We start from the raw sequence: 90,230 nt of genomic DNA, 5'->3' as shown, positions 1-90,230 counted from the left end.
ACCGCTCTCTGGTCGGCGCGGGGGCGGCCGGTCTTCGGCGGCGGGGGCAGTAGCGGCTGGACGATCTCCCAGAGCCCATCGGGCAACACGTCACTCACATTCCGTGATCATGCCAGGCTCGGAGTCATCTCGCAGGACTTTTGAGATGAGCTCTAAAGCTGCCGCTGAATTCACGCGCCACGAACTGGAAATGAACGGTCGGGTAATGGTCATCGGTCCGGACCTGATGGAAGCGTTCCTGACCATTCCAGCACTTCAGAACGCCGCTGCCGCTGGCAGTGACCAGGCTCTGCGAAACGGTGAGATTGGCCGCGTGTTCGGGTTCCGAGTGTTCATCTCTCCATTCGTGAACGGCACTACCGCCTTTACACGCGACGCGTTCGCACTGGCATGTCGTGCCCCGCGAGTCTCTGAGGGTGCGGGTAAGTCCGCTTCGCAGCGGCACAACGGGTACAGTCTGCGAGTCGTGCAGGACTTCGATATGACCGTGCGTGCTGAGGTCTCCCTGATGTCCACGTTCGTGGGCGCGGGCGTCCTCGATAACCGGCAGTCCATGTCGTTTGGTCTCGCGGCTTGAACGTAACCACCTCCCCCTGCCCCTTCCGAAGGGGACAGACAGCGGTGGGGTACAGCGTCTCAGTCGCTGCCCAAGTCTGGACTTTTTGACTACCCAAAGTGACCAGCACATGCACGCGGACAGACGCGCGCACATTGCGGGCGTGCACTCGCGCGAGGCACGTTCCCCGTCGCCCTGGTGGCGATTCATACCGGAGCGGCAAAGCGCTGAACAGCGTGTTCGCCGTTCCTGCCGGACTGCTTTCGTCGCCCTGGTCGTCGTTGCCGCTGCCGTGCCGCTCACCGTAAACCCCTTGCCACTGCATACCGCTGCGTCGGAAGCCCCTTGCCGTTGCCGCGAGGTTCCCGGAGAGACTTTCCGCGCATCTGCCAACGGACCTAGCCTGTCAGCATGGAACACCTCGGTGAGCGCCTCGCCCGCCTGCGCAGGTTCTCCGGCCTCTCTCAAGAAGAGTTGGCCGCGAAGGCAGGCGTATCCGTCGATACCGTGCGAAAGCTGGAACAACGCCAACGGCACAGCGCACGGCTTCCCACGTTGCATGCCCTCGCGAGTGGGTTGGAGGTCGAAGTCACGGCGTTGATCGGTGACCCTCCGGCCGTTCCGTCGAACGGGGACCCTGAACCCCCGGAACTGGTGGCGCTCCGCCGCGCTATCTCGCCCCCACTGTTCGCCCCTCCGCCCGCTCCGGAGAGCGCGGAGGAACTGTCCGTGCCGTTGCTGCGCGCGGAGATATCCGACGGTTGGTCGCTGTACCACTCTGCGAACTTCGGCGAACTCATGCGCGTTCTCCCGGGGATGATCGCGGACGCGCGCCTTGTGGCGTGTGTCGGCACGTTCCCACAGCGTGCGACCGGTGAAGCGGCGTTGAGCAAAGCGCTACAGCTTGCGGGGCACCTGTCTATCCGGCTGGGGAAAACGGACCTCGCGTTGTCAGCGTTGGAACGCGCGACGAACGCTGCACAGAACTCCGGAGACCCGTTGCTAGCTCCCATGGTGTACGGCTCCGTTGCTTGGGCCTACCAACGGCAGGACCGCCTACAGGACGCGAGCGGCCTCGCCCTACACGCAGCGGAGGACGTTGAACGCGGGGGCATCACCACAGCCGCGAGCTTGCGCGTGTGGGGTGGACTCTTCATGTCTGGGGCTACCAGTGCGGCTAGGTCGGGGAACTACTCCGAGTCCGCCGACATGATGGCCCGCGCGGAGAAGGAAGCGCGACGCATCCCCAAGCTTCCCCAGCCTGTCGACAGTCGCGCGGTGTCGATCTTCAGCACGTCATCCGTGCGCATCGAACGCGTCCGCCTCGCGGTACAGCACGAACGCCCTGACGAGGCGATACAACTCGCCCGGGGTATGCGGGTGAACGGGCAGACTCCGCCTTCCTGGCGAACGTGGCTGCTACTGGATATCGCCCGTGCTCACACGGACGTGGGCGACGCGTTCGGGGCCGTGAAGGCGCTACAGACGTTGCGTCGTAAGTCTCCCGCGTGGATGCGGCATCACACGTTGGCTGTGGTAATCATTCAAGACTTGCTAGCGGGATCGGTACATCCGCCCGGTTTGAACTCACTTGCGGAATTCGTCGAATTGCCGACCTGATAGGCGAATTTAGTGAACAGAGACTAGGACACGGCGTCCCTGGTCTGTGGTTGGTTGTACCTACAGCCTGGTGCTATGTCTGCCGCGAGCCTCCACCAGAGAACGCACGCCGATACCTCTGACCCCACCCTCGCCTTGCGCTCCGCCTTGCACCGCTGGGGCCTTCCCGCAATGGACGGTGAGCTTCCCGGGGCCGTCTGCGTGGAACACGGGGGGCGTCAGGTCACGGTCCGCTACGTGGATCACCAGTGGTGGCGACCGATGCCCGGAAAGCCCGGGGTGACCGTGCCCGTTGCGCACGAAGGGGCGGAAGACGCCCTCGCGCGACACCTCGCACGGGAACTCCTAGGAAAACTCCCGTGACTCCGGACCGCATTCCTCCGCCCCTCGCGCGGACCCTCGCGGACGTTGCCTATCTGGCACAACCGCGCGAGCGCCCCCGCAATGTGCGGACGTACACGCCCGGTCCTCTTCCTCGCCGCGACCGTGACCGCGATCGCTGGCCGCACACCATCAGCACGGAGACACAGCCCCGATGAAGCATCCCAACCCCGAAACGCCCCGTGTACCGCTTCGTGTGTGCGTGTGCGCGTGTGCCTGCATTCGTGCGCGTTCACGTGCCCGACGTGCGGAACGAAGTTGACCAAAGACGGGCACTGCCCGTACCGCTAAGCCCACCAGTGATCAGGAGGTAGCCGTCATGCGGTGGGAGCACCGCCGCGCCGACCAGCTCACGCGCCACGACATCGTGTTGATGCCCGAAGGCCAGTTGCGGGTGGTGTCCCAGATCCTCCCGCCCCGAAACGGCAACGTCCACGTGCGCCTGGGCGCGACCTGGTACGTGTTCGCCTGCGCGGCTGAGTTCCCCGTGGACGTCCGTCCGAGGAGGGGTTCGGGTGGCCTCGCATGACCCCGTGGTCCGTTATCTGGGGCACCCCAGGGCGACGTCGCCGGAAGCTGGCACACCTGCCACACCCACCTCGCCCGTCAGTACGGGATGCGGCACTCAGAGGCGAACGCCGTTCTCGCGTCCGCCTCACGACAGGGAACGAGCACACCTATCATCCGGAAGGGACACTGAGTATGGCCACCTGCGACACCTGTAACGGGGCCAAGACGATCGTGGTCACCCGTGACGGGGGAACCGAACGCATCCTGTGCCCCGCGTGCAACGGCACGGGCAAACGCCAAGAGGAACTGATGGAAACCGTGAACGTCCATGACGTGCGCGTCCTGCTTCCTGACGACGAAGAGGACGTACACACCACCTGGCCCCATGCCGACACCCTGGCCAAGGCGGCTCTCTCACACGCTGAGTACCGGGGTGTGGACCTGGCCGGACATCGGTGGAACGACGTGAAGATGTCTCGTGTGGTCTTCACTGACTGCCGTCTCACCGGGGCCGTTCTGAACCAGGTCACCATGTCTGACGTGCTGTTCCGTGACTGCGTGTTCGACTACGCGCACATGGCCCGGGTGAGGGCCGCCTCCGGGGTGGCGTTCACGGGGTGCCGGTTCACCGAGGCCGTGTTCGATTCCTGCGACCTGTCAGGAGTCGCGATGGACGGGTGCCGTCTGGCAGGCGTCCAGTTCGACGGAACCCGGATGGACGGCTGTGACCTACGCGGGAGCACCACCGAGGATGTGGGGGGTGTCCTGTCGCTGCGGGGGATCAAGGTTGATGCTGACCAGGTCCCGAACCTCATGGCGTCGGTCGTGGCCGACCTGGGGTGGAAGGTCGACGCCTGACCTGGACGCACGACCGCCCCACCAGCCCCCGGCCACCGTGTTCGATCGGGGGCTTTCGTGCACCGACACCCACCACGAACAGTGGAACGCGTTGAGGCGGCTCCGCTCTCGCCCCGCTATCCCCCCCGGGGGGTGCTGTGAGGGAAGCGTCCCCGGGGTTCTTCGTGTCAGTCGCGGAGAACTGGCCACGCTCCTTTGCCGTTCGACACCCGAACGCGTCCACGCTCAGCGAGTACCGACACCGCGCGTTGCGCGGTACCGCGCGACACCCCGTAGTCCGCTTGTAGGTCAGCCACTGTCGGAAGCCGCTTGTCCTGGGGGAAGTCGCCCCGGTCGATCCTGGCCGCGAGGATCGCCGCGAGTTGGGCGTACTTCGGTTCCGGGCCTTCCTTGACGAGGCTGTCCGGCCCGAAGCCAGCGGGAAGCGGTGTGGTCATAAACCCATGATCCCACGCCAGGGAGATTTGAAGGCTTGGGAAGCTCTGAATCCTTGGGCAGGTCTGAACGGTTGCGATATGGTCACGAGCGCCAAATGACAGAGCCCCGGCGGGTGTTGTTACCACCCCCGGAGCGTGGCCACCGATTCAAGGGATCAGTGACATGCACACACTACTTTCCTGCCTCGCGGTGATCCTCCGCGTACTCCGCTCGCCCCGTGGGCAGCACGCCGCCCCCGCGTGCTCCGCCGAGAGGCACGCCGGGCGAACCGCGTCCGCCGCTACGCCGCGAACCCCCGCCCCGCCTTGCCGGTCGGTCCGGGCTACGGGAACCCGTTCGCAGCGGTCGCCCCGGTCCGCGAGGTGCGCGAGTCTTTCCCATCTGCTGCGATCATCCGCCCCGGCTTCCGCCACTGGGAAACTGCGCAGGCAGCCGCCTACGCGGACAGGCAACGGCTGGGCATCACCGTCGCGATGGACATCGTGGCCGGACCTGACACGGCTACTCGGAGAGGATTTCCCGCTCCCGTCTCTGTGGGCGCGTAGGCGATAGCCGCCGCGACGTCTGAACCACCCACCTACGGCCCTCGCTCTTCGGAGCGGGGGCCGTTTGTCGTGTGCGGGCTACAGTCCAGACATGGACGAAACGCGGGCAGGCGCAGGCGGGATAAAATGTGTGAGAGTCCTTCTCGCCGACGACCAGGAGATGGTCCGGACCGGCTTCCGCTACATGCTGGACGCCGAGGACGACATCGAGGTCGTGGGCGAGGCCGGTGACGGCGTGGCGGCGGTCCGGCTGGCACGGGAACTGCTGCCCGACGTGACGCTCATGGACATCCGCATGCCCGGGGTCGACGGTCTGGAGGCGACGCGTCGGCTGGCCGGGCCCGGGGTGGTCGACCCGCTGAAGGTGGTCGTGGTCACCACGTTCGACCTGGACGAGTACGTGCACGCCGCGTTGTCGGGCGGCGCGGTCGGCTTCCTGCTCAAGGACGCGGGTCCCGCGCTGTTGATCGAGGCGGTCCGCGCTGCGGCGCGGGGCGACGCGATGGTCTCACCGCGGATCACCGTCCGTCTGCTCAGGCACTTCGCGCGGACGGGGCCGCGCCCGGAATCGGACACGGCGGGACTGACCGGGCGCGAACTGGAGATCGCGCGCGCGGTGGCGCGGGGCCTGACCAACACGGAGGTGGCGGCGGAGCTGTACATCACCGTGAGCACCGTCAAGACCCACCTGGCGAGCGTCCAGAACAAGCTGGGGGCGCGCAACCGGGTGGAGATCGCCGCCTGGGCCCACCGGGGCGGCCACGTGCGCTGAGCGCCTACCAGGCGGCGGGCGCGTAGTCCTTGAGGAAGCAGCCGTAGACGTCCTCGCCGCGCTCGCCCCGGACGATGGGGTCGTACACGCGCGCCGCGCCGTCCTCCAGGTCCAGCGGGGCGTGGAACCCGGCGGCGGCGATGCGCTCCTTGTCCGGATGCGGCCGCTCGTCGGTGATCCAGCCCGTGTCCACGCTGGTCATGAGGATGCCGTCGGTCTCCAGCAACTCCTGGGCGCTGGTGCGGGTGAGCATGTTGAGCGCGGCCTTGGCCATGTTGGTGTGAGGGTGGCCCGCCCCCTTGTAGCCGCGTCCGAAGACCCCCTCCATGGCGGACACGTTCACGACGTAGGCGCGCCGGGCCGGTGAGGCGGCCAGGGCGGGGCGCAGCCGGTCCACGAGAAGGAACGGCGCGCTCACGTTGCACAGCTGCACCTCCAGCATCTCGACGGGGTCGACCTCGCCGACCGTGCGCGACCAGCTGTTGACGGGAGCGAGGTCGGGGACGAGGCCTCCAGCGTCGATGGCGGTTCCCTGGCGGACCCGCTCCATCGAGGCGGAGCCGGTGGTCAGGGCCAGGGAGGTGAGCATCTCCGAGGTGAACACGCCCGACTCGCCCGAGCCCAGCACGCGCGGCGCCACACCGCCGAGGACGAGCGGCTCGGGCACGTCCGCGGTGAGCGGTTCAGCCTCGGCGGCGATCAGCGGCCCGTAGGCGCCCGGGGCGCGCCGGACGGTCTGCGCCGCGTTGTTGACGAGGATGTCGAGGTGCCCCCGCTCGGCGACGGCGTCGGCCAGCCGCAAAACCTGGCCGGGGTCGCGCAGGTCGACCCCCACCACGCGCAGCCGGTGCAGCCACCGGTCGCTGTCGGGCATGGCGGAGAACCGGCGGACCGCGTCCTTGGGGAACCGCGTGGTGATCGTGGTGTGCGCGCCGTCGCGCAGGAGGCGCAGCGCGATGTACATGCCGATCTTGGCGCGCCCGCCGGTGAGCAGGGCGCGACGTCCGGTCAGGTCGGTGCGCGCCGCGCGGCGCTCCCGGTTGACCCGCGCGCAGCTCGGGCACAGCTGGTGGTAGAACGCGTCGACCTCCGTGAACTTCTCCTTGCACACGTAGCAGGGCCGGGCCTTGCGCAGCACGCCCGCGAGCTCTCCGGTGGCCGCGCCGGACAGGGCACGGCCGTTGGTCTCGTCGTCGATCCGGTCGGGCGCCGCGGTGGCGGTCGCGGCCAGGACGGCGTCGTCGTGGGCCTTGCGCTCGGTTCGACGGACGCGCCGGCGGTGCTCCTTCACGGCCTTGAACAGTTTGGCGGTGGCGCGCTGCAGGGTGACCGAGTCCGGGTGGTCGCTGGGCAGCTCCACCGCGCGTTCGAGCACGTCCAGGCACACGCGCAGGTGCTCCGGGTCGACCCCGGCCATGTGTTCTTCCGTCACCGCTGGCTCCACGCTGTCCTCCGTGGCCCCCGCCGGGCCATCAGGAACCCTATGCGCATCCGGGGACCAACCGGGGCGCGACTGGGTAGAAGGAGGGACAGCACCCCCTCACCCCCCGGTAGGAGCTGAGATGCGACCCGCCCCGCCGCCCTCGCCTTCGACGTCCTCGACACCCTGTTCCCCCTGGGCCCGCTGGAGTGGCGGTTCCGTGAGGCGGGAATCCCGCGGATCCTCATGGCCCGGTGGAGCGACCACCTGTTGCGCGACGCCTTCGCGCTGGCCCTGGTGGGCGGAGACCGCACGTTCGAGGACGTGGCCCGGGGCTCGCTGCGGGACATCACCGGCCACCAGATCGCCCCGGCGGCGGAGGACGCCATCGTCGAGGGGCTGTCCCGGCTCGCCCCGCGGCGCGAGGCCGTCCACGCCGTGACCGCCGCTCGGGAGGCGGGCCTGCGGGTGGCGGCGCTCACCATGGCAGGCGAGGACGCGGCAAGGGAGCTGTTGTCGGGGGCGGGACTGCTCGACCTGGTCGACGGGGTGTGCTCCGGCCGGTGGCGGCCCGCCGGGGAGGCGTATCTGGCGGCGGCGCGCGAGATGGAGGTCGAACCGCACCGGATGGGGCTGGTCACCGCACACGGTTGGGACGTGGCCGGTGCGGGACGGGCGGGCCTGGTGACGGGCTGGTCGGCCCATCTGGAGGGCCGCTTCCCGGCGGTCTTCCCCGAACCCGACGTGCGGGGCCGGGACCTCGGGGAGGTGGTCGAGGCCCTGCTGGGCCTGCGGGCCGACCCGGCGTGACGCCGCGCCCGCCGGTAGATAGACGCTGGGCTGACCGCCGAGCGGACCGGCCGTCCGCCCGGTCAGTCCTCCCAGGTCCGGTCGTACTGGGGATGGGCCCGGTACACGGTCGCCACGTACTTCACCGCGCGACGCCAGGCGAGCAGTTCCGACCACGGGTCGCCGTCCGCGGGCGAGGAGGGCGCCGGTTCGAGCACGCGCATGCTCGCGGCGTGCGCCCGCGTGTACCCCTGGATGATCATCCGCTTGGCCGCCACCTCCGCCAGAGCCCGTTCCCGACCACGAGTGCCCACGGGAACCGCCCTCGACGCTCGCTCGTCCTCGTCCAGCCGCGCGTTGAGGAACTCGACGATGGTCAACGAAAGCAGCTCCCTCCGGCCCCGACGTGTCCGGTCAAGTATCGGTGATCCGACCGCGGCGGACCATCGGCGTCACGGGCACCCCTCGAACTGGGGAACGCTCGTGACGAGGTCCAGGCCGGTCTCCCCGAACCACTGCTCCAACAGTTCCGCGGCGGTTCCGTCCTGGTACATCTCGCTGATCGCCTTGTTGACCGCCTCGCACGCGCGCACGTCGCCGTGCGGCAGCCCGACCCCGTACTTCTCCTCGGTGAACGGATTGTTCACCAGCCGGAAGCGTCCGGGTCCCGCGCGAGGAAGCCCGCGAGGATCAAATTGTCGGTGGACATCGCGTCCACCTCGCCGTCGCGCAGAGCGTCGACGCAGTCGCCGTAGCTGGGGGCGTCCGTCTGCTCGACCTCGATCCCGAGCCCCTCGGTGATCCGCCGCGCCGAGTTCGACCCGCGTCCCTGGCAGAGCCTGCGCCCCTCCAGGTCGCGCACGTCGTCGATGTGCGTCTCCTCGGCGCGGACGAGCAGGTCCTGTTGGGCCACGTAGTACGGACCGGCGAAGGTCACCTGGGTCTTGCGGGCCTGGGTGATCGAGTACGTCGCCACGACGATGTCCACCTCACCGCTGATCAGCAGGTCCTCGCGCTCGGCGGAGGTCACCCCGACCAGTTCCACCCGGTCGGGGGGGTAGCCCAGACGCTCGGCGATGTCGTGGGCGACGTCGACGTCGAAGCCGGTCAGCTCGCCGTCGGGCCCCCGCAGACCGGTGCCGGGCTGGTCGTACTTGACCCCCACGGTGATCGTCGCCAGGTCGAGCACCGAGGTCTCGTCGCCCAGCGCGGAGGCGCATCCGGTCAGCGCCAGCACGAGAGCGGCCGCCGCGGCGGGGCCGGTGGTGAGCCTCATTCCCGTTCCTCTCTCAGCGGTATTCGGCCAGTCGCGAGCGGACGCCGAACCCGACCAGGGCGAGCAGGACCAGGGCGAACGCGGGGAGCCCCCACCGCCACGGCTCCAGCACCCTGTCACCGCGGGCGATGCCCTCGGTGAACACGCCGCGGTGCAGGTCGCTCAGCCCGTCCAGGGCGGCGACGTAGGCGGGGAAGGCGCCGTCCCGGGAGTCGGCGACGGCCATGCGCGTGCCGATCGCGGCGACCAGGTCGCCTTCCTGGACGGCCGCGCGCAGTTCGCGGTCCTGCGCGTGCAACCGGCCGTAGGTCCGCAGCACCTCGGCGAGCGCGTCCTCCTGTCCGGGGAGCAGTGACTCCTGCGCACGTTCCCCCAGGAAGCCGAGGGTGCCCGGGTCGTCGTCGTCCGGATCTTGGGCCCCCGGCAGGTCGGGGTAGGCGGCGGCGACCTCGTCGACCGCCGTGTAGTACTGGTCGAGATTCTCGGCGGGACGGAAGAGCACCTGCTGGGCGCGTTCCAGGTACACCTGCTGGTAGCTGTCCGCGAGTTCGGGGTCGCCGAGGTAGCGGCTCTGGTCGGCCTGCATGTCGGTGGCGATCGCCCCCGCGCGGGCGAGCGCCATCGCGGCGTCCAGTCCCTGTTCCTTGGCGTCGTGCTGGTGGCCGATGCTGACCTGCAGGGTGAGGACCACGCCGACGGTGAGCGCCGCGACCCCCAGCGTCGCGCCGAGGAGGAAGAGGTTGAACCGGCGGCGGAACCGGACGCGCAGGTAGAGCTGGAGCGCCACCAGCGCCGCTGTGGCGGCGGCCCCGACGGCGCCGACCGAGAGCAGTCCCCGCACGACCGCCCGCTGCCCCTCCTCGTGGTTCTGCCGGACGATCGCCGAGGAGTCCAGGCCCAGGTTGAACGCCTTGGGCAGCAGTTCGGTGTGCATCAGCTGGGTGGCGCGCCGGTACTCCTCCAGCGCGTCCTCGTCCAGTCGGCCGGGCGGGGCCCCGGTCTGGTCGTTGAGCAGGAGGGAGCGGGAGGCGAGCCGTTCGTAGGCGCCCATCCCGTCGAGCACCGCCTCGACGTTGCGCTCCTCCACGCTGTCGCCCTCGGTGAGCGAGGCGGCCTGAAGCAGCGCCCCGTTGGCGCGGACGCGGCTGGCCTCGAACCGCTCCAGGGCGTCCGCGCGCCCCGACCCCAGGTCGTGGTCGGTCCCCATGAGCAGGACGTCGGCCATGCGCGCGTCCATGTCGGCCAGGTCCAGGTACAGCTCGGTGGTGGCCATGGCACGCGGACCGGCGTCGCGGCCGAGCACGTCGAGACCCTCGCGGGCCTGGGTCAGGGCGGTGTGCGACGACGCGAACAGACCCGCGATCGCCGCGGCGCACAGCACGGTCAGCGCCCACACCCGGGCCGGGGTGGAGTTCAGGAGGGGGCGTGCGCCCGCCCTGGGGGCGGTCACCGCGGCTCACCCCTTCTGGACGATGATGACGGTCCACGCGCCGACGTAGATCCGATCGCTGTCATGCAGGGGAACCTCCACGTTGCGGGGGATGGGGTCGGTGGCTCCGTTGATCGTCGTCCCGTTGGCCGATCCCGGGTCGAGGAGGGACCAGGTACCGCCGAACGCGGGCACCAGGATCGCGTGGACCCGGGAGATCGCGGGGTCTCCTCCCGGCCCGCCGAGGTCGATCTCGGGGGTGAAGCCGCGGCTGACGCTGCGTCGACCGATGTGCAGGCGCTCGCCTTGGAGCACGACGCGGTGCTGCCGATACCTTGACGGGAACGGAAGCCGCTCGGCGTCGAGCCTGCCCTCGTTCACCAGGTACTGGTAGTAGGCGGGGTCGGCGGTCACGACCGCCCGCCACGGCACCCCGTGGACCGGGCCGCGGTGCCCGCGGTCGCCGCCGGTGCGCGAGGCGAAGTCGAACCCGCACTCCTCACAGAACCGGCCGGTGCGGGACGTGCCGCAGTCGGGGCACGGGCCGCCCCGGGGTTCGCTTCGACGGTGCGGGGACGGTTCCAGGAGACGGTGCTGGGGCCTGTCGGGGTGGTCAGGCCTGTCCCGCACGAGGGCCACCACCTCCGGGCACGGGTATGACGACGACGGTGACGTTGTCCTTGCCGCCCGCTTCGAGGGCGAGGTCGACGTAACGGCGGGCGGCCTCCCGGGGCGCCGTTCCCGCGCCGGGGACGGCGGCCGCCAGGTCGACGGCCTCCGGGTAGTAGTTCCACAGGCCGTCCGTGCACAGGACGACGGCACCGGGCCCGGTCGGCGTGACGGTGGACACGTGCGCGTCGATCTGGCCGGAGTCGGCGCCCATCCACGCGACGAGGGCGTGCGCGTTCGCCGAGCGCATCGCCTCCTCCCTGGAGAGCATCCCCATCTGCACCATGGCCTCGCTCCAGGAGTCGTCCCTGGTGAGAAGGGCGGAGGCGCTGGCGGAGGGACCTCCGGAGAGCCAGTAGGCGCGGCTGTCCCCGACCCAGCCGACGGTGACGGCTCCGGTGTCGGGGCGCACGACGGCGGAGACGAACGTGCAGGCGGGCGCGGATCGGGGGGAGTCGGCGATCGCCGCGACGGCGCGTGCGGCCTCGGTCATCGCCGCGCCGGTCGCCCTGCGCGGGTCCTCCCCCCGGCGCACCCGTTCGGCGAGCACCGCCACGCCGGTCTCGGCGGTGACCCGGGAGGCCTCGTCGGAGCGGGGTGAGCTGGACACGCCGTCGCAGACCACCGCGACGACCGCCCCGGGGACGTGCGGGTCGTCGTCGGGCAGGACGAGGACGCCCAGGGCGTCCTCGTTGCGTCTGTGCCGCAGCCCCCGGTCGCTGACGCCGACGGCTCCGGGCGCGCACACCTCGACGTGGTCGCGGCCCCTGGGCTGGAGTCTGCCGCACGACACGCAGAACCCGGTGCGGACCCGCCCCGGACACCACGCGCACAGATCGGGGTTGGTGGGCTTGACCGGGACGCTGCCGGTGGCCGGCGGCGGCCAGGTCGGGGCGGTCGGGGCGGACGCCGCGGCCCGGCCTCCGGACCGGGCGGGGCCGACCGCACCCGCGGGCTCGGTGGGCAGGCTCGGCCCACCGGTTCCGGAGGGGACGGAGTCCCGCCGCATCGGCTGGGTGACCAGCGCGTCGGGCACCAGGGGCGTGGCGCCGGACAGGCTGACCCGGGGGGCGGTGGGGGGACCGTCCTCGGGAGCCAGCCCGGGCCGTTGGTCGTGGCCGGGTCCGGGGGTCGCTCCGGACAGGCTCACCTGGGGGGCGGTTGGCACCGCGTCGGGGTTCTCGACGCAAGCGTCCTTGATGTCGCCTGCGAGGGTGCGACCGCACCCCTCGCAGAAGCTGTCACCAGAGGCCACTCCGTCGGCGCAGGCAGGGCAGGTCCGCACCTTGGACATCGCTGTTCCTTCGATCCTCACAGCAGGGTCACCGGTCGTAGGGAGTTGGCCTTGTCGACGAGTTCGCGGCGTTCGCGCACCGAGGCGGCGCGGTGGGCCATCGCCCGGTAGCGGCGCTCCAGGTTGGCGCGGACGCCGTTCTCCGAGAGCGGCGCGCCGAGCAGCACCCGGTCTGCGGGCGCCCGCCCGCCCCCGCCGAGCCAGACCAGGACGTTCTCCAGGACCCGAACCGCCAGCCGGTCGGTGGACTCACTGTCCAGGCCGAGCCGGTCCAGGCGCTGTCCCGCCTCCAGGAAGTCCTTCGCGTCGGTGGAGCCGTGCCGCGCGGACAGCACGGACACCAAAGCGGTCTGGGCGTGGACGTACTGGCTGGAGAGTTCGGGCACGGTGTCCAGGACACGGAACGCCTCCGCCCGGTCGTCCTGGGCCAGGCGGATCCGCGCCAGGCCGAACGCCGCGCTGACGAACGAGTGGTCGGTGTTCCACACCGTCCGGTACTGGCGGGCGGCGGTGTCGTGGTCGCCGATCCGCTCGCTGGCGATGGCCAGGCCGAGCTTGGGCGCGCTCTCCCCCGGGAGGTGGTCGTAGATCCGGTCGAAGAGGTCGCGGGCCCCCTCGAATCGGCCGGTGCTCAGCTCGGCGACCGCGAGGTACCAGTCGGTGCGCCAGTCGTCCGGGGCCGCCTCGCTGAACCGGTGCAGCGCGTCCAACGCCTCGGCGTGCCGGCCCGCCGTGATGAGTGCGCGGCACAGCATGAGCTGGGTCGCCGGTGAGGGCGCGGCCATGCCCCGGAGGATGGGGACCAGCTCGTCCGCGGACAGCGCGGAGAACCCGCGCAGGTGCTGCGCCGCCGGGTCCGCGGGGTCGATCTGGGGCTTGGGCAGGAGCGCGGCGGCCTCGGTCGGCGAGGGCGGGGTGAGCAGCCGGTCCGCGTCGATCGCTCCGACCTCGGTGGCGCCGATCGTGTTCTCTCCGCCGAACTGGGAGGAGGTCGCCGGGTGCGGAGTGCCGTCGAGTTCGGACAGCACCTCGCGCAGGACCCCGGTGAGCTGGTCGGACATGTCCTCGGCGTGGTGGAAGCGCTTCCTGGGCTCGGCGTGCGTGCTGCGGCGCAGCAGGCGGTCGAAGGACTCGTGCCGCACGAGCAGCGGCACCGTCTCCCTGGGCGGAAGCGTGTGCTGGTGTTCGCGCTTGGCGTCGAACCGGAAGCTGAGCACCGCCAGCGTCCGGCCGACGGAGTAGAGGTCGGAGCTGACGGAGGGACCCGGCGAGCGCAGCTCGCCCTCGGGAACCCGGTAACCGGGGGTGGAGTAGACGTGGCTGGAGGTGTCGTCCATGCGTCGGACGCCGCCGAGGTCGATGAGCTTGATCTGCTCCTCGCTCTGCATGACGTTGTCCGGTTTGAAGTCGCAGTAGAGCAGGCCCTTGCTGTGCAGGTGGCTCAGGGCGCGCAGGCTCTCCAGCCCGAAGGCGATGACCTGGTCGACGGGCAGGACCTCGTCCCCCGAGCCGCGTTCGCGGCGTTCCATGAGCAGCTGCCTCAGCGACTTGCCGCCGACGTACTCCATGACGATGTGCCCGGACGGGATCGCGGTGTCCGGGTCGGGGTGCTGGGAGAAGTTGATGATCTTGACGATGTTGGGGTGCTCGACCTCCGACAGGAACGCGCGCTCGGCGGCGGCGGCCCTGTGCGCCGCTGCGTCCCCCGCGTTGAGCAGCCCCTTGAGCACAACCCATCGGTCGTTGACGTTGCGGTCCCGGGCCAGGTAGATCCACCCGAGTCCGCCGTGGGCGATGCAGCCGAGCACCTCGTACTGCCCGCCGACCAGATCGTCCGGGGAGAGCTTGGGGGTGAAGGAGAAGCGCGTGCCGCAGCTCCGGCAGTACCCCTCGGTGCGGCCGGGTCGCCCGTCCCTGGAACGGCCGACCCGATCGCCGCAGGAGCCGCACAGGCGGTTGTGCTCGGCGACGACGGGCTGGGACAGGACCGCCTCGGTCGGATCCCGGTAGGGGACGAGGGGCACCTGGACCATGCCCATCCCGAGCGTTCCGCGTACGGAACGGCGGCTGGTGCGGGCCGATCCCGAGCCGGTGCCGCGCACACCGTCGATGCCGACGGTGCCGCTCGGTCGGAAGCGGCCGGAGAGGCGGACGTGTCGAAGAGCGGGTGGGACTCCACGGGGTTGTCGTCGGTTCGGTCGGCGCCGGAGGCGAGCCACCGTTCGACGACGCCGCCGTCACCGGGCGGTTCGGACTGCGGTGCGGCGCGCGGCGCGGGGACCCCGGGCGCCGGTCCCTCCGACGGCGCGGCGTCGACGGAGCCGCTCCGGGGAGGGGGCGCGTCGGCGACCGGCGGAACCTCGGGCGAGGGTAGGTGCAGCACCGGCTGGGTCGCGGGGGACGGTTCCAGGGGGACCATCCGCGTCCGGGCGTGGAGCGCGTCGCCGCTCGGAGTCCGTCCGCACACGCCGCACCGGCCGTCCTGGATCCCACCGTCGCAGCCGGGTTCCGCGCACATGGTCATCTGGTCACACCACCATCGCTCCCGCCGTCCGGCGCCCAGGCGCCGGAGGTGGTTCCGTCCTCGGGGAAGTCGGCGCCCGACGTCTCCTGGAGCGCCCTGAGGTAGGCGGACAGGGAGACGGTCGCGGCGCGCAGGTCACAGGGCACCCGCCACAGTTCCCAGTGCGCGGCGCCGTGCAGTTCGGTGAGCCGGCGGTCACCGGTCAGCCCGAGGCGGGCCGCGCGGGCCCGGTAGGAGCCCAGGCGGCCGCGTAGCTCCGCGCGGCGCTCCAGCAGTCGGGTGAGGCTGGCCTCGCGTTCACGGGCGTCGTCGGTGGCGTCGTGGATCGCGCGTTGGAGCACGCCCAGGCGGGCGCCGAGGTCGCGCCAGCGGCCCTCGGCGCGCAGGACGTCCAGGTCCGCCACGGCGGCGCTGAGCGCGGGAACGGGGTCGTGGACGTCGACCGCGGCGGGCGAGGAGACCTTGGCGACGACCCGTGCGCGCAGGATCCGGGCACGCTCGACGATCCGCCCGACGTCGTCGATGGCGAAGCGCAGGCGTTCGACGTTCTCGTGGTAGGAGTCGCGCATGCGCAGGGCGTCGCGGAGTTCGCCCCGCGTGCGGTCCAACAGGACGCGCAGGCGCTCGATCTGGGTGGTGACCACGTGGCCGTCCACGACCAGTGACAGCGGGTCGCGGTGGATGGTCTCGTCCACACCGGCCAGCTCGGCCCGCAGATCCTCGTGCGCCTCCTCGGGCAGGCCCACCATGTCGGAGTGGGTCCCGATGTCGCTCCACATGGACTCCAGCTCCGCGAGCCGGGGCCGGAGCGCGTCCCACGCGGTCTCGACGGCGGAGATCACCTCGGTGATCTCCTCGTGGTCGGCCGTCGCCCGGGCGACGGCCTCGGCGAGGGTGATCCGCGCTCCGGGCCCGTCGCCGTCGGGCAGGGCGACCGACGGTCCGTCGAGGAGGCGGGTCAGCGCGCTCGGGGTGTTCGGGTCCGCGGAGGCGCGCAGGTCGCGGGCGCGGTCGACCACGGCTCGGAGGGCGGCGTACACCGTCCACAGGCTGTGGACGCGCACCTCGGCCTCCTCCCAGCGCCGCCGGGTCCGCCCGACCAGCTTCGCCGACCGGACCGTCCGGTGGCGACCGTCGCGGTCGAGGTCCCCGCACTGGAGTGCGATCCGGTCGGCCTCACCGCGCACGCGGTCGAGCATGTGGTCGATGCCCTCCCAGCTCATCGGAGGCATGCGTGCCCCTGGTGCGCTCCCCACCTTCCGTACCACTCCCCATGTCACCCGTACACGCCCCACGCACGCGTGCACGGCCCAGTGCTCCCAGTGTCTGGGTACGAGTCTGGCGGGAGGGATCCCGAACCACAAGGGCGTCCGGGCGTCGACCGCCAGCGGCCACGGCGGGGGTAGCCTCGAAGACGCCGCCGCCATGCCACGAGCCCCGGAGGAAACGTGAGCGACCGCGCCGTGTCCCTGGTCGTCTCCGTCCGCGTCCGCCCTGGCCGCCGCGACGCCTTCGTCACCGGCATCACCCGCAACGCCACCGCCTCGGTGCGCGACGAGCCGGGGTGCCTGCGGTTCGAGGTCGCCCAGGACGCGCGGGACCCCGACATGTTCTGGGTCTACGAGGCGTTCGCCGACCGGGAGGCGCTCAGGGCGCACCGACGCGCACCGCACTTCCTGGCCTGGCAGGAGGAGAAGGCGCATCTGGTCGTCCCGGGCAGCCAGGTCGACCGCCTCGGCACGCGCGTCGTGTCCGAGGGCTGACCGGACAGAACGCGGTGGAGGTCCGCGCCGGGGCGTCGCGCGGCGGAGCGGGCGTCCGCCGCGCACGTCCCAGGGCGCGTTCCGTGGCTGCTGCCCGTCGCGCAGCAGGGTCGGTGTCCGCGGCGCACGTCCTAGGGATTGGCGACCGGCCCGGGCGGTTCGTCGCCCTCGTCGGGCCCGCGCTCCTCGGACCCGGCCTCCTCCCCCGCGCGGTTCCCGGGCGGGGCGAGGGCCTCGGCGGCGCCACGCAGCCGGAACCCGGCCACCGCGAGCACCACGCCGAAGATGATCGCGTAGACACCGACGACCAGCACGATCACCTGCGCGCTCTCCAGAGGCCAGAACCACAGGAGCAGACCGAAGACGACCGACAGGGCGCCCACGAAGATGAGCAGCCACTCGGAGCTGATGTGCGCCCGCAGGCGCACGGCGGTCACGATCTCGGCGACGCCCGTCACCACCGCCCACACACCGATCACGAACACCAGCGCGATCACCGCGACCATCGGCCAGATCAGCGCGATCAGACCCATGATGACGCTGAGCACCGCCTGGATGACCAGCGAGGCGCGGGAACCAGGCGACGCGCGGAACGCGGCGTACCCGAGGGCGCAGCCGTCGACGAGCGCGAAGGCGCCGAAGACCACCGCCAAGGCGATCAGGGTCAGCCCCGGCCACAGCAGCGCGACCAGCCCGAACAGCACGGCGGCGACCCCGCGCAGGACCACCACCCACCAGTTCCGGCTCATCTCACCGAGCATGTCGCCGGCCAACGTGTACCGGACCATCGCTGCCTCCCCGAGTCCCTCGCGGTCGCCCGTGGTCACGGACCTCAGGATGCAACTTCCCCGGGGCGCGCGCCCCGACGACAGATCACGGGCAAAATGCCTGGCAAGGGGCGGTACGGGCTCGGGCACGACGACGCCGCCCCCAGCGTCGGGGGCGGGCGTGACCGGCCGTGGGGTCAGCCCTGACCGGGGTACCGGCGCTCGGCGGACCCGATGTAGTGCTGACGCGGGCGCGCGATCCGGAAGGCCGGGTCGTGCAGCTGCTCGCGGTAGTGGGCGATCCACCCGGGCAGGCGGCCCAGGGCGAACAGCACGGTGAACATGTTGGTCGGGAAGCCCATGGCCCGGTAGATGACGCCGGTGTAGAAGTCGACGTTCGGGTAGAGCTTGCGCTCGGTGAAGTAGGAGTCGGCGAGAGCGGCGGCCTCCAGCTTGAGGGCCAGCGAGAAGAGCTCGTCGGGGTTCTCGTGGTTGTCGAGGATCTGACTGGCCAGACCCTTGATCTCCTTGCTCCGCGGGTCGAAGTTCTTGTAGACGCGGTGGCCGAAGCCCATCAGGCGGACCTCTCGGGCCTTCACGCGCTCCAGGAAGTCCTCGATGCCGGTGCCCGAGTCGCGGATCTCCTCAAGCATCTCCAGCACGGCCTGGTTGGCTCCGCCGTGGGACGGGCCGGACAGGGCGTTGATGCCGGCCGCGACGCTGGCGAAGATGTCGGCCTGGGAGGACCCGACCACGCGCACGGTCGCGGTGGAGCAGTTGAGCTCGTGGTCCGCGTGCAGGATGAGCAGGAGGTCGACGGCCTTGCCGAACAGGTCGCCCAGCTCGCCGTCGGCGGAGTCGTCGCCGAAGGTCATCCGGATGAAGTTCTCGACGTAGTCAAGGGCGGCGTCCGGGGCGATCGGCTTCTCGCCGGTGGAGTTGCGGTAGATGCGGGCCGCGATCGTCGGCAGCTTGGCCAACAGCCGGATCGTGGCCAGCTCGACCTGGTTCTCGTCGGCCGGGTCGACGCTGTCGGCGTAGTACGCCCCGAGCGTGTTGACGGCGCTGGCCATCAGCGACATCGGGTGGCCGTTGCGGGGCATCGCGTCGATGAACGCGCCCATCTCGGCCGGGATGTCCGCGTTCTCGCGCAGCCGGTCGGAGAACTCCTTGAGCTGGCCGGGCTCCGGCAGCTCGCCGTAGATCACCAGGTAGGCGACCTCCAGGAAGCTGCTGCCCACGGCCAGGTCCTGGATCGGGTACCCGCGGTAGCGCAGGATGCCCGCGTCCCCGTCGATGTAGGTGATCTTCGAGCTACACGAAGCGGTGTTGCCGAACCCCGGATCCAGGGTGGTCATACCGGTCGACCCCAGCAGGGTCTTCAGCTCGATGGTGCGCTCACCCTCGGAGCCGGTGAACACCGGCAGCTTCAGCACGCCGCCCTCGTAGTGGAGCTCCACCGTGCGCTCTTTGTCGTCTTCGCTCATGCCCGAGGTCAACCTTTCCAGGCGGGGGATACGTGAGGTGCGTCAGACGCGGGGCGGTCGGCCGCCGCGTTCTTGATTCACTCGTTATTGTTCTGTTTTGTTAAACGACGGTTAAGCAAAATCATATAAGTTTCACCGATTCACGAACAGGTGACATGCAACACATACCCACATGTGGGTAGAATTACCGCACGGTGAAGATTTCCAAACTTTGCCGAACGTCGATTACTCCGTGATCACCCTGAGGCGTCGTGGACGACACCGGGGGTCCCCCGATGGCGTCCAGCCTTCCGTGGCGGTCCCCTGAGCACTCCGCCACCCACCCCGAACCGGGTCAATCCGGTCACCCTTCACAGAAGTGGACAAGCGCCCCGGAGCCCGGTGCGACGGGGGTCCGTACGCGCCCTAGCGGCCTTCCCCCAGGGTACCTTCGCGCTGATCACAGGCGTTGAGGAGGGGTGCCGACAGCGCGGTGATCTTGGCCTCTGTGCGATGCCGGGCGAGCACGCCAGTCACACTGGTCACACGGGAGCGCGCCCACCGTGTTCGACGGTGATGCGGGGGCACGCGAGTTCACACCCTCACCCGCGAACGCGTGAGAACGCGGTAAACGGGGGCCGCTCAGACGTCCGAGCCGGAATCCGTCTCCGGAAGTCGACACGCCGTCAACGGCATTCACCGGGAGTCAAGGGAAGGGTCGGGACTTCCCACAATGGCCACGGCGAAACCCTCGTGTGACACAGTTCTTGTCACAGAAGGGTCACTCTTCCTCGACGCCTCCGGCCAGCAACGGCTCCATGAACAAACCCGGGTGATCGCGCTCGATCACCCGCAGTCGCCACTTGTTGTGCACCAGCACCAGCAGCTCGCCATCGCTGCGCCGGCGCAGCACCTCGGCCCCCGACAGGGCGTGCAGCTCCGGCGCGGACTCGGCGTCCGTGCGCCGCGCCACGGAGTAGTCCAGCGGCGAGGCCTCGATCGGCGACCGGAACTCCTGTTCCATCCGGTGCTTGACCACGTCGAACTGGAGCGGGCCCACCGCCGCCAGCACCGGGGCCTGCTCGCCGCGCACGTCCGAGGTGAGCACCTGCACCACGCCCTCGGCGTCCAGCTGCGCGATCCCGCGCTGGAACTGCTTGTACTTGCCCGCGTCCACGGCCCGCGCGACCACGAAGTGCTCGGGCGCGAAGCTCGGGATCGCCGGGTAGGTCACCCTCGGCCCGTCGTAGAGGGTGTCGCCCACGGCCAGCGCCTGGGCGTTGACCAGCGCGATCACGTCGCCCGGGTAGGCGACGTCGATCGTGGACCGGTCCGCGCCGAAGACCGCCTGGGTGTACTTGGTCGCGAACGGGCGCCCGGTGGGCGCGTGGGTGAGCACCATCCCCCGCTCGAACCGGCCCGAGGAGACCCGCACGAACGCCATCCGGTCCCGGTGGTTCTTGTCCATGTTGGCCTGCATCTTGAACACCTGGCCGGAGAACGGCGCCTCCACCGCGCGGGGACGCTCCCGCTCGTCGGACTTGGGCGCGGGGGCCGGCGCCAGACGCACGACCGTGTCCAGGAGCTGGCCCACGCCGAAGTTGGGCAGGGCCGCGCCGAACAGCACCGGGGAGGACTCCCCGGCGAGGAAGGACGCCTCGTCGTAGTCGGCGCCCAGGGCCTCCAGGAGTTCGATCTCCTCCCGCGCGCGCCCCCACTCGGCGCCCTCGGTCCGGGCCGCCGCGTCGGCGTCGAGGACCTCCTCGATCGCCTTCTGCGCGCCGCCGGGCGTGCGGGTCATCCTGGTGTAGACCCCGCTCGCGCGGTCGATCAGGCCGCGGAAGTCGCCGGCGATGCCCACCGGCCAGTTCAGCGGAGTCGGCCGCAGCCCGATCCGCTGCTCGATCTCGTCCAGCAGCTCCAGCGGTTCGCGGCCCGGGCGGTCCCATTTGTTGACGAACGTGATGACCGGCATTTTCCGCGCCCGGCACACGTCGAAGAGCTTGAGCGTCTGCGGCTCCAGGCCCTTGGCCGAGTCCAGGAGCATGATCGCGCAGTCGACCGCGGACAGGACGCGGTAGGTGTCCTCGGAGAAGTCGGCGTGGCCGGGGGTGTCCAGGAGGTTGAGGACCCGGTCGGAGTAGTCGATGCGCAGCGCGGCCGAGGTGATGGAGATCCCCCGGTCCTGCTCCATCTGCATCCAGTCGGAGGTGACGCCCCTGCGGTCGCCCTTGCCGTGGACCGCGCCCGCCGAGGAGATCGCGGCCGCGTGCAGGGCGAGCGCCTCGGTGAGCGTCGACTTGCCGGCGTCGGGATGCGAGATCACCGCGAAGGTGCGTCGACGCCCCGCCTCGCGCCCGACCTCGGCCTCCTGCCGTGTCGTGTTCGCCTGATCCACGCTCATTCCCGCTGCCCGTCCCGCGTCCGTCCTACATCCCGGCCCCGTCCAGAGTACGCCCGCCGCAGGTGCGTCCGGTCCGCCCCGTGGACGACCCGCGCGCCGCACGGGGGATTCGCCCCGCTTCGTACGACGGGCGCGTCACGACGTCCGTCGAGGGTCCCGCACCGTGGCCGTGATCCTGCTCAGGAGCTCGTCGGGGCCGGTCCCGCTCGGGTAGACCGCGACCAGGACGTGCTCTCCCGCTCCCGCCGACTCCGAAGCACCGGCCCCCCGCCGTTCCGGCGTGCCGAGCACGGTCTCGGCCATGCGCCGCACCAGCTCCGTCGCGGCGTCGAACCGCGCCCACACCTCCCGCGGGTCCTGGTCGGGGGCGCGCAGCCAGGATCGCAGCACGTGGTTGTGCGCGGCGATGAGGGACGCGGCCACCACACCGGCCTCCAGGGAGTTGCGCTCCCCCCGGCCGGCGGACAGGTACCGGCTGAACGCCGCCTGGTAGCGGGCGGTCATGGCGACCTCCCGGTCGCGCAGCCTGGGTTGGGCGCGCACCAGCCGGTACCGGGGCACGGTGATCTCCGGGTCGCGCAGGTAGCCCTGGAGGACCAGGCGGGCGGCCGCGCGGGCCGAGCTGAGCGGGTCGTCGGGAGAGGCGTCCAGGAAGCGGACGACCGTGGAGAAGAGTTCGTCGTGCTCGGCGAAGAGGATGTCCTCCTTGGAACCGAACCTGCGGAACAGGCTGCGGCGGCTGACCCCCGTGGCGGCGGCGATGCCCTCCATGGTCGTGGCGTCGAACCCGTTCTCGGTGAAGAGCCGGACCGCCGCGAGCACCACCGCGCGCGTGTCCGTGCGCGGTGTGCCGCGCGCCTCGGCGCGCTCCCGCGCCCCCGTCCCGGTCATGGGTCCACCCCCTCCGCCTCGCACCTGGTCCGTCCCGCCCGGAGGACATTCCAGAAGGTATCCGACCTCGACGGTGTACTTCGCCTCGCTCACCCCCTACCCTGGCACTGGATGCCATACACCGGCACGCGGTGCCATATACCAGGACGTCGGGACGCCACCGGAGAGGGAACGTGAGATGAGCGACTTCGACCTGTTCAAGACCGCCGAGGAGCACGAGGAGCTGCGCGCGGCCGTGCGCGCGGTCGCCGAGGACAAGATCGCCCCGCACGCCGCGGAGGTCGACGAGACCAGCTCCTTCCCCCAGGCCGCGCACGACGCCCTGGTAGCCACCGACTTCCACGCCCCGCACATCGCGCAGGAGTACGACGGCGCGGGCGCGGACGCGCTGGCGACCTGCATCGTCATCGAGGAGGTCGCCCGCGTGTGCGCCTCCTCCTCGCTCATCCCCGCGGTCAACAAACTGGGCACGATGCCGCTGATCCTCGGCGCGTCCGAGGAGGTCAGGCGGCGCTATCTGCCCAAGGTGGCCAGCGGTGAGGCGATGTTCTCCTACGGCCTGTCCGAGCGCGAGGCCGGTTCCGACACCGCGAGCATGCGGACCCAGGCCGTGGCCGACGGCGACGACTGGATCCTCAACGGCCAGAAGTCGTGGATCACCAACGCCGGGGTGAGCCAGTACTACACGGTGCTGGCCGTGACCGACCCCGGGGGCCGGCGCGGCCGCAACATCTCGGCGTTCGTCGTGCACGCCGACGACGAGGGCTTCACCCTGGGCGAGCCGGAGCGCAAGCTCGGCATCAAGGGCTCCCCCACGCGCGAACTGTTCTTCGACGACGTCCGCCTCCCCGGTGACCGCATGGTCGGAGCCCCCGGCGAGGGCCTCAAGATCGCCCTGCGCACCCTCGACCACACCCGGGTCACCATCGGCGCGCAGGCCGTCGGCATCGCCCAGGGCGCGCTGGACCACGCCGTGGCCTACGTCAAGGAGCGCAAGCAGTTCGGCAAGGCCGTCGCCGACTTCCAGGGCGTGCAGTTCATGCTGGCCGACATGGCGATGAAGCTGGAGACCGCCCGCCAGATGGTCTACGTCGCGGCGGCCAGGTCCGAGCGCGGTGACGACGACCTCGCCTTCTTCGGCGCCGCCGCCAAGTGCTTCGCCTCCGACGCCGCCATGGAGATCACCACCGACGCCGTGCAGCTGCTGGGCGGCGCCGGCTACGTGAAGGACTTCCCGCTGGAGCGCATGATGCGCGACGCCAAGATCACCCAAATCTACGAGGGCACCAACCAGATCCAGCGCCTGGTGATGGCCCGCCAGTTGCTCAAGTAGGCCGTAGGAACGACGAAGGCCCTGGGCGTTCCGTCGCCTCTCCCCGAGATGACGGAACGCCCGGAGCTTCGGCGTACGGGCGGGCGGACTTCAGAGGAGGGCTCGAAGGTCCTCCAGGCCCGGCCTGGGTCAGGACCGACCGCAACGTGCCGCGCGTGCGCTCCTTGTGCGTCGGTACGACCACGACCCTTCGCCCCTGGCGCAGCTTGACATGACCACCGCGCCTGGAGACGTACGCGAAACCGGCCTTCTCCAAGGCACGCCGGGCCTCGCGACCGGAGAGCACGGGAACGTGCGGGCCCATCAGGCGGGGAGACGGACGTCGACCGGTGCGAGCATGGTCAGCGTCGGCAGCTCGGGGGTCTCTTCGTCCTCGAAGTACAGTTCGAGTGCCTCACGGAGGTTGGCGACGACCTCCTCCACTGTTTCCCCTTGGGAGGCGACCTCGACGGCTCTGGCGACGTATCCGCCGAGTTCGGTGTCCGGGATGACGGTGGCGCCCAGATACGGCGTGCGCTCCATGCCCTCAGCGCAACCGGGCGGGGACCGCGTCACCGCGACTTCGGTCAGACCGTGGACTCGCGGACGAAGCGCTCCATCGGGATGGGCTCGCGGCCGAGCACGGCGCGCACGTCCTCGGTGACCTCGGCGGCCCCGCCCGCGACGGCGACGGCGAACCGTTCGTTGAGCGTGTCGACGTACCGCTCACCCCAGCCCCGGTCGGTCGCCCGGAAGTAGAACCGCGACTCGTCCACCGCCTTGAACCGCCACACCGGGCTGTCGGTGCCCTTCGTCATCCGCACCACCTCGCGGAACGTGAGCGCCTGCGGCCCGGTCAGCGTGTACTCCCTGCCGTGGTGGTCCTCCACCAGTGCCGTGACCGCCGCGTTGGCGACGTCCCGGGCGTCCACGAAGCTGACCGCCGTCCGTTTCGTGACCGGCAGTTCGAGTCTGCCGTTGCGGGCCCGCGCCATGCGGGCGAAGTCCCCCTCGGTGAGATCCTGGTCGAGCCAGTTGGAGCGCAGCACGGTCCAGCGCGCGAACCGCCGTTTCGCCCTCTCCTCCACCACGCCCTGGTCGGAGGCGGCTCCGACGCCCATCCAGGACAGGACGACGGCGTTGCCCACCCCCGCCTCCGCGGCCCGGTCCAGGAACCCCGCCACGCGGTTGCCCAGTCCGCTGCCTGTAGGGGTCACCACGAAGACGCTCTCCACTCCGTCGAGGACGTCGTCCCAGTTGGACGTGTCCGTCCAGTCCAGACGGGTCTCGGCGGTCCGCGACGCCCCCGTCGCGGCCAGCCCGCGGCGGCGCAGTTCGGCCAGGACGCGTCTGCCCACCATCCCGGTAGCTCCGGTGACGAGTGTGCGCATCGGGTAGACCCCCACGATCGATTCGCTCCGGGGGCGCCCCGTCCGTGTCCGCGCCCCGCACGGCCCCACGCTACCGACCGATGCGCGCCGCGCGTAACGTCCCAGCGGGGGTGTCCCTCAGTGTCGGCGCTGCGGGGCGAGGGCCTTCGCGGCCAGCACCATGACCACGCCGACGGCCCCGACCGCGAGGTTGGCGAAGAGGGCGTACTCGTCGAGCAGCGCGACGTTCGGGATCACGAACCGGTTGAACGAGTTCAGCACGAACCCGAGGAACGGCTGGTGCCACAGGTGGTCGATCGCGCCGCTGAGACCGATCAGGAGGACAAGCACTCCGGTGCTCTGGAGGATCTTGCGCATGGGGCCGACCCTAGGAGCCGCGGCCCCGGGCGCGCATCGGTCCTTGGTGCGGTGTCGCACCCGCGGAAGGCGGTTCACGGCGCGTCCGCCGCAGGACGAAAGTAGGGCGTCCCCCGACGGAGGTCTCCGGCTCGTCCGCCACGCGCTCCCGCCGCCCATGCGAACCGTAGACTCCGGGACGATGGACGCTCCCACCGCCCCCGGACGGCGACGACGGCGCAGCGCGCGCGACTGGTGCGTCGACCTGACGATGTTCCTGTTCGCCGTCGGACTCGGACTGATGGTCGCCGTCGGCTTCGGCGAGTCCCCGCAAGCCCCGAGCTTCCGGGAGTACGGACCCGACCTGCCCCCCTGGCTGTCGGTCACCGAGCAGCTCGTCGCGTTCGCGGGCTGTGCGGCGCTGTGGTGGCGGCGTCGGTGGCCGGTGGAGCTGACGGTGGCCCTGGTCGCGATCGCGGCGCTGACCCCGCTCACCGCGGGGGCGATGCTGGTCGCCCTGTTCTCCCTGGCCGTGCACCGCCCGCCGCGGATCAGCCTGTCGGTCTTCGGGCTCGCCGCGGTGTCCTCCCTCGTCAACGTGTGGATCTGGCCCGACCCGACCACGCCCCTGTTCGTCAGCTTCCTGTTGGGGGTGGCGATCCAGGGCGCCGTCACCGGGTGGGGGCTGACCGCCCACCACCGGCGGAAGCTCGTGGAGTCGCTGCGTGACCGCGCGGTGCATGCCGAGGCCGAGGCGCGACTGCGGGCGGAGCAGGCCCAGCACCAGGTCCGCGAGGCGATCGCCCGGGAGATCCACGACGTCCTGGGGCACCGGCTGTCCATGCTCAGCGTGCACGCGGGCGCGCTGGAGTACCGACCCGACGCCTCCCCGGAGGAGGTCGCCCGCTCGGCGTCGGTGATCCGCGAGAGCGCCCACCAGGCACTCCAGGACCTGCGGGAGGTCATCGGCGTGCTGCGCGCGCCCGTGGGCGAGCTGCCCCAGCCCACCATGGCCGACCTGCCCCAGCTCGTCGAGGAGGCGGACGACGTCGGCGCCCGGGTGGAGCTGGTGCGTGAGTACGGGGGCACGGTACCCGAGCGGGTGGGCCGGACCGCCTACCGGGTGGTTCAGGAGGCCCTGACCAACGTCCGCAAGCACGCGCCCGGCGCGAACACCCTGGTACACGTGGCGGGCGGCGCCGGCGACGGCTTGACGGTCCAGGTGCGCAACGGACCCGCGACCGCGGCCCGCCCGCCCCGTCTCGTCGACGGCACGGGGCAGGGGCTCGTCGGTCTGGCTGAACGCGTGTCGCTCGCGTCGGGCCGTCTGGAGTACGGACCGGCCGACGGCGGTGGCTGGCTCCTGTCGGTGTGGCTACCGTGGCCCGCATGAGTGAGACGGGGCGGGACGCCCGGGAGATCGGCGTGATGATCGTCGACGACGACGCTTTGGTACGGGTGGGCCTGGTGATGATGCTGGGCGGCGCGCCCGACATCCGGGTCCTGGCGGAGGCCGAGGACGGCGGGCAGGTGCTCGATTTGGTCGACGAGCACGTGCCGGACGTGGTGCTGATGGACATCCGCATGCCGACAGTGGACGGCCTGACCGCCACCGAGCGTCTTCGGGCGAGACCGAACCCGCCGCAGGTGCTGGTCCTCACCACCTTCGACGCCGACGAACACGTGCTGCGCGCCCTGCGCTCCGGGGCCGCCGGGTTCCTGCTCAAGGACACTCCGCCCGCGCAGATCGTCGAGTCCGTCCGCCAGGTGGCGCGCGGGCTGCCCGTCCTGTCCCCCGCGGTGACGCGCCGCCTGATCGACCGGGTGGCCGCCAGCGACCACGAGGAGCGCGCGGAACGGGCTCGGGTGCGGCTCGCCGCGCTCAACACACGTGAACTGGAGGTCGCGGTGGCGGTGGGGCAGGGACGGTCCAACGCCGACATCGCGGCGCGACTGTACCTCAGCGTGCCGACGGTCAAGACGCACGTGTCCAGCATCCTCACCAAGCTCGACCTCAACAACCGCGTCCAGATCGCCCTGCTCGTCCACGACGCCCAGCTGCTCGACGGGGCCGGGTGAGCCCGGACACCGCGGGCCGGACACGCCGGGCACGCGGGGGCTCTCCGGGACACCCGGGACGCTTCCCGTGATCGAGCCGACCCCACACCCATACTGTCCGTGACTTCCTTGTCACCCAAGGCGAGAGAGGGGTCACGCGGTGAGCGGTCCTCGGGAGAACCCGCACGACGACGTCTACGCACAGGGCCCGATGCGTCGCGGCGCGCCCACGACGCGGATCCCCGCGCACGGCAGCCCGGCGCGCACCGCCTACCGGCTCGTCCACGACGAACTCCTCCTCGACGGGGTGGCGCGGATGAACCTGGCCACGTTCTGCACCACCTGGGTGGAGCCCGAGGTCCGCCGGCTCATGGACGAGGCGCTCGTCAAGAACATCATCGACAAGGACGAGTACCCGCAGACCGCCGAGGTGGAGCGGCGGTGCGTGCGCATGGTCGCCGACCTGTGGCACGCGCCGGACCCCGCCTCCGCCATGGGCGCCTCCACCACCGGGTCCAGCGAGGCGGCCATGCTCGGCGGCCTGGCCGCCAAGTTCGCCTGGCGCGAGCGGCGCGAGGCCGCGGGACTGCCCGCTCACCGGCCCAACCTCGTCTGCGGCCCCGTCCAGGTCTGCTGGGAGAAGTTCGCCCGCTACTTCGACGTGGAGATCCGGCAGGTCCCGCTCGTCGGCGACCGGTTCGTCCTGACCCCCGACGACCTCGACCAGCACTGCGACGACAACACCGTCATGGTGGTCGCCAACTTCGGACAGACCTACACCGGCCTGTACGAGGACGTCGCCGGGCTGGCGGAGGCGCTCGACGACTTCGAGGAGCGCACCGGCCACGACATCCGCCTGCACGTCGACGGGGCCAGCGGCGCCTTCGTCGCGCCCTTCGTCAACCCCGACCTGGTGTGGGACTTCCGCCTGCCCCGTGTCCGGTCGATCAACGCCTCCGGCCACAAGAGCGGCCTGGCTCCCCTCGGATCGGGCTGGGTGGTCTGGCGCGACGCCGGGGACCTGCCCGAGGATCTGGTCTTCCGGGTGAACTACCTCGGCGGAAGCCAGGCCACCTTCAACCTCAACTTCTCCCGACCCGGCGGGCAGGTGATCACCCAGTACTACGACTTCGTTCGGCTCGGCCGTGACGGTTACGCGAACGTGCACGGCGCGATGTACGAGACCGCCCGGCACATCTGCGCCGGGATCACCGCCCTGGGGCCGTTCGAGGTGATCCACGACGGCGACCCGGGCAAGGGCATCACGGCCGTGTCCTGGCGGCTGGTCGGCGACGAGCCGTTCACGCTCTACGACCTGGCCGACCGGATGCGCACGCGCGGTTGGCTCCTACCCGCCTACCCGCTGCCCGCCGACCGGGGGAACGAGGTGATCCAGCGCGTCCTGGTGCGGCACGGGTTCAGCCACGACATGGCCGACCTGCTCCTGGACGACCTCGCGCGCAGCCTGGACCACCTGAGGACGCACCCGCCCGCGCCGTCGCTCACCCGGAAGGAAGCCGGCGGATTCAACCACGGCGCGCGCTCGGGCCCGAGAGGTGGGGGGAGTTGACCCCGGACCACGACCTGCCCCGGGTGCTCGACGACGTGATGGAACGGGTCCGCCCGCACATCGGCGAGGGTCGGGACGCCGACTACATCCCGGAGCTGAGCAAGGTCGACCCGTATCAGTCCGGGTTCGCGGTGGCCACCGTCGACGGCGTCGTGCACACGGCGGGCGACGCGGCGGGCGACACGGCGGGCGAGTTCGCCTACCGCTTCGGGCTGCCGTGCAAGAGCGGTGTGGGCTGCGGGATCCTGTCGGTGGCGCCGGGTCGGTACGCCGTGGCCGCTTGGGCCCCGGGCCCGGACCCCAAGCGGAACTCGGCGGCGGGGGCGCTGGCGCTGGCGCTGGAGGCCTTCACCGACATCACGCGCTGCTCGGTGTTCTGAGCCGCCGGACCGGGGCCCGCCGACGCTCAGGCGGCGGGCTCGAACGACTCGGCCATCCGGTCCAGGAGCGCTCGGTTGGCGTCGGGGTCGTCGTTGCTGGCGACGAGGAACAGCGCGTATCCCATGTTCTCGGTGTGGAAGCCCCGGTTGATGGCGTGCATCCGCCCGTCGCCGCCGTCGTAGGTGAACTCCCAGTCGGCGGCGCTGACGTAGGCGTCGGCCCAGTCGGCCTCGACGTCCTCGATCCCCGTGCGCGTGTACCCCCGGAAGTTCTGGCTGCCGACCGGTTCGAACGCGCGCCAGTCGTCACCGGCGTCGGGGTTCGGGGCGTCGGTCTGGTCCACCTGGAGGTACCCGCCGTCGGGGTTGTGGAAGAAGACGCTGGAGTCCCGCCGCTCGATCGTCCAGTCCTCGGGAACGTCGACGGCGAAGCCCGTGGAGTCCTCGTGACGGGTGAGGAAGTCCCACTCGTCGTCCTCCCCGGCGTCCGCCTCGTCTTCGCCTTCGCCTTCGCCGTCCTCGTCGTCGGCGGCGGCCTCGTCCGAGGGTGCGGCGTCCGGCTCCCGGGGCTCCCCGTCGGCGCCGACGCCCGCGTCGTCGACGGTGCTCCCGGCCAGCCCGGCCGGGTCCTGCGGTCGGTTCATGCTGACCAGGACGCTCGTGACCGCAACGCCGAGCAGGACCACGAGCACGGCGACGATCATGAGCATGCGGCTGCCCCATCCGGCGCCCGCCGCTCGCGCGGCTCCGGCGGGCCGGGGTCCCGGCGCGGGGGCGTCCAGGGAGTGCGCCGACGGGTCCGTGGCCCAGGCGACGTCCGCCGCGCCGCCGGTGACGGCGTCCGCGGGGTCCGTGGCCGGCGCCGCCCCCGGCGCCTCCGTGGTCCGGGTGGTCCCCAGCGTGACCGCTCCCCCGAACGAGGCGGCCTCCTCTGCGTCGCGGACCTCCCGCAGGAGGGCGCGCGCCTGGGCGATGGAGAGCCGGTCCTCCGGCTCCTTGGCGCACAGCCCCTCCAGAACCGGCCGGAGCGGTCCGGCCTCCACCGGTTCGGGCAGGTCCTGGGTGCAGATGGCGGTCAACGTCGCCATCGGCGTGGGCCGGTCGAACGGAAGCGACCCCTCCACCGCCTGGAAGAGGGTGACACCGAGGGCCCAGGCGTCGGAGGCGGGGCTGGCCTGGAATCCCTGCGCGACCTCCGGGGCGAGATAGCTGGGCGAGCCGATGAGCAGACCGGTGCTGGTCAGGTGGGTGGAACCGTCCAGGTGGGCGATGCCGAAGTCGGTGAGGACCGCGCGGTCGTCCCCGGCGATGAGCACGTTTCCGGGCTTGATGTCGCGGTGCACGATGCCCCGGCCGTGCGCCTCGGACAGGCCCGCGCACATCTGCTCGCCGATGTCGGCGACCCGCAGCACGGACAACGTTCCCTCGGACCGGACGAGGTCGCCCAGGGACGGCCCGTGGACCAGCTCCATGACGATCCAGGGACGGCCGTCCTCCTCGGCCACGTCGAACACCGTGATGATCGACGGATGGCTCAGCTGGGCGGCGCTGCGGGCCTCGCGGAGCATGCGGGTGCGCAGCACCTCCACCTCCTGCGCCGGGAGGCCGGGCGGCGTCGTCAGCTCCTTGACGGCGACGGGGCGGTCCAGGAGGGTGTCGGTGCCCCGCCAGACCCGGCCCATGCCGCCCTCGCCGATGATCTCGTCCAGGCGGTACCGGTTGGCCAGGGCACGGCTGGGTTCGGCCGCAGAGCTGTTCATCGTGGCGCGATTCCTCTGGAGGACAAGGGGAGAGGGACAGGGGACCGCGAAGGAGGGGCGCGGCGAGCGTCGGGGGACTCCAACGAGTCTAGAGACCCTTGACGGCGTCGGCACCGGCGGTGACGGTCCTCCGAGGCTTCCCCGCCGCCCTGGCATAGAGGGCACCCTCTCTGAAATGCGACGATCCCGCAGGAAGCGGGGCAAAACCCATTTCCGCGGGATCGTGACGGCCGGGCGTGTCCGACCCTGCGTCACTCTCAGCGCAGGCGCACCGGAAGTTCCTCCACACCGGCGACGACGATCGACGGCAGCGGCCTCAACCGCTCCGACGGCACGGCCAGGTCGAGCTTCGGGAACCGCTCGAACAGACGCGGCAGGACCTCCACGGCCTCCATCCGGGCCAGGCTCGCTCCCAGACAGTAGTGGCGGCCGTGGGAGAAGGCCAGGTGGGAGGTGTCCTCACGGGTGACGTCGAACTCCCCCGCCGTGGGCCCGTAGCGCTCCTCGTCCCGGCCGGCGGCGCCGTAGCCGAGCAGCAGCGGTTCGCCCGCCGGGACGCGCACCCCGGCCAGGTCGAGCTCGCGCGTGGTGTAGCGCATCGGGATGTACTCGCCCGGCCCGTCCCAGCGCAGCACCTCCTCGACCGCCGTGGACCAGTCCGCGCGGCCGCTCATGAGCAGGTCGAGCTGATCGCGGTGGGTGAGGAGGGCGCGCACAGCGTTCGCGATGAGGTTCATCGTGGTCTCGTAGCCCGCGCTGATGATGAGCAGCAGGCTCCACATCAGCTCGCTCTCGCTGAGGCGGTCGTCCTCGTCGCGGGCGGCGATCAGCGCGGTGGTGAGGTCGTCGCCGGGCTCCTCGCGCTTGGCCGCGATCAGCCCGGTGAGGACCTCGGTCATCTCCCCGAACGCCGCCATCGCCTGCTCCGGCGTGACGCTCTGGTCGAAGAACTGGCCGACCAGACGGTTGAGCTTCGGCCGGATCTCCTGGTCGAGACCGAACAGGTCGCTGATCACCGTCATCGGCAGGGGCTGGGCGACCAGCCTCCGCAGGTCCACGACGCCGTCCGCGGTGGCCGCGGCCTCCACACCGTCGAGCAGGCCGTCGACGATGGCGACGACGTTCCCGCGCAGCAGCTCGATCCGGCGCGGCGTGAACGCCTTGGAGACGAGCTTGCGCAGCCGGGTGTGCTCGCCCCCGTCACTGGTCAGCATGTTCTCGGCGATGATCCACGAGATGAGCGGCCAGTCCGACGGGATCTCACCCGCGTTGAACGCCCGCCAGTGCCGCTTGTCCTTCTGGACGTGCTGGCTGGCGAGGGCCTCGCTGACGGCCGCGTGGCCGGTCACGATCCACGCAGCAACCTCACCAGGAAGTTCGACAGGGACGACAGGGCCGATCGATCGGAGGTGGACGGCTTGGGACCGGAGGTTTCCCGGGGCGAGTCGGACGGGCTCCATGAGGGTCCTTCCACATCGGTGGGGGGCAGGGGCGACTGCGGTGTGAACCGGACGGGCAACTGGAGCGGGATGCAGGACAGCACGGTGATCTGCCAGCGCAGGTCCTCCCGCGGCACCGCCAGGCGCAGTCCGGGGAGTCGGGCGAGTAGGGCGCGCAACGCGATGCCGGTGATGGCGGTGGCCTCGTCACGGTTCGGGCAGCGGTGCGGCCCCGCGCCCCAGGCGACGTGGGCCCGGTTGGGCGACTCCTCCAGGCGCTCCGCGTTCTCCTGGCGGTAGAAGTGGTTGGCGGCGGCGAAGCTGAGCATGATCGGCTGTCCCGCCCGGATCGTCCGGCCCCCGTCGAGGGGAACGTCGATGCGCGGGTAGATCACCGGGTAGTTGATGATCGGCGGTTCCAGCCACAGGACGCGTTCGACGAGGTCGGACAGGGCGGCGTCGGAGGGGACCCGGCCCCCGGTGGTGACGGGATCGGCGAGGGCGGACCGGACGGCGGCGCCGATGAGGTTGGCGGTGGGCTCGTTGGCGGCGCCGACGATGAGGAGCATCTGCATGATGACCTCGTCGTCGCTGAGCCCGGCACGGTGCTGGATGAGGCGCGTGGTGACGTCGTCGCCCGGCTCGCGGTGCTTGGCGCCGACGACCTCGGAGAGGACTCGTTCGGCCTCGGCGTTGGAGCGTTCGGCGTCCACCCCCAGCCACAGGTTGCGCATGGCGGTCGCGAAGCGCATGCCCTGGTCCTCGTCGAAGCCGAAGAGTTCGTTGATGACCAGCATCGGGAGTACGCGGGCGTACTCGTTGAGCAGGTCGGCCTCACCGCGCTCGCAGAACTCGTCGATGAGGTCGTCGGCGTAGCGGTGGGTGACCTCGCGCAGGTGTTCCCCGGTGACGGCGCCGAGACTGTCGTTGATCGCACGGCGGTAGCGCTGGTGCTCGGACCCGTCGGTGAAGAGGGCGTTCATGCGGGGCGCCATCATCGGCAACAACGGGGAGTCGGGGTCGACGCGCCCCTCGCGGTAGTCCCGCCAGATCCGTGAGTCGTGAGTGAAGGCCGGGGTGTCGCGCGACCAGGCGATCAGGGTCTCGTAGTCGGTGACCAGCCACCCGTCGACGCCCGGTTCGAGTTCGACCGGCACCACGGGGCCGTGCTCGGCGCGCAGCTTCGCGTACACGGCGTACGGGTCGGGGTGCGGTTCACTCCGCTGGAACGTGGCGTGCGGGCATCCAGATGTCACGGGGGCCTCGTGGGAGGGGTGGAGGGCGAGGGAACGCGGGGCGGGGACGACGGTGAGGAGGCGGTTCGGGGTGCGGCTCCGTCCTTCGGTTCGCGAGGGCGCGGCGGGGAGGCGCCGTGCGGATCGGCACCCCGACCCACGCGGGGCTCCGCGCAAACCTAGCGGGCGGAAATGCGGAACGCGAGACCCGATTCACACCGAGTCATCCGGTTCTGACCGACCATCAGGGGTTTCGTCCAGATATTCCGGCTGTCCGCGGGCACGCGTCCGTCCCGGGACCCGAGTCCCGGGACGGTGCCGGGCGCGGCACGCGGTCGGCCGACTGCCCGGGAACCGGGTCAGGCGGCCCGGACGTGGTCCGAGAGCGGCCGGAACCGGCGCAGGCGCTGGCTGTTGGTCACCACGAACAGGCTCGACAGCGCCATCGCGGCCCCCGCCAGCATCGGATTGAGCAGACCCAGCGCCGCCAGGGGCAGCGCCGCGGAGTTGTAGGCGAAGGCCCAGAACAGGTTGCCCCGGATGGTCGCCAGGGTCCGCCGCGAGAGCCGGACCGCGTCCGCGGCGGCGCGCAGGTCCCCGCGCACGAGGGTCAGGTCGCTGGCCTCGATCGCGACGTCCGCGCCGGTGCCCATGGACAGCCCGAGGTCCGCCTGGGCCAGAGCGGCGGCGTCGTTGACCCCGTCGCCGACCATCGCCACCGTGCGCCCCTCGTCCTGGAGTCGCCGGACGACGTCCGCCTTGTCCTTGGGCAGGACCTCGGCGATCACCTCGTCGACGCCGACCTCGGCCGCCACGGCGCGGGCCACAGCCTCGTTGTCACCTGTGAGCAGGATCGGGGTGAGCCCGAGGTCGCGGAACTGGCGGACCGCCTCGGCGCTGGTGGGCTTGACCGTGTCGGCCACGACCAGGACCCCGCGGGCACGGCCGTCCCAGCCGACCGCGACGGCGGTACGGCCCGTCGACTCGGCGGCGGCCAGCGCGGCGGACAGGCTCTCGGGCAGGGGCTGCGACCGCTCCTCCAGCAGGGACGCCCGGCCGACCAGGACGGCGTGCCCGTCGACGGTCCCCTGGACGCCCCGGCCCTCGATGTTGGCGAAGTGCTCCGGCACCGGCAGGTCCGCCCCTCGCCCCCCGCCGCCTTCGACGGACGGTCTCCGGCCTCGGGACTCCTCTCGCGCGGACGCCGCCAACCGGACGTTGGCGCCCTTGGCGACCGCCCGGGCGACGGGGTGCTCGGAGGCGTTCTCCAGGGCCCCGGCCAGGCGCAGGAGTTCGTCCTCGTCCTCGCCGTCGGCGACAGTGACGCCCGTGAGGGCCATCCGGCCGGTGGTGACGGTACCGGTCTTGTCCAGGACGACGGTGTCGACGCGGCGCGTGCTCTCCAGGACCTCGGGTCCCTTGATCAGGATGCCGAGCTGGGCGCCCCGACCGGTGCCGACCATCAGCGCCATGGGCGTGGCCAGGCCGAGCGCGCACGGGCAGGCGATGATGAGGACGGCGACGGCGGCGGTGAAGGCGGCGGACGCGACCCGCCGGCGCCGAGCCAGAAGCCTAGGGTGCCGACGGCGATCATGATCGCGACCGGGACGAACACCCCGGAGACGCGGTCGGCGAGCCGTTGGACGGCGGCCTTGCCGTTCTGGGCGTCCTCGACCAGGCGGGCCATCTGGGCGAGCTGGGTGTCGGAGCCGACCCGGCCGGCCCGGACGACCAGGCGGCCGCCCGCGTTCACGGTGGCGCCGACGACGGCGGTCCCGGGCGAGACCTCGACCGGGACGGACTCGCCGCTGAGCATGCTCATGTCGACGGCGGAGGTGCCCTCCTCGACCGTGCCGTCCGTGGCGATCTTCTCGCCGGGGCGGACCACGAAGCGGTCGCCGACGGCGAGCCGGTCGACGGGGACGAGCTCCTCGCGCGCGGCGGAGCCCTCGCCGCGCAGGACGGTGACCTCCTTGGCGCCGAGTTCGAGCAGGGCGCGCAGGGCGGCCCCGGCGCGGCGCTTGGAACGGGCCTCGAAGAACTTGCCGAGGAGGATGAAGGACGTGACCCCGGCGGCGACCTCCAGGTAGATGTTGCCGGAGCCGTCGGTGCGGGCGATGGTGAACTCGAAGGGGTGGACCATGCCGGGGATCCCGGCGGTTCCGAGGAAGAGGGCGTACAGGGACCACAGGAACGCGGCGGTCACGCCGAGGGAGACCAGCGTGTCCATGGTCGCCGCGCCGAGCCTGAGGTTCTTCCAGGCCGAGACGTGGAAGGGAAGCGCGCCCCAGACGACGACCGGGGCGGCCAGGGCGAGGGAAGCCCACTGCCAGTAGGTGAACTGGAGGGCGGGGATCATCGCCATCGCGATGACGGGGGCGGAGAGCAGCAGGGAGACCAGCGCCCGGTTCCGCAGGTCCCGCGCGGGGTCCGGCGGATCGGCGGCGGCCGCCTCCGGCCCGGCGTCGCGCTGGGGGACGGTGGCCGTGTAGCCCGCCTGCTCGACCTGGGCGACGAGGTCCTCGACCGCGACCGGGGCGCCGTCGAAGGAGACCCGCGCCTTCTCGGTCGCGAAGTTGACGCTGGCCGTGACGCCGTCGATCCGGTTGAGCCGCTTCTCGACGCGGTTGGCGCACGCGGCGCAGGTCATGCCGCCGATGGCGAGCTCGACCGAGGCCGCGCCGGGCCGCAGCTCCCTGGTGCCGCTGGTATTCAATTCACCGCTCCTACCGCTGCTAGTGGTCCGTGGGGGAGGCGTCGTCGCCCTGCTCGGGGCCGGTGTCGCCGCCGGGGGTGCCCGTGACGGCCTGTGGGGCGGCGCCCTCCGGGAGGAGGGGGCCGGCCAGGGAGCCAACCCCGAACATCGCGGCGAACACGGCCACGAGCCCCGTGGCGAAGAGCGCGAGTCTCGTGGTCACGCCCATGTCAGTTGCGCACCTCGTATCCCGCCTCGTCGATGGCGGCGCGGACCTGCGCGTCCTTGACCGGCCCCTCGCTGGTGACCGTGACCCGCTGGGCCTGGAGGTCGACGCTGACGTCGCTGCGCCCGCGACACCCGTGACCTCCTGAGTGATGGCGTTGACGCAGTGTCCGCAGCTCATGCCGTCGACGTCGTAGACAGCGGTGGTCATGGTGGCCATGTCGTCTCCTGAGTACGCGTGTACCTCCGCGGTCCGGTGCCGGACCGCTCCAACTGAGGAAAACTATACCCCCTGGGGGTATTAGTTCGTCAAGTACATGAGCACGTCCGCCCGACGCGTCTTCGAGATTACCCCAGGGGGGTACAAGTCCACGGCAGGGAGCGACCGGAGCGGGAGACACCGCGGCCCTGGCCGGGGCCGCGCACACGCGTTCCCGGCCACACGACCGCCCCCTGACGCGCACCGACCGTCCGGCCGTCCACGACCCGGCGAACCGCCCTGGCGCCGCCCCGCGCCCGCGCGGTCCACGCGTCGCAGGGGGGCGCGTCCCACCGGCCGCCTCGTGCCGCCCCACCTCGCCCGAGGGTCGGATTCAGCCCTCGGGCCGCGCCTTCGGACCGGCCCCACGGGGGAGAGGACACCGACGGGCCGGATCCACTCCGATCGGTCGATACCCTCCCCCGGTTCCCCGGCGACCTTCCGCGCGCGTTTCGGACGACCTCATCCCGCCGATTCGGCACGGCCCGCCCCCGACGACCGGGGCCGCCCGCCGACACGCCCCCGCGTGAGCCCCGGCCCCGGGAAGAGGGGGTGCGTGCCGCAGAGAATCAGCCCACGCCCACGCGCGAGCCCCGACCCGCCACGGCGAGCCGGCGCGGCCCGACGCACCGACGCGCCGCGCCCATGCGCACGGCCCGGCGAGCGCGCTGAGCCGTCCGCGCGGGCCCCGCGTCAGTCGGACTTCAACGCCAGCCGAGCGACCACGCGCTCGCTGCTGTGGTGCGGGGCCAGCGAGAACCCCGCGCGCTGGTACATCTCGACCGTCCCCGTGTAGACCTCCGCGCTCGGTGCCCGGCCACCCGCCGTGTCCACGGGATAGGCCTCCAACACCCGGGCGCCGTTGGTCCGCGCGTACTCGATGGCCCCGTCCAGCAGACGGCTGCCGAGCCCCCGGCGCCGACGCCTCGGCGGCAGCCAGAAACAGACGAGCGCCCAGACGCCCGGCTCGTTGGGGTCGGCGGGCCGCAGCGACCGCGACCGCGAGAGCCGGATGAAATCCGCCCGGGGCGCCACGGACACCCAGCCGCACGGCCCGTCCTCGTCGTAGGCGATCAGCCCGGGGACCCGGCCGTCCAACGTCAGCCGCCGCAACTCCTCCTTGTTGTCCACCCCTCGCCGAGAGCGCTCGCACGAGGTGCTGGCCGTGTGGTCCTTGGCCCGCCTGCGGAAGAACGTGCACCAGCAGTGCCCGTAGGCCCCGGTGGGTCCGAACAGGTTCTCCAGGTCCTCCCACCGCTCGGCGGTGGCGGGCTCGATTGAGACGATGGACATCGGACTCCCTCGACGAGACGCACGGACCGCCACAACTGTGATGCTGCACACTAGCGCCTCATCTCCGTGACCGAAAGCACACAGTTGTCCGGAAACTACGGAATCTTCGCGTTCACAGTGAAGAACGTGCCTCGCCCGTGCACGCGCGGAGGCGGTGCTCCGGCCGTCGGCCAGCGCACCGCCCCGGGGGTCACCGCGCCCCGGACCCGGAGGTGACCTCCTCCTCCGACTCCCAGCACTCGATCCCCCGCAGGTCCGGCATCCGGTCCCGCGTGAACACCGGGTCCCGGCCCTGCCTCCGCTGCTGGTTGTAGTCCTTGAGCAGCCGGAACGCGACCGCCGCGAGGGGCGTGATCGCCAGCAGGTTGATCAGCGCCATCGCGCCCATCGTGGTGTCGGCCAGCGTCCAGACCAGGTCGATCGAGCCCAGCGCCCCCAGGAAGGTCGCCAGCAGGAACACAGCCTTGTACCCGACCAGCGCACCGCTGCTCCGGGTGAGGTACTCGACGTTCGACTCGCCGTAGTAGTAGTTGCCGAGCACCGACGTGAACGCGACCAACAGGATGATCGCGGTCATCAGGTGCAGCGCCCACGGCCCGAGCGACGTCATGACCGCCTGCTGAGCCAGATCGCCCTCCAGACCGCTGTCGAACGACCCCTCGGAGGCGAGGAGGATGATGAAGGCGGTCACCGTGCACAGCAGCAGGGTGTCGAAGTACACGCCGAGCGTCTGCACGAGGCCCTGCTTGACCGGGTGCGTCACCGAGGCGCTGGCCGCCGCCACCGGCGCCGACCCCAGACCGGCCTCGTTGGAGAACATGCCCCTGCGCACGCCCTGGATGATCACCGTGCCGAGGGTCGCGGCGCCGAACTCCCGCAGACCGAACGCGTGCTCGAAGATCAGCGCGAGCACGCTGGGCAGCACCTGCCAGTTCATCGCCATGATGACCAGGCCGAGGACGACGTACAGTGCGGCGAAGGACGGGATGAGCGCCTGGGCCGTGTGCGCGATCCGGCGGACGCCGCCGAAGATCACCAGGCCCGTGACCACGACGAGCACGACGCCGACTGCGGCCGACAGCCACACGCCCGAGCCGAGACCCAGGGTCTCGGAGGAGTTGGCGATCGCACCGGCGATGGTGTTGCTCTGCACGGCGTTGAACACCATCGGGAAGGTCAGGATGAGGACGACCGCGAACAACGCCCCCAGCCACCGCTGACCCAGCGCCCGTTCCATGTAGTACGCGGGGCCGCCGCGGTATCCGGAGCGGTCGCGCACCTTGTACAGCTGGGCGAGCGTCGCCTCCACGAAGCTGGCCGCGCCGACGACCGTCGCCATCGTCCACATCCAGAACACCGCGCCCGGCCCCCCGAGCGCGATGGCGACCGACACGCCGACGATGTTTCCGGTGCCGACGCGGCCGGCTGCCGAGATCATGAACGCCTGGAGCGACGACACCGCCTTCTTCCCGTCTGCGCCCGCTCCGGCGTCCCCCGCAGCCCGGAACATCTCGGGCAGCATCCGGATCTGGACCAGGCCGGAGCCGAAGGTGAAGTACAGGCTGACGACGACGAGGAGGGGGATCACCCCCCAGGCCCACAGGATGTCGTTGTTGAAGTCCCCGATGGCACCGGTCACGCGCTCGTTGAGAGTGGGGGCTGCGTCTGCGACTAACACGACGGGGGAGCTCCTTCGCTCAGGGGTACGGGTCGTTGCCGTATACCCTGCGCTCTGGGCGATTCACTCATCGCTCCACACCTTCGCCGGAAGGTGACGGATCCGACACAGAAGTGTTTCTCGGTGCACGCGGGAGGAACCCGGACCCGTCGCCCGGGTCCCGGCCCTCACCCTCCGTGGACCAGGTCCCCGTAGGCGGGGTGACGCTTCAGGAACGCCCGGACGAACGGGCAGATCGGCACGACCTTCAGGTCGCGGGCGCGGATGTCGTCGAGCGACTCGCGCACGAGCGCGCTGGCCACCCCCCGGCCCTCGAACGCTGACTCCACCTCCACGTGGGGAAGTGCGAGCACGCCCTCCTCGATCAGGTGGTAGGCGGAGAAGCCCACCACCCGCCCGTCGGCGCTCGCCTCGTACCTCGACCGCTCCGGTGCGTCGACGACGGTCAGATCCATGCCACTCCCCCGCTCCGGGCGCCCTTCGCGGGCGCTGCGTGCGCGTCGCGAACCACCACGTTCCGGAGCCCATTCCCCCAGAAAATCCGCGCACACAAAGGAACGGGATTTTACCCCTGGAAGTTCCCTACATGACCCTTTTCCGACCAACCGTGCGCCGGGTGCCCGGAGACCGGACACCCGGCGCACACCCCGGAAGCGGGTTCCCCGGGGATTCCCGCCGCGGAATCAGGACTGGTCGAGGTGCGGATCGGTGATCCCGCCGGGGCAGGCCAACGCGTCGAGGTCCCATCCGGCCAGCTCCGCCCCCGCCCGGTAGGCGCTCTCCAGGAACTCCAGGACCGTGGCACGGGGATCGGGCGCCGTGCGCGCGTCGGCGTACCGCAGCAGCGCGAGGTGCCCCCGGCCGCTCTCCACCCACTCGGCGGAGGCGGGCCAGAGGCGTCGTTCGGTCAGGCCCCGGGGTTCGGGCACGGTGTAGGAGTAGAAGCACGGTTCGGGGACGGCGTCGTCGCCGAACCAGAACCCGAAACTCACCGCCTCCCGCGAATACGCCTCGCGGATCAGCGGTCCCGCCTCCCGTGGCTGCGGGACCGGATGCGGTGAGAAGCGGGTGACCGCGAGGTCGAACGTGTGCCAGAAGTGGTGCACGGGGCTGGTCTTACCGGAGAACCCGGCCGAGAACTCCTCCAGGATCAGGTTGACCTGGCTGAGGATCTGCCAGTACCGCGTGGCGTGCGCCGGGTCGTAGGCGGCGTGCTCGTGGTCGTCCGCGAACGGGCGGTCGGCGTCGGGCAGGTCGAACGGGTGCGCCTCCGGGATACTCCCGTCCACGCCGAGGCTGTCCAGCGCGGACTGGAACCGCAGGTAGAACGAGGCGACGCTGTTGCCCTGGAGCGGGAAGGACACCCGCGCGCCGTCGATGTTCGACGCGACCAGCTGGTGGCGGACGAAGTCGAAGTCGACGCTGAACACCGGGTTCCCGTCCACCACGCCCATCGGGCGCGTGGTGATCCCGGTCCCCGTCAGATGGAAGGGCACGTGCCACCAGTGGTTGCGGCGCGGGCTGTGGCGCAGGCGCGTCTTGCCGACGATCTGCTCGAAACGGTGCAGCGTCTGCTTGGTGTCGTACCAGTCCGCGAGCGGGAAGGGCGGGAACAGCTCCGTCATGCCGGGTCTCCTGGGCAGTGCGTGCGAGACGGGTGCGGGTCGGGCCCGGGCGGGACGGATCAGCGCGAGCCGCACCCTGGACCGCTGGCTCCCTCGTCCCCCTCGCCGTCGTTCGCGCCCGCGGACACGCGCGTCTGCTCGTCGTCGCCGCTCCGTGGACGCGGGGCGATCGGGCGCCCCCCGCGGTCACCGCGCACGCGGAAATAGATGTCGCGCGTGTACGGCGCGCCGCGCGGACAACCGCGCGACCCGAGTTCCGGGTGGCCCGGGACGATCGACGGAAAATCGGCCGCGCGCGTTTCGTGGATGACGAATCCGTCCTCGACTCCCACCTCGCGCGAACAAGGACCGCTGGAGTTCACGCCGTGTGCGGGACGGTAGGGACGGCCGCGCGAGCGCCGCCCCTGCCACCGCGCACCACCGCCCTGAACAGTCCCGCCACCCGCATCGTCCATCGCCGGGTCCGTGACCGCCCGGTGCTCGTCCCCGCCCGCGACCTCGCCCTGGGGAATTCCGCCTTGACCTCGTGCCGCCATCGCCACAACACTCCGTTTGCCTTTTCCTGGCCCTGCGGGATCCGGCCCAGCACCCGCCACATTCCGTTAATGAATATGCCTGCTCCGGCACGGATGTCACGTATCCCACTCCGATTTCGGCGACAATCGCCGCGAATCGACGACGAGGGGGAGTTCTCCACATGCGCACGCATGTCGCGGGACACGCGACACGGAACGGAACCGCGGGCGGTAACCTCGCCCTGGCCACCGCGGCGTTCGCCCTGACGCTCTGGGCGTGGAACCTCGTCGGGCCGCTGTCGCGCTCCTACGCCGACGCCCTCGGTCTCACGAACGCCCAGACCACCGTCCTGGTGTCCCTGCCCACCCTTTCGGGCGCGGGCGCACTCGTGGCGGTCGGCTTGCTGGCCGACCGCTTCGGCGGTCGGGTGACGCTCGCGGCCGTGTGTCTGGCGACCGCCGTCCCGACGCTCCTGCTCGGGGTGGCGTCGACCTCCTACGGGCTGCTCGTGCTGTGGACGCTGCTGCTGGGGGTGGCGGGCGCCTCGTTCGCCGCGGGGCTCCCGTTCGTCGCCTCCTGGTTCCCGTCGGGGCGGCGCGGGTTCGCCACGGGGGTGTTCGGCGCGGGCATGGTCGGCATGGGCCTGTCCACGTTCCTCACGCCGCGCCTGGTGACGGCGGTCGGGGCCGCCGGAGCCCACCTGCTGCTGTGCGCCGCCCTGGTCGCGATGGGCGTCGTGACGTGGGTGTTCGGCCGCGACGCGCCCGAATGGCGGTTTCCGCTCGACGCCTCGCGGATCCGGGTGCGCGACGCGTTCGAACTGGCCGTGGCGTGGCGGGCGGCACTGCTGTACGCGGTGGCCTTCGGCGGCGTGGTCGCCTTCACCACCGCGTTGCCGACGCTGCTCACCGCGGACCACGCGTACACCGTGGCCGAGGCCGCGCTGCGCACGACAGGGTTCGCGGTCGTGGCGATGCTGGCGCGGGCGTGCGGCGGCCTGCTCTCGGACCGGATCGGCGCGGCCCGGGTCTGTGTGGCGTCGTTCGTGGGGACGGGCGTGTTCGCCGTCGCACTGGCGCTGCACCCGCCCGCGGGGTTCCTGTCCGGCGTTGCGTTCACCCTGGTCGCGGCCTCGCTGGGGCTGGGTACCGGCGGTGTGATGGCACTGGTGGCCGAGGCGGTGGATCCGCGACAGGTGGGAACCGTGAGCGGCATGGCGGGGGCGGGCGGCGCGCTGGGCGGGTTCCTGCCGCCGGTGCTGCTGACCGGGATCCAACGGGCGACGGGCGAGTACACGCTGGGGTTCGTCCTCCTCGCGATCACCGCGCTCGCGGTGGCCGTCTACGCCGCGCGCACCGCGCGTGCGCGCGGTTGACCACGCGCCTGGCCGCGCTGCGCGGCCCCGGGGCCGCGCAGCGACCGAAGGCTACGGCGCCACGTCGCGAGCCCGCACGAGGACCGCCGAACGGTTGCCGACCCGCACGCGTTCCAGGGCACGCACACCCTCGGGGAGCGCGATCCGACGGGTGCGCGCCGCCACGACCACCACCGCCCGCTCGGGCAGGACACGGCCCAGTGAGGCCAGCAGAGCGCCCACCGGATCCTCTCCCGGCACGCCCCCGGACCACCGCGTCATCTCGCCGTAGGGCACGTCCGTCACGACCAGATCGGCGCCGACCGGCTCGCCCAGGGCGAACACGTCGGCCACCGCCGCGTCGTGCGGAAGGTCCCCGCCCATCGCGGCCAGCCCGGCGGCGAGGTTCGCGGCGGCCTCCGCCCGCTCCACGAACGCCACACGGCCGAAGTCCCTGGCCGAACGGCGCAACTCGGCCTCCCGTGTGGCGAGGCCCGACGCGGTGAGCAGCTCCAGGTTGCGCGCGGCCAGGTCGACCGCGTCCGCGTCCACGTCCGACGCCCGAACGTGGGAGACGCGATCGCGGTGCAGCAGGCCCAGCACCGTCAGCAGGTAGCCACCGCCACAGCAGGGGTCCCACAGGCGTACCGGGCTGTCGTGCACGTGCGCCAGCCCCCGTTGGAAGAGTTCGCTGGCCAGCCGCACCGGGAAGCCCGGGTAACCGGGCGCCGAGCGCAGCACCTGGCCGCTCGCCAGCGCCGAGTGGTCCGCCCGTTCGACGGCGTACCGGTAGCCCAAGGTTCCGTCATCCTCCCGTGCCCGATGCCGTCGCCCCCGAGGGGATCTTCCCCGTCAGCCGGGTTCCACCCCACAACGACAGGAGCCCGGCACCTCGCGGTGCCGGGCTCCGACTGCGGTCCTGACGGGATTTGAACCCGCGGCCTCCACCTTGACAGGGTGGCGAGCACTCCTAACTGCTCCACAGGACCTCGTTGCAGGAACAACTCTAGCGCGACTTTGGAGTACTTCGTACCGGCCCCGCCTAGAGTGGTGGACGACGCCCCACGAGACCGAGAGGAGACGGCGTGAGCGAACCGTCGGCCCCCCTGCCGCCCGGACCGGAGTCGACCCGGGTGGACCGCTGGCTCTGGGCCGTCCGCCTCACCAAGACCAGGTCCGACGCCGCCCAGGCCTGCCGCGCCGGACACGTGCGCGTCAACGGACGCCCCGCGAAGGCGGCCACCACGGTGCGAGCCGGGGACGAGGTGCGCGTCCGACTGCACGGAACGACGCGGCTCGTCGACGTGAGTCACGTCATCGCCAAGCGGGTCGGCGCGCCCGTCGCGACGCGGTGCTACCTCGACCGGACGCCCGCTCCCGCGCCCCAGGCGACGGCGCCCGTCATCCGGCGCGACCGGGGCGCGGGCCGTCCGACCAAACGCGACCGACGCCAACTCGACAGGCTGCGCTCCGACCAGTGGCCGTCGGCCGGAGCCGGACCGGGATCGGCCTGAGCCGGGTGGGAGCCGGCCCGGGCGTCCTCCGTCAACGGGGCAGCGGGTGCTCCGCCAGAAAGTCCAGGACCTCCCGGGTGGCCTTCGGCTCGGCCTCGTGCAGGTAGCCGTGGCGGACGCCGGGCAGGACCGTCAGCCGGGCATCGGGGACGCGTTCGGCGATCAGTGCCGCGTTGCCCACCGGGGTGAGCTCGTCGTCCTCGCCGTGCACGACTAGGGTCGCGGCGGCGATGGCGGGCAGGAGGTCCCACCCGTCGTGGTGCAGACTCGCCTCGTAGTGCCGACGTTGGGCGCGCAGGGAGTTGTGCGGCACGATCGTGGCGACGTGGTCCGGGTGCGCGTCGGCCCAGGCGGGTGTGTAGAACAGGTGCGCGATGAGCCCGCGTCCCTCCTCGGTGTTGGCCTTGCGCAGGGCCAGCGAGGCCGCGGCCGGTCGCTCGATCTCGTGCTCGCCGCCCGGGGCGGTCGAGCCGAGGACGAGCGCGCCGACCCGTTCGGGAGCCGTGGCCGCCAGCGTCTGCGCGACCTTGCCGCCCATGGAGAAGCCGTAGACGTGGGCGCGCGCGACGCCGAGGTCGTCCAGCACGGCGAGGGCGTCGCGCGCCAGGAGGTCCATCGTGTAGGCGGCGTCGACGGGGGTGTCGCTGCCTCCGGTGCCACGCAGGTCCATCCGTACGACCCGGTGGTGGCGGGCCAGCTCCTCGGCGACGCCGTTCCACATCGTGTGGTCGAGGGACTGGCCGTGGACGAGGAGGAGGGGTTCGCCCTCGCCGAGGGTGTCGTACCAGATCCGGGTGCCGTCAGCGGCGGTCGCGTGGCTCACGTGGCCGGACACTACCCGAGCGGCGGGCTGAGCGCCGCGGCCCGGGTCACACCGGGCCCGGTCCGACCGACGGATCGGTTCCGCTCAGCTCGGCAGGTGATCGGGGTTGCGCACGAGCGGGGACAGGCTGGGCGTGCCGGTGACCGGGTCCGGGTACACCTTCGCCGACAGCCCGAAGACGTCCTGGACGAGTTCCTCGGTGACCACCTCCCGGGGCCGCCCCGCGGCGTACACCCGCCCCTCCCGCATCGCCACCAGGTGGTCGGAGTAGCGCGAGGCCAGGTTGAGGTCGTGCAGGACCATGACGACCGTCGCGCCCTGGGTGCGGTTCAGCTCCAGCAGGAGGTCCAGCACCTCGACCTGGTGCGCGATGTCGAGAAACGTCGTCGGCTCGTCGAGCAGCAGCAGGTCGGTGCGCTGGGCGAGGGTCATCGCGATCCACACCCGCTGCCGCTGTCCTCCCGACAGCTCGTCGACCGACCGCTCCGCCAGTTCCAGCGTGTCGGTGGCCGTCAGGGCCTCCTGCACCGCCCGGTCGTCCTCGGCCGTCCAGCGCCGGAACCACCCCTGGTGCGGGTAGCGCCCGCGCCCCACGAGGTCGGCGACCGTGATCCCGTCGGGTGCGACCGGGTTCTGCGGCAGCAGCCCGATGATCCTGGCCACGTCGCGGGTGGAGATCCCGTGGATGTCGGCGCCGTTGAGCAGTACCTTCCCCGATCGCGGGGCGAGCAGCCTGGCCAGGCCACGCAAGAGGGTGGACTTGCCGCAGCCGTTCGCCCCGACGATCGAGGTGACCACGCCTGGCGGCACGCTGACCGTGAGGTCGTGCACGACCGCCTCCTCCCCGTACCCGAGGGTCAGCCCCTCGGTCTCCAGCGAGGAGAAGGCGAGCACGGAACTTCCCGCCCGCCCGGTGTCGGCCAGAGTCATGTCAACCACCTGCCCCGGACCGGTCGGTCCGCATGAGGAGCCAGAGAGGGTAGGGCGCGCCCACGACACCGGTCACCACGTCCACGGGGAGAGTGGTCTCGGGGATCGTGTACCGCGCGAGGAGGTCGGACGCGAGCATGGTCACTGCGCCGACCAGCGCCGCCGGGACCGTTCCACGGACACTCCCAGGGCAGCAGCCGGGTCGCCGCCGAGTTCGAGCGAACGCAGCCGCCCGTCCAGCACGTCCACGAGGATCCCGGCGCAGGCCGACAGCGGGTTCAGCGTCGGCCAACCCGCGCGCGCCAGACTACCCGTGATCCAGGTCAGGGCCACCTGCGCGTCACCAACGTCGCTCTGGACGGAGGGCCCAGGAGACGGCGCTCGTGGCCAGAGCCGCCGCATCCGACGCCGCAGCGGGCTGGACACGCCGTACACGACCACCGCAGCCGCCTCCGCGATCGCGAACCAGACGTGGCCCTCGGGCGCGGCCACGCCGAACAGGCTGATCGCCACGGCCACGGAGAGGGACGCGCCGGCGTCGACCCCGGGCAGCCCGGGGGTTGCGCGTCAACCCCTGCATCACCGCGCCGGGCGAACGTCAGGAGGAACCGTGGGTCTCGGGGAGGAAGCGCTCGACCGCGGCGTCGACCAGGGCGCGGGCCCGCTCCTCGGAGATGACCTCGGGAAGGGTGAGCCGATCCAGGATCAGCCAGTTCAACGCCAGGTAGAGCAGGACGACGGAGGTGTCGTCGCCGGGGAAGCCGGTGCGGACGTGGAAGTCGGTGTTGGCGTCGAGGTCCGCCCGGACCCGCTCGGTGAGCAGACGGCGCAGCTCGGGGCGGCGGGTCGCCTCCAGACGGAGCTCGATCTGGGCGAGGAAGCCGGAACGGAAGTCGCTGACGCGGCCCACAACCTCGTGCATGAGCTCGGTGACCCGGGCGCGGTCGCGCGGACCGCCCTCCGCGACAGCGACGAGGTCGACGCCGGCCTCCAACCTCTCGTAGAACCGGTGGCCGACCTGGGTGAGCAGGTCGTCGCGGTTGGCGAAGTAGTTGGAGGCCGTTCCGCCGGGAACGGCCGCCTCCTGGTCCACGGCTCGGAAGGTCAGGCCGCGCGCACCCTCGCGGGCGAGCACCTCGATGGCCGCGTCGAGCAGGGCGGCCCGGCGTTCGGGATTCTGCCGCATGGAAGAGTCCTCCGTTCGGTGTTGACACCACTCTGTACGTAGTACTACAGTTCAACCACTCTAACCATAGTACTACACATGAGACCAACGGGTTCGGTGCGAATCCCGAGCACGAGGAGGGGCACGCGCTTGCGCAAACTCGTCTACTACGTCGGCATGTCCATCGACGGCTACATCGCGGGCCCCGAGGGCCAGATCGACCTCTACCCGGTGACCCAGGACGTCGTCGACCTGATCGTCGGGGAGTTCCCGGACGCCCTGCCGACCCACGTCCGCGCACAGCTGGGCGTGGACGCCCCCAACCCGAACTTCGCGGTCACCGTCATGGGCGGGGCGACCTACGCCCCCGCCCTGGAGATCGGCGTCACCAGCCCGTACGCCCACCTGCGGCAGTACGTGGTGTCGGAGAGCTCGGGGAGAGCCCGGACCCCGCAGTGGAGATCATCACCGCCGACGTCGTCGAACGGGTGCGCAGGCTCAAGGCCGAGGAGGCGAAGGACGGAGGGGACGTCTACCTGGCGGGCGGCGGCCGTCTGGCTGGCGCCCTGCTCCCGGAGATCGACTCGCTCGTCATCAAGCTCTACCCGACCGTCCTGGGCGCCGGAATCCCGCTGTTTCGCGCCGAGTTCTCGCCGACGCTGTTCACACTCAGAGAGTCCCGCCCCCTGGAGAGCGGCACGGTCCTGCTGACTTACGACAGGCGGTGAGCACCCACCGGCACCCGCCACGGCCCACCGACGACCACCGACGACCACCGACACAGCAAAGCGCCCCGCTGCCTGTCTTCCCAGGTGGCGGGGCGTTTTCGCATGTCTGCGAGAGGTGGCTAGGGGCGGGGTCGAACCGCCGACCTTCCGCTTTTCAGTAGGCCACACTGAACCCAGCAGAACCCACCTTGACCTGCATAAACAGAAGGATCTGCTTTCTCATAGCGGAGCTTGGACGCGGATTGGCCGCTTGGCCTCAGACGAGACCACCCAAGACGGCGAAATCTCGAAGGATCCCACTGCGCAATATCCCATGATCACGTAAGCGGATGTTTCTTGACTAGTTGAGGATCTAAGGTCGAACCCTTGTTCGCACGATCGTGTATCCTTGGCCCTGCCAACTATTTGGGGGAATATTGGCCACTCTGAACCGTGTCATGAAGTCCACTTCAGGACTCAACACCATCGCCGCACAGGCCCAGCGCTTCGCCCTGGGCAACCTCGGAATGATCAGAACGGATCGCTCCGGCATCTTCCTGGGCGCCGCACTCGCGAACACACAGCCTCGACCCTTCGGAATCAGCACGCACCTCGAAGATGTCATGAAGTCCACCTCGGGACTCAACACCATCGCCGCACAATTTGCCCAAGCCCATTTTGCAGACTTCACATCAGAACTGTGGAAGCAAGCCAGGCAAGAAGCACATAAAGCTGCGGATGCCGATACCGTCGATCGCGACTACATTTTTTATGTCGCTTTGATCATGTATGTGGTTGCCCTAGGTTTCGTGTTTGATATGTTTTTTTCGGACTTCGAAGATCCAAATAGGTTCGAATTCTTCGCAGCCACCCTCACCGCCAACGGCGCTGGGGCCATGGCATATAGCGCAACCAGAAAGTTCCCAACCTGGGTAGACCGCCAACTCAAGGGCGTACAATAAAAAGCGCCTGGGAAAATGTCCCAGGCACTTAATATTCCGTCGAATTGTGATGCTAGTGCTTGGTTGACCGTTGCTCGTCAGCGTCTTCCCAGGTGCGGTTCATCGCGCCCTTGAGGACTTCCACGTGGTCAACGACGGGATCGATTCCGAAGGAACGCAGAAGCAGCATCGCGGCGTGCTCGGGCTTCGGATCGTCCTGCGCGACCGGCTGAAGGCCCTCACTCTCCAGGAGTTCCCGCACCTGCCGCACGAGCTTGTTGCGGTCGTAGCTCTGATACATGCTCACGCCTCCCAGCGCTTGCCGGTGATCCGCTCGTAGACCTCGATGTACCTGGCCCGGGTCGCTTCCACGATCTCGTCGGGGATCTCGGGGCCGGGCGGGGTGCGGTCCCAGTCAGTGACCGTGCTCGACCAGTCCCGTACGAACTGCTTGTCGAACGCGTGTTGGGGCCTGCCCGGCTCCCAGTCGTCCGCAGGCCAGAACCGCGACGAGTCCGAGGTCAGAACCTCATCTGCGAGCACGAGCGTACCGTCCGCCGCACGGCCGAACTCCAGCTTGGTGTCAGCGATGATGATGCCGCGCTCAGCCGCGATCTCCGCACCACGCTTGTACACGTCCAGGGTCACCGTGCGCAGGCGGTCAGCGGTCTCCTGGCCGATCTCCTCGACCACGTCGGCGAAGGTGATGAACTCGTCGTGGCCTTCGGTCGCCTTGGTCGTGGGGGTGAAGATCGGTTCGGGGAGCTTGGACGCCTCCACCAGGCCCTCGGGGAGCTTGATGCCCGAGACTGTGCCCTGCTTCTCGTACTCCTTCAGCCCGAGGCCCGCGAGGTAGCCGCGAGCGATCCACTCCACGGGGAGCATGGTGAGCTTCTGGCAGCGCACCGCGCGCCCGGCCCACTCCTCCGGAACGTCCGTCGCGGAGATGATGTGGTTGGGCACCACGTCGGCCAGCTGCTCGAACCACCACAGCGAGAGCTGGGTGAGGACCTTGCCCTTGTCGGGGATGGGGGTGGGCAGCACGACGTCGTAGACGCTCACGCGGTCCGAGGCCACCAGGATGAGGTCGTCACCATCGGCGTAGACGTCGCGCACCTTGCCCGAGTGCAGCAGTTCCATGTCGCTCCTACCTGGAGATCTCGTAGTTGTACGTGGCCCAGCGACGGGCCACGGAGACGGACTGGCCGAACTCGATCACGTCGCCCTCGGCGTTCAAGACCCAGTTCTGCTTGCGCAGGACCGGGGAACCGAGCGGGATGCCAAGCGCCGCGGAGTCCTCCTCCGAGGCGATGTCCGCGCGGAGCTGGTCCTTACCCGCCGCGGCCGTGAGCCCCGCTTGCTCCTCGATGTACTTCGGTGTGCCCTGCGGCAACCGCCTCGCCTCCAGGAGGAGGGGAGCGCTGTCGGCCAGCTCGCCCGTGAACCAGGACGTGCTGGCCGAGGAGGGCACGTCATCCCGAAGAGTGATCCGCTGGCGTCGGATGACGTGCGTACCGGCAGGCACACCGAGGGCGTCCGCGACTTCCTCGGGTGCCGGCACCAGTTCGGCCGACGTGATCTCTGCACGCTCGTTCGCCGCGTAGATCCGACCTTCCAGGCTGCGGAGCACACGGTCCTTGGCGCTGGCCGCCGCTTGGTCGCGGGTGACGATGCTGCCCTTGCCGGGTTCGCTGCGCACCAGGCCCTCAGCCTTGAGCACCCCGACGACCTTGGTCGCGGTCGCGAGCGAGATCTTCCACTTCGCGGCGATGGAGCGGACTGAGTCGATCTTCTGCCCGTCCTGGAGAGCGCCGGACTCGATCTCAGCCTTGATGTGCTTGACGACCTGCATGTAGGGCGGGTCGGTGCGTTGGACCTGAGGGGACACGTGCGGCTCCTTCGTGGTGAACATGATCAGTGTACTAGTACGCATAAATGTTCGGGCATGTGACCTGGGACTCTGCGATCCTCAACGCACTCAGGCCAAGGAATATGCCAACTGTACTAGGACACATGACGCTTGCGTGCTATAACAGTTTCACGGCCACCGGCCGCAGCCCGGAAGAGGACTCCGGTGACCAGGGCAGAGCCCTGTCCATCGCGTGGAATCCCCGAGCGCACGAGCTTTCACAAGCCCTTGAGGCACATAGCGCGCAAGCCCTTACCCCACCCCGAGCAGACAAGGGGCGGCGAAGGGAAGACGTGGCCACGGCACCCCGACAAGGGTGCGCCGACCGGCGGAGACCGGGGGTACGGAATGGCCGCGCCGCACCCCAGGGGTGCCTGTCCGACCCCGCTTCTCGGCACAACACGGGACACGGGACCGGGCCGGGACCACCCGGGTCCATCAGGGCCGTCACCGGCTCGAACAACCGACCAACCAAAGACGAGTCCCGCCGGGATGCCGCCCGGCGGGACTCCTACGCACTCGCTCACCTGCAAGGAGCAGCACATGCGCACCACCATGATGCCGTCCCCGACGCTCCCGAGAACAGCACTACTCCCCCCGCACCGTTCGAGGTCGCCCCCGCAGCGTTGGACGTCCTCGGCATCACCGACACCGACGACCTGTTCGCCGCCGAACTGGCCGACGAGAGCGACCAGGAGCGCGCCGCCCGCTTGGCCGCCGCAGCGGACATCCTCGACGACCGCCTGACCGAGATCACCCACGCCGCCCTGGCCTCCGAGGACATCCGGGGGTGGGCGCTGTGACTCCCGACCTGCTGCCCCTGGTGATCGCGACCGCTGTCCTCGTTCTCCTGCTCGTGCTGGGGGCACTCCGCGTGGCTGCCGCCTACCGCAAGGTCCGCTCGAAGCTGCGTCGCCTGTCCCGCACCCGCCTGGTCGTCACCCACACCGCCCGCCGCCGGAAGGGAGGTCGGCGCTGATGCTGCTCGCGATCCTGACCGTCCTGGCCTACCTCGCGCTGGCCGCCCTGATGCTCACTCCCCCGTTCTGGAGGTCGCGCTGATGGCTCCGCTGATCTCGCTGTTCGCCCTGTTCGTCCTGTGCGCTCTGGTCTACCGGCTCGTCGGCATCCCGATCGTGAACATCCGTGCTGACCTGCGCACCATCCGTCGCCTCTCCAAGCTGGGAGACCGCCGTGACTGACCCCCGCGTCCCGCTGACCGACTACATCGACGAGACCCGCGCCGAGCTTGCCCGCGCAGACGCTAAGGCGTCCGCGCTGACCGCCCTGGGAGGTGCCTCGCTGGCGGTGCTGGCGGCCGGACCGCTGCTGACCGGCGGCACCACCGCGCACTGGGTGCTGCGGGGCGGAGCCCTGCTTCTGGTCGTGGCACTCGTCGTGCTCCTGACGGTCGTCCGCCCCCGCAGCATCAGCGCTCCGTTCGCCCGGATCACCGACGACCCCGAGAGCTGGAAGCCCGAGCGCACCCGCGAGCGCCTGGTCAACCTGGCGGCCGTCGCCTCCATCAAGTTCGTCCGCATCCGCATCGCCGTCGACCTGCTGATCGCTGCCGCTCTCGTCATCGGAGCTGGCCTGGTCTGGATGGGAGCCACCTCATGAACCTCCGCCGCAGGCACACGAACAAGACCACCGACGTGGTGACCGACCTCCAAGAGCGCATCCGTCAGGCTCAGGCCCTGGCGGCCGTGCCCGAACAGAAGCTGCTCGCGGACCCGCGCCTGAACCCGCAGACCAGGGCGACCGCTGACCGCCTCCAGGCGGAGCGGCTGGCGACCGGCCTGGAGATGGAGCACCGCCGGGAGCTGCGGGCGGTGCGCGAGGCCGACCGGCGCGCCGAAGAAGTCATCCGGGCGGCCGCCGCCGTGGACGCCGCCCGCGCCGCGACGGATGAGTCCTACACCGTCCTCGACCTCGTGCGCAGCCGTACGCGGTTCTCCCGGCTGTGCCTGGGAGCCTCGATCGTGCTGTCAGTCGGGTCCGCGATGGGACTGGAGGCGGCCGTGGTCGCCCACCACCCGACCGCCCCGGACGGCATCGGCTACCTCGCCGAAGTCGCCCTAACCGGGATGTCGACCACCGCGATCCTGTGGGCCGGGAAGCTGGCCCGCGCCGAAGCCCTTCCCTCCAAGGGGCGGGCTCGAACCACGCTGATCGCGCTGATCGCGGTGCCACTGCTGGTGAGCATCATCGGGTCCACAATCGGCTCCGGCCCAGTCGGAGCCGTGGCGTCGCTGGGAGCAGCGGCGTTCTCCGCGATGGCGTACCTGGTGGCCACTACCTCCGCCGCCGCGATCACCGCCCTGGTGGGCCGCATCGACGGCCGCACCCGGACCACGGCGACCGACGTGCCCGCCGACGACGGGGACCAGGAGCACGGGGAGCCGACGGGTCCGCTGCCGCACCGCACCGTCGGGCAGGCTCTGGAGGTCGTGGGAGAGGAGATCGCGGAACAGGCCGCCGACTACCTCCGAGACCACACCCGCTCACACGGCGGTCCGTCTGAGCGCTCGCACGACACCACCCGCTCACACGGGCAGACTCCGGACCGCTCGCACGGCGACGACTCCCCCGACGACAACGGGGTCAACGCCGCATCTGACGAGGTTACCCCGTCTGAGCGCCCGTGTGAGCGGGACCGCTCGCACGGCGACGACGAGTCGTCTGAGCGTGTGCTCACCGCGCAGGAGCGCCGACGCCTGAAGGGCATCGAGAACCGTCGCCGCGTCGCGGACTTCCTGTCCGATCACCCCGGCGCTCCCACGGGTGAGATCGCCCAAGCGCTCGGTCTGGCCGCCTCGACCGTCCGCCGGATCCGCCGCGAGATCGAGGATGGAGGCGACACGGCATGACCGTCCGCCACCGCCCCAAGGTGCGCCGCTGGCGCGAGGAGACCTCCCAAGGCGAGGCGTGGTGCTACACGGTCCGCTGCTCCTGCGAGGCCGAGTTCGACGAGCACTACACCAAGCGCCTGGCCGAGAACGACAAGGCCAAGCACCTGATCGAGGTCGCCCCGCCGCACTCCGAGCGGTGCCGCGACCCCAGGAAGCACCGCTGCCAGTCCTGGGACCGGTGCCCGGTGTGCGCTGACCAGCTGACCCTTCCCGGATTCGAGAGCCTGGAGGTGGCCGGATGAGCCGCCGCCCGACCTGGCGGGTGCGCCTCGCGGCGGCCGCCTCGTTCGTCGACCACCTGCTGTGCCACGCCGACTCACTCATCTGCGCGTGGCTGGACATCCGTCCGCTCCGCAACACCCTCGCCGACGCCGCCGCCTGGCTGGGGCGGACCTGGCGCACCCACCTGCACCGCGCCCACGTGCGCAAGTACGGCCCCGGCCGGGGCGTGATCGCAGTCGTCATCAACCGCCCGACCCACAACAGCGAGAAGGAGCGCGCCCGTGAGCGCTGAGGCCAACTACGCCAAGCAGATCATCGCTGAGCTGGAGGAGATCGAGTTCGAGACCGGCTCCGACATCCGCCGCTACACCGAGCGGGTGCGCCGCCTGTCCCGCGCCCTGGCGATGGAGCTGGAGTACTCCGCCCAGGAGCTGGAAGCGGTGCTCAAGGACCTGCCCCCCGGCGACGGGGAGTCCCACCGCGCGGTGCGCTCGAAGTCCCGCAGCATCGCCCGGCACCTGCGCCGCTCCGCTGAGGCGCAGCGGACCGTGGGCATCGAGGCCGTGCGCACGTGGGGGTCGATGGTCAAGCACTTCGAGCACCTGATCAAACCGAAGAAGCGCAAGAAGACGATCAACCTCGAAGCCTGACCCCACCGCCGGAAGCCGCGGGGCCGCCAGGTGCGGCCCCGCCCCACACGAGAAGGAGCAGCACGTGGCTCGCAACGATCTGGTGGTTCGCGGCCGAGAGGACTCGGAGGCCGCCACCCGCCGCGCCGCGAACACGGTGGACTACGTCCGCCCCTGGCTGGCCGCTCCGGCGCTGATCCCGGCCGGATACCTGACCCACTGGCTGTGGGGCGACCTCGGACTCGGCACCGGCCTGGCCGCCGCCGCGATCACGGCCGCCGGTGGGGTGGTCACCTACGCCACCCACCGACTGACCAACTCCCGCACCTGGTACGCCCACCACATCGCCACCGCCATGACCGGCGGGTCCGCCGCCTGGTTGGCTCTGGCCACCGCGTTCGGCCCCGGTCGTCCGCTGATGGACGCGCTGATCATCGGCGGGTCGGCCGCCGCCGCGATCGCGAACGTGCACCAGTGGGCGCGCTCGCAGGGCAGTGCCGAGGCCGCACGGACGAAGGGGGCCGGGCGCATCCTGCCGACCTTCGAGGAGGTCGCGGCCAAGCTGCGGATCAAGGACATCAAGGCCAAGCTGACCGCCGACACCGAGATGCAGCAGCGCCACACCCTGACCCTGGAGAACGGTGAGACCGCCGAGTCCCTCCAGAACCGGGGCAAGGAACTCGCCAGCGCCTACGGCGTCGCCCCCGGTGCGATCCGCGTGATCGAGGACCAATCCCGCGCGGACCGGGCCGAGCTGGTCATCACGAAGAAGGACGTGATGGGCAAGCTCATCCCCTGGGAAGGGCTCAACCCCGACCACGTGGGAGCCTCGATCGCCGACCACCCGCTGCACCTGGGGGTCTACGAGGACGGGGAGCCGTTCACCAACGAGATCACCAACCGGCACAGCCTGACCGTGGGCATGGCCGGGGCCGGGAAGTCGGTGTACGGCAAGGTCAAGATGGTGCAGGTCGCCGCCCGGTGCGACACGTTCACGCTCGCGGTCGACCTGGCCAAGGGCCGCCAGACCCTCGGTCCGATCGAGGGCGCGATCGGGTGGCCCGCCTACACCAAGAAGGACGCCCGGCTCCTCCTGGAAGCCCTCAAGCGCGCGATCAAGGCCCGCGCCAACCACCTCGCCGACCAGGGGCACTCCCAGTGGGTGCCCGGATGCGGGCTGAGCTTCCTCTACCTGCTGGTGGAGGAGGCGGCCGAGGTCGTCGACTTCGACGAGATCGTGGAGGTGGCCCGGGTCGCCCGGTCGGTCGGCATCCAGTTGGAGCTGTCGTTGCAGCGCGCCACCTGGGGCAACCTCGACACCGACACTCGCGCCAACCTCGGGGACGGGCTCTGCTTCGGAGTGCGCGACCACGCGGACGCCTCGTTCGTACTGCCGGACTACGTCACCGAGGCCGGGTGCGACCCCTCGCGGTGGCGCAAGTCCAAGCCCGGGGCGTTCTTCGCCGCGATCGAGCACACCGACCCCGACCGGCACACCGTGGCGGTCAAGGCGTTCGGACCGCCCTCGACCAACCCGGCCGAGGAGAACAAGGTCCTCAAGGCCGCCGCCGACTCCCTGCCTGCGCAGGACGGCAAGCTCGACCCCGTCACCCGGGCCGCGTTCGGTGAGGCGTACGCGCGGTTCCTGGAGGGCCGGACGGGCGGTGCCGCTCCGCTCGTGGAAACCGCGTCCACCGACGAGCACCAGGAGGACGAGATCGTGACCGCCGACCACGACCAGGAGCACGACGAGATGGATCCGATCGTGTTGACCGTCCCCGACGACAACCCCGACGTCGTGGGCGACCTGGACACCGAGATCCCACCCCTGGAGGAGGGGCAGGACTTCGCGCTGCCGGTGCGTAAGAAGGGCACCAAGGCGTCCGCCGAGAAGGCCCGCGCGGCGATGGACTCGCTGGTCGAGGAGTGGGGACCTGGCCGCACGTTCAAGGCCTTCGACTTGAAGGCGGAGCTGCGGGAGATGGGGGTGGAGCGCAGCAAGAGCTGGCTCTACGGCCAGTTGAGCCGCCTGGAGGGCGACGGCCGTCTTCACCACGAGGACGACGGGTCGTGGACTGTCCTGGAGACCCGCCAACTGGTCGACGCCTGACCCCGGGCGCTGCCTGTGGGGCATCCCGCCCACCGACCGGGGTGCCCTCGCAGGGACCGCCCGCACCGATTCCAAGGGGCTGTCCAACCCCGTTCCAGACAGCCGTCCAAACCCTGTCCAAACCGGGTGTCCAGACCGGTGTGGACACCCTCTGACCTGTAACACCGCGCCGGGGCGTCCACAGCGGCGTCCGCACCGCGACGACGGCCCCACCCTCAGCTTGCAGGCACCGGGCGGGGCCGTCTCTCCCGAAACACGAGAGGACCCCAGTATGACCACCAACCGCGACCTCCAGCGCACGGCCGCGCGCGTTCTCGCTGCTCTGCTCGACACGCCCAACCTGCCGGAAGTGAGCTGGAACCTGTACTCGCCGGGACGCTTCACCCGCTCCTACGTCACCGCGGACCTGAACGCCGACCTGTTGGCGGGACAGGCCGACTCCCACCAGGCGGTCCGGGACTGGGCCGCGCGTCTGGGCACGCGCGTGGAACTGCGCCGCGGCACCACTCCGGACGCACGAGCGATCGTGGACGGGATCGTCGTCCGGGTCTGGTGCGCCCCCGAGTTCCGAGACGACGTGAACGCCTCGGAGGAGTAGTGGCACCGGCCGACCCGAGCACGGTGCGCGGGCGGTGGCTGCGCTACGTCTACGCCACCGCCCGCGTCCCTGACAGCGTGCGCGTACTGCTGTTGGTGCTGGCGGAGCACATGGACGACGACGGCCGTGTCGCGATCAGCCGAGACGACCTCGCGGCATTGCTGTCCCGCGCCCCGCAACGCGTCTCCGGTCGCTCCTCGAAGGCGATCGAAGCGGGGCTACTCCGGCAGGTTCGCCGGGGCACCCGTGGTGCCACGTCCGTCTTCCAGGCGGCCCTTCCCGAGGGCGAGTCCATCACCCCCGTGGGTGACACGTTTCCGGGGAAACGGGTGCCGGATCCAAGTCCCGTTTCCGGGGAAACCGATCACCCCCGGGGAGGACGGGTTTCCGAGGAAACAGGTCACCCCCGGGGGAGACCAAGCGCCTCTGCTTCGTCACCCCCGGGGGCGACGAAGAGCGACGCCCCTATAAGGGAAGGCGTTCGGGAACAGCCGTCACAGGCCACCCCCACCGCCTCTCCGGAACGACCGGACACACCCGCCCAGGTCGGCCACAAGCGCGTCAACGCGCTCGCCACCGTCTACCACCGGGCCACCCACGGCATGGGCGACTGGAACAAGATCCGCGCCGTCGTCAAGAAGGCCCTGAACAGCGGCTACTCGGATGAGGAGATCTCCCGAGGGCTCGAACACGTCGCGGCGGACGGCCGCTTCGCCCTGACCGCCGACACCCTGCGCATCGCGATCAACCGCGCCCGCCCACGCCCTCAGCTGCGTGCCGTGGGCGGACACACCCCGTACCGGAACCCCGGCGACTACGGCGACAACCCGGACCCCTGGTCATGAGAGGCAGCGCATGAACACGACCACCGAAACCCAGTTCTTCGCCCGGCTCGCACGCATCACCCGCGAGAAGGGCCTGGACACCACACCCGGCCCGGTGGAGGACATGCCCCGGCCGGAACTCCCGGGCCACCCCGCCTACCACCACACGCAGCGGGTCAACGCGGCCCTGACCAAGTTCGAGCGCATGACGCCGCCCCGGTACCTGACCGCCTCGACGGAGCACTCCCGGGTCTGCGACTGGGCCGACCAGGTCGCCGCCGACGTCACGCAGGCACCGTCCCTCATGCTCTGGGGCGGCACCGGCACCGGCAAGACCCACGCGGCGTTCGGAGCCGTGCGCAGGATCGCCCTGACCGGCCCCACACGGTTCGGCTTCCTGGCGACGACCTTCCCGGACCTGTACGCCGCGCTCCGCCCCGGAGCGTCCGGCGACCAGGAACGCGAACGGCTCATGCGCCGCGTGCTGAGCGTGCCCGTGCTGCTCCTGGACGACCTCGGGACCACGAAGTCCTCGCCGTGGACCGAGGAGACGACGTACCGGATCGTCAACCACCGCTACAACCGCATGCTCCCGGTGATCCTCACCAGCAACGAACCGCCCGCCGCCCTGCCCGAGCTGATGGGCGACCGGATCGCGTCCCGGCTGATCGAGATGACGACCCGAGTCGAGATGACCGGCGCGGACCGGCGGCTCACCCGATGAGCGCCGCCACCCGCAGCACAGAAGACGGCCCCGGCCTGTACCGCCAAGCACCGCCGGAGCCGCACCCCGAACCCCGTGAGAGGCAAGGAGTACTTCCCATGATGACCGACCGCGCCAAGCCGCGCCGGGTGCGTCCGGCCAAGGCCCCCACCGTCCCCGCGCAGCGCTCCCGGGGTTGGCTGACCGTGGACGAGTTCTGCGGGGAGCTGATGATCAGCCGCGACACCTTCTACGACTGGCGCAAGAAGGGCCGCGCTCCCAAGTGCGCGAAGCTCCCGAACGGGAGCCTGCGCATCCGCCGCTCGGAGTTCGAGAAGTTCATGACCACCGCTGAGGACAACGCCTGATGATCGAGTCCGACGACCTGAGCTACAGGGTCGCCGTCTGGAAGGTCACGACCTACAAGGGCGCCCGGGGCACGACCTACCGGGTGCGCTGGAAGGTCGGCACCGAGGAGTTCAAGGAGCCGTTCAAGAAGAGCGCCCAGGCGGACGCCTTCCGCTCCCAGCTGGTGCAGGCGCAGAGCCGGGGTGAGGCGTTCAGCCTGTCCAAGGGACTGCCCGTGAGCATGCTCCGGGAGGAACGGCCGGAGAAGTCCTGGTACGACTTCGCGGTCTCCTACGTCGACCACAAGTGGCCGGACATCTCCGCCAAGCACCGGGGCAACATCGCGTTCGCCCTGATGATGGCGACGACCGCGCTGCTCACCACCGAGCGGGGCATGCCCGATCCGGCGCTCCTCCGGGCCGCGCTGAGGCGCTGGGCCTACAGCAAGACCTACCGCGCGGCGGAGCGGCCGCCCGAGGTGGAGGAGGCGCTGCGGTGGGTCTATCGGCACAGCCGCACGGTCGGGGAACTGGCCGACCCGAAGGTCGCCGAGGCAGCCGTGCGCGCGGCCACCCGGGACCTGGAGGGCAGGAAGCTGGTGATCGGCTCCCAGCGGCGCAACCACGGCATCCTCAAGGCAGCGCTGGCCCACGCCGTGGGTGAAGGGCTGCTCGAACGGAACCCGATCGGGGACCTGGAGGCCACCACGTCCCGTTCGGTCCACCAGGTCGACCGGCGGTGCGTGGTCAACCCGGAACAGGCCCGGAACCTGCTCGACAAGGTGCGGGAGTACGGCTACGAGGAGACCGAGCGGCGTCAGGGCATGAAGTCCGGTCCGCGGCTGGTCGCGTTCTTCGGGTCGATGTACTACGCCGCGCTCCGGCCCGAGGAGGCGGTGAACCTGCACAAGCACAACCTGTCCCTGCCCGCGCCCCGCACCGACGCGACCGGCTCACCGGTCTACGACTGGGGCGAGATCTACGTGGAGGAGGTCACCCCCGACGCCCGGCCCGAGTTCACCGACGACGGCACCAGCCGCGACACCCGGCGCGGGCCGAAGCAGCGCGAGGCCGGAGAGGTCCGGCCGGTCCCCTGTCCGCCGGAGCTGACCCGGCTCTTCTGGGAGCACCTGGAGGTGTTCGGCACCGACCCCGAGGGTCGGCTGTTCACCGGGGTGCGCGGCGGACCGCTGGCGACGATCACCTACCGGCGCGCGTGGGCGTGGACCCGCGACGCGGTCCTGAGCGAGGCTGAGACGCGTTCTCCGCTCGCGAGGCGTCCGTACGACCTCCGGCACACCTGCGTGTCCACGTGGCTCACGCGGCGTCTCCGAGACGCTCGTGGCCCAGTGGGCGGGGCACAGCGTGGCCGTGCTCAAGAAGATCTACGCCAAGTGTCTCGTCGGGGAGGAGGACCGGGCCAAGCGCCAGATCGAGGAGGCCCTGCGCCGCTCCTGAACGTGGCCGCGCATTGGCCGCAGGCACCCACCGGCACCCGCCACGGTCCACCGACGACCACCGACACAGCAAAGCGCCCCGCTGCCTGTCTTCCCAGGTGGCGGGGCGTTTTCGCATGTCTGCTACAGGTGGCTAGGGGCGGGGTCGAACCGCCGACCTTCCGCTTTTCAGGCGGACGCTCGTACCAACTGAGCTACCTAGCCATGCGCGCCGATCTCCCGGCGGCATCTGCGGTCCTGACGGGATTTGAACCCGCGGCCTCCACCTTGACAGGGTGGCGAGCACTCCTAACTGCTCCACAGGACCTTGTTCGCCTGTCACGCCGGGAGCATGGCCCCGGCGCGCAGCTGCGGTCATCATTCTGCCAGATGCCCGGCAGTGGTCCGACCGCGTCGTACCCCCAACGGGATTCGAACCCGCGCTACCGCCTTGAAAGGGCGGCGTCCTAGGCCGCTAGACGATGGGGGCCCGTGTGACAGGTCAAGCATAGGGGAGATTCCCACCAACTCCAAAGCGATTCGCCCACGCCTGACGGCCTCGCGTCACCAGCGCGAACGTCACCCCTCGGCCGTGCTCTCCGGCGTGTCGGCCGCGTCGCCGGACTCGCTCCCCCGATCCCCCACCGGGCGGCCGGACTCGGGTTCGATGTGCCGCTCGACCTGCGCGGACGTCAGGCCGATGCCCCCGAGGTCGATGTCGTCACGCGCCTGGAGGCGTCCCGTCTCCGCGTCCAGGTACAGCACCGAGGCCTGGTACGGGATGGGCCGCCCCGAACCGTGATCAAGGCCACCCAGACCCGCGCCGCCCGTGGAACCCTGGACGAGGAACCGCGTCCCCTCCGTGCCCGACCGCGTCGACCGCTGGTGCTCGTCTCCCGTGAGCACGAGCGGAACCACCCCGTCGAAGGCCTCCGCTTGCGCGCGCGTGTGCAGCACGGCCACGTCCACCTTCTCGCCGGACTCGGCCACCGACTCCGCCTGATCCTCGCCCAGGCCGGCGATCTCCCCGGGCCCGGGGTTGAGCCGGGTCGCGTCCGGGGTGAATCGGGGGTCGCCCGCGCCGAAGAAGGTCAGGCCCGCGACCTCGCGCACCTCGCCGTCGAGCACCACGGCGTTCGGCTGGGCGGCCACCGCCCGCTGGGTGCCCATGGAGTCGTGCTGGCCGCGCACCCACACGTAGGGGACCTCCAGGTCCGCGATCTCGTCGGCGAAGGCGTCCTCCGCCGCGCTCCCCCTGTCGGTCAGGTCGCCCGAGTCCACGACCACGTCGATCGCGTACTGCTGGGTCAGCGTGCCGATGATGGCCCAGGACGCCGGGTTGAGGTGGATGTCGGACACGTGCAGCACACGGATCACCGACTCGTCCTCCTCGTACACCGGAAGGGTCGAGGTCGCCTCGTAGAGCATCGACACGTTGCCCACCAGGCCGGCGAGTTGCTCCTGGTACCGCGTGAACCGGCTGACCACGGCCTCGGCACTGCCCACCACCTGCGGCGCGCCCGCGATCAGCCCCGTGTACCGGGGCTCGGCGATCGCGCTGGGGTTGAACGTGGCCGCCGCGACCGCCGCGGACGCGACCAGCGCCACCAGCGACACGGCCGCGCTGCCCACGGCCCGCCACACGTTCCGGAACAGCAGCAGCCCCATGGCCAGCGCGCCCAGCGCCGCGACCAGCAGCGCACGGACCGCCAGGGCGATCACGCCCTCGCGCAGGTCCTCTCCGATGCCCGCGGCCATGCGGTTGATCGAATCGGGATCGGTGAACATCTCCTCGGCCGCGGCGAGCCGGATGTCGGAGATCGTCGCCTCCACCCGTAGCGGGGCCCGGTGCGTGTCGAAGGTCAGTTGGCCGAAGGGCGCGACGTCGACGACGGTCTCGCCGCGCCACTGGGGGACCAGGGCGAAGGTGACGTCGGCGGGGCCGATCGGTGTGACGACGTGGCCGCCGAGCGCCAGCCCCAGCCAGCCCCCGACCAGGCCCGCCGCGACCACGCACGCCCAACGCCACGCACGCCCGGCCCTCGCCCGGGCGAGGGCACCCCGGAAGTCGTACGCGCGGACCGCTTCCCATGACAACACATCCCCCATGATGCCGCCCCGGGGAGCCGTTCCCAATGTTTCCTCCCATCCAGAGTGTTATGTCTCCCCGGATCGCTACCGGCCCCGTCGGACAGGCAGCACAATGTCTGTGTGGTGGAACTGACGCGCGCACGCTTCGAGGAACTGGTCGCCGACGCCCTGGACGAGATCCCCCCGCACCTGGCGCGGCTCATGGACAACGTGGTCATCACCGTCGAGGACGAGTCGCCCGACGGGCTGCTCGGGCTCTACGAGGGCGTCCCCCTGACCGAGCGGGGCGACACCTACTTCGGAGTACTGCCGGACCGGATCTTCATTTACCGGCGTGACATCTGCGCGATCTGCGAGACACCGGAAGAGGTCGTCGAGGAGGTACGCGTAACCGTCATTCACGAAATCGCGCATCATTTCGGGATCGACGACGCACGACTCGACGATCTCGGCTGGGCCTGAATTCTCCGGAACCGAGACCCAGAACCCGCCTGACCTGGGAGTACGCATGTCGTGACAGTAACCCAGCGCAACGAATCAGACACGAAATCCCCAAAGGTGGTTGCGGCCGCATCGCCAATCAGGAACGGTTGGTCACTGGGACGCGACACAGTGTGAATTCAACCCTGTAACGATGAGGGAGCGCAGGGTGACAAATCCGAGCCTCGACAAATCGCCCGACCACGGGGGCCACGAACCCCCCAGCACCCCGAACGACACCTGGCGGAGCAGCTACCGCGAGGTCGTGCGCATCGGCGAGTTCCGCTCCATCTGGCTCGCCCACGCCCTCTCGATGATCGGCGCCAACGTGCTGAACATCGCCACCAGCATCCTCGTCTACCAGCTCACCGAGTCCGCGTTCGCGACCGGCGTCACGCTCGCGGTCACCTTCCTGCCCCCGTTCATCGCCGGTCCACTGCTGTCCGGACTGGCCGACCTCTTCCCGCGCCGCCAGGTCATGGTGGCGTGCGACCTGATCCGCGCGCTCGTCGTCGTCCTCATCGCCGTTCCGGGCATGCCCGTCTGGGCGATCTGGCTACTGCTGTTCTGTTCGGTGCTGCCCTCGATCCCGTTCGCCGCCGCGCGCGCGGCCCTGATGACCGAGATCGTCCAGGGCGAGCGCTACGTGGCCAGCACCGCGATCATCCAGCTCACCTCACAGGTGGGCATGCTGACCGGCCTGGTGGCGGGAGGCGTCGTCGTGGGGCTCATCGGCCCGCACGTGGCCGTGGCCGCCAACGGCGCGGTCTTCGTCCTGTCCGCCGTCATCGTCTTCGCCGGGGTCCGGTTCCGCCCCGCAGCCCGCACCGATGACCAGGACCGCCCGGGCTTCCTCGCGATGACCCGGGACGGCGCCAAGCTGGTCTTCGGAGACTCCCGGCTGCGCACGCTCGCCCTGCTCGGCTGGCTCGCCGGTCTGTACTCGATCCCCTACGGCCTCGCCAAGCCGATCACCACCGAGATCGGCGCGGGGGACGCGGCGACCGGGTTCATCATGGCGGGGTCCTCGGTCGGCGCCCTGATCGGCGGTCTGGTCCTGACCCGTCTGGTGCCGCCGCCCACCCGGATGCGACTGTTGGGCCCGCTGGCCGTGCTCACCTCGATCCCGTTGCTGCTGTGGCTGTTCCACCCGCCACTGTGGCTGATGGTCACCGCGCTCGCACTGGTGGGGGTCGCGGGTTCCTACCAGTTCGTGGCCAACGCGGCGTTCGTCCTGTGCGTGCCCAAGGAGGGGCGGGCGCTGGCCTTCGGGCTGGTCGCGGCCGGACTCCAGGTCGCGCAGGGCCTGGGCATCCTCGTCGCCGGGTTCTGCGCGGAGTTCTTCAGCACCGGCTCCGTGATCGTGGTGGCGGGCGGTCTGGGGGTCCTGGCCGCCGCCGTCCTCTCCGTGCCCTGGGCCCGGGCGGCCGGGCCCACGATCGAGCGGATGAACGAGACGGAGCGGTCCGCCTAGGGCGTCTTCCGTGGCTGCTGCCCGTCGCGAGCGGCGTGTCCGGTACGGCACTCGCGAGGCCGAAGAGGGGGTGCCCCACCGTGCCCGCTCCGCACGCTCCGCGGTGTCACACAGCGAAGGCCCGGGTGGGGTCCCGTCGACTGATGAGAACACGGCGAGAGTCGTGCCGACTCCCATGTGCCTGGCGATGACCGGCCGCCGGAACTCGCCTTCCGGGCTGACCCGCTGTCCCCCACACCCAGGGAGCACGTGATGACCGTCCCGTCCGCGGGGCTCGTGCGCTCGGAGCTCCGGGAGCGCGTGCTCAACTCGTCGTTCGTCCGCTCGTCACCGAGCGATGAGGAAGGGCTGCGGATCGTCTACCCGTTGCCGGGCCGCAGGGCCCGGGACACGGTCGCGGCGACCGTCCCCGTAGCGTGCTGAATCCGGCGTACGGGCGGTGGACCCCGTTGCCGCCGGCGGGGGCGCCGGCCTTCGCCCGAACACCGCTCGCGGGCGACCGACGGCGATCACGGGCGGGCGGGTCGGACCGGCTCCAGCCGGGGCCGCTTCGCCCGACGGCCGTCGCCCGACGAACGCCCGCGCAGGCGCCGAAGCAGCCAGGGACCGAGGAAGGTCGTCGCCCAGGTGAGTTCGGCCGCCGCCCGGTGCCAGGGCGGCACCGGCGCGAGCGGGGGGAGCGGGTCGGACCAGGAGGCGTCGACGCCCGGGACACCGAGCGTGTGCGCTACCGCCGCGGCGATCCTCGTGTGCCCGAGCGGTGTGGCGTGGATGCGGTCGGCACTCCACAGCCGGGGATCGGTGGTCACCGAGTGGGGGAAGGTGTCGACCACCACGGCGCCGTGGCGTCGGGCCATGGCCCGCACGCGGTCGTTGAGGTCCAGGACCCGCGGACGCAGGCGCCCCACCACAGGGGCGATCCGTGCGATGTCCGGGAAGGTGAAGGTGACCACGGTCGCCCCCGAGGCGGTGAACCCGGCCAGCATCGCCTCCAGGTGGGCGGCCGTGGAGTCAGCGTCGAACCGTGGCCTGACCAGGTCGTTCATGCCCGCCATGACGGTCACCAGGTCCGGCTCCAAGGCCAGTGCGGGTGCGGTCTGTTCGGCGCGGATCCGGGCGGTCAGTCGCCCCCGCACGGCGAGGTTGGCGTAGCGGAACTCGGGTTCGCCGACGGCGAGCGTCTCGGCGAGCCGGTCGGCCCAGCCGCGGTAGCCGGTGGTCTCGTCGCCGTCGTTCAGTCCCTCGGTCTGACTGTCGCCGACCGCGACGTAGCGCAGGTATCCCACCCGTCTCACCCTTCCGTGGCGCGCACGGCGGCACGCCGGTCGAGTACGGCCAGGACGCGCTGGACCCAGCGCAGGTTCTCCCGTTCGAACTCCAGGCCGCGCATGAGGTTCAGGTAGGGACCGACCCGCTCCGCGCACAGGAGGTACTCCTCCTCGTTCCTGCCGTTCAGGAGGCGCTCGCGCAGTCTCTCGTAGCGCGCGATCTTGGCCCGGGCCCAGTCTCCGCGCTCGCGGACCGACTCCGTGACCGCCGCCGCGTCCCCGACGTCCAGCGCCTGCACCTGGACCAGGAGGTCCTCGCGCGCCACGCCCGGCCTCGGCGGCGCGGCGGTGAAGTCGCGCAGCGCCCGACGACCGGCGCCGGTCAGTGAGAACAGCCGCTTGTTCGGGCGCTTGCGCTGGTGCACGACGCGCGCCCGGACCAGTCCCTCGGACTCCATCCGGTCCAGCTCCCGATAGATCTGCTGGGGCGTGGCCATCCAGAAGTTGGCCACCGAGGCGTCGAACCCCTTGGCCAGATCGTAGCCGGACGCCTCACCCTCCAGGAGCGCGGCCATCACCGCGTCGCGCAATGCCATGGTCCAGAGCCAAGCACGCAGAGCATTCAATTTCAAGACTAGTCAACTTGGTGACTATCCAGTAGCCTCCGACTCACCAACGAGTCGTGCAGGAGGATCCGTTCGCGTATCCCCATCAGCGGCCGGGTCGTCGCGGAGCGCCAGGCGGCCAATCCTCCTCGGCCAGACCTGCGGCGAACGCATGACAGTCATACCTGGCGCTCCTGGGGTCCTCCCGACCCTACAGACGGTCAGGAACGAACTCCCAGAAGAAAGGTAAGGACACATGCGTCGGTTCCGCGAGGCGGTCGAGGCCAGGGACATGACAGCGATCGAGGCGCTGCTCGCCGAGGACGTCGTGTTCACCAGTCCGGTGGTCTTCCGGCCCTACCCGGGCAAGGCGATCACGGCGGCGATCCTGCGCGGAGTCATGCGGGTCTTCGAGGAGTTCCGGTACGTGCGGGAGTTCACCGGAGTCGACGCCCGCGACCACGCGCTCGTGTTCGAGGCGGCGGTGGACGGCCGCCAGGTCCACGGCTGCGACTTCCTGCGCGTCAACGACGAGGGGCTGATCGCCGAACTCACCGTCATGGTGCGGCCGCTGTCCGGCGCCACAGTCCTCGCCGAGGCCATGGCCGCACAGTTCGAGCGGATCGAACGCGAGGCGACCGGCGGCTGAGCGCGGCTGACATCCGACTCGGACACCCGACGCGGTCGCCCGACCGCGCGCTCCGTGACCCCCGCTTTCCCGGGCGATGGCACTACCGCGAAGCCTCCAGGGGAATCACTCTGAGACATCGCTCGATTGCACTCAGGAATCATGGGGGGACGGATGGCGCACCTCGTCGTACTCGGCGTGGCCGACACCAAGACCGCTGAGGAGGCCCTGGAGATCGCCGCCGACCTGGGCCGCCAGGAACTGCTGAAGCTGCAGGACGCGGCCTACGTCTACAAGGACGCCAAGGGCCGACCGCGGATCCACCAGACCGTCAACCTGGCGGGCGCGGGGGCCGTGGGCGGCGCCTTCTGGGGCGCGCTCATCGGGCTGCTCTTCCTCGCGCCACTGCTCGGCATGGCCGTCGGCGCCGCCTCCGGTGCGATCGCGGGCAAGCTCAGCGACGTCGGCATCGACGACGACATGATCAAGCGGATCGGCTCCGAGCTCGATCAGGGCCGGGCCGCCGTCTTCCTGCTCGCCCAGTCGGCCACTCGGGACAGGGTCGTCAGCGCGTTCAAGCCCCTGCGCCCGACCGTCATCCAGACCAACCTCACCAAGGACGACGAGCAGGAGCTCATCGAGGCCCTGCGCGCCTGACGCCCTCACGAACAGGTCCCCGGCGGGAACCGGTCGTCGTCGATGACCGGGCCCGCCGGGGACCGCCGCTGCGCGCCTCGTCCGCACGGGCGTCCGAGGCGTGCGTCGTTCGGGCGCCGCACGGCGGGGCCGAGCGGACGCCCCGGGCGGGCGCCGCCTACCGCCGGTGCGCCTCCAGGGCCGCGATGACGCGCGGACGCAGCTCGGCGGCGCTGATGACGGCGTCCACCGAGCCGACCTCGACCGCACGGTGGATGTCGTGCACGCCGTCGAACTCCGCCGCCACCTCGCCGAGCTTCTCCGCGCGGACCGACACCCGGAGCTCGTCGAGTTCCGCGGTCAGCGCGGCTCGCTCGGTGCCCGAGGCGGCCGCCGCGCGCGCCTCCAGGTCCCGCACGCGCGGGTCGGCCGCGGTCCGGGCGTTGACGTCGGCGGAGAACACCACCGCGGCGGCGGGAGCGCCGCCCAGCACCGAGGCGTAGGAGCCCTCCAGCGCGAGCACCGTCATGTTCGGGTTCAGGGCCTTCGAGAACACCACGAACGCACCGCCGTGGTACCGCGAGATCACGCAGAACACGATGGGTCCCCGGAAGTTCACGATCGCGCGCCCGATCTCGGCGCCGTACTCCAGCTGGAGCCTGCGCATCGACTCCGGCGAGCCGTCGAAGCCCGACAGGTTCGCCAGCACCACCAGCGGCCGGTTGCCGCTGGCCGCGTTGATCGCCCGTGCGGCCTTCTTCGACGACCGCGGGAACAGCGTGCCCGCGGTGTAGGCGTCCGGGCCGTCGGTGGGCGGGAAGCCGTGCCGCTGCACCGACCTCGACTCGATGCCCAGCAGACAGACCGGCATGCCGCCCAGGTGCACGTCCTGCACCGCCGCCGTGTCCGCGTCGGCCATGCCGGCCCAGCGCTCCAGCACCGCGTGGTCCTGGTCGGAGAGCGCCCGCATCACGGTGCGGATGTCGAACGGCTTCTTGCGGTCGGGGTTGGTCTCGGCGGAGAAGATCTCGCCAACGGTGGTGAAGTCGCTGCCCTCCGCGGAGTGCGGGAAGTCGGAGACGTCACGGTCGACGGGGTCGGTGGTCGTCGCCCTGCGCGGCCCCTCCTCGCCCGGCGCCACGTAGGCGTGGTCGTAGTGCGACATCAGCACGTCCCGCGCGGCCAGCAGGTTCGGCGCCCAGTACTGCGCCTGCCCGTTCGGGCCCATGACCCGGTCGTAGCCGCCGATGCCGAAGTTGTCCTCGGCCGAGACGCCGCCGGAGAAGTCGAGTGACTGCTTGCCGGTGAGGACCATCGCCGAGTCCGGCGTCATCACCAGGATGCCCTTGGTGTGCATGAGCATCGTCGCCTCGGCGTTCCAGTACGGCTGCGCGCCGACGTTGATGCCCGCGACCACGATGTTGATCTCGCCGCCGTCCTGGGTGAACTCGACGATCCGTTTGAGCGCCGCGGCCACCCAGTCCATGTTCTCGGTGCCCGACTCCATGGAGATCCGGGCGCGGCGGACAGCGCGTACCACTCCAGCGGGACGCCCATCCGCTCGGCCAGGTCAAGGGCGGCGACCACCCGGCGGCACTCCGGCTCCGAGAGCGCGCCGAGCGACTTGGTCGGGTCGCCGAGCAGCACCACCCGGGTGACGCCCTGCGGGTGGCGCTCGGTCGGCGTGGAGACCACACCCGCGACGATGCCCGCGGTGTTGCGGCCCCTGGGCCGGTCGACGGGCACGAGCGCGTGGTCCCCGTCGAGGTCGTGCTCGACGAAGTCGCCGAGCAGCCCGGTGAGCTCGTACGGGTACACGGTGTTGCGGCTGCTCGCGCGCAGCACCTTCTGACGGTAGTCGTCGACCGGTTCGACGGCCTCGTCCGACGGCTCGCCGATGGTCAGCTCGGAGCCGCCGGTGGCGTCGAAGGCGATGCGCACGGCGACCTTGGCCAACTCACCGGTCTCCGGGTCGCGCTGGCGCGCGATGAACAGGATCTCCTCCAGTCCGGCTCCCGCGGTCGTCGGACGCACGCGTCCGGCGATCATCTCCAGCTCCTCGCGGGTGATGCCGAACGGCGGCCAGACGTAGACCACGATCCGGTTGGTGTTGAAGCGCTTGCGCGCCGGCCGCAGCGACCGCGCCCGGCGGATCGAGTCGAGGCACGCGGCGACGGTGTCCTCGGCCGTGGGCAGCGAGACCAGCCTGCCGTCGTGCTCGCGCAGCTCGGCCAGGTCGCGCACCTGCGCGAACGCGACGAGACGGTCGTCCGACGGGTTCTCCTTGGCCACGCACTGGAAGAGGTAGACCTCCTCGTCCGAGGACGGCAGCCGGGTGAGGTCGAACCTACGGAGCCGTTCCATCTGCATCCGCTGCGCGATGTACGGGTGCAGGCCGCGGATCAGCCGGTCCTCGGCCAGCCCGGTCGGCGACGGGCGGAACGTGAAGTGGTGGTGCATGACGGCGCCGTCGCGGCCCGCCACGGTCGCGGTGAGCCTGCGGACCTGATCCGGCAGCGGGTGCACGCTGAACACCTCGTGCAGGGCGGCCGCCATCGCGTCGAAGTCCTCGGGCTGCTTCTCCCAGGAGAGGTAGATGTCGGCGTCGACGGCCTCTCCGCCGTTCGCCAGCTCCGCGAGCCCGCTCAGCGCGCCGCCCAGCTCCTCGAAGGCCACCCCGGCGGAGACCACGCTGGACTCCGCGCGCTCGGCGACCACGAAGGCGCACCCCGCGATCTCGCGGGTGCGGACGCCGGTCAGGCCCTTGTTGCCGTAGTACCGGCGGGTCAGCACCTCCAGCATGACCGTGTTGTCCAGGTCGGCGCGGACCAGCCGCTGGCCGAGCAGGCGCACCAGCGGTTCGGTGCTGCGCACCATCTCGGCGACGCGCTCGGCGCGGTCGGAGGCGTCCGGGTGCGCGTCCAGGTGACGCAGGTGTCTGCGCACGTTGGCGTAGACGCGGGCGCGGTTGCGGCGCAGCAGGGGCTGCGCGAACCACGCGAACACCACGCCGCGCGCGAGGTCGGCGACCGCGGGGAAGCGGACCTGGGTCGCGGCCACCAGCCGTTCCAGGGTGAGTCCGACGCGCTCGCGCAGCGACTCGTCCGGCGGTGACTCGTTCAGCCAGGCGCGCAGCAGCGCCGTGACGACGGCCACGTCGGCGGAGACCCGCTGCTGGGCGAGGAAGACGCGGAACACCGCGGCCTCAAGCTCGGGTGTGCGCTCCAGGTCGGTGACGCCGTAGTGTCCGAGCGCCGTGGCGAGCTTGGCCTGGAACGCCTCCGGCAGACCGGCCCGCTCGACGTCCAGGCTCTGGAGGTAGGCGTGGAAGTACTCGCGGGCGCTGTGCACGCGGGTGTCCTCGCCGTCGCCCTCGCCCGCCGGGCGGTTGCGGCTCAGCTCGGCCAGGTCGGCGAACACGTCGACGAGCGCGAGCTCCTCGGGGAGCGGCCGGCGTCCCTCCCCGATCGACGCGCGGCGCGCGGCGAGGTAGTCGTCGAGCACACGGCGCTCGTCGTGCGGATCGACGTCGAATCCGAGCAGCAGGCCGCGCAGGTCCTGTTGACCGCGCGCGGTGCGCTCGCGCACCGGGACGCTCGCGGGCGCCTCGGGCAGGTCCAGCTCGACGGACGCGGACTCCGAGGTGTCCTCGGCGTCGTCGTCGGCGACCGGTTCCAGGCGCAGCAGTGCGGCTCCGGTCTCGACCTGGCTGCCCACGGACACGGCGCACTCCTTCAGCCGTGCCCGGAACGGCGCCCGCAGCACCGTCTCCATCTTCATGCTCTCCAGCACCAGGACCGGAGCGCCCGCGTCGACCTCGGCGCCGACCTCCAGGGGCGTGGCGACGACCAGCGCGGGCGCGGGCGAGCGGACGACGCCGCCCTCGTCGCGGCTGACCCGGTGCGCCACGCCGTCACCTCGACCAGGTGGATCGGACCGTGCGTGCCGATGAGCAGGCGGTACGAGACGCCGTTGACGACGACGCGGCCGGTGTGCTCGTCGAAGCGGTCGAGTTCGACGTCGGCGGTGCGGACGTCCTCGCCCGCCTCGACGCCGACGCGGAAGCGGTGGGCCCCGATCCGGGCGACGCGGACGCGGTAGCCGACGCCGCGCAGCTTCAGGTCCAAGGGACGCCCGCTCTCGTGCTGCACCTGGGGACGGCCGCCGAACGCCGTCGACAGCAGGCGCTGACGCTCGGCGCGCTCCTCCTCCTCGTAGGCCTCGATGGCTGCGGCCGCCAGGGCGACCGACGAGTGCCGGTGGGCGACGAGGCCGCCCTCGGCTCGGACCCGGTCGATCCAGCCGGTGTCGGCGCTGGCGTCGATCACCTCGGGCCGGTCGAGCAGGTCGAGCACGAAGCTCTTGTTGGTCGCGCCGCCCTCGATGATCACGGTGGTGCGCGCCATCGCCCGGCGCAGGCGGCCGAGCGCCTCATCGCGGTCGCGGCCGTAGGCGATGATCTTCGCGATCATGGAGTCGAAGTCGGCGGGGATGGTGTCGCCCTCGCTGACGCCGGTGTCCACGCGGATACCCGGCCCGGCGGGCAGGTCGAGCCGCGCGATACGGCCCGGGGAGGGAGCGAAGTCGCGGTCGGGGTCCTCGGCGTTGAGCCGGGCCTCGATGGCGTGGCCGCGCTCCGCCGGGAGCTCTCCCTCCAGCCGTCCGCCGGAGGCCACGTGCAGCTGGGCCCGGACGAGGTCGAACCCGGTGGTGGACTCGGTGATCGGGTGCTCCACCTGGAGGCGGGTGTTGACCTCCAGGAAGGCGAACATCCGGTCGCCGGGATGGTACAGGAACTCGACGGTCGCCGCGCCTCGGTAGCCGACCGCGACGGCGAGCCGCTCGGCCGAGGCCTTGAGTTCGGCGGTCTGCTCGGGGCTGAGGACCGGTGAGGACGACTCCTCGATGATCTTCTGGTTACGGCGCTGCACCGAGCAGTCGCGCACGCCCAGCGCCCACGCGGTCTCGCCGTCCGCGATCACCTGGACCTCGACGTGGCGGGCGTTGGTGACCAGGCGCTCCAGGAAGACGATGCCGCTGCCGAACGCCCGCTCGGCCTCCTGGCTGGTGCGCTCGTAGGCGTCGGCCAGCTCGGCCTCGTGGGTGATCACGCGGATGCCGCGCCCCCCGCCGCCAGCGGTGGCCTTGAGCATGAGCGGGTAGCCGATCCCGGCCGCGGCCTCCAGCGCGGCGTCCAGGGTCTCGACGGCGCCGCGGCTCCAGGGGGCGACGGGGACGCCGACCTCCTCGGCGATCAGCTTCGCACCGATCTTGTCGCCGAGTTTGCGCATGGCGTCGGCGCTCGGTCCGACGAAGGCGATCCCGATCCGCTCGCACAGCTCGGCGAAGGCCGGGTCCTCCGCGACGAAGCCCCAGCCGACCCACGCGGCGTCGGCTCCGGTCTCCACCAGGGCGCGCTCCAGCGCCTTCAGGTCCAGGTACGGGCGCGCGGACGCGGGACCGAGTTCGTAGGCGATGTCGGCCTCACGCACGAACGTGGCCGTGCGGTCGACATCGGTGTACAGGGCGACGGTCTCGATCCGTGCCCCTGTCTCCGCGGCCAGGTCCCGTACGGCGTGGATGAGCCGCATGGCGGCCTCACCACGATTGACGATGGCGACACGACTGAACACGCGTTTGGACCCTTCCGTTGATCATCGTTGCGCGCGCCGCGACACGACGGGCAGTGCCATCCTGCCGACCGCGGCCCGACAGCGCCATGTCGCCGACCGAGGACTCTGCGCGGCATCTTTGTGGAGAACGTCCAAAAGCCGTCGGCGCCCCCCGACGGCATCGGATGGAGCGCCTCCCCAGGCGCTCCGCCCCGCGCAGTGTACGGGGTAGGCGGGGCGAGATCGTACGTGATCATCCAGGTCAGGATGGGCGAACCGGGTCGTGACGGCGTCGGCGTAGGCAGCGTCCCGTCCGGTCACGACCGTGCGCTCCCAGGTGTTGACCCGGCCTTGGCGCTGGCCCCGAGTGGCCGAGGGTAGGTGATGTTCCGCATCTCATACCGGGCCGGCGGCCGACGCCGGCCACGCACGACTGGAGGACCACGTGGCGAACGGGAACAGGACGGGCGAGGGCGCGACCGGAGTCGCGCGGCCGGCCGCGGCGACCGGCGGAGCGGACCGCGCGGGGCCGCCGCTCGCCGACACCGCGGACTTCGACGACGCCCGCCGCGGACTCGTCGCGCCCGCGCCGAGGACCGTGACCGACGCCCGGGGGCGGACGGTATGGGACCTGGCCCGGTACGACTTCCTCGCGGAGGGGGGCGACGCCGCCCCCGACACGGTCCATCCCCACCTGTGGCGGCAGGGCAGGCTGACCGCGATCAACGGCCTGTTCGAGGTGACCGAAGGCGTTCACCAGGTACGCGGCATGGACCTGTCCAACATGACGCTCATCGAGGGACGCGACGGTGTGATCATCGTGGACCCGTTGATGACGTCCGAGGTGGCCGCCGCGGGGCTGGCGCTGTACCGCGAGCACGTCGCGGACCGCCCCGTGAGCGCTGTGATCCACACGCACACGCACGTCGACCACTTCGGCGGGGTGCTGGGCGTGGTCGACCCCGACGACGTCGCGTCCGGACGGGTCGTGATCGTCGCACCGGAGCACTTCATGGAACACGCCGTCTCGGAGAACGTGCACGCGGGACCGGCCATGGTCCGGCGCGGCAGGTACTTCGCCGCGGACGGGGTGGAGCCGGGACCGGCGGGACGGGTCGGCGTCGGGCTCGGCCTCGACTTCTCCTCCGGCCGGGTCGGGCTGCTCGCGCCCACGCTCGACGTCACCCGGACCGGCCAGGAGGAGGTCCTGGACGGGGTCCGGTTCGTCTTCCACATGACGCCGGGGACCGAGGCTCCGGCGGAGATGAACTTCCACCTCCCCGACTTCCGCGCGCTGTGCATGGCGGAGAACGCCTGCCACACCCTGCACAACCTGGGCACCCTGCGCGGAGCCCAGGTCAGGGACGCCCGCCGCTGGTCGCGCTACCTCAACGAGGCGATCGAACTGTTCGCGGACCGGTCCGACGTCGTCTTCTCCTCCCACCACTGGCCCACCTGGGGCACGGAGGACATCCGCGTCTTCCTGTCCCAGCAAAGGGACGTCTACGCCTACCTGCACGACCAGACGCTGCGACTGATGAACCGCGGCTGGACCGGCAGCGAGATCGCCGAGGATCTGCCGATGCCGCCCAGGCTGGAACGGGCGTGGCACGCACGCGGCTTCTACGGATCGGTCTCGCACGACGTCAAGGCGATCTACCAGCGCTACATGGGGTGGTTCGACGGCAACCCCGCCCACCTGTGGCAGCACCCGCCCCAGGCCCAGGGCAGGCTCTACGCGCGCGCCATGGGCGGGATCGACGCGCTGGTCGGGCGGGCGCGCGAGTTCTCCGACGAGGGAGAGCTCCGGTTCGCCGCCGAACTGGCCTCGCACGCCGTCTTCGCCGACCCCGACCACGAGGACGCCAGGGAGCTGCTGGCCGACGTGCTCACCAGGTTGGGCCACGGAGCCGAGTGCGCGACGTGGCGCAACTTCTACCTGAGCGGGGCCGTGGAGCTGCGGGACGGGGTGGTGGCCAGGCCCGTTCCCCAGTCCGAGAGCATCGTCCAGGCACTCGACGTCACCCAGATCCTGGACTCGGTCGGCATCCGCGTCAACGGCCCCCGGGCCTGGCGGGAGGAGCTGTGCATCGATCTACGGATGGCCGACACCGGGGAGCGGTACCGGGCGCTGCTCTCGAACGGAGCCCTGATCCACTACCCGGACCCCAAGGGGGACGTCGCCGACCTGACGCTCACGCTGACCAAGGCGCAGCTGCTGGCGGTGCTCAGGGAGGGGGACCTGGACGGGGTGGAACACGAGGGTGACCTGGGCGCGCTCCAGCGGTTGGCCGCCCTGGTGGACGGACCCGAGACGGACTTCGCGATCGTCACGCCCTGAGTTAGGGCCGCCGCGGGCGGAGGAGCACCTTCCCCGAGGGGCGCGACGCAAGCCATACTCGTCGGGCGACACGGTGCCGTGGCGCGCATCGGGCGACGGCGGCGCCGTGTCGTGGGACACGCCGCGGACTGCGCGGCCCGCGCACGGCGTTACAGGGCACGGTGTCGCGGGACACCGCGAGGACCGGACGAGGGAGACGCATGGCGCAGTCGGCGGGCTCGGGCAGAACCGTCATCCTGACCGTGGACGACGACCCGGGGGTGTCACGGGCCGTCGCCCGCGACCTGCGGCGTCGCTACGGTGACGCGCACCGGATCGTGCGGGCCGAGTCCGGAGAGGCCGCGCTGGAGGCGCTGCGCGAACTCAAGCTCCGCGGCGACCAGGTGGCGGTGGTCCTGGCCGACTACCGCATGCCGCGTATGAACGGCATCGAGTTCCTCGAACGGGCCATCGACGTCTACCCGGGTGCGCGGCGCGTCCTGCTGACCGCGTACGCGGACACCAACGCGGCGATCGACGCGATCAACCTCGTCGACCTCGACCACTACCTCCTCAAGCCGTGGGACCCGCCCGAGGAGAAGCTGTACCCCGTCATGGACGACCTGCTGGAGGCCTGGCGCAACGACGGCCAGCGCCCCGTGGACACGACCAGGGTCGTCGGCCACCGGTGGTCGGCGCGGTCGTCGCAGGTGCGGGAGTTCCTGGCCCGCAACCAGGTGCCCTACCGCTGGTACTCGTCCGACGAACCGGAGGGCAGGCGGCTGCTGAGCGCCGCCGGTCACGACGCGGAGCGGCTTCCGCTGGTGGTCGCCCCGGACGGTACGGCACTGGCGGAGCCCGAGGACCCCGAGCTCGCGTCGCTCGTGGGGCTGGCCACGACACCGGCGGAGGAGTTCTACGACCTCGTGGTGATCGGCGGCGGTCCGGCGGGGCTCGGCGCGGCCGTCTACGGCGCCTCCGAGGGGCTGCGGACCGTCCTGGTGGAACGCTCCGCCACCGGCGGGCAGGCCGGGCAGAGCTCGCGGATCGAGAACTACCTCGGCTTCCCCGACGGCGTGTCCGGGTCGCAGCTCACCGACCGGGCCAGACGGCAGGCCACGAAGTTCGGCGCGGAGATCCTGAGCGCGCGCGAGGTGTCGGGTCTGGAGGTGAACGGGTCCTCGCGTACCGTGCGTTTCTCGGACGGTTCCGCGATCGCCGCGCACAGCGTCCTCCTGGCGACGGGCGTGTCCTACCGGCAGCTGGACGTTCCGGGGCTCGCCGAGCTGACCGGGCGCGGGGTCTTCTACGGTTCCGCGCTCACCGAGGCGCCCTCCTGCCACGGGCAGGACGTGTACGTCGTCGGCGGCGCCAACTCCGCCGGCCAGGCCGCCATGCACCTGTCCCGGGGCGCGAGGTCGGTTACCCTCCTGGTGCGCGGGCCCTCGTTGGAGGCGTCGATGTCGCACTACCTGATCCAGCAGGTCGAGGGCGCGCCGAACATCCGCGTCCGCACCGGAACCGTCGTCGACTCCGCGCACGGCACCGACCACCTGGAGCGGCTCACCCTGCGCGACGTGAAGAACGGATCCACCGAACGCGTCGACACGCAGTGGCTGTTCGCGTTCATCGGCGCGGCCCCGCGCACCGGCTGGCTGGCGGGCGTCGTCGCCACGGACGAACTCGGGTTCATCCTGGCCGGGCCGGACCTGAGCGCCGACGGCCGGCCACCGGGGGGCTGGCGGTTGGATCGGCCGCCGTACCACCTGGAGACCAGCGTGCCCGGGGTGTTCGTGGCGGGCGACGCCCGCGCGGAGTCCGCCAAGCGGGTCGCCTCCGCCGTCGGCGAGGGCGCCATGGCCGTGATGCTCGTCCACCGCTACCTGGAGCAGTCATGACCGAGCAGCCGACGCAGTGCGACGAGGAGGAGCTGAGCACGCTCTTCCTGTTCGAGAAGCTCTCCGACGAACAGCTGACGCGGCTGTGCCGCGAGGGCCGGGTGGAGGTGTTCGAACCGGGCCACGTCTACCGCGAGGGCGAGCCGGCCACCTGCTTCTACGTGCTCCTGGAGGGCACGGTCGTGCTGTCGCGCCGGGTCGGCCCCGACGACGTGGAGACCGTCCGCACCTCGCACCGGGGGGCGTACGCGGGCTCCATGCAGGCCTACCTCGACGGCGCCGAGAAACAGCGCTACCGGGGTTCCCTGCGCGTCACGGAGCCCTCGCGGTTCTTCGTCCTGCCCGCCGAGACCTTCGCCGAGATCATGCGCGACTGGTTCCCGATGGCCGTCCACCTGCTGGAGGGGATGTTCTACGGAACCCAGAACTCCCAGCAGAAGGTCAACGAGCGGGAACGGCTGCTGGCTCTGGGCTCCCTGTCCGCGGGGCTGACCCACGAACTCAACAACCCCGCGGCCGCCGCCGTCCGGGCCACCTCGGCGCTGCGTGAGCGGGTGGCCGGGATGCGCCACAAGCTGGCGAAACTCACGGCGGGCCCGTACTCGCGCCAGACCCTGGACGTGCTCGTCGACATCCAGGAGCGCACCGCCGAACGGGTCTCGAAGGCCGAGCCCCTCGGTGCGCTGGAGGCCGCAGACCGGGAGGACGCACTCGCCGACTGGCTCGACGAGCACGGGATCACCGGCGGGTGGGACCTGGCCGCGACGTTCGTCCAGGCCGGACTCGACGCCGACTGGTTGGACCAGGTGGCGGCCGCCATAGACGAACAGGCCCTGGAAGGCGCCGTCCGCTGGCTCGGCTACACCGTGGAGACCGAACTCCTGATGAACGAGATCGAGGACTCCACCGCCCGCATCTCTCACCTGGTGGACACCGCCAAGCAGTACTCACAGCTCGACCGAGCGCCCTTCCAGGTGACCGACGTGCACGAACTGCTGGACAGCACGCTCGTGATGCTGTCCGGGAAGATCGGTGCGGGCGTCCGGGTGGTCAGGGACTACGACCGGAACCTGCCCAGGATCCCGGCCTACCCGGGTGAACTGAACCAGGTGTGGACCAACCTGGTCGACAACGCCGTCTCGGCGATGGGCGGCGAGGGCACGCTGACCGTGCGCACCGAACGCGACGGCGAGCAGCTGATGGTCGAGTTCGGGGACACCGGGACGGGTGTGGACCCCGAGATCCGCGACCGGATCTTCGTCCCGTTCTTCACCACCAAACCGGTGGGCGAGGGAACGGGGCTCGGACTCGACATCTCGTGGCGCATCGTCGTGAACAAGCACCACGGGAGCCTCCAGGTGCAGTCCGTCCCGGGCGACACCCGCTTCCAGGTGCGCCTGCCGCTGACGGTGCCGAAGGAGACCGAGGAAGGCGCCTGAGCGTGGGAGGCCTGCCTCCCGCCGGCGCCCGGTCCGTGCGGGACATCCGAGCCCATTCGGCCGCTCACGAGGCGCGGATCCAGTCCGCTGGTGACCCGGGGATTGTTGGGCGAGTCGGGCATTGGCGTCTTCCTGGACTTTGCCACCAGCAGCAGGGCGACGCGCTCAGGATCGTTTCGTTTCCATGCCCTACGGGCTTTACAGGCCTGCGGAACGTGGTCAACCCCATAACCGGGGAAGGCTACGTGGGTTTCCATGCCCTACGGGCTTTACAGGCCTGCGGAACCCTTCCCCATTTTCATGCGCTCCGACCTGCGGTGATGTGCCCTCTCTGCACGTCGGCCCGGACGGTTGTCCGCCGAGCTGTCCCCGGGCAGGTCCGCTCAGCGGATGAAACTCGCCCCGCCTCCGAGTTCGTCGATCCAGTTCTCCACGAGACCATGGGCGTTGTCCGTGGTGACCTCCAGCCGCCGGACATGGTTGCCGCGCTTCCACAGGTCCACGCTGACCGCGTCGTCATCCGGTAGGAGACGGCTCCAGAAAGCGAAGGAGAACAGCCGCCACTCGTTCCCGTCACCCACGGCACGGATCCACAGCGGTGAGGCTCGACGCAGCTGTTCGACGCTGCCGCCGTTCTTGCTCCTGGTGGCTCTGACCTCGTAGTCGCCCTTGTACACCAGGGGCAGGCCCAGCGCGGCCATGGGCATCCGCTTCTCCCGCCTCGCCTCGTCGTGGATGACGTCGATCCACCCTCGCGTCTTGATCGGTGGGCTGTACTTCTCCTCCTTGTCCGAGGCGAGCTCGGCGCGGAAGTAGCGCAGTTCCCTGCCCGCCCTGGCGAGGACGGCCTGCCAGGACGCCTGGCTACGGCCTCCCGCGACCCCCGCCGCGGTGTGCTCCTCGCCCAGCACCGGGAAGGGGGAAATCGGTTCCTCGCCCCAGGCGAACTCCTCCGTGTCCGCGGCGGCCCCGCCGTCCCCGGTCGCGGCGCACACCCTGCGCAGTGCCTCCCGTGCCTCCTCCACCGGGCCGGTGAACACCAGGTGCGCGGCCTTCGTGTAGTGCGGGAGCCCCGGGGTGTGCATCAACGAGGACCCCGAGTCGAAGGGGAGGCCCTGTTGGGCTCCCACGATGCGCAGGTTGCCGAACCCCCGGCGGATGCGGGACCCGACGCCGCCGTACGCGCAGTTGAGCCAGAGCGCGGCCAACGCGCACCGGTGGGCGTCGCGGTCCCGCCCGTCCAGGCGGACCTTGAGCCGGAACTCCTGGGGAGGGATGAAGTGCCTCGTCCGCGGCCGTCCCTTGGTGGCCAGGCCCGGACCGAGGAGGTAGGCGATCCACCTACCCTGCTCCCCGTCGTCGAGAAGGTCCTGGAGTTCCACCGTGGAGGGCGCGGGCTGGCGGGGGACGCGGAGCTTGACGGGTGAGGAGTTGGCGGTGGAGCCTAGGACCCGGTCCTCGACCTCGCGGAGCCGGTACAGGTCGTCGCCGACGTATCGGGCGGCCATGGCTCGCAGCCAGAACCGCATCCCGCCGCGCAGGGAGGGGACGCGGATCTCGGGAGGCGTGTTCAGGTGCGTGTCCGAAGGGGGCGCGGCCGAGTTGAAGACCGGGGTGGCCACTTGGATCGTGAGCGTGGTCCACATGGGAGTCACCTCTCTCGTGTGCGCCAGTGCGCGTGTGTGAGGGGAGCCGTCAGGGGCCGGTCGTCCCACAGGATCTGGGAGAAGACACCGGCGACGAGGCACCAGGCTCCGGCCTGGAGCAGGGCGGCCAGAGCGGCGTCCGGGTAGAGGGTCCAGGCGCCTCGGAAGAGATGGCCGTTCTCACTGAAGACGGGCACGATCCAGGCGAGGCCGAGCAGTGCGATCAGGAGCGCGTGCGCGGAGGCGGCGCACCACACCATGACGCCCGCAGGAGGGCCGCACCGATGCCGACACCGGTGTTGCGCGCGTTGGCGAGCAGGTAGGCGAACGCAGCGACCGCCAGGAAGAGGGCGACCCCCATGGGCCCCAGCGGCGGGTCGGCGCCCGGTTCCCTGCCGGGGATCTCCATGGCGGTGGGATCGAAGGCGGCGCCCCACCAGGACGGATGCATCGTGGTCACCATCAACAGGCCGATCGCGGCGGCGGCCGGGACGCGCAGCAGCCAGGGCAGCGCCCAGGAACGCCCGTGCACAGTGAGACCGACGAGCCCGACAGCGTAGGCGAGCCCGGCGACGGCCGCGCACGTGCCCAGGGTGGGCCAGCCGGTGACGGGCACGGACCTCATCCAGGGTGAGGACAGCGCCCCGGCCAGGGCGAGAACGGCCGGACACAGCGTCGCCGCCGCCATGAGCCGACCCAGGCGGGGGTGTTCGGCCAGGGCCAGAGCGGCGTGTGCGGTGGCGAGGACGCGGTAGCGCGGGAGCAGGTGCCGTTCGATGATCCCGGACGCGAAACCGACGTCCTCGGTGGTGTACCGGTGGCGACGGTCCGATCCGGACAGGCGGTGGGGGTTGACCGCCAGGGGCGGTCCCAGCCGGACGGGCGACGGACGGTGCCCCCGAGCCCGGTCCCGGCCGTCCGTCGGGCACTCGAACAGCAGAAGGTCCGTCTCGGCCTCGATCTCACCGGGCTCGGCCCCGTCCAGGACGGGCAGGGACTCGTGGCGGCCGAGCAGCTCCGCCCACTCCCACCGTGCGTGGCGGCAGTGGTTGAGGAGCACGTCGCCCGGCTGTCTGCCGAAGAGATCGTGTGCCGCGTCGGAGGGGACCAACCCGGCCGCCCTCCGCACCTCCCGGTAGGGCTCGGACAGGGCCAGGAAGCGGTGCCGGGCCGCCAGCGGTACGAGTAACTCGGCCTCGGTGCCCGTCAGCGGGAGAGGGACGGCGGCGGGGGGTGAGCGCAGAGCCCGCCAGGCCGCTTCGCTGGTCCAGCACCAGGCGAACCACTGGTGGTAGAGGCTCAGCTCCACTCCCCGCTCCTGTTCCTCCGTCAGGGCCGGGATGATGGCCAGGGGACGGTACAGGGCAGCCAGGAGCCTCGGCCGGTGCTCACACAGCGCGCGTGTGATCGCGTCGACAGCCCGGCCAACGTCGTCCGAGGTGACCGCGGCACCCGCTGCGGGGCTGAGCACCTTCGGGATGATTCCGTAGGCCCGCAGGACCGCGGGTGCGGACAGCGCGGCGATGTCGGTCTCCTCGCTGAATCCCGACCGGTGCCGGTTGAGCGCGGCGCCCACTCCCGCGTCGGCCCGGCGACGCAGACGGGACACGATGACGGAACGGGCGGCTTCGGGGCCGTGGGTCGCGGCTGACGTGGTCATCGCCCTGGTTCCAGATGCTCCTCGAACAGGATCCGCATGCCCCGGCCGAACGCCGTGAGCCTGGCGCCCCGGCCCTGCGATTCATAGGCGTAGCCCTGAAGCAGGGCCTTCGGGGACCGTGGGCGCGGTGTGCGCGCCGAAGCCCGCCAACTCCAGGCCGACCAGCCTCGGGGACATGCTGCGCAGCGGGACGGGCACGGAGCGCCCGGCGTTCTCGGGCAGGACGTGGGCCTGGGCGTCGCGGCCCAGGCTGCGCAGCCACTCCGCCGTCGCGATCAGGTAGGGCACGGTGGCCCTGTACCCACCGGACAGATGGAAGAGGACTTGCTCATCGGGGTGCAGGAGCGGGTCGATGCCACGGGTCCGGTTGCCGACGAGCAACCGGGCCAGGTAGCCGAGACCCTCCATCGCCTGGGCGAACTCCGCGTCCTGGTGGGCGTCGAGGCCCTCGACGCAGAGCACGAGGATCTGGCCGCGCCCAGGCCGGACGAGTCTGGTGTCCGGGCCGATTCCGCACAGGTACAGGACCCGCTCCGCATCCCCCTTGGCCAGGGCGATGGCCGTCCAGACCGCGCAGGCGCGTCCGTCCTCGTTGTCGCTGGAGAGCAGGACGGTCAGGTCCTCGTCCGCGACCATCGTCGGGTTGTAGGTGCGCACGGTGTCCAGCTCCGCGGACAGCCCCGGCACGGAGGTCCACCTGCGGGCCTGCACGTCCTGGGCCAGTTCCTGGAAAACGGCGATTGCGTTGCGTGAGGGGAGGTCGACGCCGGAGTCCGGGCCGAAGGCCGCGTTGAGACGACCGGTGGTGTCGTAGATCCCCTCGGCGAGTCCCAGCTTGTCCTTCTTCCAGTACTCCCGTGCCGCCTCCCCGCCGGGTGCCACCCGACCCATCCGCTCCAGATGCCCCCTCTCGAAGAAGTCCCTGAGGCTGATCCCGACCGAGACGATGTGGACCGTCATACCTGACTCCTGTGCACGTCCATGTACCCGTAGCCCGCTGCGGTCTTGGCCCCCACACCCAGCTCCGTGACCGCTTCCTGGAGGCGGTTCGCGGTGAACTCGGTGATCTGTTCGGTGTCACCGACGAGGTCGGCGGCGAAGGTGCCACCGGTGATGGTGAGGAAGTGGACGGGCACGGGCTGGTGGTGTTCCGCCGGAGGCTCGGGCGTCCCGCCCTCCTCCGGGTTCGGGTGGTGTCGTAGTAGGGCTTCACGTGTGGGGTGAGCACGTCGGCCGACACCGTCACCGGACCCCCGACAGCGAAGGCGTCCAGGAAGCGCACCGCCCCTGGCGCCGTCGTCTCGCGCCCGCGTTCTCCGGCCTCCGGCTCGGCGCGGGCCCCGTCGTCGGTGTCGCGCCCGCTCCGTTCCCGACCGGATGTCCGGCGGGACGGAGGCAGGGGAGTGCCGAAGACCGAGCGGAAGATCTCCCGCCCTCTGGCCGTCCCCCCGGCCTTGTTCCACACGTAGGCCGCGGTCACACCCTTGAGGCCGGATCCCGGGATGACCGGCCATCCGTAGGTGCCGTGGAGGGTGAGTCCGAGTTCGTGGGCGTTGCCCTTCTCCCCGAGGCCGACGACGAGCCGCCACTCGGGGCTCAGGAGGACACGGGCACGTGTTTGCCCTGGGAGCGAAGCTGGACGAGTGCGCGCTCGCGTCGCCGCGCCGCGTCGAGCACGTCCCCGCGCACCTGGCCGAGATCGTGGTCCTGTGCCCACCTCACCAGAGCCTGACCCGCCTGCGGAGGCAGCTCCACCCCGGCGCGCCCCTCGGGGACGAACGCGGTCCGCCGCAGGACGATCAGCGCGTTGGCGTTCTCGGCCGTGCCCGGACCGACCAGGGTGGGGTACGGATGCGCGGCGGTCCCCCATTCGGTCTGGAGGAGGCCGCCGAGCGGTCCGGCGCTGGGTACGGGCATGTTCACCCGCGGGTCGGCTTCGGGCGCGGGACGGGCCCGCTTCGCCGTCCGAGGAGGGGCGCCGCCGTCCCGTGCCCGGGAGTCGGGCGCCTGGTCCGGAGCGGCGCGGGTGTCGGCGGCTCGCCTCGGGGGCGAACCCGATCCAGCCCCGTGGGACGCGCGCACCTTCGGCATGTCGGCGGGTGAGAACCCGGGGCGGCCCGCGGCGCGCGAGGGTGCGGTCTGCTCCTCGCTCACCGTCCCCGCCCGCCTTCCGGGAGTTCGGGCTCGGTCTTGGTGTTCTCGGTCCTTGTGTTGGGGTAGACGGCGTCGGCGAGCCTGCGCAGCCAGGAGAACAGGACGCCCACCTCGCGGCCGGCCCGCGCGTAGGCGGCCCAGTCCATGTCTCCCAGGGCTGAGAGCATCTCCCGGTGGACACCGGGTTCCGCACCCGTGGCCAGGTCGGCGGCGACCAGACCCTTGTCGGCCAGGTGGGTGCGGATCTGCTGGGCGACGGCCCGGTAGGCCTGGGTCAGCCGTTCCGAGGACGCCGAGTTCGAACGGGCGGCGAGGAAGGCGTAGGTGGCGGCCAAACCGCTGCCGTGCAGCTGGACGGGCAGGTGCCGGAACCGGGAGCGCAGTTCCTTGGCGTTGTCCCCTGTGGCCTCGGGCAGAGACCCGCGGCGGTGCGTGCATGCCCTGGTCGATCCGGTGCATCAGGCCTCCCCCGTGCCGGCGCCTGGTCGGTTCCGGCCAGGCGTGTCCACACCAGCCCCTTGCCGAGGGTCTCGTCCCCGCCGATCCGGTGCAGGGTCGCACCCGATCCGTGCAGGAGCACGGTCAGCAGCCGCACGTGCTCGGGATCGGGGTCCACCGAGCCCTGGGGGCCGCGCAGGGTCAGAGTGGAGGCCAGGACGGTCTCCGCGGGCAGGTACTCGCTGTGAAAGGGGCCGTTCTCGACGGTCTTGTTCGCTCCGAGTTGGACGCGGACGCTGACCTCGGTCCCCTCCTCCACCAGGGCCGCCATCGCGTCGCCGGTGACCAGGACCAGGTCGCGGGCGAACTTGTCCGAGAAGGGGGTGAAGGCGTCCTCCTGGGCGAGGGCGTCGGAGCGGATCCTCTCGGCCCAGGACCTGAGGAGTTGGTTCTGTTCGTTGGTCTCGATGCCGTCGACCGCGAGCACCAAGGGGCCGAACGCCTGGTCCCCCGTCCAGCCGTGGCCGGTGGAGAGGGCCTCCCCTGGCTCCTCGGGCAGTGCGGGCCCGGCTGGGGCGTCCACTGCCCGGTACTTGCGTGCCAGACGGCCCAGGGCCATCACCGAGGTCACCCATGCGAAGGTTCTGCGCAGGGTCGGCACCGGCAGCGCCACCAGTTGGGCGTCGCCCACCGACAACAGCCCCGGAGTGGTGGGGCCGCCCTGACCGACGGGAGAGCCGAACACCTCGGTCACGTCCCGGTCGGACCACTCCCGGTGCTCCTCCGCCGCCTGGCGCAGGGCCCCCTTGAGGCTCTGCCCGTACACGGTCGGATATCGGGTGTGCGCCTCGCGTGGATGGGCAGGTCGATGATCCCCTCGCTGTCGGAGGCACCGGCGTGCAGGGGGGATTCGGTGTAGAAGAACGCCAGCAGGTCTTTCACGTCCACGTTCCCGTCAGGATCAGTCCGAACCCGGCTGTGGCGAGCCGTCGGCCGGTGTGGTCAGGGTTGTCGTCGCCCTCGCCCCAGGCTCGTCCGTGCGCTCGAACGGCCCAGTCCCTGGCCGTGCGTTCGGGGTCCGGCCCGGTGAACCGCAGCAGGTAGACCGATCCAGCGGGCACCGCCCACCGGAGCCAGGCGTACTCGACCCCGCCGGTGCGGTCGGGGCGTGCGCTGGCCACGTGCTCGGGGCCGTTGACCGCGGCGGCGACCAGGTGCGCACCGTCGGGCAGCGGCGGCAGCCAGGCGTCGCGCCAGGAGCCGTCGGGTGAGGTGCGCCGCCAGATCGCCGGTGTGGCCAGGTACACCAGTACCTTCCCGTCGGGGAAGCGGTCGGGGTGCTCGGGGAGGGTGAGGAGGTCCTGTCTCTCGCACGCCCGGACATCGGCCAGACGCCCCTCCCCGCCCAGCCGAACGGGCTTGAGCGGAGGCGGGGACAGGCCGGGGTCGAGCTCGCACAGCGCCAGGAACGCCCACTCCTCGTCGACGTTCTCGCGTAGCCGCAGGTAGTCCGACGCGTACAGGTGGGCGTGTCGGACGGTCCGCCCCTGCCTGGCGATGCCGGTGCGCCGTTCGACCTGGACAGGGGGGCTCAGGCGCGAGAGGAGTTCGGAGTCGACACCCTCCCCGTGCAGGTACTCCCGCATCGCGGAACGGCTCCACCACAGGTCCTCGTCGCGGGTTCCGGCGTCAGCGGCGTGCAGCCACCGCAGCCCGTCCCGGTCCAGGTCGGTCAGGGCGGGTGTGTCCTGGGGGCGCAGGCGCGCCAGAGGCGGTCGGAGGTGTCTGAGGGCACCACGTCGGCGGGGACGGGAAAAGCCAGATGCCAACGCCGCGCCCCGGTGTCCCACCGGCCGAGGAAGGGTCCCCGCACCGTGCGGGGCTCGGGAACCGTGCCCGGTTCCGGTCCCGCGGCGGCCGCGAAGGCCGCTCCCAAAGCGCCGGCGACAGTGCTGGGCCAAGGACGCTGGGTGTGGGCCGCTCCCCCGGCCCCGGCGGCGAAGGTACGTCCGTCCCGGACCTGGACCGCGTCGCGCGGGCGCAGGGCCATCCACACCGGCGTCAGCCCGCCACCGGAAGCCTCTCCCCATGCGGAAGCCGGACCCGGTGTCACCACGCCTGCCTCCTGAGGAACACCGCGACCCGCGCCGCCGCCAGCGGCACCGGGGCGTGGGAGGACTCGCCGTACTCGGATCTGCCCAGGTTCACCAGGTCCCGTGCCTGCCGTGCACTGCCGCCGTGCCGTAGGACCAACCGTGCCACCTCCGCTTCGTAGGTCTTCCTGTGAGGACTCGCGGCCAGGTCGGTCAGGGCCGCGCGTTCGGCGTACAGGTCGTTGACCAGCCGGGGGGAGAGACCTCTGTCCTCGGAGGTGGGGGCCGCTCCCCCCGTGCGGGGCTCGAACGCGCGCAGCGTGCCCAGGGCGTCCGCCACCCGGTCCGAGGACCAGGACCGTACCGTGTGGGAACGCGCCCCCGAACCGGTGATGTAGCCGACCGCGACGGCGTTCTTGTTGGGGACCCCCTTGGCCTCGACCAACAGCTCGCGGGACCGGGCGATCGCCGTGTGCAGCGGAGAGCCCTGGTGGGCGAAGAGCACCGCGCAGCTGAGCGTGGTCGGGTTCTCGTCCACCTCGTCGCGGCAGGCCTGAGCCGCTTCCAGGGCGGTCTCGGCGGGCAGGAACGCCAGCAGGTCGTCCCCGCCCGAGTACACCGTCACCCCGGAGTGGTCGACCTGGACCCGGCGGCCGTGGGCCCGGGAGAGGTCCCCCAGGCGGTCGGATACGCGCCGGTGGCGTTCGCGTGTGACGGGGGCGGCGGACAGGTGTGCGCCCAGGCCGTCCAGGTCGGCGGCAAGCACCGCGTAGTAGGGGTTGGCGTCGGCGCCGACGGCCTCGGCCAGTTCCTCGGTGGCGCGTCGGCCGCGTCGTACCGCACCGGTGTCGACGGGGCTGCCGGGTATTCCGTACTCGTGTGTGAGGGTGTCGGCGTTCCAGGTCTCGGGGGTGACCCACCACCCCGCGCCGCGCACGAACCACTGTCTGAGCCCGTCCTGGCCAGCGCGGTCCAGAGCCGGAACGGCGCCCTCCAGGCTCCGGAACCGGTTCTCGCCCATCACGTCCCGAGCAGCAGCGCTCAATTCGGCGACCAGACCGCGCACCCCGGGAGCGGTCCAGGCGTCCAGTACGCGCGCCCGGAAGGGGGTGGAGGCGATCGAGGCGGTGGAGGGAAACCCCCTACTGTGGGTGGAAGGGAGCGCGGGAGTGGCATGCCAGCGCCGCTTGAGCCAGACCCCGGCGGACAGCTCACTCCCGCGTTCGTGCCTGGGCACACCCGGTGGTGGCGACTTCTCCGAGGGCCAGCGCGGTGAGACCGCGCACGGTCGCGTTCCGGTGCGCTCGGGGTAGTCGAAGGCGCGCAGCCGCTTACGCGCGGTCAGGGCGGTCTGTGCGGTCTTCCACTGATCGGCGTAACCGCCCGTCCCGGCGGGGGCCACGGTCCACATGACCTCGGGGAAACCGGGGACGTCCCGGGATGCGCCGAACAGGTGAGCGGTCCAGGCCCGACACTCGGAGCGCACCCGGTCCGCCGCCGCCCGGGCCAGGTCCGCTCCGTTCCCGGCGGCGGTCAGCGCCACGATCCGGTTCGGCGCCGCGGACGGATCGGCCCTGGCGGGGATGACGAGTTCGGCACCGTCCCCGGTGAGCTGGATGGCGGCCTCGGTGGCCAACCGGGCCATGATGTCGCTGGCGTTGGCGGCGTCAGCGGTGGTGCGGGACTCGGTGATGTAGCGCTGGACGCCGGACAGGGCGATGACCACCAGGTCGCGCGGGTCGTGTTCGCTCATATGCCTCCGTTCCGCGGGCGGTGGCGGGCCTGCCCGGTGGGGGTGGTGCCGGTGTGGTGTGCGTCCTTCTCTCAGACGGGGCCGCCCCCGGCCCGTGGTGCGGGGGCGAGGGCGGGGGCGTGCTGGTGGACGCGGACGTGGCCAAGCCCGTGGGTGGTCTGGGCGCCCACGCCCGCGAACTCCGCGAAGGCCCACAGGGCGGCGAAGACCCGCTGGGTGGTGCGCGGGGCGCGGGCGGGCAGACCGAAGACGGCGTGGCCGACGAACCCGGTGCGCTGGTGGCGGCCGGTGCCCACCGGCTGGGTGCGGATGTCGTGGCGGGCCAGGTGCGCCGACTGGAGGACCTCGGCGAGCGCGTCGGGCGGGAGGGGGTGGGGGCTGAACGCGGCCCAGCGGCGGGCGAGCCCGGCGAGGAGGAGTTCGGGGTCGGGAAGGGGGAGTTGGCGTCCGGCGCGGTTGACGTAGGCGGGGGTGGTGAACTCCACGCGGGCCTTGGCGGCGGGGGGTATGGCGGCCAAGCGGGAGTAGGGGTGGGCGTGGCGGTCGGCCAGGGTGAGGCGCATGGTGTGGCAGCCGATGCGCACGGGGGGTGGTGAGGCGGGCGGCCAGGTCGGGGTTCGGTGGGCTCGTCCAGCCAGCTCAGCAGGAGTCGTCGCTCGTCCAGTGCGGTGGTGAAGGGTTTGGTCTGGGCGGTGTGGTCGCTGGTGGCCGATTCCAGGAGGTGGCAGGCCAGGCCGTGGAGGTGGGCGGGGGCGGTGTCGGGGGAC

At 71.2% G+C, this 90,230-nt stretch carries 87 protein-coding genes, 4 tRNA genes and 3 pseudogenes; 37 read left to right on the top strand and 57 right to left on the bottom strand.

The window, feature by feature from the left end; genetic code table 11:
• The first annotated feature begins 145 nt into the window (after nt 1-145).
• The 4 genes from BJF83_RS05725 (at nt 146) to BJF83_RS05705 (ending at nt 3,925) form a co-directional block, all read left to right on the top strand.
• Nucleotides 146-577, top strand: a complete 432-nt coding sequence (locus BJF83_RS05725; RefSeq protein ID WP_143831798.1) for a hypothetical protein — start codon at nt 146-148, stop codon at nt 575-577.
• Between the two features lie 390 nt (nt 578-967).
• A complete protein-coding gene (locus tag BJF83_RS05720) occupies nt 968-2,176 on the top strand; it encodes a helix-turn-helix domain-containing protein (RefSeq protein WP_075925463.1) in 1,209 nt (402 codons plus the stop codon).
• A 700-nt stretch (nt 2,177-2,876) separates the two neighbouring features.
• The gene (locus tag BJF83_RS05710; protein WP_075925462.1) at nt 2,877-3,086 is read left to right on the top strand and encodes a hypothetical protein; all 210 of its coding nucleotides are present in this window, start codon (nt 2,877-2,879) and stop codon (nt 3,084-3,086) included.
• A 173-nt stretch (nt 3,087-3,259) separates the two neighbouring features.
• Nucleotides 3,260-3,925: a pentapeptide repeat-containing protein gene (locus tag BJF83_RS05705; protein WP_158070337.1), complete on the top strand. Its 666-nt coding sequence runs from the start codon at nt 3,260-3,262 to the stop codon at nt 3,923-3,925.
• 167 nt (nt 3,926-4,092) lie between these two features.
• On the opposite strand, the gene BJF83_RS05700 is transcribed toward BJF83_RS05705, so the two are convergent.
• On the bottom strand, nt 4,093-4,362 hold the full coding sequence (locus BJF83_RS05700) for a GntR family transcriptional regulator (protein WP_075925461.1): 270 nt from the start codon (nt 4,360-4,362) through the stop codon (nt 4,093-4,095).
• Nucleotides 4,363-4,999: 637 nt separating this feature from the next.
• Between BJF83_RS05700 and BJF83_RS05695 the strand changes: the two genes are divergently transcribed.
• Nucleotides 5,000-5,680: a response regulator transcription factor gene (locus BJF83_RS05695; protein ID WP_075925460.1), complete on the top strand. Its 681-nt coding sequence runs from the start codon at nt 5,000-5,002 to the stop codon at nt 5,678-5,680.
• Nucleotides 5,681-5,684: 4 nt separating this feature from the next.
• On the opposite strand, the gene BJF83_RS05690 is transcribed toward BJF83_RS05695, so the two are convergent.
• On the bottom strand, nt 5,685-7,097 hold the full coding sequence (locus BJF83_RS05690) for an SDR family oxidoreductase (protein WP_075925459.1): 1,413 nt from the start codon (nt 7,095-7,097) through the stop codon (nt 5,685-5,687).
• Between the two features lie 249 nt (nt 7,098-7,346).
• Here BJF83_RS05690 and BJF83_RS05685 point away from each other — a divergent pair, with 249 nt between their 5' ends.
• Complete coding sequence (locus BJF83_RS05685) at nt 7,347-7,910, top strand: HAD family hydrolase (RefSeq protein ID WP_262391344.1); 564 nt, start codon at nt 7,347-7,349, stop codon at nt 7,908-7,910.
• Between the two features lie 62 nt (nt 7,911-7,972).
• Here BJF83_RS05685 and BJF83_RS05680 read toward each other — a convergent pair whose 3' ends face one another.
• The 7 genes and pseudogenes from BJF83_RS05680 to BJF83_RS05650 all read right to left on the bottom strand — a co-directional run bounded on the left by BJF83_RS05680 (nt 7,973) and on the right by BJF83_RS05650 (nt 16,304).
• Complete coding sequence (locus BJF83_RS05680; protein WP_075925457.1) at nt 7,973-8,269, bottom strand: DUF6221 family protein; 297 nt, start codon at nt 8,267-8,269, stop codon at nt 7,973-7,975.
• 72 nt (nt 8,270-8,341) lie between these two features.
• Nucleotides 8,342-9,165 (bottom strand): annotated as a pseudogene (locus BJF83_RS05675) (glutamate ABC transporter substrate-binding protein).
• A 13-nt stretch (nt 9,166-9,178) separates the two neighbouring features.
• Nucleotides 9,179-10,615 (bottom strand): hypothetical protein, encoded by a 1,437-nt coding sequence (locus tag BJF83_RS05670; protein ID WP_262391343.1) that lies wholly within the window; start codon nt 10,613-10,615, stop codon nt 9,179-9,181.
• A gap of 6 nt (nt 10,616-10,621) precedes the next feature.
• Entirely contained in the window at nt 10,622-11,224 is a 603-nt protein-coding gene (locus tag BJF83_RS05665) for an FHA domain-containing protein (protein ID WP_262391342.1), read from the bottom strand.
• Complete coding sequence (locus BJF83_RS05660; protein WP_075925456.1) at nt 11,208-12,557, bottom strand: protein phosphatase 2C domain-containing protein; 1,350 nt, start codon at nt 12,555-12,557, stop codon at nt 11,208-11,210. Before BJF83_RS05660 ends, BJF83_RS05665 begins: the two co-directional genes overlap by 17 nt.
• A 17-nt stretch (nt 12,558-12,574) precedes the next feature.
• Complete coding sequence (locus tag BJF83_RS05655) at nt 12,575-14,590, bottom strand: tetratricopeptide repeat protein (RefSeq protein ID WP_394329297.1); 2,016 nt, start codon at nt 14,588-14,590, stop codon at nt 12,575-12,577.
• Between the two features lie 487 nt (nt 14,591-15,077).
• The gene (locus BJF83_RS05650; RefSeq protein ID WP_075925455.1) at nt 15,078-16,304 is read right to left on the bottom strand and encodes a hypothetical protein; all 1,227 of its coding nucleotides are present in this window, start codon (nt 16,302-16,304) and stop codon (nt 15,078-15,080) included.
• A gap of 225 nt (nt 16,305-16,529) precedes the next feature.
• Between BJF83_RS05650 and BJF83_RS05645 the strand changes: the two genes are divergently transcribed.
• Nucleotides 16,530-16,844: a putative quinol monooxygenase gene (locus BJF83_RS05645; protein WP_083678425.1), complete on the top strand. Its 315-nt coding sequence runs from the start codon at nt 16,530-16,532 to the stop codon at nt 16,842-16,844.
• 131 nt (nt 16,845-16,975) lie between these two features.
• On the opposite strand, the gene BJF83_RS05640 is transcribed toward BJF83_RS05645, so the two are convergent.
• The 4 genes from BJF83_RS05640 to BJF83_RS05625 form a co-directional block, all read right to left on the bottom strand.
• Complete coding sequence (locus BJF83_RS05640; RefSeq protein ID WP_394329296.1) at nt 16,976-17,671, bottom strand: HdeD family acid-resistance protein; 696 nt, start codon at nt 17,669-17,671, stop codon at nt 16,976-16,978.
• Nucleotides 17,672-17,808: 137 nt separating this feature from the next.
• Nucleotides 17,809-19,098 carry a citrate synthase gene (locus BJF83_RS05635; RefSeq protein WP_075925454.1) on the bottom strand — a complete coding sequence of 430 codons (1,290 nt, stop codon included), beginning with the start codon at nt 19,096-19,098 and terminating at the stop codon, nt 17,809-17,811.
• Nucleotides 19,099-19,858: 760 nt separating this feature from the next.
• Entirely contained in the window at nt 19,859-21,481 is a 1,623-nt protein-coding gene (locus BJF83_RS05630) for a peptide chain release factor 3 (RefSeq protein ID WP_075925453.1), read from the bottom strand.
• A gap of 135 nt (nt 21,482-21,616) precedes the next feature.
• A complete protein-coding gene (locus BJF83_RS05625) occupies nt 21,617-22,372 on the bottom strand; it encodes a TetR/AcrR family transcriptional regulator (protein WP_075925452.1) in 756 nt (251 codons plus the stop codon).
• A gap of 178 nt (nt 22,373-22,550) precedes the next feature.
• On the opposite strand from BJF83_RS05625, the gene BJF83_RS05620 reads away from it, so the two are divergent.
• Nucleotides 22,551-23,705: an acyl-CoA dehydrogenase family protein gene (locus BJF83_RS05620; RefSeq protein ID WP_075925451.1), complete on the top strand. Its 1,155-nt coding sequence runs from the start codon at nt 22,551-22,553 to the stop codon at nt 23,703-23,705.
• On the opposite strand, the gene BJF83_RS05615 is transcribed toward BJF83_RS05620, so the two are convergent.
• From BJF83_RS05615 to BJF83_RS05600, 4 genes are all read right to left on the bottom strand, one after another.
• Nucleotides 23,698-24,009, bottom strand: coding sequence for a type II toxin-antitoxin system HicA family toxin (locus BJF83_RS05615; RefSeq protein WP_075925450.1), 312 nt, complete (start codon nt 24,007-24,009; stop codon nt 23,698-23,700). The two genes, BJF83_RS05620 and BJF83_RS05615, sit on opposite strands and share 8 nt — an antisense overlap.
• On the bottom strand, nt 24,009-24,227 hold the full coding sequence (locus tag BJF83_RS05610) for a type II toxin-antitoxin system HicB family antitoxin (protein ID WP_075925449.1): 219 nt from the start codon (nt 24,225-24,227) through the stop codon (nt 24,009-24,011). The genes BJF83_RS05615 and BJF83_RS05610 overlap by 1 nt, the downstream gene beginning before the upstream one ends.
• A gap of 44 nt (nt 24,228-24,271) precedes the next feature.
• The gene (locus BJF83_RS05605) at nt 24,272-25,075 is read right to left on the bottom strand and encodes an NAD-dependent epimerase/dehydratase family protein (protein ID WP_075925472.1); all 804 of its coding nucleotides are present in this window, start codon (nt 25,073-25,075) and stop codon (nt 24,272-24,274) included.
• Nucleotides 25,076-25,192: 117 nt separating this feature from the next.
• The gene (locus BJF83_RS05600) at nt 25,193-25,432 is read right to left on the bottom strand and encodes a hypothetical protein (RefSeq protein ID WP_075925448.1); all 240 of its coding nucleotides are present in this window, start codon (nt 25,430-25,432) and stop codon (nt 25,193-25,195) included.
• Between the two features lie 181 nt (nt 25,433-25,613).
• Between BJF83_RS05600 and BJF83_RS05595 the strand changes: the two genes are divergently transcribed.
• The 4 genes from BJF83_RS05595 to BJF83_RS05580 all read left to right on the top strand — a co-directional run bounded on the left by BJF83_RS05595 (nt 25,614) and on the right by BJF83_RS05580 (nt 29,419).
• Complete coding sequence (locus BJF83_RS05595) at nt 25,614-26,804, top strand: sensor histidine kinase (RefSeq protein ID WP_075925447.1); 1,191 nt, start codon at nt 25,614-25,616, stop codon at nt 26,802-26,804.
• Nucleotides 26,801-27,490 carry a response regulator transcription factor gene (locus tag BJF83_RS05590; RefSeq protein WP_187347097.1) on the top strand — a complete coding sequence of 230 codons (690 nt, stop codon included), beginning with the start codon at nt 26,801-26,803 and terminating at the stop codon, nt 27,488-27,490. Before BJF83_RS05595 ends, BJF83_RS05590 begins: the two co-directional genes overlap by 4 nt.
• A gap of 139 nt (nt 27,491-27,629) precedes the next feature.
• Complete coding sequence (locus BJF83_RS05585) at nt 27,630-29,039, top strand: glutamate decarboxylase (RefSeq protein ID WP_262391340.1); 1,410 nt, start codon at nt 27,630-27,632, stop codon at nt 29,037-29,039.
• A complete protein-coding gene (locus tag BJF83_RS05580; protein ID WP_075925445.1) occupies nt 29,036-29,419 on the top strand; it encodes a glutaminase in 384 nt (127 codons plus the stop codon). The genes BJF83_RS05585 and BJF83_RS05580 overlap by 4 nt, the downstream gene beginning before the upstream one ends.
• A gap of 26 nt (nt 29,420-29,445) precedes the next feature.
• On the opposite strand, the gene BJF83_RS05575 is transcribed toward BJF83_RS05580, so the two are convergent.
• The 11 genes and pseudogenes from BJF83_RS05575 to BJF83_RS05530 form a co-directional block, all read right to left on the bottom strand.
• Entirely contained in the window at nt 29,446-31,179 is a 1,734-nt protein-coding gene (locus BJF83_RS05575) for a serine/threonine-protein kinase (protein WP_075925444.1), read from the bottom strand.
• A 257-nt stretch (nt 31,180-31,436) separates the two neighbouring features.
• A complete protein-coding gene (locus BJF83_RS05570; protein ID WP_075925443.1) occupies nt 31,437-32,528 on the bottom strand; it encodes a cytochrome P450 in 1,092 nt (363 codons plus the stop codon).
• Nucleotides 32,525-33,811 (bottom strand): cytochrome P450, encoded by a 1,287-nt coding sequence (locus BJF83_RS05565; RefSeq protein ID WP_075925470.1) that lies wholly within the window; start codon nt 33,809-33,811, stop codon nt 32,525-32,527. The genes BJF83_RS05570 and BJF83_RS05565 overlap by 4 nt, the downstream gene beginning before the upstream one ends.
• A gap of 401 nt (nt 33,812-34,212) precedes the next feature.
• Nucleotides 34,213-35,361, bottom strand: coding sequence for a heavy metal translocating P-type ATPase (locus tag BJF83_RS30890; RefSeq protein WP_394329298.1), 1,149 nt, complete (start codon nt 35,359-35,361; stop codon nt 34,213-34,215).
• Nucleotides 35,316-36,569: a heavy metal translocating P-type ATPase gene (locus BJF83_RS30885; protein WP_394329295.1), complete on the bottom strand. Its 1,254-nt coding sequence runs from the start codon at nt 36,567-36,569 to the stop codon at nt 35,316-35,318. The genes BJF83_RS30890 and BJF83_RS30885 overlap by 46 nt, the downstream gene beginning before the upstream one ends.
• Before the next feature lie 19 nt (nt 36,570-36,588).
• Entirely contained in the window at nt 36,589-36,777 is a 189-nt protein-coding gene (locus BJF83_RS05555; RefSeq protein WP_075925442.1) for a hypothetical protein, read from the bottom strand.
• 1 nt (nt 36,778) lies between these two features.
• Nucleotides 36,779-36,993, bottom strand: a pseudogene (locus tag BJF83_RS28535) (heavy-metal-associated domain-containing protein).
• A gap of 732 nt (nt 36,994-37,725) precedes the next feature.
• Complete coding sequence (locus BJF83_RS05545) at nt 37,726-38,325, bottom strand: GNAT family N-acetyltransferase (RefSeq protein WP_075925441.1); 600 nt, start codon at nt 38,323-38,325, stop codon at nt 37,726-37,728.
• A 190-nt stretch (nt 38,326-38,515) separates the two neighbouring features.
• On the bottom strand, nt 38,516-40,003 hold the full coding sequence (locus BJF83_RS05540; protein WP_075925440.1) for a sodium:alanine symporter family protein: 1,488 nt from the start codon (nt 40,001-40,003) through the stop codon (nt 38,516-38,518).
• A gap of 167 nt (nt 40,004-40,170) precedes the next feature.
• Nucleotides 40,171-40,458, bottom strand: a complete 288-nt coding sequence (locus BJF83_RS05535; protein ID WP_075925439.1) for a GNAT family N-acetyltransferase — start codon at nt 40,456-40,458, stop codon at nt 40,171-40,173.
• Between the two features lie 228 nt (nt 40,459-40,686).
• On the bottom strand, nt 40,687-41,628 hold the full coding sequence (locus BJF83_RS05530; RefSeq protein ID WP_075925469.1) for a DUF5996 family protein: 942 nt from the start codon (nt 41,626-41,628) through the stop codon (nt 40,687-40,689).
• A gap of 697 nt (nt 41,629-42,325) precedes the next feature.
• Here BJF83_RS05530 and BJF83_RS05520 point away from each other — a divergent pair.
• Entirely contained in the window at nt 42,326-43,519 is a 1,194-nt protein-coding gene (locus BJF83_RS05520) for a nitrate/nitrite transporter (protein WP_075925437.1), read from the top strand.
• Between the two features lie 51 nt (nt 43,520-43,570).
• Here BJF83_RS05520 and BJF83_RS05515 read toward each other — a convergent pair whose 3' ends face one another.
• Both BJF83_RS05515 and BJF83_RS05510 read right to left on the bottom strand, forming a co-directional pair.
• Complete coding sequence (locus BJF83_RS05515) at nt 43,571-44,296, bottom strand: rRNA methyltransferase (protein ID WP_075925436.1); 726 nt, start codon at nt 44,294-44,296, stop codon at nt 43,571-43,573.
• Between the two features lie 116 nt (nt 44,297-44,412).
• Nucleotides 44,413-44,487 (bottom strand) — tRNA-Asp (locus tag BJF83_RS05510).
• Nucleotides 44,488-44,583: 96 nt separating this feature from the next.
• Here BJF83_RS05510 and BJF83_RS05505 point away from each other — a divergent pair.
• Nucleotides 44,584-45,012 (top strand): RNA-binding S4 domain-containing protein, encoded by a 429-nt coding sequence (locus BJF83_RS05505; RefSeq protein WP_075925435.1) that lies wholly within the window; start codon nt 44,584-44,586, stop codon nt 45,010-45,012.
• Nucleotides 45,013-45,043: 31 nt separating this feature from the next.
• Here BJF83_RS05505 and BJF83_RS05500 read toward each other — a convergent pair whose 3' ends face one another.
• The 5 genes from BJF83_RS05500 to BJF83_RS05480 form a co-directional block, all read right to left on the bottom strand.
• Nucleotides 45,044-45,835 (bottom strand): alpha/beta fold hydrolase, encoded by a 792-nt coding sequence (locus BJF83_RS05500; protein WP_075925468.1) that lies wholly within the window; start codon nt 45,833-45,835, stop codon nt 45,044-45,046.
• Nucleotides 45,836-45,919: 84 nt separating this feature from the next.
• A complete protein-coding gene (locus BJF83_RS05495; RefSeq protein ID WP_075925434.1) occupies nt 45,920-46,765 on the bottom strand; it encodes an ABC transporter ATP-binding protein in 846 nt (281 codons plus the stop codon).
• Between the two features lies 1 nt (nt 46,766).
• Nucleotides 46,767-46,904, bottom strand: coding sequence for an iron chelate uptake ABC transporter family permease subunit (locus BJF83_RS05490; protein WP_083678424.1), 138 nt, complete (start codon nt 46,902-46,904; stop codon nt 46,767-46,769).
• A 2-nt stretch (nt 46,905-46,906) separates the two neighbouring features.
• Nucleotides 46,907-47,278 (bottom strand): hypothetical protein, encoded by a 372-nt coding sequence (locus tag BJF83_RS05485; RefSeq protein ID WP_158070336.1) that lies wholly within the window; start codon nt 47,276-47,278, stop codon nt 46,907-46,909.
• An 85-nt stretch (nt 47,279-47,363) separates the two neighbouring features.
• Nucleotides 47,364-47,951: a TetR/AcrR family transcriptional regulator gene (locus BJF83_RS05480; RefSeq protein ID WP_075925432.1), complete on the bottom strand. Its 588-nt coding sequence runs from the start codon at nt 47,949-47,951 to the stop codon at nt 47,364-47,366.
• A 129-nt stretch (nt 47,952-48,080) separates the two neighbouring features.
• Between BJF83_RS05480 and BJF83_RS05475 the strand changes: the two genes are divergently transcribed.
• Nucleotides 48,081-48,641 (top strand): hypothetical protein, encoded by a 561-nt coding sequence (locus tag BJF83_RS05475; protein ID WP_316042211.1) that lies wholly within the window; start codon nt 48,081-48,083, stop codon nt 48,639-48,641.
• A 454-nt stretch (nt 48,642-49,095) separates the two neighbouring features.
• Nucleotides 49,096-49,599, top strand: a complete 504-nt coding sequence (locus BJF83_RS26550) for a hypothetical protein (RefSeq protein WP_143831797.1) — start codon at nt 49,096-49,098, stop codon at nt 49,597-49,599.
• A gap of 52 nt (nt 49,600-49,651) precedes the next feature.
• Here the strand turns inward: BJF83_RS26550 and BJF83_RS05470 are convergent, their stop codons facing one another.
• The 3 genes from BJF83_RS05470 to BJF83_RS05460 are packed head-to-tail and all read right to left on the bottom strand — an operon-like array spanning nt 49,652 to nt 51,490.
• On the bottom strand, nt 49,652-49,879 hold the full coding sequence (locus BJF83_RS05470) for a hypothetical protein (RefSeq protein WP_075925431.1): 228 nt from the start codon (nt 49,877-49,879) through the stop codon (nt 49,652-49,654).
• A gap of 2 nt (nt 49,880-49,881) precedes the next feature.
• A complete protein-coding gene (locus tag BJF83_RS05465) occupies nt 49,882-50,718 on the bottom strand; it encodes a phosphoribosylaminoimidazolesuccinocarboxamide synthase (RefSeq protein WP_075925430.1) in 837 nt (278 codons plus the stop codon).
• Between the two features lie 7 nt (nt 50,719-50,725).
• Entirely contained in the window at nt 50,726-51,490 is a 765-nt protein-coding gene (locus BJF83_RS05460; protein ID WP_262391339.1) for a GntR family transcriptional regulator, read from the bottom strand.
• A 623-nt stretch (nt 51,491-52,113) separates the two neighbouring features.
• Here BJF83_RS05460 and BJF83_RS27355 point away from each other — a divergent pair.
• The 13 genes from BJF83_RS27355 to BJF83_RS05405 all read left to right on the top strand — a co-directional run bounded on the left by BJF83_RS27355 (nt 52,114) and on the right by BJF83_RS05405 (nt 59,853).
• Nucleotides 52,114-52,290: a hypothetical protein gene (locus BJF83_RS27355; RefSeq protein WP_158070335.1), complete on the top strand. Its 177-nt coding sequence runs from the start codon at nt 52,114-52,116 to the stop codon at nt 52,288-52,290.
• The gene (locus BJF83_RS05455) at nt 52,278-52,466 is read left to right on the top strand and encodes a hypothetical protein (RefSeq protein ID WP_262391338.1); all 189 of its coding nucleotides are present in this window, start codon (nt 52,278-52,280) and stop codon (nt 52,464-52,466) included. Before BJF83_RS27355 ends, BJF83_RS05455 begins: the two co-directional genes overlap by 13 nt.
• 82 nt (nt 52,467-52,548) lie before the next feature.
• Entirely contained in the window at nt 52,549-52,689 is a 141-nt protein-coding gene (locus BJF83_RS27810) for a hypothetical protein (protein WP_187347096.1), read from the top strand.
• Entirely contained in the window at nt 52,682-53,107 is a 426-nt protein-coding gene (locus tag BJF83_RS05450) for a hypothetical protein (protein ID WP_075925428.1), read from the top strand. The genes BJF83_RS27810 and BJF83_RS05450 overlap by 8 nt, the downstream gene beginning before the upstream one ends.
• On the top strand, nt 53,104-54,357 hold the full coding sequence (locus BJF83_RS05445; protein ID WP_075925427.1) for a winged helix-turn-helix domain-containing protein: 1,254 nt from the start codon (nt 53,104-53,106) through the stop codon (nt 54,355-54,357). The genes BJF83_RS05450 and BJF83_RS05445 overlap by 4 nt, the downstream gene beginning before the upstream one ends.
• Complete coding sequence (locus tag BJF83_RS05440; RefSeq protein WP_075925426.1) at nt 54,354-54,641, top strand: hypothetical protein; 288 nt, start codon at nt 54,354-54,356, stop codon at nt 54,639-54,641. Before BJF83_RS05445 ends, BJF83_RS05440 begins: the two co-directional genes overlap by 4 nt.
• Entirely contained in the window at nt 54,638-54,913 is a 276-nt protein-coding gene (locus BJF83_RS05435; protein WP_075925425.1) for a hypothetical protein, read from the top strand. Before BJF83_RS05440 ends, BJF83_RS05435 begins: the two co-directional genes overlap by 4 nt.
• Nucleotides 54,903-55,271, top strand: a complete 369-nt coding sequence (locus BJF83_RS05430) for a hypothetical protein (RefSeq protein WP_075925424.1) — start codon at nt 54,903-54,905, stop codon at nt 55,269-55,271. Before BJF83_RS05435 ends, BJF83_RS05430 begins: the two co-directional genes overlap by 11 nt.
• Before the next feature lie 64 nt (nt 55,272-55,335).
• Nucleotides 55,336-57,360, top strand: a complete 2,025-nt coding sequence (locus BJF83_RS05425; protein ID WP_075925423.1) for a hypothetical protein — start codon at nt 55,336-55,338, stop codon at nt 57,358-57,360.
• Nucleotides 57,361-57,631: 271 nt separating this feature from the next.
• Nucleotides 57,632-57,958: a hypothetical protein gene (locus BJF83_RS05420; RefSeq protein WP_075925422.1), complete on the top strand. Its 327-nt coding sequence runs from the start codon at nt 57,632-57,634 to the stop codon at nt 57,956-57,958.
• On the top strand, nt 57,958-58,803 hold the full coding sequence (locus BJF83_RS05415; protein ID WP_075925421.1) for a hypothetical protein: 846 nt from the start codon (nt 57,958-57,960) through the stop codon (nt 58,801-58,803). Before BJF83_RS05420 ends, BJF83_RS05415 begins: the two co-directional genes overlap by 1 nt.
• A gap of 10 nt (nt 58,804-58,813) precedes the next feature.
• On the top strand, nt 58,814-59,506 hold the full coding sequence (locus BJF83_RS05410) for an ATP-binding protein (protein WP_075925420.1): 693 nt from the start codon (nt 58,814-58,816) through the stop codon (nt 59,504-59,506).
• Nucleotides 59,507-59,604: 98 nt separating this feature from the next.
• On the top strand, nt 59,605-59,853 hold the full coding sequence (locus BJF83_RS05405; RefSeq protein WP_369974512.1) for a helix-turn-helix transcriptional regulator: 249 nt from the start codon (nt 59,605-59,607) through the stop codon (nt 59,851-59,853).
• A gap of 1,566 nt (nt 59,854-61,419) precedes the next feature.
• Here the strand turns inward: BJF83_RS05405 and BJF83_RS05395 are convergent.
• The 4 genes from BJF83_RS05395 to BJF83_RS05380 form a co-directional block, all read right to left on the bottom strand.
• Nucleotides 61,420-61,493, bottom strand: a tRNA-Phe gene (locus BJF83_RS05395).
• A 28-nt stretch (nt 61,494-61,521) separates the two neighbouring features.
• A tRNA-Asp gene (locus BJF83_RS05390) sits at nt 61,522-61,596 on the bottom strand.
• Between the two features lie 89 nt (nt 61,597-61,685).
• A tRNA-Glu gene (locus tag BJF83_RS05385) sits at nt 61,686-61,758 on the bottom strand.
• An 89-nt stretch (nt 61,759-61,847) separates the two neighbouring features.
• Nucleotides 61,848-63,377 carry a metallophosphoesterase gene (locus BJF83_RS05380; protein ID WP_187347095.1) on the bottom strand — a complete coding sequence of 510 codons (1,530 nt, stop codon included), beginning with the start codon at nt 63,375-63,377 and terminating at the stop codon, nt 61,848-61,850.
• A 102-nt stretch (nt 63,378-63,479) separates the two neighbouring features.
• On the opposite strand from BJF83_RS05380, the gene BJF83_RS05375 reads away from it, so the two are divergent.
• The 3 genes from BJF83_RS05375 (at nt 63,480) to BJF83_RS27350 (ending at nt 65,736) form a co-directional block, all read left to right on the top strand.
• The gene (locus BJF83_RS05375) at nt 63,480-63,821 is read left to right on the top strand and encodes a metallopeptidase family protein (RefSeq protein ID WP_075925419.1); all 342 of its coding nucleotides are present in this window, start codon (nt 63,480-63,482) and stop codon (nt 63,819-63,821) included.
• Nucleotides 63,822-64,008: 187 nt separating this feature from the next.
• Nucleotides 64,009-65,313, top strand: coding sequence for an MFS transporter (locus BJF83_RS05370; RefSeq protein WP_075925418.1), 1,305 nt, complete (start codon nt 64,009-64,011; stop codon nt 65,311-65,313).
• Between the two features lie 252 nt (nt 65,314-65,565).
• Nucleotides 65,566-65,736, top strand: a complete 171-nt coding sequence (locus tag BJF83_RS27350; RefSeq protein WP_158070334.1) for a hypothetical protein — start codon at nt 65,566-65,568, stop codon at nt 65,734-65,736.
• 86 nt (nt 65,737-65,822) lie between these two features.
• Here BJF83_RS27350 and BJF83_RS05360 read toward each other — a convergent pair whose 3' ends face one another.
• Nucleotides 65,823-66,599 (bottom strand): SGNH/GDSL hydrolase family protein, encoded by a 777-nt coding sequence (locus BJF83_RS05360; protein ID WP_083678423.1) that lies wholly within the window; start codon nt 66,597-66,599, stop codon nt 65,823-65,825.
• A gap of 5 nt (nt 66,600-66,604) precedes the next feature.
• Entirely contained in the window at nt 66,605-67,177 is a 573-nt protein-coding gene (locus tag BJF83_RS05355; protein WP_075925415.1) for a PadR family transcriptional regulator, read from the bottom strand.
• Between the two features lie 265 nt (nt 67,178-67,442).
• Between BJF83_RS05355 and BJF83_RS05350 the strand changes: the two genes are divergently transcribed.
• Both BJF83_RS05350 and BJF83_RS05345 read left to right on the top strand, forming a co-directional pair.
• Entirely contained in the window at nt 67,443-67,835 is a 393-nt protein-coding gene (locus BJF83_RS05350) for a nuclear transport factor 2 family protein (protein WP_075925414.1), read from the top strand.
• A 153-nt stretch (nt 67,836-67,988) separates the two neighbouring features.
• Nucleotides 67,989-68,471: a DUF1269 domain-containing protein gene (locus tag BJF83_RS05345; protein ID WP_075925413.1), complete on the top strand. Its 483-nt coding sequence runs from the start codon at nt 67,989-67,991 to the stop codon at nt 68,469-68,471.
• 157 nt (nt 68,472-68,628) lie between these two features.
• On the opposite strand, the pseudogene BJF83_RS05340 reads toward BJF83_RS05345, so the two are convergent.
• Nucleotides 68,629-74,083: pseudogene (locus tag BJF83_RS05340) on the bottom strand (biotin carboxylase N-terminal domain-containing protein).
• A 424-nt stretch (nt 74,084-74,507) separates the two neighbouring features.
• Between BJF83_RS05340 and BJF83_RS05335 the strand changes: the two are divergent.
• The 3 genes from BJF83_RS05335 (at nt 74,508) to BJF83_RS05325 (ending at nt 79,719) form a co-directional block, all read left to right on the top strand.
• A complete protein-coding gene (locus tag BJF83_RS05335) occupies nt 74,508-76,403 on the top strand; it encodes an alkyl/aryl-sulfatase (RefSeq protein WP_075925412.1) in 1,896 nt (631 codons plus the stop codon).
• 200 nt (nt 76,404-76,603) lie between these two features.
• On the top strand, nt 76,604-78,280 hold the full coding sequence (locus BJF83_RS05330) for an FAD-dependent oxidoreductase (protein WP_075925411.1): 1,677 nt from the start codon (nt 76,604-76,606) through the stop codon (nt 78,278-78,280).
• Nucleotides 78,277-79,719, top strand: a complete 1,443-nt coding sequence (locus tag BJF83_RS05325) for an ATP-binding protein (RefSeq protein WP_075925410.1) — start codon at nt 78,277-78,279, stop codon at nt 79,717-79,719. Before BJF83_RS05330 ends, BJF83_RS05325 begins: the two co-directional genes overlap by 4 nt.
• Nucleotides 79,720-80,102: 383 nt before the next feature.
• On the opposite strand, the gene cmr1 is transcribed toward BJF83_RS05325, so the two are convergent.
• From cmr1 to cas6, 12 genes are all read right to left on the bottom strand, one after another.
• On the bottom strand, nt 80,103-81,365 hold the full coding sequence (cmr1, locus tag BJF83_RS05320; RefSeq protein ID WP_075925409.1) for a type III-B CRISPR module RAMP protein Cmr1: 1,263 nt from the start codon (nt 81,363-81,365) through the stop codon (nt 80,103-80,105).
• Nucleotides 81,366-81,370: 5 nt separating this feature from the next.
• Nucleotides 81,371-81,625, bottom strand: a complete 255-nt coding sequence (locus BJF83_RS05315; RefSeq protein WP_075925408.1) for a hypothetical protein — start codon at nt 81,623-81,625, stop codon at nt 81,371-81,373.
• The gene (locus BJF83_RS05310; protein ID WP_075925407.1) at nt 81,589-83,025 is read right to left on the bottom strand and encodes a hypothetical protein; all 1,437 of its coding nucleotides are present in this window, start codon (nt 83,023-83,025) and stop codon (nt 81,589-81,591) included. The genes BJF83_RS05315 and BJF83_RS05310 overlap by 37 nt, the downstream gene beginning before the upstream one ends.
• Nucleotides 83,026-83,106: 81 nt before the next feature.
• Nucleotides 83,107-83,985, bottom strand: coding sequence for a hypothetical protein (locus tag BJF83_RS05305; RefSeq protein ID WP_075925406.1), 879 nt, complete (start codon nt 83,983-83,985; stop codon nt 83,107-83,109).
• Nucleotides 83,982-84,539: a type III-B CRISPR module RAMP protein Cmr6 gene (gene cmr6, locus BJF83_RS26545; RefSeq protein WP_143831796.1), complete on the bottom strand. Its 558-nt coding sequence runs from the start codon at nt 84,537-84,539 to the stop codon at nt 83,982-83,984. Before cmr6 ends, BJF83_RS05305 begins: the two co-directional genes overlap by 4 nt.
• 82 nt (nt 84,540-84,621) lie before the next feature.
• The gene (locus BJF83_RS05295; protein ID WP_075925404.1) at nt 84,622-85,179 is read right to left on the bottom strand and encodes a hypothetical protein; all 558 of its coding nucleotides are present in this window, start codon (nt 85,177-85,179) and stop codon (nt 84,622-84,624) included.
• Entirely contained in the window at nt 85,176-85,529 is a 354-nt protein-coding gene (locus BJF83_RS05290; RefSeq protein ID WP_262391345.1) for a type III-B CRISPR module-associated protein Cmr5, read from the bottom strand. Before BJF83_RS05290 ends, BJF83_RS05295 begins: the two co-directional genes overlap by 4 nt.
• Nucleotides 85,454-86,443, bottom strand: a complete 990-nt coding sequence (cmr4, locus tag BJF83_RS05285; RefSeq protein ID WP_075925402.1) for a type III-B CRISPR module RAMP protein Cmr4 — start codon at nt 86,441-86,443, stop codon at nt 85,454-85,456. The genes BJF83_RS05290 and cmr4 overlap by 76 nt, the downstream gene beginning before the upstream one ends.
• A 112-nt stretch (nt 86,444-86,555) precedes the next feature.
• Complete coding sequence (locus tag BJF83_RS05280; protein WP_075925401.1) at nt 86,556-87,446, bottom strand: type III-B CRISPR module-associated Cmr3 family protein; 891 nt, start codon at nt 87,444-87,446, stop codon at nt 86,556-86,558.
• Entirely contained in the window at nt 87,350-87,667 is a 318-nt protein-coding gene (locus BJF83_RS05275) for a type III-B CRISPR module-associated Cmr3 family protein (protein WP_262391337.1), read from the bottom strand. Before BJF83_RS05275 ends, BJF83_RS05280 begins: the two co-directional genes overlap by 97 nt.
• Before the next feature lie 59 nt (nt 87,668-87,726).
• Nucleotides 87,727-89,463 (bottom strand): type III-B CRISPR-associated protein Cas10/Cmr2, encoded by a 1,737-nt coding sequence (gene cas10, locus BJF83_RS05270; RefSeq protein WP_075925399.1) that lies wholly within the window; start codon nt 89,461-89,463, stop codon nt 87,727-87,729.
• A gap of 71 nt (nt 89,464-89,534) precedes the next feature.
• Nucleotides 89,535-90,047, bottom strand: a complete 513-nt coding sequence (gene cas6, locus BJF83_RS05265) for a CRISPR system precrRNA processing endoribonuclease RAMP protein Cas6 (protein ID WP_075925398.1) — start codon at nt 90,045-90,047, stop codon at nt 89,535-89,537.
• Nucleotides 90,048-90,230 lie beyond the last annotated feature (183 nt).

Source organism: Nocardiopsis sp. CNR-923 (assembly GCF_001942255.1).
GTDB lineage: Bacteria > Actinomycetota > Actinomycetes > Streptosporangiales > Streptosporangiaceae > Nocardiopsis.
The sequence above is the reverse complement of the archived record's forward strand: the minus strand, read 5'-3'. Positions and strand labels throughout refer to the sequence as shown.

What these genes read in the sequence shown, in the direction of transcription:
- BJF83_RS05725 (WP_143831798.1), top strand. Translation starts at nt 146, where the DNA reads ATGAGCTCTAAAGCTGCCGCTGAATTCACGCGCCACGAACTGGAAATG.
- BJF83_RS05720 (WP_075925463.1), top strand. Translation starts at nt 968, where the DNA reads ATGGAACACCTCGGTGAGCGCCTCGCCCGCCTGCGCAGGTTCTCCGGC.
- BJF83_RS05710 (WP_075925462.1), top strand. Translation starts at nt 2,877, where the DNA reads ATGCGGTGGGAGCACCGCCGCGCCGACCAGCTCACGCGCCACGACATC.
- BJF83_RS05705 (WP_158070337.1), top strand. Translation starts at nt 3,260, where the DNA reads ATGGCCACCTGCGACACCTGTAACGGGGCCAAGACGATCGTGGTCACC.
- BJF83_RS05700 (WP_075925461.1), bottom strand. Translation starts at nt 4,362, where the DNA reads ATGACCACACCGCTTCCCGCTGGCTTCGGGCCGGACAGCCTCGTCAAG.
- BJF83_RS05695 (WP_075925460.1), top strand. Translation starts at nt 5,000, where the DNA reads ATGGACGAAACGCGGGCAGGCGCAGGCGGGATAAAATGTGTGAGAGTC.
- BJF83_RS05690 (WP_075925459.1), bottom strand. Translation starts at nt 7,097, where the DNA reads ATGGCCGGGGTCGACCCGGAGCACCTGCGCGTGTGCCTGGACGTGCTC.
- BJF83_RS05685 (WP_262391344.1), top strand. Translation starts at nt 7,347, where the DNA reads ATGGCCCGGTGGAGCGACCACCTGTTGCGCGACGCCTTCGCGCTGGCC.
- BJF83_RS05660 (WP_075925456.1), bottom strand. Translation starts at nt 12,557, where the DNA reads ATGTCCAAGGTGCGGACCTGCCCTGCCTGCGCCGACGGAGTGGCCTCT.
- BJF83_RS05655 (WP_394329297.1), bottom strand. Translation starts at nt 14,590, where the DNA reads ATGGTCCAGGTGCCCCTCGTCCCCTACCGGGATCCGACCGAGGCGGTC.
- BJF83_RS05650 (WP_075925455.1), bottom strand. Translation starts at nt 16,304, where the DNA reads ATGAGCTGGGAGGGCATCGACCACATGCTCGACCGCGTGCGCGGTGAG.
- BJF83_RS05635 (WP_075925454.1), bottom strand. Translation starts at nt 19,098, where the DNA reads ATGAGCGAAGACGACAAAGAGCGCACGGTGGAGCTCCACTACGAGGGC.
- BJF83_RS05630 (WP_075925453.1), bottom strand. Translation starts at nt 21,481, where the DNA reads ATGAGCGTGGATCAGGCGAACACGACACGGCAGGAGGCCGAGGTCGGG.
- BJF83_RS05625 (WP_075925452.1), bottom strand. Translation starts at nt 22,372, where the DNA reads ATGACCGGGACGGGGGCGCGGGAGCGCGCCGAGGCGCGCGGCACACCG.
- BJF83_RS05620 (WP_075925451.1), top strand. Translation starts at nt 22,551, where the DNA reads ATGAGCGACTTCGACCTGTTCAAGACCGCCGAGGAGCACGAGGAGCTG.
- BJF83_RS05615 (WP_075925450.1), bottom strand. Translation starts at nt 24,009, where the DNA reads ATGGGCCCGCACGTTCCCGTGCTCTCCGGTCGCGAGGCCCGGCGTGCC.
- BJF83_RS05610 (WP_075925449.1), bottom strand. Translation starts at nt 24,227, where the DNA reads ATGGAGCGCACGCCGTATCTGGGCGCCACCGTCATCCCGGACACCGAA.
- BJF83_RS05605 (WP_075925472.1), bottom strand. Translation starts at nt 25,075, where the DNA reads ATGCGCACACTCGTCACCGGAGCTACCGGGATGGTGGGCAGACGCGTC.
- BJF83_RS05600 (WP_075925448.1), bottom strand. Translation starts at nt 25,432, where the DNA reads ATGCGCAAGATCCTCCAGAGCACCGGAGTGCTTGTCCTCCTGATCGGT.
- BJF83_RS05595 (WP_075925447.1), top strand. Translation starts at nt 25,614, where the DNA reads ATGGACGCTCCCACCGCCCCCGGACGGCGACGACGGCGCAGCGCGCGC.
- BJF83_RS05590 (WP_187347097.1), top strand. Translation starts at nt 26,801, where the DNA reads ATGAGTGAGACGGGGCGGGACGCCCGGGAGATCGGCGTGATGATCGTC.
- BJF83_RS05575 (WP_075925444.1), bottom strand. Translation starts at nt 31,179, where the DNA reads ATGAACAGCTCTGCGGCCGAACCCAGCCGTGCCCTGGCCAACCGGTAC.
- BJF83_RS05555 (WP_075925442.1), bottom strand. Translation starts at nt 36,777, where the DNA reads ATGGGCGTGACCACGAGACTCGCGCTCTTCGCCACGGGGCTCGTGGCC.
- BJF83_RS05545 (WP_075925441.1), bottom strand. Translation starts at nt 38,325, where the DNA reads ATGTCCATCGTCTCAATCGAGCCCGCCACCGCCGAGCGGTGGGAGGAC.
- BJF83_RS05535 (WP_075925439.1), bottom strand. Translation starts at nt 40,458, where the DNA reads ATGGATCTGACCGTCGTCGACGCACCGGAGCGGTCGAGGTACGAGGCG.
- BJF83_RS05530 (WP_075925469.1), bottom strand. Translation starts at nt 41,628, where the DNA reads ATGACGGAGCTGTTCCCGCCCTTCCCGCTCGCGGACTGGTACGACACC.
- BJF83_RS05520 (WP_075925437.1), top strand. Translation starts at nt 42,326, where the DNA reads ATGCGCACGCATGTCGCGGGACACGCGACACGGAACGGAACCGCGGGC.
- BJF83_RS05495 (WP_075925434.1), bottom strand. Translation starts at nt 46,765, where the DNA reads ATGACTCTGGCCGACACCGGGCGGGCGGGAAGTTCCGTGCTCGCCTTC.
- BJF83_RS05490 (WP_083678424.1), bottom strand. Translation starts at nt 46,904, where the DNA reads ATGCTCGCGTCCGACCTCCTCGCGCGGTACACGATCCCCGAGACCACT.
- BJF83_RS05480 (WP_075925432.1), bottom strand. Translation starts at nt 47,951, where the DNA reads ATGCGGCAGAATCCCGAACGCCGGGCCGCCCTGCTCGACGCGGCCATC.
- BJF83_RS26550 (WP_143831797.1), top strand. Translation starts at nt 49,096, where the DNA reads ATGAAGTCCACTTCAGGACTCAACACCATCGCCGCACAGGCCCAGCGC.
- BJF83_RS05470 (WP_075925431.1), bottom strand. Translation starts at nt 49,879, where the DNA reads ATGTATCAGAGCTACGACCGCAACAAGCTCGTGCGGCAGGTGCGGGAA.
- BJF83_RS05465 (WP_075925430.1), bottom strand. Translation starts at nt 50,718, where the DNA reads ATGGAACTGCTGCACTCGGGCAAGGTGCGCGACGTCTACGCCGATGGT.
- BJF83_RS05460 (WP_262391339.1), bottom strand. Translation starts at nt 51,490, where the DNA reads ATGTTCACCACGAAGGAGCCGCACGTGTCCCCTCAGGTCCAACGCACC.
- BJF83_RS27810 (WP_187347096.1), top strand. Translation starts at nt 52,549, where the DNA reads ATGGCTCCGCTGATCTCGCTGTTCGCCCTGTTCGTCCTGTGCGCTCTG.
- BJF83_RS05445 (WP_075925427.1), top strand. Translation starts at nt 53,104, where the DNA reads ATGAACCTCCGCCGCAGGCACACGAACAAGACCACCGACGTGGTGACC.
- BJF83_RS05440 (WP_075925426.1), top strand. Translation starts at nt 54,354, where the DNA reads ATGACCGTCCGCCACCGCCCCAAGGTGCGCCGCTGGCGCGAGGAGACC.
- BJF83_RS05435 (WP_075925425.1), top strand. Translation starts at nt 54,638, where the DNA reads ATGAGCCGCCGCCCGACCTGGCGGGTGCGCCTCGCGGCGGCCGCCTCG.
- BJF83_RS05420 (WP_075925422.1), top strand. Translation starts at nt 57,632, where the DNA reads ATGACCACCAACCGCGACCTCCAGCGCACGGCCGCGCGCGTTCTCGCT.
- BJF83_RS05410 (WP_075925420.1), top strand. Translation starts at nt 58,814, where the DNA reads ATGAACACGACCACCGAAACCCAGTTCTTCGCCCGGCTCGCACGCATC.
- BJF83_RS05405 (WP_369974512.1), top strand. Translation starts at nt 59,605, where the DNA reads ATGATGACCGACCGCGCCAAGCCGCGCCGGGTGCGTCCGGCCAAGGCC.
- BJF83_RS05380 (WP_187347095.1), bottom strand. Translation starts at nt 63,377, where the DNA reads ATGGGGGATGTGTTGTCATGGGAAGCGGTCCGCGCGTACGACTTCCGG.
- BJF83_RS27350 (WP_158070334.1), top strand. Translation starts at nt 65,566, where the DNA reads ATGACCGTCCCGTCCGCGGGGCTCGTGCGCTCGGAGCTCCGGGAGCGC.
- BJF83_RS05355 (WP_075925415.1), bottom strand. Translation starts at nt 67,177, where the DNA reads ATGGCATTGCGCGACGCGGTGATGGCCGCGCTCCTGGAGGGTGAGGCG.
- BJF83_RS05350 (WP_075925414.1), top strand. Translation starts at nt 67,443, where the DNA reads ATGCGTCGGTTCCGCGAGGCGGTCGAGGCCAGGGACATGACAGCGATC.
- BJF83_RS05345 (WP_075925413.1), top strand. Translation starts at nt 67,989, where the DNA reads ATGGCGCACCTCGTCGTACTCGGCGTGGCCGACACCAAGACCGCTGAG.
- BJF83_RS05330 (WP_075925411.1), top strand. Translation starts at nt 76,604, where the DNA reads ATGGCGCAGTCGGCGGGCTCGGGCAGAACCGTCATCCTGACCGTGGAC.
- BJF83_RS05325 (WP_075925410.1), top strand. Translation starts at nt 78,277, where the DNA reads ATGACCGAGCAGCCGACGCAGTGCGACGAGGAGGAGCTGAGCACGCTC.
- cmr1 (WP_075925409.1), bottom strand. Translation starts at nt 81,365, where the DNA reads ATGTGGACCACGCTCACGATCCAAGTGGCCACCCCGGTCTTCAACTCG.
- BJF83_RS05315 (WP_075925408.1), bottom strand. Translation starts at nt 81,625, where the DNA reads ATGGTGTGGTGCGCCGCCTCCGCGCACGCGCTCCTGATCGCACTGCTC.
- BJF83_RS05310 (WP_075925407.1), bottom strand. Translation starts at nt 83,025, where the DNA reads ATGACCACGTCAGCCGCGACCCACGGCCCCGAAGCCGCCCGTTCCGTC.
- BJF83_RS05305 (WP_075925406.1), bottom strand. Translation starts at nt 83,985, where the DNA reads ATGACGGTCCACATCGTCTCGGTCGGGATCAGCCTCAGGGACTTCTTC.
- cmr6 (WP_143831796.1), bottom strand. Translation starts at nt 84,539, where the DNA reads ATGGCCGGTCATCCCGGGATCCGGCCTCAAGGGTGTGACCGCGGCCTA.
- BJF83_RS05275 (WP_262391337.1), bottom strand. Translation starts at nt 87,667, where the DNA reads ATGGCCCTGCGCCCGCGCGACGCGGTCCAGGTCCGGGACGGACGTACC.
- cas10 (WP_075925399.1), bottom strand. Translation starts at nt 89,463, where the DNA reads ATGAGCGAACACGACCCGCGCGACCTGGTGGTCATCGCCCTGTCCGGC.